Origin of the sequence: Sphingobacterium sp. UBA2610, from assembly GCF_002339225.1 — a bacterium.
Classification (GTDB): Bacteria; Bacteroidota; Bacteroidia; order Sphingobacteriales; family Sphingobacteriaceae; genus Sphingobacterium; species Sphingobacterium multivorum.
This window is the reverse complement of the sequence record NZ_DDKA01000009.1, coordinates 60,394-175,736: the sequence shown is the minus strand read 5'-3', so window position 1 is coordinate 175,736 and position 115,343 is coordinate 60,394. Positions and strand designations below refer to the sequence as shown.

General features: G+C 40.0%; 102 protein-coding genes, 1 tRNA gene and 1 pseudogene (1 of these 104 running past the window's edge). 48 read left to right on the top strand and 56 right to left on the bottom strand.

Going from position 1 to position 115,343, the window contains the following annotated elements; translation table 11 throughout:
- The 6 genes from B4Z47_RS06615 to B4Z47_RS06590 form a co-directional block, all read left to right on the top strand.
- Window positions 1-585, top strand: partial view of a HEAT repeat domain-containing protein gene (locus B4Z47_RS06615; RefSeq protein WP_115048754.1) — the 3' portion only. It extends 456 nt beyond the left edge of the window; only the last 585 of its 1,041 coding nucleotides appear in the window; its start codon lies off the left edge, out of view; its stop codon occupies window positions 583-585.
- 135 nt (window positions 586-720) lie between these two features.
- The gene (locus B4Z47_RS06610; protein ID WP_201303539.1) at window positions 721-1,500 is read left to right on the top strand and encodes a glycosyltransferase family 2 protein; all 780 of its coding nucleotides are present in this window, start codon (window positions 721-723) and stop codon (window positions 1,498-1,500) included.
- A complete protein-coding gene (locus B4Z47_RS06605) occupies window positions 1,451-2,158 on the top strand; it encodes a glycosyltransferase (RefSeq protein ID WP_349676660.1) in 708 nt (235 codons plus the stop codon). The genes B4Z47_RS06610 and B4Z47_RS06605 overlap by 50 nt, the downstream gene beginning before the upstream one ends.
- A gap of 4 nt (window positions 2,159-2,162) precedes the next feature.
- Window positions 2,163-3,695, top strand: a complete 1,533-nt coding sequence (locus tag B4Z47_RS06600; RefSeq protein WP_115048753.1) for a YaiO family outer membrane beta-barrel protein — start codon at window positions 2,163-2,165, stop codon at window positions 3,693-3,695.
- Between the two features lies 1 nt (window position 3,696).
- Complete coding sequence (locus B4Z47_RS06595; RefSeq protein ID WP_115048751.1) at window positions 3,697-5,913, top strand: DUF4838 domain-containing protein; 2,217 nt, start codon at window positions 3,697-3,699, stop codon at window positions 5,911-5,913.
- Window positions 5,914-6,042: 129 nt separating this feature from the next.
- Window positions 6,043-6,753 (top strand): aquaporin, encoded by a 711-nt coding sequence (locus B4Z47_RS06590; protein ID WP_312194276.1) that lies wholly within the window; start codon window positions 6,043-6,045, stop codon window positions 6,751-6,753.
- A 100-nt stretch (window positions 6,754-6,853) separates the two neighbouring features.
- Here the strand turns inward: B4Z47_RS06590 and B4Z47_RS06585 are convergent, their stop codons facing one another.
- Window positions 6,854-7,879: a threonine aldolase family protein gene (locus tag B4Z47_RS06585; RefSeq protein WP_070563890.1), complete on the bottom strand. Its 1,026-nt coding sequence runs from the start codon at window positions 7,877-7,879 to the stop codon at window positions 6,854-6,856.
- Window positions 7,880-8,145: 266 nt separating this feature from the next.
- On the opposite strand from B4Z47_RS06585, the gene B4Z47_RS06580 reads away from it, so the two are divergent.
- Window positions 8,146-8,664 carry a VOC family protein gene (locus B4Z47_RS06580; RefSeq protein ID WP_201303537.1) on the top strand — a complete coding sequence of 173 codons (519 nt, stop codon included), beginning with the start codon at window positions 8,146-8,148 and terminating at the stop codon, window positions 8,662-8,664.
- 11 nt (window positions 8,665-8,675) lie between these two features.
- Here the strand turns inward: B4Z47_RS06580 and B4Z47_RS06575 are convergent, their stop codons facing one another.
- Together B4Z47_RS06575 and B4Z47_RS06570 are read right to left on the bottom strand one after the other, a co-directional pair.
- Window positions 8,676-9,065, bottom strand: coding sequence for a DUF2809 domain-containing protein (locus tag B4Z47_RS06575; protein WP_112374072.1), 390 nt, complete (start codon window positions 9,063-9,065; stop codon window positions 8,676-8,678).
- 20 nt (window positions 9,066-9,085) lie between these two features.
- Complete coding sequence (locus tag B4Z47_RS06570) at window positions 9,086-9,601, bottom strand: hypothetical protein (RefSeq protein ID WP_115048749.1); 516 nt, start codon at window positions 9,599-9,601, stop codon at window positions 9,086-9,088.
- A 297-nt stretch (window positions 9,602-9,898) separates the two neighbouring features.
- Here B4Z47_RS06570 and B4Z47_RS06565 point away from each other — a divergent pair, with 297 nt between their 5' ends.
- The gene (locus tag B4Z47_RS06565) at window positions 9,899-10,531 is read left to right on the top strand and encodes a hypothetical protein (protein ID WP_139144936.1); all 633 of its coding nucleotides are present in this window, start codon (window positions 9,899-9,901) and stop codon (window positions 10,529-10,531) included.
- A gap of 5 nt (window positions 10,532-10,536) precedes the next feature.
- Here B4Z47_RS06565 and B4Z47_RS06560 read toward each other — a convergent pair whose 3' ends face one another.
- The 3 genes from B4Z47_RS06560 to B4Z47_RS06550 all read right to left on the bottom strand — a co-directional run bounded on the left by B4Z47_RS06560 (window position 10,537) and on the right by B4Z47_RS06550 (window position 13,646).
- Window positions 10,537-11,871, bottom strand: a complete 1,335-nt coding sequence (locus B4Z47_RS06560) for a GH1 family beta-glucosidase (RefSeq protein ID WP_115048747.1) — start codon at window positions 11,869-11,871, stop codon at window positions 10,537-10,539.
- Window positions 11,872-12,234: 363 nt separating this feature from the next.
- Window positions 12,235-12,957 (bottom strand): SIMPL domain-containing protein, encoded by a 723-nt coding sequence (locus tag B4Z47_RS06555; protein WP_112374075.1) that lies wholly within the window; start codon window positions 12,955-12,957, stop codon window positions 12,235-12,237.
- 182 nt (window positions 12,958-13,139) lie between these two features.
- A complete protein-coding gene (locus B4Z47_RS06550; protein WP_070563905.1) occupies window positions 13,140-13,646 on the bottom strand; it encodes an RNA polymerase sigma factor in 507 nt (168 codons plus the stop codon).
- Between the two features lie 349 nt (window positions 13,647-13,995).
- Here B4Z47_RS06550 and B4Z47_RS06545 point away from each other — a divergent pair, with 349 nt between their 5' ends.
- Together B4Z47_RS06545 and B4Z47_RS06540 are read left to right on the top strand one after the other, a co-directional pair.
- Complete coding sequence (locus B4Z47_RS06545) at window positions 13,996-14,727, top strand: hypothetical protein (RefSeq protein ID WP_070563908.1); 732 nt, start codon at window positions 13,996-13,998, stop codon at window positions 14,725-14,727.
- 10 nt (window positions 14,728-14,737) lie between these two features.
- Window positions 14,738-15,394: a response regulator transcription factor gene (locus B4Z47_RS06540; RefSeq protein ID WP_115048745.1), complete on the top strand. Its 657-nt coding sequence runs from the start codon at window positions 14,738-14,740 to the stop codon at window positions 15,392-15,394.
- Window positions 15,395-15,452: 58 nt separating this feature from the next.
- Here the strand turns inward: B4Z47_RS06540 and B4Z47_RS06535 are convergent, their stop codons facing one another.
- Both B4Z47_RS06535 and B4Z47_RS06530 read right to left on the bottom strand, forming a co-directional pair.
- Window positions 15,453-15,701, bottom strand: coding sequence for a hypothetical protein (locus tag B4Z47_RS06535; protein WP_159332946.1), 249 nt, complete (start codon window positions 15,699-15,701; stop codon window positions 15,453-15,455).
- Window positions 15,702-15,805: 104 nt separating this feature from the next.
- Window positions 15,806-16,228 carry a hypothetical protein gene (locus B4Z47_RS06530; RefSeq protein ID WP_286727055.1) on the bottom strand — a complete coding sequence of 141 codons (423 nt, stop codon included), beginning with the start codon at window positions 16,226-16,228 and terminating at the stop codon, window positions 15,806-15,808.
- A gap of 266 nt (window positions 16,229-16,494) precedes the next feature.
- Here B4Z47_RS06530 and B4Z47_RS06525 point away from each other — a divergent pair, with 266 nt between their 5' ends.
- A complete protein-coding gene (locus B4Z47_RS06525) occupies window positions 16,495-18,513 on the top strand; it encodes a glycoside hydrolase family 43 protein (RefSeq protein ID WP_236560208.1) in 2,019 nt (672 codons plus the stop codon).
- 8 nt (window positions 18,514-18,521) lie between these two features.
- Here the strand turns inward: B4Z47_RS06525 and B4Z47_RS06520 are convergent, their stop codons facing one another.
- From B4Z47_RS06520 to B4Z47_RS06505, 4 genes are all read right to left on the bottom strand, one after another.
- Complete coding sequence (locus tag B4Z47_RS06520; RefSeq protein ID WP_046673508.1) at window positions 18,522-18,821, bottom strand: hypothetical protein; 300 nt, start codon at window positions 18,819-18,821, stop codon at window positions 18,522-18,524.
- Window positions 18,822-18,934: 113 nt separating this feature from the next.
- Window positions 18,935-21,103 carry an ATP-binding protein gene (locus B4Z47_RS06515; RefSeq protein ID WP_115048743.1) on the bottom strand — a complete coding sequence of 723 codons (2,169 nt, stop codon included), beginning with the start codon at window positions 21,101-21,103 and terminating at the stop codon, window positions 18,935-18,937.
- A gap of 163 nt (window positions 21,104-21,266) precedes the next feature.
- Window positions 21,267-21,893, bottom strand: a complete 627-nt coding sequence (locus B4Z47_RS06510) for a hypothetical protein (protein WP_115048741.1) — start codon at window positions 21,891-21,893, stop codon at window positions 21,267-21,269.
- Window positions 21,894-21,990: 97 nt separating this feature from the next.
- The gene (locus tag B4Z47_RS06505) at window positions 21,991-22,746 is read right to left on the bottom strand and encodes a Ku protein (RefSeq protein WP_070563924.1); all 756 of its coding nucleotides are present in this window, start codon (window positions 22,744-22,746) and stop codon (window positions 21,991-21,993) included.
- A 125-nt stretch (window positions 22,747-22,871) separates the two neighbouring features.
- Between B4Z47_RS06505 and B4Z47_RS06500 the strand changes: the two genes are divergently transcribed.
- Window positions 22,872-24,077, top strand: coding sequence for an NAD(P)/FAD-dependent oxidoreductase (locus B4Z47_RS06500; RefSeq protein WP_115049582.1), 1,206 nt, complete (start codon window positions 22,872-22,874; stop codon window positions 24,075-24,077).
- 8 nt (window positions 24,078-24,085) lie between these two features.
- On the opposite strand, the gene B4Z47_RS06495 is transcribed toward B4Z47_RS06500, so the two are convergent.
- The 4 genes from B4Z47_RS06495 to B4Z47_RS06480 form a co-directional block, all read right to left on the bottom strand.
- On the bottom strand, window positions 24,086-25,045 hold the full coding sequence (locus B4Z47_RS06495; protein ID WP_070563928.1) for a DNA topoisomerase IB: 960 nt from the start codon (window positions 25,043-25,045) through the stop codon (window positions 24,086-24,088).
- Window positions 25,046-25,081: 36 nt separating this feature from the next.
- Window positions 25,082-25,555, bottom strand: coding sequence for a PA2169 family four-helix-bundle protein (locus tag B4Z47_RS06490; protein ID WP_070563930.1), 474 nt, complete (start codon window positions 25,553-25,555; stop codon window positions 25,082-25,084).
- Between the two features lie 216 nt (window positions 25,556-25,771).
- Window positions 25,772-25,957 carry a hypothetical protein gene (locus B4Z47_RS06485; protein WP_070563932.1) on the bottom strand — a complete coding sequence of 62 codons (186 nt, stop codon included), beginning with the start codon at window positions 25,955-25,957 and terminating at the stop codon, window positions 25,772-25,774.
- Between the two features lie 79 nt (window positions 25,958-26,036).
- On the bottom strand, window positions 26,037-26,537 hold the full coding sequence (locus B4Z47_RS06480) for an RNA polymerase sigma factor (protein ID WP_115048739.1): 501 nt from the start codon (window positions 26,535-26,537) through the stop codon (window positions 26,037-26,039).
- Window positions 26,538-26,935: 398 nt separating this feature from the next.
- Here B4Z47_RS06480 and B4Z47_RS06475 point away from each other — a divergent pair, with 398 nt between their 5' ends.
- Window positions 26,936-27,184, top strand: a complete 249-nt coding sequence (locus B4Z47_RS06475; protein WP_070563936.1) for a hypothetical protein — start codon at window positions 26,936-26,938, stop codon at window positions 27,182-27,184.
- 42 nt (window positions 27,185-27,226) lie between these two features.
- On the opposite strand, the gene B4Z47_RS06470 is transcribed toward B4Z47_RS06475, so the two are convergent.
- Entirely contained in the window at window positions 27,227-27,577 is a 351-nt protein-coding gene (locus B4Z47_RS06470) for a hypothetical protein (protein WP_147282038.1), read from the bottom strand.
- A gap of 141 nt (window positions 27,578-27,718) precedes the next feature.
- Here B4Z47_RS06470 and B4Z47_RS06465 point away from each other — a divergent pair, with 141 nt between their 5' ends.
- Window positions 27,719-28,297 carry a hypothetical protein gene (locus B4Z47_RS06465; protein WP_070563942.1) on the top strand — a complete coding sequence of 193 codons (579 nt, stop codon included), beginning with the start codon at window positions 27,719-27,721 and terminating at the stop codon, window positions 28,295-28,297.
- 185 nt (window positions 28,298-28,482) lie between these two features.
- On the top strand, window positions 28,483-28,752 hold the full coding sequence (locus B4Z47_RS06460) for a hypothetical protein (RefSeq protein ID WP_046673496.1): 270 nt from the start codon (window positions 28,483-28,485) through the stop codon (window positions 28,750-28,752).
- Between the two features lie 91 nt (window positions 28,753-28,843).
- On the opposite strand, the gene B4Z47_RS06455 is transcribed toward B4Z47_RS06460, so the two are convergent.
- From B4Z47_RS06455 to B4Z47_RS06430, 6 genes are all read right to left on the bottom strand, one after another.
- Complete coding sequence (locus tag B4Z47_RS06455; protein WP_070563945.1) at window positions 28,844-30,655, bottom strand: glycoside hydrolase family 15 protein; 1,812 nt, start codon at window positions 30,653-30,655, stop codon at window positions 28,844-28,846.
- The gene (locus tag B4Z47_RS06450) at window positions 30,655-32,838 is read right to left on the bottom strand and encodes a bifunctional alpha,alpha-trehalose-phosphate synthase (UDP-forming)/trehalose-phosphatase (protein ID WP_115048735.1); all 2,184 of its coding nucleotides are present in this window, start codon (window positions 32,836-32,838) and stop codon (window positions 30,655-30,657) included. Before B4Z47_RS06450 ends, B4Z47_RS06455 begins: the two co-directional genes overlap by 1 nt.
- A 256-nt stretch (window positions 32,839-33,094) precedes the next feature.
- Entirely contained in the window at window positions 33,095-33,736 is a 642-nt protein-coding gene (locus B4Z47_RS06445; RefSeq protein ID WP_070563951.1) for a hypothetical protein, read from the bottom strand.
- Window positions 33,737-34,243 carry an S-ribosylhomocysteine lyase gene (locus B4Z47_RS06440; RefSeq protein ID WP_046673492.1) on the bottom strand — a complete coding sequence of 169 codons (507 nt, stop codon included), beginning with the start codon at window positions 34,241-34,243 and terminating at the stop codon, window positions 33,737-33,739.
- A gap of 110 nt (window positions 34,244-34,353) precedes the next feature.
- Window positions 34,354-34,644 (bottom strand): antibiotic biosynthesis monooxygenase family protein, encoded by a 291-nt coding sequence (locus tag B4Z47_RS06435; protein ID WP_046673491.1) that lies wholly within the window; start codon window positions 34,642-34,644, stop codon window positions 34,354-34,356.
- 122 nt (window positions 34,645-34,766) lie between these two features.
- On the bottom strand, window positions 34,767-35,690 hold the full coding sequence (locus B4Z47_RS06430; protein ID WP_070563954.1) for a LysR family transcriptional regulator: 924 nt from the start codon (window positions 35,688-35,690) through the stop codon (window positions 34,767-34,769).
- Between the two features lie 77 nt (window positions 35,691-35,767).
- On the opposite strand from B4Z47_RS06430, the gene hutH reads away from it, so the two are divergent.
- Genes hutH through hutG form a run of 4 tightly spaced genes read left to right on the top strand, consistent with a single transcriptional unit; the run spans window position 35,768 to window position 41,627 of the window.
- Window positions 35,768-37,327 (top strand): histidine ammonia-lyase, encoded by a 1,560-nt coding sequence (hutH, locus tag B4Z47_RS06425; protein WP_070563957.1) that lies wholly within the window; start codon window positions 35,768-35,770, stop codon window positions 37,325-37,327.
- 58 nt (window positions 37,328-37,385) lie between these two features.
- A complete protein-coding gene (hutI, locus tag B4Z47_RS06420) occupies window positions 37,386-38,585 on the top strand; it encodes an imidazolonepropionase (RefSeq protein WP_236560207.1) in 1,200 nt (399 codons plus the stop codon).
- A gap of 4 nt (window positions 38,586-38,589) precedes the next feature.
- Window positions 38,590-40,608, top strand: a complete 2,019-nt coding sequence (locus B4Z47_RS06415) for a urocanate hydratase (RefSeq protein WP_115049580.1) — start codon at window positions 38,590-38,592, stop codon at window positions 40,606-40,608.
- A complete protein-coding gene (hutG, locus tag B4Z47_RS06410) occupies window positions 40,605-41,627 on the top strand; it encodes a formimidoylglutamase (RefSeq protein WP_115048731.1) in 1,023 nt (340 codons plus the stop codon). The genes B4Z47_RS06415 and hutG overlap by 4 nt, the downstream gene beginning before the upstream one ends.
- Before the next feature lie 65 nt (window positions 41,628-41,692).
- Here the strand turns inward: hutG and B4Z47_RS06405 are convergent, their stop codons facing one another.
- Window positions 41,693-41,974, bottom strand: coding sequence for a GNAT family N-acetyltransferase (locus tag B4Z47_RS06405; protein WP_070564501.1), 282 nt, complete (start codon window positions 41,972-41,974; stop codon window positions 41,693-41,695).
- 178 nt (window positions 41,975-42,152) lie between these two features.
- Here B4Z47_RS06405 and B4Z47_RS06400 point away from each other — a divergent pair, with 178 nt between their 5' ends.
- Entirely contained in the window at window positions 42,153-43,613 is a 1,461-nt protein-coding gene (locus tag B4Z47_RS06400) for an exonuclease domain-containing protein (protein WP_236560206.1), read from the top strand.
- Between the two features lie 561 nt (window positions 43,614-44,174).
- Here B4Z47_RS06400 and B4Z47_RS06395 read toward each other — a convergent pair.
- The 6 genes from B4Z47_RS06395 to B4Z47_RS06370 form a co-directional block, all read right to left on the bottom strand.
- Window positions 44,175-45,296: an acyltransferase family protein gene (locus tag B4Z47_RS06395; RefSeq protein ID WP_201303536.1), complete on the bottom strand. Its 1,122-nt coding sequence runs from the start codon at window positions 45,294-45,296 to the stop codon at window positions 44,175-44,177.
- A gap of 66 nt (window positions 45,297-45,362) precedes the next feature.
- Window positions 45,363-46,913, bottom strand: a complete 1,551-nt coding sequence (locus tag B4Z47_RS06390) for a RagB/SusD family nutrient uptake outer membrane protein (protein WP_070563972.1) — start codon at window positions 46,911-46,913, stop codon at window positions 45,363-45,365.
- Window positions 46,914-46,931: 18 nt separating this feature from the next.
- Window positions 46,932-50,204, bottom strand: coding sequence for a TonB-dependent receptor (locus tag B4Z47_RS06385; RefSeq protein ID WP_115048725.1), 3,273 nt, complete (start codon window positions 50,202-50,204; stop codon window positions 46,932-46,934).
- A gap of 35 nt (window positions 50,205-50,239) precedes the next feature.
- Complete coding sequence (locus tag B4Z47_RS06380; protein WP_070563977.1) at window positions 50,240-51,379, bottom strand: FecR family protein; 1,140 nt, start codon at window positions 51,377-51,379, stop codon at window positions 50,240-50,242.
- A 67-nt stretch (window positions 51,380-51,446) separates the two neighbouring features.
- Entirely contained in the window at window positions 51,447-52,004 is a 558-nt protein-coding gene (locus tag B4Z47_RS06375; RefSeq protein ID WP_070563980.1) for an RNA polymerase sigma-70 factor, read from the bottom strand.
- 211 nt (window positions 52,005-52,215) lie between these two features.
- On the bottom strand, window positions 52,216-52,920 hold the full coding sequence (locus tag B4Z47_RS06370) for a TIGR00730 family Rossman fold protein (RefSeq protein WP_046673602.1): 705 nt from the start codon (window positions 52,918-52,920) through the stop codon (window positions 52,216-52,218).
- A gap of 114 nt (window positions 52,921-53,034) precedes the next feature.
- Between B4Z47_RS06370 and recR the strand changes: the two genes are divergently transcribed.
- Window positions 53,035-53,649 carry a recombination mediator RecR gene (gene recR / locus B4Z47_RS06365; protein WP_046673482.1) on the top strand — a complete coding sequence of 205 codons (615 nt, stop codon included), beginning with the start codon at window positions 53,035-53,037 and terminating at the stop codon, window positions 53,647-53,649.
- On the opposite strand, the gene B4Z47_RS06360 is transcribed toward recR, so the two are convergent.
- Genes B4Z47_RS06360 through B4Z47_RS06350 form a run of 3 tightly spaced genes read right to left on the bottom strand, consistent with a single transcriptional unit; the run spans window position 53,646 to window position 55,809 of the window.
- On the bottom strand, window positions 53,646-54,842 hold the full coding sequence (locus tag B4Z47_RS06360) for an oxygenase MpaB family protein (protein WP_236560205.1): 1,197 nt from the start codon (window positions 54,840-54,842) through the stop codon (window positions 53,646-53,648). The two genes, recR and B4Z47_RS06360, sit on opposite strands and share 4 nt — an antisense overlap.
- On the bottom strand, window positions 54,827-55,180 hold the full coding sequence (locus B4Z47_RS06355) for a hypothetical protein (RefSeq protein ID WP_070563983.1): 354 nt from the start codon (window positions 55,178-55,180) through the stop codon (window positions 54,827-54,829). Before B4Z47_RS06355 ends, B4Z47_RS06360 begins: the two co-directional genes overlap by 16 nt.
- Window positions 55,181-55,194: 14 nt before the next feature.
- Complete coding sequence (locus tag B4Z47_RS06350; RefSeq protein WP_070563987.1) at window positions 55,195-55,809, bottom strand: hypothetical protein; 615 nt, start codon at window positions 55,807-55,809, stop codon at window positions 55,195-55,197.
- 388 nt (window positions 55,810-56,197) lie between these two features.
- On the opposite strand from B4Z47_RS06350, the gene B4Z47_RS06345 reads away from it, so the two are divergent.
- Both B4Z47_RS06345 and B4Z47_RS06340 read left to right on the top strand, forming a co-directional pair.
- Window positions 56,198-57,049, top strand: coding sequence for an AraC family transcriptional regulator (locus B4Z47_RS06345; protein WP_070563990.1), 852 nt, complete (start codon window positions 56,198-56,200; stop codon window positions 57,047-57,049).
- 76 nt (window positions 57,050-57,125) lie between these two features.
- The gene (locus B4Z47_RS06340) at window positions 57,126-58,388 is read left to right on the top strand and encodes an amidohydrolase (RefSeq protein ID WP_070563993.1); all 1,263 of its coding nucleotides are present in this window, start codon (window positions 57,126-57,128) and stop codon (window positions 58,386-58,388) included.
- A gap of 76 nt (window positions 58,389-58,464) precedes the next feature.
- On the opposite strand, the gene B4Z47_RS06335 is transcribed toward B4Z47_RS06340, so the two are convergent.
- Window positions 58,465-59,052: a hypothetical protein gene (locus tag B4Z47_RS06335; RefSeq protein WP_236560204.1), complete on the bottom strand. Its 588-nt coding sequence runs from the start codon at window positions 59,050-59,052 to the stop codon at window positions 58,465-58,467.
- Window positions 59,053-59,599: 547 nt separating this feature from the next.
- On the opposite strand from B4Z47_RS06335, the gene B4Z47_RS06330 reads away from it, so the two are divergent.
- The 3 genes and pseudogenes from B4Z47_RS06330 to B4Z47_RS06320 all read left to right on the top strand — a co-directional run bounded on the left by B4Z47_RS06330 (window position 59,600) and on the right by B4Z47_RS06320 (window position 62,687).
- A tRNA-OTHER gene (locus B4Z47_RS06330) sits at window positions 59,600-59,661 on the top strand.
- Between the two features lie 407 nt (window positions 59,662-60,068).
- Window positions 60,069-61,163, top strand: a pseudogene (locus B4Z47_RS06325) (slipin family protein).
- 102 nt (window positions 61,164-61,265) lie between these two features.
- Complete coding sequence (locus tag B4Z47_RS06320) at window positions 61,266-62,687, top strand: RtcB family protein (RefSeq protein ID WP_070563998.1); 1,422 nt, start codon at window positions 61,266-61,268, stop codon at window positions 62,685-62,687.
- A 60-nt stretch (window positions 62,688-62,747) separates the two neighbouring features.
- Here B4Z47_RS06320 and B4Z47_RS06315 read toward each other — a convergent pair whose 3' ends face one another.
- The 4 genes from B4Z47_RS06315 to B4Z47_RS06300 all read right to left on the bottom strand — a co-directional run bounded on the left by B4Z47_RS06315 (window position 62,748) and on the right by B4Z47_RS06300 (window position 66,099).
- Window positions 62,748-64,040, bottom strand: a complete 1,293-nt coding sequence (locus B4Z47_RS06315; RefSeq protein ID WP_236560203.1) for a chloride channel protein — start codon at window positions 64,038-64,040, stop codon at window positions 62,748-62,750.
- A 92-nt stretch (window positions 64,041-64,132) separates the two neighbouring features.
- Complete coding sequence (locus B4Z47_RS06310) at window positions 64,133-64,591, bottom strand: GyrI-like domain-containing protein (RefSeq protein WP_046673474.1); 459 nt, start codon at window positions 64,589-64,591, stop codon at window positions 64,133-64,135.
- Window positions 64,592-64,652: 61 nt separating this feature from the next.
- Window positions 64,653-65,510 (bottom strand): DUF6265 family protein, encoded by an 858-nt coding sequence (locus B4Z47_RS06305; protein ID WP_070564001.1) that lies wholly within the window; start codon window positions 65,508-65,510, stop codon window positions 64,653-64,655.
- 31 nt (window positions 65,511-65,541) lie between these two features.
- Window positions 65,542-66,099, bottom strand: a complete 558-nt coding sequence (locus tag B4Z47_RS06300; protein ID WP_070564004.1) for a DUF4256 domain-containing protein — start codon at window positions 66,097-66,099, stop codon at window positions 65,542-65,544.
- A gap of 133 nt (window positions 66,100-66,232) precedes the next feature.
- On the opposite strand from B4Z47_RS06300, the gene B4Z47_RS06295 reads away from it, so the two are divergent.
- A complete protein-coding gene (locus tag B4Z47_RS06295) occupies window positions 66,233-67,102 on the top strand; it encodes a DUF808 domain-containing protein (protein WP_112374105.1) in 870 nt (289 codons plus the stop codon).
- A 75-nt stretch (window positions 67,103-67,177) separates the two neighbouring features.
- Here the strand turns inward: B4Z47_RS06295 and B4Z47_RS06290 are convergent, their stop codons facing one another.
- The 3 genes from B4Z47_RS06290 to acnA all read right to left on the bottom strand — a co-directional run bounded on the left by B4Z47_RS06290 (window position 67,178) and on the right by acnA (window position 72,325).
- The gene (locus B4Z47_RS06290; RefSeq protein ID WP_070564010.1) at window positions 67,178-68,563 is read right to left on the bottom strand and encodes a WG repeat-containing protein; all 1,386 of its coding nucleotides are present in this window, start codon (window positions 68,561-68,563) and stop codon (window positions 67,178-67,180) included.
- 139 nt (window positions 68,564-68,702) lie between these two features.
- Window positions 68,703-69,269 carry a pentapeptide repeat-containing protein gene (locus tag B4Z47_RS06285; protein ID WP_070564014.1) on the bottom strand — a complete coding sequence of 189 codons (567 nt, stop codon included), beginning with the start codon at window positions 69,267-69,269 and terminating at the stop codon, window positions 68,703-68,705.
- A gap of 287 nt (window positions 69,270-69,556) precedes the next feature.
- Entirely contained in the window at window positions 69,557-72,325 is a 2,769-nt protein-coding gene (gene acnA / locus B4Z47_RS06280) for an aconitate hydratase AcnA (protein ID WP_236560202.1), read from the bottom strand.
- 233 nt (window positions 72,326-72,558) lie between these two features.
- Here acnA and B4Z47_RS06275 point away from each other — a divergent pair, with 233 nt between their 5' ends.
- The 4 genes from B4Z47_RS06275 to B4Z47_RS06260 all read left to right on the top strand — a co-directional run bounded on the left by B4Z47_RS06275 (window position 72,559) and on the right by B4Z47_RS06260 (window position 76,523).
- Window positions 72,559-73,089 carry a TlpA family protein disulfide reductase gene (locus B4Z47_RS06275; protein ID WP_070564020.1) on the top strand — a complete coding sequence of 177 codons (531 nt, stop codon included), beginning with the start codon at window positions 72,559-72,561 and terminating at the stop codon, window positions 73,087-73,089.
- A gap of 113 nt (window positions 73,090-73,202) precedes the next feature.
- Window positions 73,203-74,144, top strand: a complete 942-nt coding sequence (metA, locus tag B4Z47_RS06270; RefSeq protein ID WP_112374108.1) for a homoserine O-acetyltransferase MetA — start codon at window positions 73,203-73,205, stop codon at window positions 74,142-74,144.
- A gap of 60 nt (window positions 74,145-74,204) precedes the next feature.
- Window positions 74,205-74,414: a hypothetical protein gene (locus B4Z47_RS06265; protein WP_046673330.1), complete on the top strand. Its 210-nt coding sequence runs from the start codon at window positions 74,205-74,207 to the stop codon at window positions 74,412-74,414.
- A gap of 105 nt (window positions 74,415-74,519) precedes the next feature.
- A complete protein-coding gene (locus B4Z47_RS06260) occupies window positions 74,520-76,523 on the top strand; it encodes a M13 family metallopeptidase (protein ID WP_046673331.1) in 2,004 nt (667 codons plus the stop codon).
- A 75-nt stretch (window positions 76,524-76,598) separates the two neighbouring features.
- Here the strand turns inward: B4Z47_RS06260 and B4Z47_RS06255 are convergent, their stop codons facing one another.
- From B4Z47_RS06255 to B4Z47_RS06230, 6 genes are all read right to left on the bottom strand, one after another.
- Window positions 76,599-77,813 carry an MFS transporter gene (locus B4Z47_RS06255; protein WP_070564026.1) on the bottom strand — a complete coding sequence of 405 codons (1,215 nt, stop codon included), beginning with the start codon at window positions 77,811-77,813 and terminating at the stop codon, window positions 76,599-76,601.
- A 121-nt stretch (window positions 77,814-77,934) separates the two neighbouring features.
- On the bottom strand, window positions 77,935-78,894 hold the full coding sequence (locus B4Z47_RS06250) for a bifunctional metallophosphatase/5'-nucleotidase (protein ID WP_046673333.1): 960 nt from the start codon (window positions 78,892-78,894) through the stop codon (window positions 77,935-77,937).
- Window positions 78,872-79,633 (bottom strand): 5'-nucleotidase C-terminal domain-containing protein, encoded by a 762-nt coding sequence (locus B4Z47_RS06245; RefSeq protein ID WP_236560201.1) that lies wholly within the window; start codon window positions 79,631-79,633, stop codon window positions 78,872-78,874. Before B4Z47_RS06245 ends, B4Z47_RS06250 begins: the two co-directional genes overlap by 23 nt.
- Window positions 79,634-79,778: 145 nt before the next feature.
- Window positions 79,779-80,846, bottom strand: a complete 1,068-nt coding sequence (locus B4Z47_RS06240; protein ID WP_070564029.1) for an EamA family transporter — start codon at window positions 80,844-80,846, stop codon at window positions 79,779-79,781.
- 18 nt (window positions 80,847-80,864) lie between these two features.
- A complete protein-coding gene (locus B4Z47_RS06235; RefSeq protein ID WP_046673335.1) occupies window positions 80,865-81,338 on the bottom strand; it encodes an Lrp/AsnC family transcriptional regulator in 474 nt (157 codons plus the stop codon).
- 183 nt (window positions 81,339-81,521) lie between these two features.
- The gene (locus B4Z47_RS06230; RefSeq protein ID WP_046673336.1) at window positions 81,522-82,025 is read right to left on the bottom strand and encodes an FUSC family protein; all 504 of its coding nucleotides are present in this window, start codon (window positions 82,023-82,025) and stop codon (window positions 81,522-81,524) included.
- Between the two features lie 210 nt (window positions 82,026-82,235).
- Here B4Z47_RS06230 and B4Z47_RS06225 point away from each other — a divergent pair, with 210 nt between their 5' ends.
- The 8 genes from B4Z47_RS06225 (at window position 82,236) to B4Z47_RS06190 (ending at window position 94,451) form a co-directional block, all read left to right on the top strand.
- Window positions 82,236-85,157, top strand: coding sequence for an FAD-binding and (Fe-S)-binding domain-containing protein (locus B4Z47_RS06225; protein ID WP_070564032.1), 2,922 nt, complete (start codon window positions 82,236-82,238; stop codon window positions 85,155-85,157).
- A 93-nt stretch (window positions 85,158-85,250) separates the two neighbouring features.
- Window positions 85,251-85,901, top strand: coding sequence for a hypothetical protein (locus B4Z47_RS06220; RefSeq protein ID WP_046673338.1), 651 nt, complete (start codon window positions 85,251-85,253; stop codon window positions 85,899-85,901).
- 158 nt (window positions 85,902-86,059) lie between these two features.
- The gene (locus tag B4Z47_RS06215; protein ID WP_115048724.1) at window positions 86,060-87,274 is read left to right on the top strand and encodes a DUF763 domain-containing protein; all 1,215 of its coding nucleotides are present in this window, start codon (window positions 86,060-86,062) and stop codon (window positions 87,272-87,274) included.
- Window positions 87,275-87,463: 189 nt separating this feature from the next.
- Window positions 87,464-87,760: a hypothetical protein gene (locus B4Z47_RS06210; protein ID WP_070564037.1), complete on the top strand. Its 297-nt coding sequence runs from the start codon at window positions 87,464-87,466 to the stop codon at window positions 87,758-87,760.
- 178 nt (window positions 87,761-87,938) lie between these two features.
- Complete coding sequence (locus B4Z47_RS06205; RefSeq protein WP_046673341.1) at window positions 87,939-89,021, top strand: efflux RND transporter periplasmic adaptor subunit; 1,083 nt, start codon at window positions 87,939-87,941, stop codon at window positions 89,019-89,021.
- A gap of 21 nt (window positions 89,022-89,042) precedes the next feature.
- Window positions 89,043-92,207, top strand: coding sequence for an efflux RND transporter permease subunit (locus B4Z47_RS06200; protein WP_046673342.1), 3,165 nt, complete (start codon window positions 89,043-89,045; stop codon window positions 92,205-92,207).
- Window positions 92,200-93,639, top strand: a complete 1,440-nt coding sequence (locus B4Z47_RS06195; protein WP_115048722.1) for a TolC family protein — start codon at window positions 92,200-92,202, stop codon at window positions 93,637-93,639. The genes B4Z47_RS06200 and B4Z47_RS06195 overlap by 8 nt, the downstream gene beginning before the upstream one ends.
- A 125-nt stretch (window positions 93,640-93,764) precedes the next feature.
- On the top strand, window positions 93,765-94,451 hold the full coding sequence (locus B4Z47_RS06190; RefSeq protein ID WP_046673344.1) for a Bax inhibitor-1/YccA family protein: 687 nt from the start codon (window positions 93,765-93,767) through the stop codon (window positions 94,449-94,451).
- Window positions 94,452-94,530: 79 nt separating this feature from the next.
- Here B4Z47_RS06190 and B4Z47_RS06185 read toward each other — a convergent pair whose 3' ends face one another.
- The 5 genes from B4Z47_RS06185 to B4Z47_RS06165 all read right to left on the bottom strand — a co-directional run bounded on the left by B4Z47_RS06185 (window position 94,531) and on the right by B4Z47_RS06165 (window position 98,660).
- Window positions 94,531-95,043: an SRPBCC family protein gene (locus B4Z47_RS06185; protein ID WP_046673443.1), complete on the bottom strand. Its 513-nt coding sequence runs from the start codon at window positions 95,041-95,043 to the stop codon at window positions 94,531-94,533.
- A gap of 139 nt (window positions 95,044-95,182) precedes the next feature.
- Window positions 95,183-95,623: a carboxymuconolactone decarboxylase family protein gene (locus B4Z47_RS06180; protein ID WP_115048720.1), complete on the bottom strand. Its 441-nt coding sequence runs from the start codon at window positions 95,621-95,623 to the stop codon at window positions 95,183-95,185.
- A gap of 124 nt (window positions 95,624-95,747) precedes the next feature.
- Window positions 95,748-96,113, bottom strand: a complete 366-nt coding sequence (locus B4Z47_RS06175; RefSeq protein ID WP_070564049.1) for a glyoxalase — start codon at window positions 96,111-96,113, stop codon at window positions 95,748-95,750.
- A gap of 21 nt (window positions 96,114-96,134) precedes the next feature.
- On the bottom strand, window positions 96,135-97,166 hold the full coding sequence (glsA, locus tag B4Z47_RS06170; protein ID WP_070564052.1) for a glutaminase A: 1,032 nt from the start codon (window positions 97,164-97,166) through the stop codon (window positions 96,135-96,137).
- 102 nt (window positions 97,167-97,268) lie between these two features.
- Entirely contained in the window at window positions 97,269-98,660 is a 1,392-nt protein-coding gene (locus B4Z47_RS06165; protein ID WP_201303533.1) for a hypothetical protein, read from the bottom strand.
- 320 nt (window positions 98,661-98,980) lie between these two features.
- On the opposite strand from B4Z47_RS06165, the gene B4Z47_RS06160 reads away from it, so the two are divergent.
- From B4Z47_RS06160 to B4Z47_RS06135, 6 genes are all read left to right on the top strand, one after another.
- Window positions 98,981-100,147 (top strand): porin, encoded by a 1,167-nt coding sequence (locus tag B4Z47_RS06160; protein WP_083295856.1) that lies wholly within the window; start codon window positions 98,981-98,983, stop codon window positions 100,145-100,147.
- A 20-nt stretch (window positions 100,148-100,167) separates the two neighbouring features.
- On the top strand, window positions 100,168-101,598 hold the full coding sequence (locus tag B4Z47_RS06155) for an anion permease (RefSeq protein ID WP_046673349.1): 1,431 nt from the start codon (window positions 100,168-100,170) through the stop codon (window positions 101,596-101,598).
- Between the two features lie 16 nt (window positions 101,599-101,614).
- Window positions 101,615-102,271 carry a succinate dehydrogenase cytochrome b subunit gene (locus B4Z47_RS06150; protein WP_070564055.1) on the top strand — a complete coding sequence of 219 codons (657 nt, stop codon included), beginning with the start codon at window positions 101,615-101,617 and terminating at the stop codon, window positions 102,269-102,271.
- A gap of 12 nt (window positions 102,272-102,283) precedes the next feature.
- Entirely contained in the window at window positions 102,284-104,200 is a 1,917-nt protein-coding gene (locus B4Z47_RS06145; RefSeq protein WP_115048718.1) for a fumarate reductase/succinate dehydrogenase flavoprotein subunit, read from the top strand.
- Window positions 104,201-104,211: 11 nt separating this feature from the next.
- On the top strand, window positions 104,212-104,961 hold the full coding sequence (locus tag B4Z47_RS06140) for a succinate dehydrogenase/fumarate reductase iron-sulfur subunit (RefSeq protein ID WP_046673445.1): 750 nt from the start codon (window positions 104,212-104,214) through the stop codon (window positions 104,959-104,961).
- A 290-nt stretch (window positions 104,962-105,251) separates the two neighbouring features.
- Window positions 105,252-106,106 (top strand): polysaccharide deacetylase family protein, encoded by an 855-nt coding sequence (locus B4Z47_RS06135; protein WP_236590847.1) that lies wholly within the window; start codon window positions 105,252-105,254, stop codon window positions 106,104-106,106.
- Here B4Z47_RS06135 and B4Z47_RS06130 read toward each other — a convergent pair.
- Window positions 106,103-106,483: a GNAT family N-acetyltransferase gene (locus tag B4Z47_RS06130; RefSeq protein ID WP_115048716.1), complete on the bottom strand. Its 381-nt coding sequence runs from the start codon at window positions 106,481-106,483 to the stop codon at window positions 106,103-106,105. The genes B4Z47_RS06135 and B4Z47_RS06130 overlap by 4 nt on opposite strands.
- A 491-nt stretch (window positions 106,484-106,974) precedes the next feature.
- Here B4Z47_RS06130 and B4Z47_RS06125 point away from each other — a divergent pair, with 491 nt between their 5' ends.
- Together B4Z47_RS06125 and B4Z47_RS06120 are read left to right on the top strand one after the other, a co-directional pair.
- On the top strand, window positions 106,975-110,190 hold the full coding sequence (locus B4Z47_RS06125) for a SusC/RagA family TonB-linked outer membrane protein (protein WP_159332945.1): 3,216 nt from the start codon (window positions 106,975-106,977) through the stop codon (window positions 110,188-110,190).
- A 36-nt stretch (window positions 110,191-110,226) separates the two neighbouring features.
- The gene (locus B4Z47_RS06120) at window positions 110,227-112,104 is read left to right on the top strand and encodes a RagB/SusD family nutrient uptake outer membrane protein (protein ID WP_115048712.1); all 1,878 of its coding nucleotides are present in this window, start codon (window positions 110,227-110,229) and stop codon (window positions 112,102-112,104) included.
- A gap of 260 nt (window positions 112,105-112,364) precedes the next feature.
- On the opposite strand, the gene B4Z47_RS06115 is transcribed toward B4Z47_RS06120, so the two are convergent.
- The 3 genes from B4Z47_RS06115 to B4Z47_RS06105 form a co-directional block, all read right to left on the bottom strand.
- A complete protein-coding gene (locus tag B4Z47_RS06115) occupies window positions 112,365-112,508 on the bottom strand; it encodes a hypothetical protein (protein WP_159332944.1) in 144 nt (47 codons plus the stop codon).
- A gap of 111 nt (window positions 112,509-112,619) precedes the next feature.
- Window positions 112,620-113,831, bottom strand: a complete 1,212-nt coding sequence (locus tag B4Z47_RS06110; RefSeq protein WP_070564519.1) for an MFS transporter — start codon at window positions 113,829-113,831, stop codon at window positions 112,620-112,622.
- 88 nt (window positions 113,832-113,919) lie between these two features.
- Window positions 113,920-114,579, bottom strand: a complete 660-nt coding sequence (locus B4Z47_RS06105; protein WP_112374116.1) for a FadR/GntR family transcriptional regulator — start codon at window positions 114,577-114,579, stop codon at window positions 113,920-113,922.
- Window positions 114,580-114,783: 204 nt separating this feature from the next.
- Here B4Z47_RS06105 and B4Z47_RS06100 point away from each other — a divergent pair, with 204 nt between their 5' ends.
- A complete protein-coding gene (locus B4Z47_RS06100; protein ID WP_046673355.1) occupies window positions 114,784-115,143 on the top strand; it encodes a hypothetical protein in 360 nt (119 codons plus the stop codon).
- Window positions 115,144-115,343: the final 200 nt, after the last annotated feature.

The window sequence follows — 115,343 nt, the reverse complement described above, 5'->3', positions numbered from 1 at the left end:
GCATTGATGAAGGTCGAAATCCAGGATGCGGTTTTGATGCAGCTGATGAGTAGCCCACGCATTGAAATTCGGGTAGCGGCCTTTAAATATCTTTTGCAGGTGCGGGGTGAAATATCCTTCGATCAGGTTTTTTCTGGTATTGCAGGAATTACTGACCTGGATGCACTTGATATCTATCAAACAATTGTCTCAACCGATTATGTGGGATCTTACGTGTTCTCTCAATGGCTGGACGGCGCTCAATCTTTTTCAATCAATAGCCTTATGATGGACCTCATGGTCTATTACCAGCAATTGGATGAAGAAAAATTATGGCAGCTCATCGTTTCAGCTCAGGATGCTAAAACGCTACACAAAGCGATCAACTCATTGGGCAAACTCCTGGCGAGAGATAGCGAAAGTCGGTTAGTGGATTTTTACACCATCGAGCAGCCCTTAAATGTCAAGATAGAGATTGTAAAAGCATTGGGGCGTCTTGGTCAAGGAAAATCGATCGATCTTTTAGAGAACATCTTCAACGATAAAAGTACAGTATTGGCACTACGAAAACACGCTTATCGTTCCCTGCTCGCGCAAAAGCCTTAAAGTGCATCAAGTTTACGTAAAATTGAAACTGCTGAAAATTTGGACGATTATAAGCTTATACGTTATGTTAGTCACCCTATGGTTCACTATATATAGATTGCTAGGTATTGGTTCCATAACACAAAAGTATTGCATATGAAACATTTTATATTTTCAATAGAATTTGTTTTCGGATTTTATTGTCTCTTGCTGTTGATTGTATACGTCATGTTGTTTCGGATGTCATCCATATCGATCCGGAAGAATTTTCGTAAGAGAAATTCCCGACGTGTGCAGACATTAATGGAGTCTGAAATTGCTCCAGGGGTAAGTATTGTCGCACCAGCATATAATGAATCGGTTACAATCGTGAACAATGTACGTTCGCTGATGACACTGTTTTACTCCAGATACGAGGTCGTTATTGTGAATGATGGCAGTAAAGATGATACATTGGAGAAGCTCATTAAAGAGTTTGATCTGGTCCAGGTAGACTTTTTGGTTGACTATTTGGTGCCATGTAAGGAGATTAAAACAATCTACAAATCCAGGGACATCTCTCATAAACGACTAACGATCGTTGATAAAATAAACGGGGGTAGTAAGGCCGATGCGGTAAATGCTGGAATTAATGTAGCTTCCTTTCCTTATATTTTAAATACCGATGTGGATTGTGTACTCGCCAATGACACCCTGGTTCAATTAATCGAAGCTGTACTGGATTCGAAGGAACGTGTAATCGCTGTGGGCGCAACACTACGGATGTCAAACTCCAGTTATGTGGATTCCGGTATGTTGGTGGAAGCTGCATTACCCAAACCCATATTGGCCCGTTTTCAGGAAATGGAATACATTCGATCATACCTGTTGGGTAAAATGGGCTGGAATTACCTCAACTGTATTCCCAATGTTTCTGGGGGGATTGGGATTGTTTGATAAAGAGATTCTCATTGCTGCGGGCGGATATGATTCTAATTCCTTGGGCGAGGATATGGAGATGGTAACCAGAATGTGTATGACCATGTGTGACAATAACCAAAAATACGAGGTCAAGTATATTCCGCAGACGCTCTGTTGGACTGAGGGGCCTGACAGCCTCAAGATGTTAACGCGTCAACGTGTACGCTGGGCGCGGGGTTTGATGCAAATTATGCGCACACATCGTAAGGCCTTTTTTAATCCAAAGTACAAAAGGTTTGGACTCATCGTTTTTCCATACAATGCCATTTTCGAATTTTTTGCCCCTATTATGGAGATTTTAGGTATTTTCTTTTATATCTACCTCATCCTAACACATGGCATTAATTGGCCAATGGCTATTCTTTTATTGATCTTCGTCTATATGTTTTCGGTCTTTCTGACAAGTTTTTCCATTTTACTGGACAATTATGTCTATAAATATTACAAACGGCGAAAAGATATTATAAGGTTATGCCTCACCGCATTTATAGAACCATTTGTTTATCATCCCATTATCGTTTATAGCTCGCTTAAGGGCTATGTCCAAGAACTTTTTGGGAAAAAGCATGCCTGGGGGGAAATGACGCGAAAAGGCACCTTAACTCCTTTGCCCTCTGATCACATTAAAAAGTAGAAAAATGAAAAAATTAATCCTATCTGCGCTAATTTTTTGTTTGCTATTTTTGTCGCAAGTTGTACATGCGCAGGTTAACTGGCAAAATAAAACATACGACGTTGACAGCTTGGTTCCAAAAGCCGCTGGCTACCTGCGAGCAGGAAGAGTGGGGGAATCCATTGCATTGAGCCAAACCGTATTATCAAAATATCCTAAATACACGGATTTTAGGTATATCTTGGGATTGAGCTATCAGAAGATGGGGCGAGCCGACTGGGCGATTCCCTATTTTGAAGCAGTGGTTTCGAGCGAGCCGAGCTACAGAGATGCGTATCTTTCATTAGCTGCACTATATGAGTCTTCTAATCAGCCTGAAAAAGCAACGATTACCTGGCAATCCGCAAGTAAACGGTTTCCGATGGACGCTGAAATCATCAGGTTGTATAGCGAATTTGAACATAGGAAGTTAACACGTGACCGTGATGCGTGCATCGATATCTGGTATAAAAGGGGACGGAATTTCGTCGAAAAGGGAGATGTATTTCAAGCATTGGCTTATTCGGACAGTATACAACATGCTGATCCTGCAGACAATCGTTTCTTATACCTGCGATCAAGTGCTTTTATGACGAATAGAGAATACGGGAAAGCGAAGACTGATTTCGAAACTTTATGGAGCAGAGGTGACAGTTCGATTTTTGTTACCGAACAATTAGCAAACATTGCCGCACTAAACAAAGATTATTCAACGGCATTGGTTTATATGAATCAGCTGGTAGCGAAGATACCAGAAAATGTACAATATCAGCATTTGACCAAAGTTTACCGCGAGAATATGCCTTATAAGTTTTATATTGGAGCAAATCATATGCAAAGTTCGCAAGATCGGCCAAATGGACATTTCTTTATTTCAGGTCTGGAATATGGCCAAAAATTAGGGGAGAAAAATACACTTATCGGACAGTTTAATAACGGGAATAGACGTGGTGAGAAAGGTTATCAGGTCGGTTTGGATGCTTGGCTTAACTACAGTAAAAATATATATGCCTATCACCAGATAGCTTGGGCTGATGGTAGTGTTTTTCCAACATGGCGCGCATCTTATAGCCTATATCGGGAAGCGGGATTGTGGCTCTTCGATTTCGGAGGAAGGTATGTTCGTGCAAATGACAATACAAATAATTACGGACTTGTCGCTTCGGCAGGCCGATATTTTGGGCCAACTTTTGTCTATTTAAGGGGATTTTTGTTACGTGATGAACAGCGATGGAACCAAGCCTACTCCCTCGCGATCCGACATTATTATAACAGTGAAAAACCGGATTCCTATGTCACACTAATCGGTAATGTGGGGACTTCGCCAGATGATCCATCGCGTTATCAATTCCTAAACAACCGTTTCAATTTTTTATCCCGATCAATTAATGCAGGCTGGCAACATCGCATAGATGCTTGGGGTTTTACACTCATGGGCGGTTGGAGCTATTACAAAGTTGCTGAAAATAGATTTATGAACCAGTATGATCTAAATCTATCATTAAGGAGATATTTTTAATATGATGTGGAAGTTTATGTTAGGTCTATTGTCTTTGGTAACGATAGTTCAGGGTAAGGAAAGAATGGTATTGGTGGACAATGGGAAAACGGATTATGTCATCCAGGCGGATGCAAATGATCCTGTTGTACAAAAAGCTGCTGCGGTGATAAACACCTTTACAAAAGAAAGCACAGGTGTAGATTTTGCAATACAAGCCAAAGTTGATGATACACATGCCATTATTTTGGAAAGAAGCCCAATAACAAATGCGTCCCCTGAAGACAGTTATTCGATTGAAGCTGTAGGAAAAAATATTTACATCAAAGGAAGTGGTAGAGGTGTAATATTTGCGGCGTACCGTTATGTCAGGGATGTTATTGGTGGGCGAAAGTGGTATACAGGTAAAGAAAGTACCGATGTTCCAAAGTGTACTGCGTTATATGTGGATGCCGATTTAAAAATCTTTTCAAAGCCTAATTTTCAATTTAGAGAAGTTTATTTCCCTGTGGAATTGGATCAGGAGTACATGGACTGGTATGGCCTACATAATTTGGAAGATAGATGGGGGGACTGGGGCCATACCTTCAGTAAAATATTGCCACCATCGATTTACTTTAAAGATCATCCGGAATATTACGCGCTGTATGATGGGAAGCGCCAACCGATTCAGCTCTGTCTTTCCAATGAAGAAGTTTTTACTCATACAGTCGCTTACTTTAAGAAAAGGATGCTTGAAAATCCAACGGCTATCTATTGGTCCATAGCAGCCAATGACGACATTGGAAGCTGTACTTGCGATCTTTGCCAAGCCATTGATAAGCGCGAAGGAGGAGCACAGGGCTCCTTGATCCACTTTGTGAATAGGGTGGCCGGAAAATTTCCAGACAAGAAATTTACGACGCTGGCGTATCTCGAATCGGCTAATGCTCCAGCGCATTTTCGCGTCGCAGATAATGTTTCGGTTATATTAAGTAATATCGATGCTTTTCGGAAAAATGATATCAGTAGTGAATATTCTGCAGCAACTTTCCGTAGACAATTGGGCGCTTGGAAATCGAAAGCGAAGCATGTGTTTGTATGGGATTATTTGACTCAGTTTACCAATTATCTTGCCCCATTCCCCATTCAAGGAACGATGCAGAAAAGCATGCAATATTTGAAAGGACAAGGGGTAGAAGGGGTATTCTTACAAGGTGGCGGAGCGACCTATAGTGATATGGCGGAGTTAAATGCTTATATTTTGGCTAACCTTGCCTGGGATACAGATGGTCGTTCAGAAGAGCAATTGACAGATGAATTTATTGAGGGCTATTATGGTAAGGCTGCGCCATTTATTAAGAAATATCTCGATCTGCGAAGAAATCACTTGCCTGGAGCTTCCTCCGCTTTGTCGATTTATGGAAATCCAATTGATAATAGAAAGGATTTTTTGAGTCCCGAAGCTATGGATCAATACAGTACATTGTTAGAAAAAGCTGAAATTGCAAGTGAAGGAAATCCTTTATTAGAATCGCGTATTAGACGTGTCGGTTTAGGCTTGGATTACACCTACTTGCAACAAGCACGGTTCTATGGTCCGCATCAGCATGGTATCTTTGAGCAAGACGGCGACCATTGGGTTGTAAGACCTAATGTAAGCCGTAAAGTCACTCAATTTATTAAAGACGCCAAAAGGCTGGGGGTAATAGAACTTGCCGAAGGGGGGGCGTCACCTGATGCTTATGCAAAAGAATGGAGCGAAATATTCAATGCTGGAGTCAGAACGAACAAAGCTTCCCAAGCAAGTATAAAACTGAAAAATCCATTCGATCCTTCCTTCCCTGCCAATGGTCTGGAAACCCTCTCCGATAGTGTCCCAGGATACATGGATTATAGCTACAACTGGTTGCTATGGAATGGGGAGCCGATGGATATTACGTTTGATTTTGAACAGGAAAAACACATCGATACAATTGAGCTTAATTTTCTAAAGGATGTCCGACATTGGATATTTTCACCAAAGGAAGTCCGCATTTCGGTATCCAAAAATGGCGAAGATTTTCAAGATGTGCTGCTGAGGAAACTTGAATCTCAGGAGGAAGATTATACAGTTGAGAAGGTTCGCTATCGAGCTGTGATAAACGACCGTGTTAAGGTCATTCGAGTCTATGCTGAGCCCTTAGCAAAATTACCTGAATGGAGGTATCATCCGAAACGGAACGCGCTTATAGCCTGTGATGAAATATGGATAAACTGATGTTGAAGATGTATCTATAGAACTGATTTTAATAGTGTGTGAATATTGTTCTACAATAAATTTTTTAGTGCTTTAATTTAATACGGAAAATGATTAAATTAGAGTTAACTAAGTTATAAACAGATTCATATGGAAATTAAAACATCTTCAAAATTTGTTGCCGAACTAATTGGAACATTTGGTTTGGTACTTTTTGGTTGTGGAGCTGCCGCTATTGCAGGGGCCAATACCACAGCTGGACTTTCTGGCCTTGGCCTTTTGGGTATTGCAGTTGCCTTCGGCCTTTCGGTCGTGGTTTTTGCTTATGCGATCGGAGGAATCTTAGGTTGTCATATCAATCCTGCCGTTACGGTTGGTGTATTATTGGCGGGTAAAATGTCTGCTAAGGATGCAATTGTGTATATCATTGATCAATTTATTGGCGCACTTTTGGGAGCATTTGTTCTTCAACAGATTTTGAGTGGACAGCTGGCCGGCTTTACTGCAGGTGAATGGGCCTATGGCTCCAACGGATGGGGAAAGGGTTATCAAAACGAGTATGGTACTGCTTCTGCCTTTCTGATCGAAGCAGTGTTAACGTTTCTTTTTCTATTTGTGATATTAGCGACAACCTCTAAAGTAGGTAACAGTACAATGGCTGGACTTGCAATCGGTTTTACACTGCTATTAATCCACCTCGTTGCTATCCCTGTAACGGGTACATCCGTTAACCCAGCACGTTCATTTGGTCCTGCCATTTTAGCGGGGGGGGCAAGCTTTGTCTCAGCTATGGTTATTTATCGTTGCGCCGCTCGTGGGTGCTGCAGTTGCAGCGGTTGTTTGGAAAGCGTTGGAACCTAAAGACTAATTTTTTTCATTTTATCGGATGCGTCCAATGGGTACAACATACCTATTGGACGCTTTCATTTAGGAGTGATTAATAAGCCTAGAGGTCGGATCACTAAGATTTCAATATGGCCTCCATAAAACTTGCAACCTGCTCCTCGTCGGTGGCCCAGGAGGTAATCAGGCGAATAGCAGCATAATCATTATCTATTTCCTTCCAAATATAAAACTGGTATTTCTGACTCAATGTCTCTATGACAGATTTGGGTAAAATCGGGAAAATTTGATTAGTGGTTGAGTCTGTCAAAAATGAATGGCCTTTTTCTTTGATCACCTGAGCGATCCGCATAGCGTAGGAATTTGCTTTTTGCGCTAGTTCAAAATATAAATCATCTTTAAAGAGCTCGAGAAACTGAATGGATAAAACCCGGCCCTTGGCAAGCAAAGCGCCCTTCTGCTTGATTGCATAGTCAAAATCCAGTGCCAATTCGGGTTTATTAAACACTACGGCTTCACCTAAAAGCGCACCGTTTTTCGTCCCGCCAATATAGAATACGTCAGCATAATTTCCAATGTCTTTCAGTGTTAGATCGTTGTTTTCAGCCATCAAAGCATGCCCCAACCGAGCTCCATCCAGATAAAGTAAAAGATGATGTTCTTGACAACATACATAAAGTGCTTCCAATTCTGTCAGCGTATAGATCGTGCCAATTTCAGTCGAATTGGAAATATACACTATTCTTGGCTTTACGACATGTGGTGCCAGTGCATGTTCCTTTAACGTTTTTGTAATATCCTTCGGCGTTAGTTTTCCATCAAGTGTTTCGACAGTAATGACTTTGTGTCCAGTTGCTTCGATAGCGCCAGTTTCATTGGCCGATATGTGCCCCGTTTTTGCGCTAATTACGGCTTCATGGATACGTAAGAGAAAGGATAGCACAAGTAGATTGGTCTGTGTTCCGCCAGATAAAAAGTAAACAACAGCTTGCTCGTTCGCTATCTTTTTCTTCAAAATGCTTTTTGCTGCTTTAGCATATTCATCTTCGCCATAGCCGGCTTGTTGTATCAGATTTGTTTCAATAAGTTTATCTAAAATGCGGGGGTGCGCCCCTTCGGAATAATCGTTTTTAAAATTATACATAACGCTGTTTTTTACTTCAGATGCTATTTACTAAGTACGTCAAACGCATTACCAGGATGATAAATGAATCTTGACCGAGTCAAATGTATAAATACAATATCGTTTTTTAACAATCTGAGCAGGAAAAAAATGGGATAAAAGCTATGAATATAACATTCTGAGCGTATAAGAAAAGAATATGTTGTTTTGCACTGTAAATGTTTTTTCAAAACTTATGATTAAATTTGGGAGAGGAGGTAGAAATAAATATTTATCCTTATCAAATTATGAAAAGAGTCGTATTTGTTGCGAGTATTTCGCTGGCGTTTGGAATGGGGTACGCCTTTAATACCATGAGCAATTTGAACCGACCTGTCGAGTTAAAAAGAGTAACTGGTATAGGCGGAATTTTCTTCAAGTGCAAAGATCCTAAAAAATTAAGGGCCTGGTATGCCGATCATCTGGGACTGGCAACAAATTCTTACGGCGCTGTATTTGAGTGGTATCAGGGTGCTGATAGTACGAAAAAAGGATTTACGCAATGGAGCCCTTTTAAAGAGAGTACAAGCTATTTTGGTCCCTCGGACAAAGACTTTATGATCAATTATCGGGTTGCCGATATTGAAATTCTAATCGATCAATTGAAGAAGGAGGGAGTTACGGTACTTGATAAGATCGAGTCCTTTGACTATGGCAAATTTGTTCATATCATGGATATTGAAGGAAATAAAATAGAGCTTTGGCAGCCGAATGATGTTGCTTATGAAAAGATGGGCATCGATATGGGGGCCAAAACGACAAAATAGGTCTATTCAGTTCACAACGCAGGGTCTGTTTTTAGCAAATGATCTTTAAGATAATCAAGAAATGCAGCTCCAAGCGCTCCCAGGAAATAAGCCCCTAAATCTGACCAGAGAAATCCTTGTCCAAATACGAGGCGCAAAAGTGAATTGCTCCTTATCCATAAAAATAGGGGCAATTGGACAAGTTGTAAAAATTCAATGGTAAAACAGAATAGAATGGTAATGATACAGTAGGAGAACAGTGATTTTTTAATAAATATTAAGCGTGATAACCAATACACCATCATGGCATAAAGCACATCGCCACATATAGGCGGTATGACAGATATTTTACGTGAGATTAAACCCAAGAGTAGAGTTGTCACCATTAGGACCAAATACTGAATTTTTGCCGCGCTTTTCATTTCGTATATCGATGCCAAATTTATTGCCTGGAATAGGAAATTGTTTCAACAGGATTTCCAAAGATCTTTTTGTTCCCCTTTGTCTTCACAAATCTACCCTGTTGTGCTATTGCACTAGCGATGGAGAAAATGACATTTGTGTCGTTTTGGGGGTGTATTGTAGCGAGTAGCTGTCTATTTTGATCGAACAGCTGAAGCTGGTTGACCAAAGCATGGTTTATTTCCATGATGTAGATCTCTTTCAGTGGAATAATGCTATCCTCTTTTTTCGGCTGCCTGATAGATAAGTTCGCACTGTCAACTTGTACTTCAATCTTGGGATTGATCAATTGCAAGATGACGACTAGTGGACCAATGATAACAACCGCAACCAATATCCCTAAGCCCTTCGCCGAACCAAAGTTATTTGCCGCATCGGCCATCCCATTTATACCACAGAAGATCATATAACATAGTATAAATACAACAACTAAATAAATTAATCCAAAGATTAAGCCCTTTTTAACCTGGTGTGATTTAAACTGAAAAGTCTTCATACGATACGCTTTGATTTTTTACATATATATTAATTAAAGATATTTATATTTATGCAATCAGAGAGATATTATGTTAAACATTTTTTCATTTTGTTCGAGCAGGTAGTGGAAAACAGCATTGAAATTAAGAGAACCAACTTCCAACGGAAATCAGATTATTTTCAACTGCTGATGTATATGCTATGCTCAGTGCTGGGTGTTGTCAGTATATTTTGGGATTGGAAAGCAAGTATCCCAGCTGTAATGTGTACAATTTTTGTGTTAATAATACGACGTAAGGTTGACATTTTGTCTAATATGAGCTGGTTTATTTTTGGATTTATTGCTGTTGCATTGCTTTTGTCCTGGATTTTTCATCTGTCTTTTGGTCTGTTTGTGCTTCAGTGTGCATTATTTGCAACCGTTAAACTTGCCATATCAAAATTTAGAGAGATTGGTCAAGATCACACTGATATTATCTTCTCTTTAAATGCCATTGAGTTCTCTTGTCTATGTCCCGAAAACAGCGATTATAAGGGCTATGCAATAAATCCCATGGGCTATAAAAAGCGATTTCAAATGGCAGATATTCGCTCTGTACAACGCGATCGCAAAAATCTACTTATCGTATTAAAAGAACAGCTCGTCCGCCCCCGCGAACTTAGACAGGAAGAGATAGAGCTCATTCTTACGTATTTTAGAAAAAATAAGGCCGCTCTTATTCATGCGGTAACCACCGAAAGGATCCTCCAGGAAGAGGATCGTGTCTATTGGATCAAGCTGATTGTTTTTGCTTTGCCCTGTCTGTTGGCGGTATGCGCAATCTATATTTTTGCTGATAACGGGCGAAATTCATTAATCAGCGTATGTATCATTATTGGGGCAATACTTGTAGCGGTAATTTTATTAAAAATCACGAATTTGATTTATCATCATGGTGAGAAAAAGTAATTTTTTTATTTTAAGAAGTCCGCATACCAATGCCCAGAGGATTTGATGATACGTTGTTGATTTTTGAAATCAACATACACCAGTCCAAATCTTGGCCGATATCCTTCAGCCCATTCGAAGTTGTCAAGAAAAGTCCATACAAAATAGCCCTTGACATTTATACCTTCCTGTTTCGCACGATAAACTTGTTGCAATGCTTCCTGTAAATAGGAAACTCTTTTAGGATCATGTACTATACCATTCTCGGCTTTATCCGGAAACGCGGCGCCGTTTTCGGTAACAATTAAAGGCGGCATGTTTTGGTAGGTACTGAATTTTTTGAGCATATGATAGATGGACGCTGGGTAAACCTCCCAGTTCATTTCAGTTAAATCAACTTTACGCTCTTTTGCGGATACTATTTTTGCTTGGAGATAAGGAACGAACATGGCGTATCGTATAACCTCCCGCGTATAATTCTGTATCCCAATGAAATCCATATCAAATTTCAGGTCTCTTTCATCATTAAATTTAATATACTTCTCAATTCTATTCAGTATTTTAATCTCCTGAGTAGGATAGCCCATTCCTAAGAGAGGTTCTATAAACAGACGATTGAGTAATACGTCTGCTTTTTTTGCTGCTTTAATGTCCTTGTCTCTCGATGTGAATGGTTCGACATGAGAACATGAAAATGTAGTTCCAACCTGACTGTCGGGCTGGATCGATTTGATGATTCGACCTCCCTGTGCTTGTGCCAATGCCGCATGATGCGCGGCGGCCAAAAAATTACCCATACCTTTTCGTTCCGGTGCATGCACGCCAAAGAAATAACCTGCGGCAGTGAATACGGTAGGCTCATTGAGAACCATCCAGTTTTTAACACGATCACCGTAGGTATGCACACATTTGGAAACAAATTCGCCAAACCAATCTTTTACATCACGGTTCACCCAGCCACCTTTTTTTTCTAATGCATGGGGAAGATCCCAATGGTATAAGGTAACCCAAGGGGTGATCCCTAGTTCGAGCGATAGGTCGATCAATTGATCATAAAAATCCAAACCTGATTGATTTACTTCACCGATTCCACCCGGGAAAATACGGCTCCATGATAAGGAGAATCTATAATTAGGAATATGCATTCCTTTCATTAGATGGAGATCCTGGACGTAGCGATTATAAAAATCGCAAGCCTGATTACCATATTGATTTTGAAATATACGGTTCCTTTTTTGTACAAAGATATCCCAAATAGAAGGACCTTTGCCATGTAAATCATGCGCACCCTCGATCTGATAGGCAGCTGTAGACACTCCCCAAATAAAATCTTTGCCAAAAGCATCTTTGGTTAAAAGCATTTATAAAATAAAATTATCGGACCTCAATGCCGTTTAAAAACAATTAGGTCTTGTGGAATCTCAAGGGTGAATAGAATGAACTGAATCGACCTAGAAAGATCCTAAATATAATTCGCTGGAAAAAATAGTTTATCGTTTTCATAATAGATACATTACTCCGTTGATTACATTGAACTATTGTATGATAAAGTAACGAAACGAAAATGAACTGTATATAAACTATGTGTTAAATATACGAAAAAAACACCGCGATGAATCATGGTATTTAACTTAGCCGTATGCTAATTCTAAGCAAGTTTTATTCGTAAGTACGATCTTACCAGAATGTCTAATTGGCGTAGATTCTTAATCCCAATTTTTGAGCTATCTAATTTCAAATTCCGTATATATTGTCCTTTTAAATTCTAAAACTTCGGGGGCTACTTTAAATCCTTCGCCGCCGTAACCCTTGTTGAATGTTTCTAACGCCATCCCTGTTCTAAACTGCGTCGATTGATTGGATGCGCTTCCGTCGTTCGACAAAAACAGCAGTTTGCCAATTTCGACATCTGCCCGAGATGCAAGTTTTTTTGCAGATTTTAATGCATCATCATAAGCAATAAGATCCGCTTCTCTTAAAATACTGTCTGCTTTGGAATGATCGAATGAGATGGAGCCTATTCCGCTTATTTTGGTCTCTAACAACTTGCCTGTTAATTCTGTAAATTTCGATAAATCATGTAAAACAAAATCGATTGTTTGTTGTGCTTGATAACCAATAAATTTATTGGTATTTCCGATGTATTGATAATCCTTATTTGCTGATACGCTGCTTGTTTTAATGTCTTCCTTTTTATTGCCGTATTTTTGGAGCAATGCAATGACCGTATCGACAGTTGCTTGAGTCTCTCTAACCGCGTCTACCATCCTCGGTTTTGTGAATGCCGTATTGATTGTCAACGTGACTTGATCGGGCATTATCCTAATCTTTCCTTCACCACTGACACGAATTCTATTTTCACCTTCTTTTGCTGCCCGATCACAGGACAATACTACCATAATGCCACTCAAGCATATAAAAAATAAAGTGATTAACTGTTTTTTCATACTTTTTGATGTTCAATCTATTAAATCAATAAGTTGTTCCCTAAATATCTAAATATAATGAATAACTAGGATATCCGCTAGGGTAAAATGCAGTTGAAGAATAGGAAGGTCTAAGTAATGGGAAATAAGATAAAAAAGCAGGCTAAATACCTGCTTTTTTTATCTTGAAAAGCGACCATTTTTTAATCGATACTTTTTGAATAAATCTTTAGGTGTTTTTGCAGTGCTTTCCTGGCCATATGTATACGTGTTTTGACCGTACCCTCCGGGATTTGCAGATGCTCTGCAATTTCATAATATTTAAATCCTTCCAAAAACATTGCAAAGGCGTTATAGTAATCTTTTGATAAACTATTGAGTGCGTGTTGTATATCAGAGGCTATAAAATTATTTTCACCGCGATTGGTTGTTATTTCATTATGATAACCTATACTTACATATTCATTGCGGTAATTCTCCAATCTTTTATTTCGAGTATATTGGTTAATATATGTATTTTTCATGATTATATAGAGCCAGGACATCAACTTTGGATGTTTCAGGAATTTTTCAATAGATCCCAATGACCTTACCATGGTCTCCTGAACCAGATCTTCTCGTTCATCCGGATCGTTTGTAAATTGCGCTGCCAAATATTTTAATGTAGGTCTTTTTTCCTTAAACAGTTGATCGATTGTTAAATTTTCCATATTATCAAGTTTTAAGTGTCTATCTTGCCTATATCACTACAATTAAGGTGCTAGAAAATAATTAAGAGGAAATGCGTTGACGCTGAATGGATCAAGCTGTTTTATTACTTGTTTTATTTTAACAATCAGTTAGTCAATGTTTTATGTAGAATAACTATTCAGCTATCAGGCTGATGCTAAGCGTTATTCTGCATTAATAACAAGTGTTTTCCTGTTTCATTTCCCCCTTTTTTCTTTTTGTCGCACGTATTTATACGTAGTGTTTTAATTGGTACATTTTTAATGGCTAAATAGATGTGAATATTTAAAACTGTTGATACCTTTAAATGGTTATTAGTTATGACATGTAATGAAAAACAATATGGGGGACGAAAACAAAAAACTATATTTTGATCTATCAGAAGAGCCTGTGGGACGGTTGGAGAACCTCAAAGAGCCTTCGGAACTAAAGCAGGTATGGGATGGTAGTCAAGAAGATTTTTATAAATCGATTATTAGGAATCAACAAGATGATATTGGAAAAATAGGACGGTATTTCCGCGATGAATTGGCTCAGGAACTTTACGGAATGCGTATATCTCTTCAGAATTTTACAAATCGCTATGGTGATTTTGAAGAATTACGTTGCTTACGTGATTCATTAAGCACGTTGGTTATGGAGATTCGTAATAAAGCTGTATTGCTCTACAATCCGATACTGAATGATCTTGGCATTTTTCATGCAGTTGATGAGGCTGTGGCGAGTTATAGAAAACGATCGGGTTTTACAATTGACACCTTGCTAGATCCGCATTTAAGAGAATTGCATCATGAGGCACAAGTTCAGCTGTTTAAGTTACTTACTGCTATATTCCAGTATTTAAATGATGAGATTCCTTCACAGGCTATTTCAGTTTCGGTACAGGTGATTGAATTTGAGATTTTAGTTAAAGTGTCACCTTTTTTTAGCCAGGGGAGATCGCTGTCAACAATAAAACATGAACATAGTCCAATGCGTTTGATGAAGATTGCTGAACTCTATAATGCACGGATTATGAATCATACGCCGGAGACAGGTATTTTACTTAAATTAACTATTTAAAAAAAGAATAATGATAAAAATCCTATTGGTTGAAGACCACATGGTTGTACGTAACGGAATAAAATTACTATTAGAATCGCAAGATGGATTTGAAGTTGTTGGAGAGGCGTCGAATGGAAAGGAGGCTCTTCAGTTCTTAAATTCTAATCCTGTTCCTGATATTGTCTTAACAGACATCAGCATGGAGGAAATGGATGGTATTGAACTATTACATGAATTAAAAAAACAGTATCCGTCCATTAAAGTAGTAATACTGTCCATGTTGAATCAGATCAACTACGTTGTTGAAGCATTTGAATCTGGTCTTGCCGGATATTTGGTTAAAAACGTTGGCTATAACGAATTGCTTTTTGGATTAAATCATATCGCAAATGGGGGACGATACATGAGCGAGGAAATCGCAATGATACTATTGGACCAAGTTCGCTCTGGACAAAGCTATGCACAGGTATCAGGCGAGCTACAGACAGATTTTGATATCTCCGATAGAGAGTTTGAAGTACTCAAATTAATTGCAGAAGGATACACAAATATTGAAATTGCCGATAAGATATTTTTAAGCAAGCGTACAGTTGAAGGACACCGTCAAAACTTAATCGATAAAGCGGGCGTAAAAAATACAGCTCATTTGGTCAAATTTGCATTTGAAAGAGGCATTTTGAATTAAAAATTTCCTGATAGCCCCATCAGGAAATTTGAAATCTACACCACTATATTTTATGCAGTTAGTTTGTTACACGCAATTGCGCAAAGTTCACATAACTTAGCACAGTGCTGGCAATGTTCATGTGGATGCATAAAGCACTCCTCTGCACAGAGTGTACATAATTCAGCGCAAGTCTTGATAAGTCGTCGGCTATAGTAACTTTCCATAGCAAGAAGTTCGGCCACTGCTTTACAAACGACTGCGCATTCCATATCCAATGCAATACATTTTGCCATGGCTTGAAGGTCACTTTCTTTTGTGCAAGCATTCGCACAGGTATGGCAAGCAGTAACACATTGCCAACAGGCTTCTATACACGATTGTTCGATTGAATTTATCATAAGTTTGTCGTTTTGTCTCGCTGATTGCGCCTTACATAACTGACTTGGCAGCTTTGATGCTATCTTCTAAATAGCCCATTATACCGTCATGATCAGCTTGGGTAATTTTGCCATTCCTTAAATTTTCCAAAACATCTTTTTTAATTCGAGCGATGGCTTGTTCTTTTTCCATCGCTTCTACTGCTGTCTTTGCATTGATTCGATCGACAATGATTTTGCCGAGTTTGTTGTATATCCTTTCAGCTTCCTTATTGGACAACGCTGGAGCTGGAATCCCAGCAACAGCCTCGTTAGCAGCAGCTATATTTGCATAAATGACTGCTTCTGTATTCTTTGCTGCCGCAGCTTCAGCTCTCGCTATAGCTTGTTCACTGGCTGCCGCTGCTTTATTTTCGGCCTCCTCCATATGACGGGAAGCTTTTTCCTGAGGAGTTTGATGATTACACGATATCAACAGCAGACTGGTTATTAAGGAAAAGAAAAAGATGTTATTACATATCATGACCTACGCTCTTAATTAAGTATTTGATTATTTTAAATAGAACGGGTCTCAGAAGTAAATGGTTTGTCAATTAAATGAAACAGTTGCATTTAACTAAACTTGGTTAGAGAAATGGTTTTATGATACAAAATGATGTTCAATTGATACAATATTACCGGCAATTGAGCGATTAATTATTGAATTTTAGATATCTGTATACCAAATAGCTATTTAATTCAATGAACAAAATATACCTTTTAATTAGTGCCCTTTTTCTGTCTTTTGTACAGACGACAATCGCACAGCATACCACAGCAGTATCGATAGGAAAGGCGAATATTCCAATAGACGGAATTTTTCAGGCTGATCCAACCGTATTCTTTTACGGGGGATATTATTATCTGTATGGTACGAATGGAGATTCTGAAGAACAGCAGGGGTTTAAAGTGTATCAATCTACAGATTTGAAACATTGGAAGGTCCCGGCAGGCACAACTTCAGGTTTTGCTCTTTTAAAAGGAGATGCTTTTGGATCGACGGGATTTTGGGCGCCACAGGTATGGTTTGAAAAGGGTAAATTTTATATGGCTTATACAGCAGATGAGCATATAGCAATTGCAGTTAGTGATAGCCCTGTAGGTCCTTTTAAGCAAACTTCCAAAGCACCACTTGAAGTCGGGCAAAAGCAGATAGATCCTTTTGTATTCAGCGATCGCAATGGGAGGAAATACCTGTTTCATGTCAGATTAACGCAAGGAAATAGAATTTTTGTCGCCGAATTAAAGTCCGATTATTCGGGAATAAAAGGAGAGACGCTAAAAGAATGTGTCCATGCGGAATTACCCTGGGAAAATACAGCAAATGCAGAGTGGACGGTTACCGAAGGTCCTACTGTTATCCAGCAAGGCCAGTATTATTATATGTTTTATTCGGCAAATGATTTTCGAAATAAAGACTATGCTGTCGGCGTGGCAATCGCGGATAATGTCTATGGGCCTTGGAAAAAACTAGAAGGTCAGCCGGCATTAAGCCGAAAAAATAGCGGTTTTGCCGGAACTGGACATGGCGACGTTTTCAAAAAAGGAAAGCAATGGTATTATGTCTGTCACACACACTTTTCAGATGAAAAAGTGGCACCTCGGAGAACCGCTATCATACCGTTTAATTTTGCATCAACCAGTGACGGTATTCCGGTTCCTCGGTTTGATACCGCAAAGTTTCGCTTCCTGGCTACAGATCAGGGATTGACCCGGAATGGAAAATCCTATCAAACGGATGTAGCCTTTGGCGATCCCTTTATTGTATTTGATCCGCCTACCGATCGATATTATTTATATGGCACAGGTGGAACTGAAAACGGCTTTATTGCTTATAGTTCCAAAGATCTGAAAACATGGACGAAGGAAAGGAAAGTATATGATGCCAACCAGCCTAATGGCTGGGGAGAAAAAGATTTTTGGGCGCCTGAAGTTTACCGGGTCAATAACAAATACTATATGTATTATAGCGCCCATTGGAAAGATAATCCAAAACAACATATTGAAAACTATCGCATCGGGGTAGCTGTGGCGGATAGTCCCTTAGGGCCATTCAAAGACCTTACTGGAAAACCTATTTTTGATCCGGGATATCCAATTATTGATGCGAACGTTTTTAGAGATACCGACAATAGGAATTATCTGTTTTATTCGCGTTGTTGCTATGAGCATCCGGTGGAGTCGGAGGTTGCGGATTGGGCGAAGCAGAAGTATGGCTATAGCAGGATCGAAGAGAGCTGGGTGTATGGTGTTGAATTGGACAGCAGTATGACTAAAACGATCGGGGACCCAGTCCTTTTAATGCGACCTCCAGTTTCGATGAATGACGCACAGGCTGAATGGGAGAGTAGGTCAGTCACTTCGGGTGAGATAAATAGACGATGGACAGAAGGTTCTTTTCTAATGAAAAAAAACGGACAATATTATATGATGTATTCCGCCAACTATTTTGCTGGAGCCAATTATGCGGTAGGCTATGGAACGGCAACTGCCCCATTGGGAAGCTATGAAAAGTCACCTGCTAACCCAATCATTGAAAAAAATATCCATAGCGGGGGAGTAATTTCGGGTACCGGACACAATAGCCTATTTAGCGATAGAGAAGGAAAGCTCCGCTGTGTGTATCACGGACGTACTATAAAAACGGGTGATAAACGCATGGTGTTTATCAGCGACGTTTTCTTTAATGAAAATGGCCAATTGCATATCGTTACAGATTGACCCACGGGTCAATCTGTCTTTTTGGGTATTGCCGGATTTTCGACATTTTCATCCCAAGCAGCGGACGAGGCCGCTCTAGCACTTGTTCCGTCGCTTGTTTGTGTCTTTTTATGGGCATAATTGACATTTTCTTCTTCTTCAGGATCGGTTTCATCCACGTCCGGTTCAGGACGCTCAATTGGATCAGTATCATTGGGATCCGGAATAGTATGTTGCCCGAATAATCCTTTACGATACCATATGTTACTAAAGTAATAGGCAATAATCAAACCTCGTTTTACTACTGCATGTTGCAATATCTCTTCCATGTTTTCGATTTCGTTTAAGTGGTACAACCCTCTTTATTCGCGTTGTATTCTCTCGAATAATGAACAATATCAGCAAGGAAATAGTTTGCGAGATTTCAGGATGCTGCATCAGGTTAATTGAGCAACATTTGTTCGGGAAATGGCTTAACAATTGGAAAGTAAAGATGAACTGTTGTACCCAAACCGACTTCCGATTCAATTTTTATATTTCCTCCCAACCGCTCCATAATGCGCTTTACGAGTGAAAGACCAATGCCCGTACCGGGTATGGAGCCCACGTTATCCGCCCTTGTAAACATTTCGTATATGTGCGGTAGGTGTTCACTGGGTATGCCAATTCCATTATCCTTGATTTGATAATGGGTATAATCATCTTCATGCGAACTATCTATGGATACCACAGGGCTGTCCGACTGGGCTGAATATTTTATAGCGTTGATAATTAAATTGGAAAAAATTTGATAAGCGGCACTTTTCTCGCCCCAAATAGGCAATAATGTACCAAAAGTGGGCCGACAATTATTGACGTTATATAGAATACTGTTTTCTTGGAATATACGCTGAATGGTGTAGGCCATTGGAAGTGGCTCTTTGTCTAAAATGCTGGATCGGTGTTGACTTAATTGTACCATATTGTTGATAATATCCTCAATGTTGGTGACACTTCGGCTGAAATTCTGATACCATTTATTGATTTTTTTAAAATCGATATTGTCGGGGTGTTGCTGAAGAAATTGTATGCCCATTTTTAAGATGGACAGCGGGTTTTTCAAATCGTGGGAAAGCGTATGGGTAAACATTTCCAATTCATTGTTTAAGCTGAGAAGTTCGTCATTGAGGAGCTGGCGTTCTTTCAATTTCGCAAAGATGGATTCTTTGATGATTTGATTTAAGCGAAGCACAAAGTTAATTTCAGCATCATTCCATGGCTTGGCAACATCATAACGCGTATCTTCCCAGATTTTGAGCTGCTTTTTACCATCCTGTTCTTCTTTTAACTCCATTTGCATGACCTGACTGCTATTTTCTCTTCTAAACCAAACGATGTAATAATCGTTCTCCAAGCCTACCTTTAAATACATTAGACCGGCAAAACCAAGCTTTTCTTTAAAGTTTTCTTGATGATTTAGACGAAAGTTGTAGTCTTTAAAGAGGGCTTTGTCGGTATGTTTCTGCAGGAATTGAATGAGTTCATAAAACTGTGCTTTAGGAGGAGACTGCCCATAGCTAAAAACGTCGCCCTGATTGAAAATCGCCAAACCGTCTGCATCCACAAGCTGAGTTAGGATGTCCATATGTTGTATCAAGGCACAATTTACCATCTTATTTTCAGAGAGACTTTTCTTTAATTCTTCTTCTGCGAGCTTTAGAAGCTCTGTTCTTTCCAAGAGATTCTGTTTGACATGACTTTCATATTTGCTGGTTGCCGCCTGGATGGCAAACGTGCATAGTTTTCGTTGTTGTAGGTCGACCACACGCTTTTCGTTATGCTGCGCAACCACAAGTCCCCAAAAATCATCATCAATACAGATTCGAAAAAAAAGGGCACTTTGAACATTTATTTCTTTCAAAAAAAGTTGATGGAGTTCAGGCAGAGGAGATAATAGGCTCGAAAGGGGATCGATGGACTCATCTTTATAATAGAATTCTTGTCCCTGATCGTCCATGTTGGGAGCGTATCGATACGAATAACCGCGATAATAAGACAAGACTTCCTCGGGCATAAAATCTTTGGAGAATTCCTTGCCTTTGAAAGAAGACCGTCCATTTGCCGTATGCTCATCAATCACCGAACTATACCCTGTTTCTTGAATTTGCAAAACGAAAACACGATCATAATTCAATATCTTGTTGATGGCCGAACAAACGCGATTCCAATTATTTGGCTGAATGGTATCCAACAAAAAATTGAGTTCGTTAATTTTTTTAGCGGGAATATATTTTTTATGCTGTTGTTCCCATTCAATGTAAAGATATTCATCATGTCTACGTAATTTTACATAAACCCGGTCGTTTTTAATTTTAATGGGTAAAATGTGGCGCGACTGTCCGTTTTCAAGAAGTTCCATCACAGCATTCCTCACTTTTAACAAAGCTTCGCCGAAGATATGGCCAAAGCTATGAAAAAAATGAGTTCCTAATAGAGCTTCACTGGTATAATGTTCTTTTACGACAGACTCCGTTACTCCGACGATCGTAAAGTGCCGATCTAAAATGACCAGTTTGCCAAAAGATTGAAGCTTAATAGCGGTTTGATTGCTCGATTGGATTGTATGATTCATAGTACCCCAAAACTCCTAATGTATACATAAATGTACGAAAAAAAATTACGACAACATAGATCGAATCTTTAATATTAGAACGTTGGAAAGTAGATAAAATTGCTTTATTGGCTTCTTTTTACTTTGGAATTAAAAATGGTACCATTTTCTCACATGTAACATACTATAAATGGGCATTAAATTCTTTGGCAACAGCATTCGCCATTCCTTTAATTAATGATTTCCACTGCGGATAGGAGGCTCCTATTTTCGCCGCCAAACCGACGAGATAGTTCCGAACATTATCGCTAAAATTTTCATTGTCAACGTTTATGATCTCGTTTCTGCCAGCATATTGAAACAATATACTGTTTCTACGCTGTTCGATCAGGAAAGTTGACGATGAAATTCCTTCGAAAAAATGAGCTGTATTTTTATCGCTGGGATGGCTTGGATCGGGACAAGGCTTTAAGGTTAGGGCAAAAACTTTATAATCATCGGTTTTGTCTAGCGTGAGGTTAACGACATGCACCCAGTCATAACCACCGCTACTTGGAAGTCCCGGTCCGGGGATATCCAGTCTGATATAATCATGTAATTCGAGTAAGCGATCTATCGGTGTACCATAACCGCCTGTTAATTGAAATGTGGTAGCGGGTAATTGGGCTAACGTGTACCAATGGTTGACCTTTCTCAGGTTCTCTACGCCCAATTCAAATGCTAAGTTAGCGATATCTTCACTTGCAAATTCAAGTGATTCAAAACAATCAAGTCTTTTCCCTTCTTTTTGTTCCGGTATGATATTTTTCATCGTTTTTCCATTTATGTTTAAAATACTGGATTTCTTATTCCTGCTTTTAGCTTCCTTGAAGGTAGCTAAGCCACCTAGGTTTTTATGTCGGTGCGTCTTAACCCAAGCTCGCTTTTAGTTTGGCAAGGAGATCGTCTGCTTTTGTATGCTCAACTTTCATTTTTCGGATGGTTGGGCGTTTTCCCTTGTCTTTTTGCTTGATAATTTTTAGGAGCTCGTCCATGTATTCATTTTTATATTTACTAATATCAAAGGACTTACTGTGCTGCTCAATCAGCTGTGTCGCCATGTCCATTTCCACCTTTTGAATTTTTATTGTAGTGGGCAATTTAAGGTCGTCCAAGCCCCTAATCTCCTGCTGATAGCGAATTTTATTCAATACCAATGCATTACGATAGGGTTTTATAAGGGCTAGATGTTCGACATTTCGCATCACAAATGCTCCTAAACCCGCCATTTTTGTTTTTTCTAAAGCTTTGACAAGCAGCTGATAAGCTTTCTCACCGCCCTTCTGTGGTTCGAGGTAATAAGGTGTTTCAAAATAAATACTGTCGACATCCATCAGTTTTACAAATGCATGCAGATTGATAAGTTTTGATTTCTCCGGACTTGCATCTTCAAAATCGGCGTCTTCCAAAACTACATAGTGGTCTTTCATAAAGTATCCTTTAACAATATTGTCCCACTTTACTTCTTTACCAGTCTGTTCATTTACCCGTTTGAATTTAATATTGGATAAATCTTTACGATCAAGCATGTCCAAATCGAGACTTGCATTTTCAGTTGCACTATATAATTTTATGGGAATATTAACTAAGCCAAAACCAATAGCCCCTGTCCAAATTGCACGCATATGTTGTCCATTTATTGCTAATACGATAACCTTCGCTATGGAGGAATGGTTTGAAATTTAATAAAATAGCTGGCAAACTATTCCTAAAGGAATCGGTTATATACTGTAAAGCTGCTATTATTATCATGGATTTAAAGTCAAATGAGCCATTTTGGTTGGTGAAGAATGGTCTCTTAAATACCTATCCTTCCTTACAAAAAGATATAAGCTGTGATGTACTTATTGTAGGAGGGGGGATCACCGGAGCCTTGATTGCGCATCAATGTATGGCCGATGGAAAGAAATGTGTTCTTATAGATAAGCGGGAAATTGTGAATGGGAGTTCGGCGGCAACAACTTCCATGTTACAATATGAGATTGATATTCCCTTATATAGATTAAAGGAATTAATCGGCATTCAGGGGGCAATTGCGAGCTACCGAGCCTGTGGAGAAGCGATTGATAAATTAGGTAGACTTGCCAAGAAAATCCGATCGAAAGCTGGTTTTAGAAACAAACAGTCACTCTACTATGCGGCAAAGAAAAAGGATATAGCTTGGCTAAAGGTGGAGTTCGAAGCAAGGCAAGAAGCTGGCTTCGACGTCAAGTGGCTGACGGAGCGGGATATCAGGGAACGTTATGCAATGTGCGGTGCTTATGGGGGTATACTTTCGGATCTAGGGGCAAGCATTGACGCCTTTTGTTTCACACACGAACTATTGGCATATAATGTTAACCGAGGGTTATCTATTTTTGACAAAACAGCGTTGGAAAAAGTGTTTTATAAGTCTGGTTATAATTCAGCGATTACTTCAACAGGGGCTAAAATCAAAGCGGAAAAGATTATCTATTGTACAGGATACGAAACAACAAATCTCATTTCCGAAAAATTTGTTGACCTGCTAAGCACATTTGCTATTGTATCGGAAGCTGATAAAGAACATAATCAGCTATATCGCGACCTTCTCATCTGGAATACGGCCACGCCCTATTTGTATATGCGAACAACAGACGACGATAGGTTTCTGATTGGAGGAGAAGATGAGACCTTTAGAGATCCCATCAAGCGAGATGAGCTCATTGCAAAGAAGTCTCATAAGTTAGCGCAGTCATTTAATAAAATTTTTGTCGATAAAACCTTCCGCACTGATTTTACTTGGGCAGGTACATTTGGGACGACCAAAGATGGATTACCTTATATCGGAGAACATAGAAAGTTCAAAAATTCATATTTTGTATGTGGCTTCGGCGGAAATGGTATAACCTTTTCTGTTGCAGCAATGGAGATGGTTGCGAGTTGGCTTCATAAGCTAAACCATCCATTGGAAGAATGGTTTAGATTTGGCCGGTAATTTCCTGCTTAGCCATGCTTACGTAAAAATCGGAATACTCTCTCTTCAAGCTTCGCTAGTGGTAATTTATCTTTTATAAAGGGGAACTTTGCTTCCATAAATACCTGTTGTATGGCCGGATGGATATAATAAGTCTGCGAAACAGACTTCGTATTACCAAGTTGCTCTGCAACCTTCTTGATGACGCTATTTAATTGTCTTTTCCGTGCACTGAGTGATTCCGCCTGTTTTATTTGCGCAAGCTGATAAAAGGCTTCACGACTGGCGCCCCAAATGCGAATACTCTTGCAACTGATCTCACCTGTACAATTCTTCCGCAGATACTGATTAAAAGCGGAGCCACAGAAAGTGCTTTCGCAACTTGCACTATCCATTTGGAATATCCTTTTGCCTTTCATTTTTAGTAATTCTTCCAAAAGTTTAGCTTGTTGTTTGTTGGTCCAGGATTTCTGCTGGAAAACCCCCTTTTTACCTTTATAGGCTAGCGATATCTGATTGCCTTCAATGCTGACGTGTCTTTTTTCCAAAGTACTCAGCCCATACGATTTATTTGTCAGTGTATAACGCTTATTGCCAATACGAATCAATGTACTGTCCATTATTTTAAAAGCAACTGCACAAAGTTTATCCATGTCCCAAAATTCGTGTTTGAGGTGTTTGGAACTGATGTTTCTCAACTCTTGTAAGTATTTACCCATATAGAGGATATTGCTAAACTTTGCAGCTTGCCGTTGGCCGACAAATTTGGAATGATAGATATATTGTTTGCGTCCTTTTTGGTCGAAGCCAAAAGCCTGTAAATCGCTTTTTGAGCTTTTAGCGATCCAAACATCTGTCCAATTTGGTGGAATAACGAGTTTTGCGATCCGCTCTAAAATCTTTTTATCGGACACTTCCTTTTCCGAAGCGTCGAAATATTTAAAAGACTTACCTACTTTTCTTCTTGTATACCCCGTTCTTGCTTTCATAGTGCATTTACCCTTGTAAAATATGTTGATAATAGGTTAAGACGTAGTGGCCTTGTCTCGTAACGTTTTAATATATTCGTGAGCTTCGAGCTGTATACCAAGTTGTTTTTCGATGAGCAGGAGCAGATCATGGCTGATTTCCCAGTCTTCATGGTCAACAACATCCTTATAGGTATGTGTAAAGGCATCTTCACCTTGCTCACAGCTGCATAGTAAACTCCTTTCATCATTTCCTGAAATGGCGGATTTTATCTCCATCCAAATTCTGAATAGCTTGCCACTGATCATCGTTCCTCCGATTGAGTCGTCTTCCCGCGGAGCTAGGTAGGGTTTTAATTCTTCAATAAATACCTCGGATTGGTTCATAAACTCAATAAAGGTGTTATTTAAATGTTCAAGATGGAGGCGTGTGGCTATTTCTACAGCTTTCTGATAGCCTGCAATCCGATCGTTGTTGATCTGTATAAGGTCGCTGATTAATGTACGATCATTTATCGTATTGTTTTCCATTTAATGTCGGCTTTGTGAATTTCTATTTTTCACTTAAGAACGCCTCAAGTAGCCCTGCAGTTTTGTGAAAGAACAGGATAGGTATAATTTCATCCATGAAGGCGATTTTATACTGCGTACCATCAGTAGATTGTTGCACGATAGCTGGAGCGAAACGCAAAAAAAAAACGGCTGCTTTAAATTGCTAAAGCAGCCGTTGGACGGTAATTGCTATCTTTATTTTTTATTAAAAGAAGTTTTTTTACCTTTTTCCGTATCGACCTTAATCTGTTTCTTGTCTACTGATTCCGAAACTTCTGGTTGAACAATGGTTTTGCTATTTCCTTTTCCTATCGGACCGCCGCAGATAATTAGCGCAATGACCATTGCTTGCTGATTATTTATTTTAACTCTTGATTTCATATGTTTACCATTTAACGAATTGTTGTGATGTCGGTTAGCTGCTTCTAGATAGATAACCCTAGAACCACCTTTTTGTTTTTTATTTGAGCCTGTAAATTTTAAGTTGCTTTTGAAGTTTCTTTCTTGTCATGTGGATCCTGGTTTTTATAGTGCCTTCGGGCATGTCAAAATAAGAGGCTATCTCATGATACTTGTATCCTTCGAGAAATAATTGAAACACTTGATAATTTTCTTCCGATAAACTGCACATCGCTTTTTCAATATCATCCGCGATGAATTTATTGTCACTTTTATTTGTTTCTATTGTGTTGATACTTTCGAGACCGATGTAGGTTTCGTGGATATCATTCGTACGCTTCGCTTTGCGGTATTGATTGATGTATACATTTTTCATAATAACGTAAAGCCAAGACATTAACTTGGGGTGACGGATAAAATCATCGATCGATTTTAATGCGCGGATAAGTGTTTCTTGAATCAAATCCTCTTTTTCATCAGGATCATTGGTGAATTTTCCCGCGAAATGTTTCAAAAGACTTCTTTTTTCTTCGACTAACAAATTTAAATTGGAATTGTTCATAGTACCTTTTGTTAAATTGACTGATGTGTATTCGATAAACAGAGGTACAATTAAAGTGCTAGTTTTGCGATTTAGAGGTCATCCAAACCTTGTTTAAACAGGTATATGGGAAAAATACGTAACGCTGCGTATCCTTGATTTTGTAGTAGAAACACTACAAAAAAGCGGGATTAAACGTGTCGCAATAAAATTTACTGCCATGAATAGCTTTTTTTAATTGGGTATTTGTTCCTAAAAAAAATGTCTTTATTACGGGTATTACCTGTTTTAATGCCATATACTAGTGTCCATTTTTTTAAGCAAGTTTTTGAATTTTTTGTTTTTATCAGCTTTTATTGAACTAATAAGCTTTGAATGTGGTTCTTATCGAAAAAGATTAACGCAAAATAAAATAGACTATGAAAAAGAGCAAAAGATTCACATTAACTTTAGGAGCGATATTATGCGCTACACTATTCTTTTCGTGCCAAAACTCGACCAAAAATCAAACTGAAGGAAGCGGTCAGTCAGACAACATTGCACCTACTGATGCCGACGAAACCCGGTATAATTTAAGCGAACAGCAAAAAATGACCATGCAGAAAGATACGAGTTTAGCAGACACACTTAGGAAAGACAGTATCAATAATAGTAAATCAAAACCGTAACCATCTCGTCGACCTATCAATATATCTGATAAAAAAACTCCCTTAATTAAGGGAGTTTTTTTGCTCTTTCTTTTGATCCGGATCAGCACCATAAATATCTTCTTCTGAATGGTCCGGTTGCTCTTTCTTTTGATCCTCTTCTGTATTAATTTTTTCTTTATTACTACGATCGCGTTGTTCTTCTTCGCTTGGATCAGGCCCCTCTGCATTTTCAGGATAGTATAGGTCAGGAGTTACGTCTTCTTGGGAAGGGACTTGAGGCTGCTTCCGTACAGAAGTACCATCGTCGGTACTTGGATCGTTGTCTAGAGGGTCTATTTCGTTCATGTACATGGAGTTTCTCCAATATGATTGTGAAATAGAATCACCAAATTGAATTGCTGTATTCATCATCTTTTTAATAAAGAACAGCAATTAAAACTGAATGGTTGTTTTTTTTATTAAAAAGTGGTATCCATATTTTAATGATAAATTTAAAACTTTTCATTTATTGACCTTGTTATTAAATTAAAGTAATTTAGAACATACATATATATGAAAAAATCGACACTTCTTTTATTAATAACTGCAGGTATTGGGTATCAGGCCTATGCGCAGAAAATTGAGACCACGCCACAGATGTCATCGGAGGTAGGCATCGAACCTATAAAGCAAGGAAACTGGATGGTCGGTGGATCGATCGGTAATCTAGGCTACAGCTTTGAAGCAAAATCGTTTAACATTGCACTTCAACCGAGAGCGGGCTATTTTGTTTCGGATGGTTTGGCCATCGGAGCGCAAGCCAACTTAGGTTTGGCCACGGTAAAGGATGCTGATAATGAATGGACATATGGGGTTGCACCTTTTGTACGCTATTACTTCCCCAATGCAGGTTCCACTACAGGGAGATTCTTTGGGCAGGGAGACATCGGGATTTCGGGTAGCTCGAAAGGGAAAGATGTTGCACTGGCCGTAGGAGCGAATGTGGGTTATGCACATTTTATTACAAGGACAGTGGCTTTGGAAGCCACCTTCGGTTATAACTACAGTAAAGCCAATATCAATACGGGTAGTGGAGCGAGTGGATTGGGGGTAGGTTTGGGTTTTCAGATCTATCTGCCTGGCAAAAGATAGATTAATCTCGTACAGACTTAATAAAAGCATGTTTTCAAACCATAATGGTGAAAACATGCTTTTTTTATATAACGTGTTTATACTTGATACTGTGTATAAAAGACGCATTTTTGCTGGAATCAGCAAATGATGCAAACATTTAGACAATTACTGATGTTCCCTTTTTAAGAAAGGAGCAAATTACGATGACTGGAACAAAAAATATTGGGTTGGTACTAAAAGATAAAATGGGGAAATGGTCTTCTTATGATATACCATTGCTTAAGGAATGTCATCTAAATAATAAACTGGTCAAAAGTAACGAGCAGGAAGGTATTTTTGTGGTGGGAAGCTTGGCAACAGGATTATATATTTTCTCATTGTATAAGAACCGTTTTATAGATTTAATGGGTAAACAAATTGGGGTGGAAGAAATCTGTGAGCATTTTGATCGCTACAAACAGACCTTAATATAAGCGCCTGTAAATATAAGCACCGATAGCGCTTTCGAATGCTCAAACCGAAGGTGTTAACCTGACTTTTTAACACCTTCATGTTTGTTTTATGTTAGTGAAAAATTGGTTTATCCAATTTTATCGCTAGGCGGTAAACAGCATTCATCAATCCAACGTGGCTATAGGCTTGAGGGAAATTACCCCATTGGCTACCGTTATCTTCCGTAACATCTTCGCTGAACAGACCTAAGTGATTGCTGTAGGTCAGCAAACGTTCGAGAATCTCTTTCGCTTCTTCCACACGCCCTACGCAGGCCAAGGCTTCTACATACCAAAATGCACAGACCAAGAACGTGGATTTGGGCCGGCCAAAATCATCTTGATGCTTATACCGATAAAAAAGTCCATTTTCGCCTTTTAATTCTTTTTCCAGCATCTCGAGGTGATGACGTGCACGGTCCGATTTTGGGTCAAGATAATCCATAACAATAAGCTGTAAGGTGCTTGCATCTAAATTTCGGCTGTCTAATGCGTTTTGATAGACTTTTCGCTCCTCGTCATAACAAGCTTCAATGTAAGCTTCTGCCTTTTTTAGGAGAACATTCGCGCGATCCTCCATATCCTGATAACCATTTTGGCGTGCAATTAATAGGGCAGCTTTGCATCCAACCCATTGGAAAAGATTCGAATAGCAGTGATGGTTGGCAAAGTTCCGGAACTCCCAAATGCCGGCATCTTTTTCCTCGATTGTGGCTTCTATTTTTTCCAGAATAAAATTCACCCAGCCTAAGACATTTTTGTTTTCATGGATTTTAAAACGCTGATCAGTGAAAAGAGGCAACAATGCAATCATAGCCTGACCATAGACGTCATTTTGGATATGTTCAAACGCCTGGTTCCCGATTCGCACTGGACCGCTTTCCTGATATCCTTTTAGATAGGGTAAAATATGTTCCGTAAGCTCGGAATTGCCGAGAATACCGTACAATGGTTGAAGCCTTCCCGGATTACGATGTGTGATGCCGGCAATATAGTTTGCAAAGCTTTCCATTTCTTCAAATTGACCGATATGCGTCAGTGCCGTTAGCACATAGTAGCTATCCCGTACCCAGCAATAGCGGTAGTCCCAGTTTCTGCCAGAACCAGGGTACTCGGGCAAGCTTGTTGTTGAAGCTGCTATAATTGCTCCTGTGTCCTCATATTGATGGAGCTTTAGCACCAAAGCGGATCGAATAACTTCTGTTTGATAGATGTTGGGAATACTACATCTTTTAATCCATCGCTGCCAATAGCTAATTGTCTTATGGAGGAAATCTTCGCAGGTACCTGCGATAGCTGATTCGAAAGCAGCATCATAGGTCAATACAAGGTATTTATTCTCACTGATGATGGTCCAGCTCTCCTCTTGAAAGAAATGAGAAATGGGCAGATCCGTAGTAAGGCGAATTCGTTCCCCTATCTGGTCGTTACTATACAGGATATGATTGCTTCCACGGGTTGGTTTAAGTGCCAATCGGCCATAGTCGCCAGTAGGATGACACCTAACGTTTACACTGGGGACCCCATATAAAGGTTCGATCTTCCGGACCAACATCAAAGGTTTAAAATATCGTCCGAATTGTTCAAATCGAGGGGCAAAATCCGTAACGCGATAGGCATAGGACGCTGTATGGATTTCCGTGCAGAGCACGTTGGAGTTTTTGATGTAGTATTGCTTGGTTTCGACAATAGGTTCCTCTGAGCTGATCTCAAAGCGCCCGCCTTGCTGTTTGTCGAGCATACTGCCAAATACAAAGCTATCTTCGAAAGAGGGCCAGCACAGCCAAGATATATTGGTATCCATACCGACATGCGCAATATAGGAACAATTGCCAATGATTCCAGATTGATAGGTATGTCTTTTTTCCATTGTATTTTCGTTCATTATTTTATGATAAGTTGATTCAAAAATTGAAGAACATCTTCTTGTTCATCCAGATAATATTTTGCCGCAGACTTATTGCTACCAACTTTAATACTTATCGTCGATTGAGGAAGATAACGGAATAGGTCTTCATCGGTAATGTCGTCGCCAATGGCCAACATAAAATCTGCTTTTATATGACCTGCAATTTCCAATGCTGCTTTACCTTTGTTAACTTCCGTATTTTTAACCTCAATGACCGCATTTCCGTCAAGTAACTGTAAGCCATAATCATTCAGCATCGGGTTTAAAATCTCTTTTAATTCAGTGGCTTTAAGTTCGCCCAAGCCTAATTCTACTTTTCTATAATGCCAGGCCAACGAATAAGGCTTGACTTCAATAAATGCGCCTGGAGTTTGGTCGGCCAATTTTTCCATCAATTTTTTTACTTCGGGCATCCAATGAAGTGCCAGTCCTTTTTTATATGACCAGTTGAAATTTGGGAAATTTGACCAAATGCCATGTTCGGCAACCAAATAGTAAGACCGACCGTCAAACCAAGACGATAAGCTTTCTTGCGAGCGCCCGCTTATGATGACCAAGGTATTAAGTGGGTCTGATATAATATTATCCAAGAGGTTGTACAATAAGGTCGTCGGAGTTGCTTTTTGGGCGTGGTTCTGGAATTTGACCAAAGTGCCGTCATAATCCAGGAAAAAGAGCCTATTGCTGCTTTTACTGTATCGTTCCGAAATACTACTGAACACTTTATCTGAAATCCGCCTTGCCCATTCATCACGCTGGATGGCTTTGGTTTCAGCCAGGCGATTGGTAAATAGTTGCACCCAATGCTGTACATTAAACTTCTGTATAATCTGAATATTGGCATCGGTACGTTCCTGAACTTCTTCGGGCGGCATTTTAAGCGCTTGGTAAATACTGTCAGCAGTTTCCGTTCGATTATAGGGGTTGATAATCAAGGCGTCAACAAGTTCTTTGGAAGCGCCCGCAAACTCACTTAAAATCAACACACCTTTTGATAACGTTTTACTGGCGATATATTCTTTACTGACAAGATTCATCCCATCGCGCGTCGATGTAATCATGCAGATATCAGATGCAACATATAATCCAACCAGCTCCTCGAATGGAAGTGATTTGTAAAAATATAATACTGGCGTCCAGCTTAAATTTCCATAAATGGAATTGATTTCACTCACCTTTCGGTTAATCTCGTCTTTCAGCTTCTTATATTGCGACACTTTATCCCTTGATGGCACGATAAGCATATATAAGACAACTTTTGTATGCCATTCGGGGTATTTTTCAAGGAAGGTGAGAAAAGCACGTAATCGCTCTAATATCCCTTTGCTATAATCGAGCCTGTCGACCGATATAATAATCTTCTGGTCGGGAAAGTGGCTTCGAAATTGGCTTGCAATGGATTGAATTTTTGGTTGATGGCTGACTTGGACGAATTTATCAAAATCAATGCCCATCGGAAAGGATTCCACAAAGATATGGCGATCTTTATATATCAGCTGATTATAACCAGATGATACATGCAGTATTTTTTTGCAGGCGTTTAGAAAGTTCTGGCTATCAGCGAACGTATGAAATCCGATGAGATCCGCACCCAATAAACCTTCGACCAATTCTTTACGTTGTGGAATGTTCATGAAGAGCTCTTCAGAAGGAAAGGGGATATGGTGAAAATAACCGATGTTGAGTGTTTGGTTTTCTGAACGCAGCAGTTGCGGGAGCAGCATAAGCTGATAATCCTGCACCCAGATAAAATCCGAAAGTTGATCGATGGAAAGAGCGGCTTCGCAAAATTTTTTATTCACTGTGACATACGTAGACCAATATTCGCGATCAAAATGAATGTAGCTCGGCTGATAGTGACAGATAGGCCAGAGAACCTCATTGGAATAACCTTCGTAGAAATTGCGGATTTCATCTTTTGATAAGAAAACAGGAAGTAAGCTCATCGGTTTGAGAAGCTCAACAATCTTTTCTTTTTCCTCTTCATCTTTCGGAACGATTCCCGGCCAGCCAACCCAGAGTATTTCGTCGCTATCAAAAGCGGAGTTTAACCCAGTTGCAAGTCCACCCGCACTCGGCTTGATGATTAATTTTTCTTTTTTTCGTTCTATTTGTATCGGCAGTCTATTTGAAATTATTATTTTCTTCTTTTTCTTCATAAGAATATTAGATCGATTTATTTGCAGTGTGGAAGAGTTATATTGACTATAACGATGGGCTTGTCATCCACTATCTGAACAACCTCGGCGAAGAATAGTTTCGATAAATTCAAATTAGAAGGACGGTAGGGGCAGCTGTTGAAGAAAGAACAAGGTAGTTTATTGGAATAATGCTGGGGAATTTGGGCAGCGGTACGGCCCAAATAGCAACAAAAAAGACCTCTATTTCTACAGGTCTTTTTGTTATCTCATTAACTTACGATATAGGGACAGCAGCAGCTTTTTCGTGATTCAATTTTTTCATAAATTGATCGAGGATGTCTCCTAATCTCCCTGAAATTTCCCCTAAAATGCTTTCCCAATCTTTAACGGTACCATCACAATTGTCTGAAACAATTTTAATGCTATGAAAGGTGAGATTTTTTTGAAAACAGAAATTCGCTAGGGCATAAGATTCCATATCAAATGCCAGAGGATTAAAATGTTTGATATCCTGATAAAAAGCCGTATTTACATTGATAAAACGATCCGATGTCAAGAGTGCATCTTCGTAACGAAATTCATCGCGTGAAATGGATTCCAAAATCCCTTGCCCTTTAAAAAACAAGGTGTTTTCCAGAAAAAAACCATCTGTATACGCGTCTCCTTGCGCATAGTATGCCGGATAAAGAACATGTCCTATCGGATGTCTTGTACAGCCCACAGTGCCCACATTGAGAAGAATAGGATTGATCCCTAAAGCTTTGATGTCTTCATAAAGCGTAGCAACGGCTAGGAGAGCATTTACTTTACCTACACCAATTTCGTAGACAAAAGTCGATTCAATGGTCGGATTAAAAGATAGCTCATTTTTATTTGCTACCAAGATAATCGTTTCAATATCTTTATTCAGGATCATTTAGTTTTCTTCAATATATGGATACTCAAAAGCCAATTCTCCGGCAGTTATCAGATTTAAGAAGTTAACACAAGCCTGCTTTGAGGTGGGAAAATCCATAAATGTGTAGTTTCCGCAGCTAATCGGGTTTTGGAAAGGTACTTCGTATCCTTCTGTAAGAATAGTCTCTAATACTTCTTTCATCAATTCAGCCACATTCTGAGGAGTTTTCGCTGTTCCAGCCAATACAACATAAAATCCCGTGCAACAGCCCATTGGTCCAACATAAATAACCTCATCACCTAAGATGGTTCTAATTTCTGTTGCAAAACAATGCTCTAAGGTATGCATGACTTCAGGCGATAGCATACGCTCAGGAGAATTCGGTCTGATCATGCGAATGTCGTAAGTTGTATAACTTTCAACATTGCTGTTATTGGTGGTAGAAGCTTTAGCGTAGATCCCTTGTTTTAATTTGGTATGATCTACCGTAAAACTATTTACTTTTGCTTTTTCTTTTGTGTACATCTTGTTCTGTTCAAAGCTGTAACGCTTGCGACGCTACAGGGGTTAAAAGTTGAATATCAAAAATTTCTACAAAGATACTAGATTATTATAGAAAAAGGACGATAAAACTACTATTTTAACACTTCATAATGTTCGACTGTTGGAAACGGATCGTAGTAATGATGTAAAAGTTTTTCCCATTCCTTAAATAATGCAGATTCTCTGAAACCGATGGTATGATCTTCCAACGTTTCCCATTCGACCAATAGAATGTACTGGTTGTCTTTCTCAATACATTTACGTAGTGAATGCGTTATATAGCCTTTACTCGCACTAATATACTGGCAAGCTGTTTTATAGTCTCTTTCAAAATTGGATTGTTGTCCTTCAATAATTTGCAATACAGCTACTTCTAAAATCATAATTTGTTTTTTTATCAAGTTTAGTAAATAACTCAAACTTAGAAAATTTGTTTCTGATATGCAATACACGAACAAGCTTACCGAACAATTTATTCTTTATTGTTTTAATATGGACTTAGACCTTAATTATCCCGCTTTGACGTATTATATCCGTATTTTAGTTGTGAAGTAATGATCTGGGTGACCAATGGAATACCCGGGTTGCGATTTTGTGCATTCCAAACTAGAGAGAGCGTTGTTCGTTGTGGTAAACCGTTCAATTCAAGGAAGGTGACATCAACATGGTATCCGTTCTTTAAAGACGAAGGAACAATGGCAACACCCAATCCCTGAGCAACCATATTGAAAATGGTCAAAGCATTCACAGTGCGCAAAGTAACTTTGGGGATAAACTTATGATCACTAAAGATACTCATGACGAGATCATAATAAGAGTGGCTATAGTTTTTGGAAAATAAGATAAATGATTCATCTTTTAAGGCGTCAAGACTTGCTTTCGGCGAATTCAATAGGGGATGATCGTTGGGTAAAACGAGACTAAAATGCTCGGTATGTATAGGCAGGCTACATAGGCCAGGTGGCGTTTCCGAAAGACGAACAAAGCCTAAGTCCAATTCTTTTTTCTCCAGCAGATCCAGCTGGGTTTCATTCGCTAGTTCGTGAAGTGATAACTCGATATCAGGTTGCTGCTGTTTTAAATTGAGTAGTAGTTCCGGCAGGATGGTCTGAACAGCCGACCCAATAAACCCCAGCTTTAAGGTACTTATTTTACCATTGGCAAAGCTTTGAAGTTGAGTTTCAATCTGATCCAAGTGCCTAAAGAGTTCTTTCACCTCCGCAAAGAGATAGATCCCAGCTTCCGTCATTTGAACATTTCGTTTATTACGCTCAAAAAGTGCTACGCCATAGGATTCCTCCAGCTGCTTAATTTGTCTGCTCAAGCCCGGCTGCGCAATAAACAATTTTTCGGCAGCCCTTCTAAAATGCAGCTCTTCTGCCAATACTTTAAAATACAGTAAGTGTCTTAGTTCTATTTGATAATTCATGGTTATCAATTGATGATAAAAATGGTATTTCTAATTATCAAATATAGCAAGTACATTTGAGTAAAGCAGATAGGAAGATGGAAAAATTTTTATACGGCAGTGGGCAGCTAACATGCTCCGTAGCCTTAGCCATAGTAAAAGGAACGGTTACGGGGGAAATATCACCCGGAGTCAAGAATAAGATCGAGCAGAGCGCCAGTTATGTCCGTAAAATAGTCGAGCGTGGTGAGGTTGTCTATGGGATTAATACCGGTTTTGGTCCCTTGTGTACCACACTTATTGACGCAAGTCAAACGCAGTTGCTACAAGAAAACATTCTAAAAAGCCATGCTGTCGGTATGGGCGAACCTATCGCCAATGATTTGGCCAAATTGATGCTTATTCTTAAAGTTCACGCGCTTTCTCAAGGATTTTCGGGTGTTCAGTATGCGACAATTGAACGGATTATTTGGCATATCGAAAACCATATCATTCCTGTGGTACCTAAGCAAGGCTCTGTCGGCGCATCGGGTGATTTGGCGCCATTGTCACATTTATTTTTACCCTTGATTGGCTTAGGAAAAGTCAACGTAGAAGGGGAAATTATGGAAACAGCTACCGTTTTGGAAAAATATGGTATGGCTCCGGTGCACTTGGGCGCAAAAGAAGGTCTGGCTTTGATCAATGGAACTCAATTTATGGCAGCCCATGCTGTGATGGCTGTTGCTGAGTTAAATCGTGTACTTCAGAATGCTGATATTATTGCGACCTTAATGATTGAAGGTTTAAACGGCTCAATAAAACCATTTTTTACTGAATTACATCAATTACGCCCGCATGCCGGAAACCGTTATGTCGCTGCAAGCATTTTTAACATGCTTCATGGCTCCGCCATTTTAGAAAGCCACAAAGACTGTTCCCGCGTACAAGATCCCTATTCTTTGCGCTGTATCCCTCAAGTCCACGGAGCATCACGCAATGCTTGGCTTCATTTGAAGGAGACCATAGAAATCGAAATAAATGCAGTGACCGATAATCCTGTGATCATTAATGATGAACTAACCATTAGTGGCGGTAGCTTTCACGGACAGTCAATCGCTTTGCCTTTGGATTATGCCACACTTGCTGCATCGGAAATCGGCAATATTTCGGATCGAAGGGTTTACTTGTCTTTAGAAGGTCAAACCAACGGTGTCCCAAAATTGTTAATGAAATCAACCGGTCTCAATTCAGGATTTATGATCTTACAATATAGCACAGCCGCGATTGCAAGTGAGAATAAAGGGCTTTGTTTTCCTGCAAGTGCAGATAGTATTCCTACCTCTTTAGGCCAAGAGGACCATGTCAGTATGGGATCTATTTCCGGCCGAAAATTACTACAGGTCATTGACAATGTTGATAAAATATTAAGCATTGAACTGTTATGTGCGGCACAGGCAAAGGATTATCATCAGCCATTAAAATCGACTGCAGCATTGGAAGCTATTCATGCGAGAATTCGTCAGTCCATTCCGCATATCGAATCCGATCAACCGATGGAAGAGCTGTTGACTGAAGCATTAAGGCTCGTAAAATCGGGCGAACTGATCACATTGCATCGTCAATATGCGACGGGCGAAATTGCTGCGGATTTGAAACAAAGATTTGAAGAGTTTTAGACGAAGAAGGATGGAAAAAGAGCTAAAATTAGTTGGACCTTTTAGGCAGATATTAACCATGTCAAATATGCCCATTAATGGGGCGCTCCATGATAAACAAATAGTTATTATTAAAGATGGAGGTATTTTAATAGCAGGTAACGATATCATGGAAGTGGCGGACTTTGAGGGATTACAACTGCAATGGGGAAAGCAAGTGGCACTTGTACATGTAGAGGAAGATCAAGTCGCCTTGCCAGGCTTTATTGATTGCCATACGCATATTGCTTTTGCCGGTAATCGAGCAAATGATTTCGCCCTCCGAAATGCAGGCTCAAGCTACCTGGAGATTGCGGCAGCTGGGGGAGGGATTTGGAGCACGGTATCACACACAAGGGATTGTGATGCAGCAGAATTGATTGATCTCACGATCCAGCGTGCAAATTTTCTGTTAAGGCAAGGAATCACAACAATTGAAGTTAAAAGCGGTTACGGTCTTAATGTTGAAGAAGAGCTGAAGATATTACGTGTCATTCAGGAGTCGGATCGTCGTACGGCATCAGACCTTGTTCCAACTTGTTTGGCGGCACATATGCTCCCGCGAGACTTCAGCGGATCGGCAAAGGATTATCTTCATCGAATTACAACAGATCTTTTTCCGCTATTAAAATCAGAAGGGCTGTCAAACCGGATTGACGCATTTATAGAAAAAACAGCGTTTCAAGGGGAAGACATTGTGGCATATTTACAAAAAGCAAAAGCGATGGGTTTTGACCTGACTATTCATGCCGATCAGTTCACAACTTCGGGAAGTCAGATTGCAGTTGAACTCGGTGCCCAATCTGCGGATCATCTTGAGGCATCAACAGCAATTGAAATTGACCTTATTGCCCATTCAGATACAGTTGCGGTGGCGCTACCTGCGGCTTCCATCGGACTTGGATGTGGTTTTACGCCAGCTAGAAAGCTGTTGGATGCAGGTGCATGTTTGGCCATAGGAAGTGATTGGAATCCGGGTTCTGCACCCATGGGACAATTATTGACGAGTGCGAGTATTTTGGCAACAGCAGAGAAGTTGACGAACGCTGAGTTGCTTGCTGCATTAACCTATCGTGCCGCCAAAGCTTTAAACCTGTCGGATCGCGGCGTGTTAGCCAAAGGCATGAAAGCAGATTTCAGTATATTTAAAACAGCTAATTATCAGGATATTACTTACTACCAAGGAAGTTTGCAACCTACAGCAGTATGGAAAAATGGTCGGGAAGTATTCTCATTATAACAACATGGAAGATACATTTAAGAACGAGGTGGCGGAAGGTATTCCGACCGTATTGCCCCCAAAAGTAGAGCGAGATCATACCATAAGTCATGCCCCCCGACGAAAGGATATTCTCACCCGGTCGGAAGAGAAGCTGGCTTTACGGAACGCATTACGCTATTTCCCCAAACAATGGCATACCGTTTTAGCACCTGAATTTTTAGAGGAGCTCCGTAGTTACGGCCGAATATACATGTACCGCTTTAGGCCCCAATATGCAATGCACGCGCGACCGATCGCTGATTATCCAGCAGAGAGCAAGCAAGCGGCAGCGATTATGTTGATGATTCAGAACAACCTTGATCCAGCTGTAGCGCAACATCCTCATGAACTGATTACGTATGGTGGGAATGGAGCTGTTTTCCAAAATTGGGCTCAATATCGCCTCACCATGCAGTATCTTGCACAGATGACAGATGAGCAAACTTTACATCTCTACAGTGGTCATCCCATGGGTCTTTTCCCGTCGTCACAACATGCACCACGCGTTGTTGTAACGAATGGCATGATGATTCCAAACTATTCGACACCGGATGACTGGGAGCGTTTTAACGCCTTAGGCGTTACGCAATATGGACAGATGACAGCAGGTTCCTATATGTATATTGGTCCCCAGGGTATAGTACATGGCACCACAATTACTGTCATGAACGCTTTCCGAAAACACTTAGCAGCAGATGATACAATTCAGGGCAAGGTATTTTTGACTTCTGGCTTGGGGGGAATGAGTGGCGCACAACCTAAAGCAGGTAATATTGCCGGCTGTATCACCGTATGCGCTGAAATAAATCCCGCTGCGGCAAAGAAACGGCATGAACAAGGTTGGGTAGACCGATTGATCGAAAACATCGATGAACTTGTTGAACAGGTACGGTTGGTGATGGATCAAAAGGAGACCGTATCCTTTGCCTATATCGGTAATATTGTCGAAGTGTGGGAAGCCTTTGATAACGAAAATATTCACATCACTGTCGGATCTGATCAGACATCATTACATAATCCTTGGTCTGGAGGCTATTATCCAATGGGGCTGACCTTTGCAGAATCCAATGCTTTGTTGGCGAGTGATCCTGACAGATTTAAGCAATGTGTACAAGAAAGCCTTGTACGACATGTTGATGCCATCAATAAGCATGTATCCAAAGGAACTTATTTTTTTGATTACGGTAATGCGTTTCTCTTGGAAAGCAGTCGCGCTGGTGCAGCCGTATGGAATAATGATAAGGATCAATTCCGCTACCCATCTTATGTGCAGGATATTCTTGGTCCAATGTGTTTCGACTATGGTTTTGGACCTTTTCGGTGGGTTTGTACCTCAGGAAAGGCTTCGGATCTTCAAAAATCAGACGAAATAGCCATGACAGTTTTGGAAAATCTCCGAAAAGAGGCCCCAGTGGAAATTCAACAGCAGATGCAAGATAATATACAGTGGATTAAAGAAGCTGGAAAAAATAGACTTGTGGTAGGCTCTCAGGCTCGTATCCTGTATGTAGATTCCAATGGACGAATTGCAATAGCAAAGGCTTTTAATGACGCTGTAAAAAGTGGCTTATTTGAGGCACCTATTGTTTTGGGAAGAGACCATCATGATGTGAGCGGTACCGATTCACCTTATCGGGAGACCAGTAATATTTACGATGGAAGTCAATATACAGCAGATATGGCTATTCATAACGTCATCGGAGACAGTTTCCGCGGGGCCACTTGGGTCTCTATTCACAATGGCGGCGGAGTTGGTTGGGGAGAGGTCATCAACGGTGGCTTTGGTTTACTGCTAGATGGCTCAGGGGAAGCAGCTGTTAAATTGGAAAAGATGCTGTATTTTGATGTCAATAATGGGATCGCTAGGCGTGCTTGGGCTAGAAATAAGGAAGCTAATCAGGCGCTAGATCGTGCAATGGAGGGAAATACGGCATTGCAAGTTACGCGCGCGCAACTTGTAGATGACGATATTATTGAACAATTATTTGATCAGAGCGAATGAACTTTTTGTTGAATAATCCAGAAATATACAGCAAAGGTGACCAAGCGGTATGGAAAGGGCGTATCGATGGCCAGGATCGTGAATGGATGCGTTGGCATCAATTAATGGACTGTGTTGATCTTCTCGAGCAGCCCGATCTTAGGCAGTCTGTTGCCTTTCTTGGATGCTGTAGTGATGAAGGTGTTGGACGCAATCAAGGTCGTGTAGGGGCCAAAGATGGACCGACAGCACTTCGGAATGTATTAACAAACCTGCCTGTACATTTCTCAGATAAACTAAAACTTAAAGATTGTGGTGATATACTTTTAAAAGATAGTGATTTAGAGTTGTCTCAGCAGGGTTTGGGTACTGCCTTAAATTGTATTCTTGAACAAGAAGGATTTCCAGTCATCTTGGGTGGCGGCCATGAAATAACCTATGGCCATTATTTGGGTGTTAAAGAATTTCTTAAGAGCCGTGATCAAAGTCTAGGCATTATTAATTTGGATGCCCATTTAGACATCCGTCCATTGCAGGACGGCAAAGGGAATTCGGGAACGGGCTTCTATCAAATCGAGCAGGACCAGTCTAATGCAGGTTTGCCATTTCATTACCTGGCAATTGGTATTCAAGAAATTAGTAATACCAAAGGATTGCTCGACTATGCCAAAGCGAAGAAAGTACAGATTATAGGGCGAGAGAGTCTGGTCGTTGAGAAACTTGATTTCATTCGCGACAAAATTGTACGTTTTGCCAAATCAGAAGATTATGTATATTTGACGGTTGATCTTGATGCTTTCGCTGCAGCTTATGCGCCGGGAGTAAGTGCATTGGCATTTAACGGTATAGTGCCCGATCATTTGTTCTTTACGATCTACGATATTCTACTGGATCTGCCCAACTTAAAATCTGTCGATTTTGCTGAATTTAATCCCCATTTTGATATCGATTCTAGAACGGCGAAATTAACAGCTGATCTGATCTTCAAGTTGATAAACAAACTTGCCATTAAATTTGATCAGCAACTAGCCAGTAGATAAACAGAAAAAAAGATGGGTAAATTGCGACAGCAATCTAACCATCTTTCTGCATATTGGTCGAGGTCTTAAAAAAGCACATCGGCCAATGTCGGATCCTTATCAAAAACTGATTTTGCAAAAGGACATAAAGGCATAATTTTTAAATTTTCTTGACGTGCATAAGTCACTGCCGCCATCAATAGCTGTTTACCTAGCCCTTTTCCTGCATATTCAGAACTTACTTCCGTATGGTCTATAATGAATTTTGTGGGGCCAGCCCAGGTATAAGTCATTTGCGCAACTGATTTTCCTTGATCGATAACCTCAAAGCTACCATGTTTATCGTCATTTTTTTGTATTACTTGCATGAGCATGATTTAATGAATGAAAAGTACAAATTAAACAAAATCCAGCAATATATAACATGGCATTAGTTGAGAAAAACAGCTGTTTTACCAGTTAGATGGCATAATTCGCTTTTGTGTTTTGTAAAATTGCAGCGATTCTTTTAAATAGCTAATATTTTTAGTATGTTTGCTTTGCGTTATGAGTGTAAATCAAAGCAAAAGACAAGAATTTGCCATTGTGGACATAGAGACTACAGGTGGCCATGCAAAATCGAGCCGGATCACCGAAGTTGCCATTATTATTCATGATGGTAACCAGGTTTTGGAACGTTGGGAGACCTTGGTTAATCCAGGGAAAGAAATTCCAAATTCAATTTTTGCGCTTACGGGAATAGACAATGATATGGTGAAAGATGCTCCATTATTTGATCAAGTTGCCGAACACATTTATGGAATGCTCAAAGACCGTATTTTTGTTGCGCATAATGTAAACTTTGATTATTCATTCATTCGGTTTCAGCTTCAGGAATCGGGCTTCGAGTGGTCAGCAATAAAATTATGTACAGTACGCTATGCCCGAAAAATCAAGCCCGGATTATTGTCCTATAGTTTGGGACGTCTATGTGATTATTTAGATATCCCAATTGAAAATAGACACCGTGCGGGTGGCGACGCCGATGCAACAGCCATTCTCTTTGCTTATTTGAAAGTGCTAGATACCGAACAGGTATTTCAGGATATGATTAAACATAAAGCGCTAGACCAACGTTTTCCACCGCATTTAAATCCCTTGGAATATGAACAATTGCCCAATGATCCCGGGGTCTATTATTTTCATGACAAAGCTGGAAAAGTAATTTATGTTGGCAAGGCTGTAAATATAAAAAAAAGAGTATTGTCCCATTTTACAGGGAATAATATTCAAGCGCAAAGGCAACATTTCTTAAAAGAAATTCATCATATAAGTTATAAGTGCTGCGGAACTGAGCTGATGTCATTGTTATTGGAATGTGCGGAAATTAAAAAGTTCTGGCCAAAATATAATAGGGCACTTAAACGGTATGAGCCTAAATTCGGTTTATTTTCTTATGAGGACCAAAATGGCTATCTCCATCTGGCTATAGGGAAGACGACAAGGGGACAAGCATGTATTCAGCTGTTTCAGCGTGAATATGACGCTATTCAGTTGCTGCAAAGCTTTATTCAGCATGACGCTATTAATCCGCAATTTTGTCAGTTTGGGCACGCCAGTTTGTCTACGAAATCCATCAAGAAGACCGAATTGCCCGATCGAGACCTACACAATACCCGGGTGGAACGTTGTATTGAGGATTGGCTCAAACAGCAGCCATCGTATGTATTGATCGATAAAGGACGTAATTCTGATGAAAAAAGTTGCATTGTCATTGAAAATGGTATTTTTTATGGAATGGGATATATGGATCAATACGGCCAGTACAGCGGGTTTGAAGATATAAAAGGACAAGTTAAAAGATATCAGAGCAATCACTACATGATGGAATTGGTCAAAATGGCAGCAGAAAGACATCCCGCTAAAGTACATTTCTTAACAAAATCAAAGATTTTACCTGACGTTGCGGCAGAGCCCACTTTCTCTTACGAGAAATTGACTCCGAATAGTCTATTTAATTTCTATTAACAGCATATTTTCAAGTCATATTTTGGGAATTTTTTCCGTTTAGTCATTTCAATCTCAGTAATCTGTTAAAGAAATGTGAAATCGCAAATCGCGCGCGATTTTGGTCCAATAGTTGAAATATTCTTTGTGTAGAATATTAAAAAAAGACTTTTCATAATTTAGGTTAATAATTGGTTAGTTAAAAACCTGGGGCTCCCAACCTCAGGTTTTCTTTTTTTTATATTTCCGAACAAGAATTTTAGGTGAAGTATTCCTTTTATTTTGATTATTCAAAATAAATCAGTGTTTTTTTTATTTGAAGTGTATGTTTCAATTTATTGGTTTTCAATTGATTAATATTTGTCCCCCTTTTGTCCCCCTAAGTTTTTTCTCTCTATAGTTAGTTTAAGTTACTTTAGTGTCAGCGTACTGTAATAGCGGAATTAGTAAAACAAAGATGGGGCGTTTTCTAAAAGTAGCTGCGGTATATCTTATCCATATCTTTATATATAAAAAGGGCCTTTGGCCCTTTTTTTTATTCCTAATTCAGATTCCCTTATTTTAACCCAAAGATACCTTGACCTAGATTTTGATATAGATCTTTTTCTTTCGTAAATAATAGGCGATCAACCAATTCAAAGCGACAAATAGCAATGCAAATAGGGCGGAGGATAATTGTTGATTATGCCAACCATCAAACAGGAAATGATAGCTAAAGTTCCAAAGGTTTTGATGTTTATCCCCAATGAGAATAAATGAACAAATCGTAGGGATTAGTCCGCTAAGACAATAGATAAATAGTGTATTCCTGCCGAAGTCGTCAAAGACAGTATAAAATATCCCTCTGATGTTTTGAAATTCGATGAGATAGATTAATATACCAAGAAAAGAGATGGCAATACCCGTTGTGAATACGCAGTAACTGCTGGTCCAGATTTTCTTATTAATAGGAAAAGCAAATGACCATAGATAGCCTACTAAAATAAAGACCAGGCCTACGACAAATAGGTTCATCAGTTCACTTTTGCCGGTCAGTTTTTGAATAATGTATTTTCCTGTGATATACCCGAATATCGTTTGACTGATGGCCGGAAATACGCTCCAGACATCCTCTGGATCAAATGCTGTTCCTTCGCCGTGATAGAGGTGGGATGCACTAAAGATGCGGATATCTAGTGTCGTTCCAAACCAACCTTCCAGACTGTAAGGATCTGCTGGATTACCGTAATAGCAAATTAGCCAATAGAGGAGTAGCAGGAAGATACTAATAACTGCAGCACCTTTAGCCCTAAAATAGTATAGTATCATTGCCGTGCTGAAATAGCAGATTGCAATACGTTGCAGCACCCCAAAATACCTGTACTTGGCAAAGGGAATCCACTCGAGCTGGTGAAGACTATTCCATTCCGCAAAGGGGAAAATATTTAAAAACAGACCAAGTAGAAAAAGGATGATTGTTCTCTTGAGAATTTTATTCCAATATCGTGTGGGGGCTAACTGGTCGCTGTTTTTTAAAGAAAATGCCATAGCGTTTCCGACAGCAAATAGGAAAAATGGAAATATAAGATCTGTAAACGTACATCCATGCCAAATGGAATGTTCAAGTGGAGGAAATACATGATGATAGTTGCCAGGATTATTGACGAGAATCATAGCCGCGAGTGTAAACCCACGGAAAATATCCAGTGATTTAAAACGAGTCATAATAAAGTGTATTGGTAAAAAAGGCTGTTCAAGGATACTCCTTTGAACAGCCTATGTTTGGTCTAATTAATAGCCTGGATTTTGAGTCAGGCTCGGGTTTGCCTGCAGTTCCAATAATGGTATTGGAAGGAGCAGGCTATTTTGGTTAAAATTATACTTAATCAACGTAGGGCTACTCTGCTTGCCGTTATCGCATGTAAATTTGATTTCATTTAATTTATTCATCACATCTACTGTGACACCATAACGGTTTAAATCATCCCACCGTTGCCCTTCGAAAGCTAGTTCTAATCGGCGCTCGTTGAGAATGATGGCCTTTAGGGCACTGGAGCTGATACCGGATAAATCGGCGAGCCCTGCGCGATGACGGATGACATTAAGGGTATTTATTGCCCCTGAAGTATTTCCCAGTGCGTTTTGAGCTTCTGCTTTGAGCAGAATGATGTCCGCAAGTCGTAAAAGGTAAAAATGATCGCCACTTTGGAAGCTGTTGGCATGTTTTTGCTTTACGTTAAATGGGATTTCTGTCGCAGCATCTCCGCAGGGATTCCAAAATTCATCCGCCCAAGGAACTGAATAGAACCAAATGTTGGCGTTCTTTCGTTCGGTGTCGCCAGCATTGTCATAAGCTTCGACAAGATCTTTCGATGGTGTTCCATATCGGCGCCATTCGTTTTCGTTGATTTTGCCATTTTCATCAAGATCCGGGAAAAAGAATGCGCCACCCCAGCAGCTTAGATTGGGACTGCCGGCGATATAGGGAATCTCAATGATAGATTCACTATTATAGTTGTGTTTGCCGTCAAAAAGATCCGCATAGTTTTGAAGGAGCTGGTAACCACCTTTTCCAGCGATCACTGCATCGGCGTATTGCAATACCTTATTGTAATCTCGATCAGGGCGTTGTGCCCATATCTTGGTCAGTAAGGCATTTGCAGCCCCTTTTGTTGCTCTGACCTTGTCAATGGAAGGTTGCCCAAATCCATCGGGTAGGTTGTTTGCAGCAACTTGCAGATCCGAATCGATAAAATCATAAACCTCGGCTACAGTTGATCGCTTGATGCGTAATACTTCTGCATCTGTACTGTTGGAGTGTTTTTCCAAGGGCACACCACCATAAAGCTTGACCAATTGATAATAATGGAAGGCCCTTAAAAATGAAGCTTCTCCAAGAATTTGTTTGCGTCTTTCATCCGAAAAAGTAGGATCTGTGACCTTATCAACGTTGTCAATAACGATATTGCATTTTGAGATTGCTCCATACAGTTCTTCCCAGTCCCTGCGTACCATTTCATTGGTATTGGTGATGTTATTATAGTCAATTTGTGCAAAATCTATTTCGCCACCACCGGCAGCATGGGCATTATCAGAGCGAATATCTGTTTGCAGAATCATTTCCCATTGATAATAATTGGCATTGCTACCTGGACGAGTGCCATTGCCTATAAAAGAATTATAGGCTCCGTTTAATGCTTTCTCAATATTGTCTCCTGTGAGATAGGCATTTTCGCTCGTTACCGTGGAGGTAGGCTGAAGATCTAAAAACTTTTTGCAGGAATTTAGAGTAAGCGATGTCAATAAGGCTATGGCCAATGAAGTATATCTAGTTGATTTCATTTTTTGTAAGCTAAAAGGTTAAAAAGTTAGGTTTAAACCAACAATAAAGGTGCGTGCCTGCGGCGAAGTACCAAAATCGATACCGGGCGCCATATTGGAGCTCACGGTTTGCTGATTAGTTCCCCCATACATGCTTACCTCAGGATCCAAACCTGAGTATTTGGTGAATGTTAACAGATTCTCGCCCGTCACATAAAAACGGACCTTATTGAGCTTCCATCTTTCAAGCACTTGTTTAGGTAGCGTGTAGGCCAGGGTCATCGATTTTACCCTGAGGTAAGAACCTTTCTCTACAAAACGGGAGGAAATTTGTGAATTGTAGTTGTCATCTGTATTGTTTAGATCCGGACGTGGCATAGTACTGTTGTTGTTATCAACAGTCCATCTGTTTAACACGGCAACACTTTGGTTTCTCGGTTCCCACATACCTTCTGTATAAATACGCGTCGCATTAAGGATATCATTTCCCTGTACCCCCTGTAAGAAAAAGGAAAAGTTGAAGTTCTTATAGCTGAAATCATTGGTCATGCCATAAGAGAATTTTGGTGTAGCATTCCCGATGATAGCCATATCACTCGTTTGAAGACCTGTTTCCGGATCAGCCATCTGATAGATCATATCTCCGGTCTCTGGATTGACGCCTTTTGCGATATAGCCCCAGAAGGACCCCAATGCAACGCCTTCTTTTGCAATCGTACTATTACCCCGACCATCGATATTTCCGTCATAATAGGTTCCGCCATCAATATTCAGGACTTTATTGCGATTGAGCCCAAAGGTCACAGTTGTATTCCATTTGAAATCGTGAACGAAATTTCGGCTACTCAATTCGAATTCAAAACCTCTATTTTGTAGGTCGCCTAAGTTTTTCAGCGCAGTTCTATAGCCCGAACTGTACGGAACCCTTGAGCTGAGAAGTAGGCCTACAGTCCTTTTTGCATAATAATCTGCACCAAATATCAATCTCGAATTAAAGAAACTGGCATCCACACCAATATCGGTCTGATTTGTTGTTTCCCATTTTAAATTGGGATTGTCCAGGGTAGCAGGCGTATAACCGGGTACAACTTGGTCGCCGATGTTATATGATCCTGTCACGTCGACTAAACCGAGATAGGAAAAGGCCGGAATTTGGCTATTTCCAACTTTACCCCAACTCGCACGGATTTTCAAATCGTTTACGGTGTTTTTCAGCGAACTGAAGAAATCTTCATTGGATAAACGCCAACCGGCAGAGAAAGAAGGGAAGTAGCCCCAGCGGTTATTTGGGCCAAATACAGATGATGCGTCAGCCCGCAGATTTGCTGTAAATAGGTACTTGTCGTTATAATCATAACCAATTTTTGCGATGCCAGATACAGTGGATACAGCGGCGTCTACTGCCGTAGGCATCGCTGTGATCATCGAACCACCATTGACCGTGTGGATTGCTGGATTAGCAAAATTTTGCGTAGCAATATTTGAGGTTGTTGTTTGTGTTTTCGTTGTAATATAGCCTAATAAGCCTGTAAAATGGTGCTTGTCACTAAAGGTTCTATTATAGTTTAATGTATTTTCGGACATCCAATACTGATTGTCCTGCTGCTGGAGCGTTGCCATACCCTTATATTTTCGACCTTCCGTTGTACGAAAAGGATCTACGAAACTGCGGTACTGGTTGTTAAATTTCTCATACCCAAACAGCGATTTGAATTTTAATCCAGGTAGGATATTGGCTTCCACAAAGGCATTTCCTGTAAATCTGTTGTTGATATAGCTGTGCTCGTTGCCTGTTGCCAATGCAACGGGGTTGTCAAGATCTGTATAGAATGGATCTACTGTGAAAGCACCTTTGTCGCCATATATTCCGATTACTGGAGAGCCCAGATAAGCATTCATGATGACTCCATTTCGGGAGTTCTCGGTAATATCCACGTCGTACCAACGGTTGTACGATAAGCTGGTCCCCACCTTAAAGATTTTATTGATCTGATGATCCAAATTAACCTTGAAATTGACCTTGTTTACTGTATTTGTGATGACCGTACCATTATCTTTTTGATAAGATCCCGAGATGTAAAACCCTGTCTTTTCATCTCCACCGCGTACTGAAGCCTGGTATTTTTGGCTGTGACCGGTGCGGAATAGCTGATCTGGCCAGTTTGTATCAGCGGTATATTTCGACCAATCCAAGGCTTCTCCCATCTCAGTCATTAATTCTCTATATTGTGCCGCATTTAGAACACTAGGCTTTTTTCTGATGCCTGAAAATCCTTGATAGGTTTCGAAATTTACCTGTGTCTTACCGTTTGTTCCTCTTTTGGTTGTAATCAATACAACGCCATTTGCGCCAGAAGATCCATAGACAGCGGCTGAAGCAGCATCCTTTAATACAGAAATGCTTTGAATATCGGATGGATTGAGCTCCGATATGTTTTCAGTAGGAACACCATCTACAATGTATAATGGATTGCTACCTGCAGTAATTGTTGAAGTTCCGCGAACGCGAATAGAGAAACCAGCTTGAGGTTGTCCGGAAGATTTTACAATTTCCACCCCCGCCATTTTGCCCTCCATAGCACTCGCTAATTGGGTCACAGGGCGATCTTCAATATCTTTTGTACTCATGGTTGCAATGGCTCCCGTGATGTCTTTTTTCTTCTGTGTTCCAAAACCGACCACAACGATCTGTTCCAGTTGGTTGTTGGCAGTTTTTAGCTGTATATTGAGGTAACTATTGGAACCTACCGTACTACTGATAGTCTCATAACCTATTGAACTAAAGCTGAGTTGATGGGTAGTAGTCGCTTCAATAGAAAACTCACCTTTACTGTCTGTTTCCGTTTGTTTACCTGTTGTTGTATTGCGGATGGTGACCCCTGTTAATGCTTTACCGTCGCCATCGGTAACGCGCCCTTTGACAAGCTGTTGTATATTGATCGTGTTTCTTAAAGGTATGTCATTTATTTTCTTTTTTAGGACAATGGTGTTGTTGACAATTTTGTATGAATACGACAGCTCTTTCAGGTTGTCATCCAGAATTTCAACAATAGAACCATCTTTATGGTTTATGCGGATTTTTTGGTTATCATTAATCTGTGAGTTATCGTACAGAAACACATAAGAACTCTGACGCTCGATTTCTTTAGCAAACTTTGCCAAAGTGTATTCCTTGTCTTGTAACTTGATTTTAGATTGGTTTACATTCGCCATCGCCAAATTATTTGCATGGGAAACGCATTGGATAGCAAGTAAAGCAGCAAATAGTTTTGCCTTTTTACCAGCCCCTTGGATGGTTTTAAGTTTGTGCATAATTAGTTGGGTAAGTTTGTTTTATATTAGATAATTTAGAGTTCAACTTCAATTTTATTGTTTTCCAATCGGCATTTTATATCCAGAAAGTTGAGGGTCTCAACCAGTTGCTGGGCAGTTGAATTGCGTTTTATCTTACCTGTCAGTTCACGCTTTTCATTTGTTCCTTTATACACGATATCCACATTATACCAGCGTTTTATGGCGGCAAGCGCATCTTTAATGGGTGTCGATTCGAAATAGAAAAAACCATTTTTCCAGGCCATTGCTTCTTCGATATTGGCTTCTGCTACGATAAGATTCCCGCCAGTGGTAAATGCTGCTTGACCAGGTTTCAGCATTTTTGACTTACCGAATTGCGAGACTTGTACAGAACCGGCTATAAGTGTGGTTTTATTGTTTTCATTTGGATAAGAGCGTACATTAAAATGGGTTCCGAATACACGAATGGTCTGTTCATTGGATCGCACATAGAAGGGGCGCTTGCTATCGTGGCTGACCTCAAAATAGCCCTCCCCAGATAATTTTACTTCCCGGCTATTCGACGCAAAAGATTCAGGAAACGTCAGCACGGATCCAGCATTTAGCCACACCTTACTGCCATCGGCCAAAATGATCGTATACTCTGTTCCAATCGGGGTTTCAATGGTATTGGTACGGCTTGTAGCAGTTTTCCTACTGGCTGTAAATTGATATTGCACGGTTCCGGAAGCAGTCGTAATTACTTTCACCTGTTCATCCTGATGGAGAACGCTCTGTTGCTGGGCAGAAAGATCAATTTTAGTTCCATCGGCTAAAGTTAATACGGCCGCCTTAATGCCCGGGTGAACCTGTTGTTGCATCTTCACGGCTACCCGCTGGCTATCTCCAGATGTTCTTTTAACAAGGTAAAGGGGTAATATAAACAACAGTGCCAAAGCAGCAGCTATTCCACCCAACTTCACCCGTTGCGGAATTCGCCTGATTTTTGACGCTTGGATTTCCTGCTTTATATTGGAAAATAACAGCTCTTTGAGTTGTTGTTCATCGGTTGCCAGCCCCTCAGGAATAGGGAGAGGTTCGCCATTACTTGTTTCATACCACTCTTGCAATTCGGCTTCCTCTTCAGGGGTACATGTGCCTTGAAGCCATTTGTAAGCCAATTGCTTTATCCGGAATTGATTATGATCAACCATATTTAGGGGTTATTTATATATAGAGTCCCTAGATTGGGTTGATACCCTGACAAGTAGAGAAAAAAAATCACAAAGTAATCAGAAAGCGCTGAATACCAGCGCGTATTTTTTTTAAGGCACGGCTTAATTGGGTTTCGACCGTTTTCACAGAGATGTTCATGTGCTCAGCGATCTGTTTATAAGTGAGTCCTTCTTCGCGGGATAATTTGAAAACAAGCTGGCATTTTTCGGGCAGTTCCGAAACAAGCTGATCCAGCCGAACTCGAAGTTCTTCAAACTGAAGCCAATCTTCCGTCGAGTTATCGAAATCGGCCCATTCCGTATCGTGTTTAAAAACTTCCTGCTTGTATTGTTGCGCCAGATATTTAAAGACTTTGTATTTAACGGCCACAGCGAGGTAGGAGGCGAGATTGCTTTCAATTTGGAGTTGATGGCGTCTCAGCCAAAGCGAAGTAAAGATGTTTTGAACGATTTCCTGCGCGTCTTCCAGCGAATTTGTTTTGCGCGCAGCCTGGTAATAAAGCTTTTTCCAATAGCGATCATAAAAAGCTTCGAAAGCTAAGCTATCGTCTTGTTGAACCAATACAATCAACTCTTCATCTGAATGGCCTCCAAAATCTTTCATGCAAGACAATAATTTGTTTTTCTACGGTTAACGACGTGTAATGCGAATCGCGCCATAAATGTAGGGACTAAATTGGCAATAATGCAACTTTAATCTGTAAAAGCTGGTTTTGAACAGCTAAATACCTATTTTACAAAGACCAAGGGGAGGGCAAATAGGCAAAAAAAAAGAGTATCTGTTGATTCAGGTACTCTTTTTTTACGGGTACTTCTTAGAAGTTTGGTTTCAACAAGTATTTGTCGTAGAATCGGAAAATATGATCCGCAGCCTCTTCGGCAGTATCGACAATACGGTATAGTTTCAAATCTTCTTCGCTGATATATTTGTTAGGAATCATTGTATTCTGAACCCAGTCCATCAACCCTTTCCAATATTCAGAGCCAACCAACACGATCGGAAAACGTGCAATTTTGCCGGTTTGAATCAATGTGATTGCTTCAAAAAGCTCATCCATGGTTCCAAAGCCTCCTGGCATAACAATATAACCCTGAGAATACTTCATGAACATCACTTTTCTGACGAAAAAGTACTTGAATTCAAGTAGTTTGTCGCGATCAATATATTTGTTGTGAAACTGCTCAAATGGTAATTCAATATTTAGACCAACAGACTTTCCTCCGGATTCATAAGCACCTTTATTGGCTGCTTCCATAATTCCAGGTCCACCGCCCGAGATAATACCATAACCGCGTTCTGTCAATAAACTGGCAATATCGACCGCCATTTGATAATATTTGTGTTCACGTGGCGTACGTGCTGATCCAAATATCGATACACAGGGACCAATTTTTGCCAATTTCTCAAATCCGTCCACAAACTCTGACATCACTTTAAAAATCTGCCATGAGTCCTTAACTTTAATTTCCTGCCATGTTTTGTTTTCAAATGCGCGGATAATTTTATCTTCTTTTGTAATATCCATATATAACGTTATACATTTAATTCTAAATTCCAATTTTTCAAAAAGGAATACAATATAGCTATTTTTTTAATAGTAGCTACTTTTTCTGATTATTCTTACATTTGCATTATGAATTTTTCTTCTAAACTTCTTGAGAATGCCGTCGCTGAATTTGGAAAACTACCAGGCGTAGGGCAAAAGACAGCATTACGACTGGTTTTGCATCTGCTGAAGCAATCCGATGCGGATGTAGCCCGTTTTACAGCCGCTATTGATCGCTTGAAAGAAGATATTCAGTATTGCCAGGAATGTTTCAATATTTCGGATCACAGTATATGTGAGATATGTGCCTCCTTTAAACGTGATAAAAGCTTGATTTGTGTTGTGGAAGATACACGTGATGTGATGGCCATTGAAAATACAAATTCCTATCAAGGTGTATATCATGTATTGGGTGGGTTAATTTCGCCAATGGACGGTATTGGTCCTGCGGATCTAAAAATTGAGGGATTACTCAATCGAATTCAAAGAGGTGAGGTGGAAGAAGTTATTCTGGCACTTTCAGCAACAATGGAAGGGGATACCACCATTTTTTATTTATATCGCAAATTGCGTGAGTTTGATGTTAAAATTACAACCATTGCCCGCGGTATAGCCTTTGGTGGTGAATTGGAATATGTGGATGAACTGACCTTAGGACGGTCCATTGCGACACGGGTGCCTTACGAGCGCAATGTTGGTTAATTGTATTTCAGATAGATTTGTTTCACACCCTCGTGTATCTTTCTTCCTTTGTCAATCTGTTGTTGTCGCCATAGGCTGTCGGTGATCATATGATTTGCTTTTTTATTTTTTAAGATATTCACATAAGCGATTTTACCGAGTACCGTTTTCCTTAAACCAAGTAATGAACACGAATAGTCTCCCAATAGATAATGATTGTAGTAGAGATGAATTTCACGCATAAGCTTTCGTCCCCATTTGTTTGTGGGGTAGGCTGCTTTAATGGGCTCTTCCATGAGCGCTTTTGCTAAGGCTAAACTATCCTGATCTCCTGATTGTTGGGTCATCGTCCAATAATACAACGCTTCAATAGCTTGCTCCTCGGTGTCGGGTAGCAATTGCGTGGGAATGCCCAGCAATGTCCCAATAAATTTCCAAACATGGAATAAACCATCAACCTCGCTTTTCAATATATTGAATTTCATGCGTTTTAGCCCTGTTAGATAAACAAGAGAGAATCCGAGGTTGGTCGCAAGCATATCCCAAGTGTTTAAAGGGATGCCCCATTTTTCTGTTTGCCACTGACCGTGCTTTAGAATATTTAACCGAGCATACGAATGGATACATCGGGTAAGTAGGATGGCCTCAATGCCGATATTACCCTTTTTCAGTGCATTGTTACCTGTGACGTCAACCCAAAAGGTGACCGTTTCGGTGAGCCTTTTGACAGCACCTTTTTTTAACGCACCTGTAAAAATTAGGGGTTTATTGATGGCACTGGATTCATAGCCCCCCATGAGGACATAGTCCCGTAATACGACAAGTCCTGATAAGCCCGAACGTTGGCTGAGGCCAATGCCTTGCTCTATTTTATCCCAATCTAACCAAGAGGGACTGAGATCCAATGTCTGTAGAAAATTCTGCAATATGGGTTCGTATGCGGCATCAATAGGCTTTCCTGCAAGTGCATCTTTAAGCAGTTGTTGACCTTGAGGGAAACCAATTTTTAGGTGGAGCTGTTCGACAAGCTGGTCGCAGCTATTGTCAAATTGATCGAGTAAAGGTACAAATTGATCGGCAGCAGCGATCGAAGGTTTAGTCGGCAATTTGCGAAGCAATTCCACGCCAAGACCTCTCGACCAATAGAAAGAAAATGAACTTGTATTAACTTGATAACGCTCGGGTATTCGCCTCTCTTTTATTGAGTTGTCCAAGATATATAACCTCCTGTTAATGTGATTGTATTGTTCGATTTATTGAATTTAAAGTCTATATAATCCGTTTGACAAGATAAAAGATCACTGCAGCAAAATTGACGGTCAATTTTAAAATGAAGTCTAAAAGAGCCACCTGTCTGATCAGCAAAAAAAGTCAGCCTGTTGACGCTAAAGTCACTTAAATGCGGGCCGCCATCTTTATCTTCCAATTGATCGATAACGTAATCATTGATTTCTTTCTGATGTTTGTCGACGAATGGTAGGAGCTCTTGATCGGTGAACGGTATGATTAAACTGTCTTTTTCTATCGCTATTCTGATGCTAATTTCTGCCATTTTATTATAGTGTGCTAATAAAGATCTCTCCAGTTTGGGATATATAGATTGAAAATTGCTTCTGTTTCCTTTCGGGTCTTATCCGCAAATTTACAGAAAGCCTTTAGAATAATTAGATTGATGTGTTCTTTTTTAAAATCTATGAGTCGATTTGAAAATTGAAATCCACCTTCAACGATTCTAAAATCACTTTTGGGTAGTTTACGGATGGTTACTGTTGCCACATCATATATATCCAATTGCTCCTCCCAGTAAGCAATTTGCTTGACGACTTCATGGTAGAGTAATTCCTGGCACCATTTGTACAGTAAGTTCAAGGTATTTGTGTTCTTCTTTTGATATACACATATGCTCGTTGCTGTCAATTCAACAGTTGGTAGCATTGCGGACGGATAAATCTTGACCAAATAAGGTTTTCCAAATAGGTAGTAGGGATCTTCCAGATAGGAATAGGATGAATCTTCCGATTTATTTTCTGGAGGATTTAGCTTAATGTACTCTTTGAGGAAAGCAACATCGCAATGCGCTGGAGCATATACACGATAGGGTGATGAACTACCTAGAATCTGGATGTAATCTTTATTCCAAAGTACTATTTCGTAAAATATACTCCCTATTTCAATTTGCATGTTTCGATCTTAAGTTGGAAATGAGGCATAGGCATTCGACCTAAATCAGACCCTATAAACTATTTCAAAGTAACGTTTTTTTGATATTAATCAATAATGATAATCGTAACAATTTCTGTCAATAATTGCGGGCAAGCTTAAGGGCTTCGTTAGAAAAAATTATAGCCTATTAGTAATCAACTTCGGACTGTAAGCAGTATGTCTGTACGATGAAGCCATGGTAGTTGCACATAAAAAAGGTGGACTCAACGTGGACTTACTGTGGACTCACTGTGTTTACAGTATGAAGCTGGTCATAAGTTGGAAGTAATTTTTAGTATTGTTACCAGCTCTCACTAGCTTTTGTTTTTTGTTTTAATATTTAGATACTATCTTTGGAATACTGTTTATGTATCAACCCAACGACCATTTTCCAATACTAGATCTGCAAAAATTCCAGGAAGGGATTATTGCGGATTGTGACCTGCTTTTTCACGAACTTATTGGTCCTCGGGAAATTAATGAGCCGCATAAACATGATTTCTTTATTCTCTTATTATTTGAAGAGTCTGTAGGTACGCATACCATAGACTTCGATCACTTTACGCTTGGATGTAATCAATTACATCTCGTTTTTCCAGGTCAGGTACATCAGTGGAAGATGGACGACTCGACCCATGCATTGCAGCTCATGATCAGCAGACGTTGGTTCGAAAGCTTATTACCTGCATTGCGATTTCCTATTTCTTATTATCTAAAGCATTTGGTCATTGATCTTTCAGCGATCCACTTTCAGTCGCTATCGGCAGAATTTAAAGCAATTGCAGCTGATCTAGCGGACGATCATATCCTATGGGAATTGATTTACGCGCGGGTTAAAGTAATTGCCCTTCTGATTAGCAAGATCGTTCAGGATAATTATCATGATTATGAACAACATCAGGATAATCCGATTGTGGCAAAATTTGTTCAGCTTATCGATGAATGGTATAAAAGTGAAAAATCCGTTGCTTTTTATGCCGAGAAGCTAAATATATCCGCAAACTATCTGAATGTGTTAAGTAATCGGGTGTTACACAAGTCAGCTTCATTTTTGATTCAGGAACGCGTGTTATTGGAAGCAAAGCGCTTGCTTAAAATTTCGGATAAAACGATCAAAGCTATTGTCTTTGATCTGGGATTTTACGATAATGCAAGCTTCAGCAAGTTTTTTAAATGCCATACAAATATGACACCAAGTCAGTTTAAAGCGCAGCCATAATTTCTACACAAGCTGTGATAATTCATACAAGGATCATTGTCCCAAATCACTTAGCTTTGGTGAAAATGATTTAAGCATGAATGAAATCAATCAAAATCAAGATACTTATTTGTTGAGGAACGTATTGCTAGAAACAGGCTTTCTTTATGAGAAGGAAGAAATTGTTGCTACGAAAACGGCATTATTTGATATTCAAATCGAGGCAAATAAAATAAAAAATATAGAGCCAGCGCAATCGGGGATTGACGGAAAAGGCTTCGACATGAAAGGTAAATTGGCCTTACCGCCATTCCGTGACATGCACATTCATTTAGATAAAACTTTATACGGCCTGCCCTGGAAGGCGGTATTTCCAAAAAACAGGACTGTAAAAGATATGATTGCCAAGGAACAGATCATCATCCCTGAATTGTTGAAAACCTCTGTCGAACGGGCCGAAAAATTGATTGCGCTATTGCAGGGCTACGGAACAAATTTTGCGCGCGCACATTTTAATGTAGACCCAACATCGGGGACGAAGTCATTGGAACATCTGTTACAGGCACTGGAACATTTAAAGTATTCCTTTGCTGCAGAACTGGTCGCATTCCCCCAACATGGTCTATTCTATACAGAATCCGCGAAGTTAATGGAGGAAGTTGCAAAATGGGAACAGGTGGATTTTATCGGTGGTTTGGATCCCTTTAGTATTGACGGCAGTATCGAGAAACCGATGGACTTGACGGTTCGACTTGCATTGGACAATAACAAGGGAATCGATATCCACTTGCATGAAGGTGGAGAATCAGGTGTTAAAACTATGGAATATTTGATTGATAAAGCATTGGAAAACCCCGCATTACAGGGACGCACATTTATCAGTCATGCTTTCGCCTTAGGCTACCTGCCGAAAAAAGACTTAGAACACATGGCCGAACGACTGGCAGAAGCGAAAGTCGGTATATGCAGTTCGGTTCCTTTCCGCAATATGTTGATGCCATTTCGGGAACTGAAAAAGGCGGGAGTGGAAGTTTTTGTGGGGAATGACAATGTTCAGGATCATTGGGGTACTTTTGGTAGTGGTAATATGCTTCAGAAAGCCAATCTAGCCGCGCAATTATATGGTTATGAAACTGAATTCGAGCTATCTCGTTGCCTTTGTTATGCGACCAATGGCAAAATCCCGCTTGATGACCACGGGAATTCGGTATGGCCGAAAGTAGGAGATGATGCTAGCCTTCTTTTTGTCGACGCGAGTTGTTCAGCAGAAGCAGTTTCTCGGATCTCGACCGTCCATGGGCTTATTCATCAGGGAAATCTCGTCAAATGGAACAATAGTTCACAAGCTTTATTAAAATAGCACATAATAAGAACATTTGACATGCCAATTTATCGTCTGGGGAATTGGCATGCTCATTTTTTAGGAGGGATTACGGTTAATGTAGGAAAGTCGTCTTGCAGTAGTCTATTTTATAAGAACCTTGCTCATGGACCAATTGAACCTCGTTTTTGGTTCGGATATTATCGCCGTAATCAATAAATACGATAAACTTGCTCTCCGTTATTTTGTCGATTTTAACATCCTTGATATCCAATGCGTCGTCATTACCTCTTCCAAATAACCAGGTTTCCGCTGTATATAAGGGATAGATTTTTTCCCATTTAGCTTTGTAAGCTGCTTCAGCTTTGGGCAGTTCTTCATCTGTGAGGTTAGATGGCCCGTAAATTTCATTGGCATCTTTTAAGAACGCCTGAAAGCGTTTGGTACATAAGGCATCTTCTTTGTCCAGATAGTAACAATATTTGCCGGATGCAGAACTTTTACATTTAAAAATCTCTTTTAACCAATCTTCCGCTTGCTGATGCTGAGCAATTGTCGTGTTTTGCTTCACTGTGCCTGTGCCGTCGTTGATTAAAACCTGCTTTGCAGGATGTTCCACTGCAGTGCTTTTATGGTTTTTCGTTGGATTTATACAGCTCGCTAGCATGTAAAACAGCAGTATTGTTGCATACAAACTTTTCATCTTTTGATATCGTCTTTTATTTGGGTGTAAAATTAGGATATAAATCCCATAACACGATCACGGATTACCGCTATATTTCTACAGCATATTTACCAAAAAATCCTATTTCCCATTCTTGTTGAAATAAAGCAAAGCTCTGTGTGCCGATCGTGTGGCGTATAAACGCAATACATCTGCGTAGTTAAGAGTCCCTTGTTTCTTTCTGATGCTAATTATTTATTTTTAATTGCTGTATAACAGCATTTTATGTTTTCTCTATATTTTTTTTACTTCTTTTTTTTTCTACGCAAATTCCCTGCGCATTAACCCAACGATATTTGTAATGTCAACAATGACAAACGTTCTTTGATGAAATTATAGCGAATAGCTTTAAGATATATACTTCTTGATGAAGTATTAAAGAAGCCTTTCTTCTTCAGTGGCATCCTGGTCACCTGTTTCAGTATAGCAGGTTAGTATTGTTCTCTATGAGAATCAATATACTGATAAAACGAGAAGTTGAAAGGAAAGTGCTCGTGTTAGAGGTTCGAGTCCTCTCCCGTAAAAAGGTAGCTCAAGGGTAGAGCAGAGCAGATAGTTGTGGGTCGTAGGTTCGATTCCTACTCCTGAGCAATCAGGATAGTTCAGTCTGGGTAGAACAACAGCTCAATCGTGTGGGTTCGAATCCCACTTCCATTTTCGGATGGAATAGCATAAGGGTATTGCACCGAACTGTCCATTCGGACATTCAAAGTTAAGACCTTCTTTAAAAAGGTCATTTGGTAGAAGCTTGCTATCTTTTTATCCTGCTTATGCGCTGTTTTCATGCGACTATGCAATTGATTGATGGCCTGAGATTCCTAAGATGTGGTATTTGAATTTATACTAAAAAGTCGTGACCAATAAGATGGGGTATTTGTTCACCGACTTTTGATTTTAAAAGCGGATACTTGGGCTTTTGAATCCCGCTTGAGGTCAAGGGATAAAAAATAGCAGGTTTTATAATAGCAATAATTAAAATTTAAAAGAATATACAAATGAAAAGAGTACAGATAACTACAGCGGAAATCGGATTGGTTATTAAAAACAATATGGTGGTCCGTGTTTTAAAATCCGGTAACTATTGGTTGGGATTTGGTGAAAAACTGGAGAAATATACAACTACTCATTCATTTCCTTCCGATCGTAATATCGATGTGCTTTTGCAGTTGGCAGGTTTTAGTGAATTGGTTGACATCGTTGAGGTGGGCGATACGGAGATTTGTCTTGTTTTTTTGAATAATAATTTCGAAAAGACGTTAGCCTCCGGCAGACATGTTTTTTGGAAGGAATTGCGTGAACGCAGATTTCAACTGGAAGACATTGCGGAGATTGAGGTTCCGGCATCTTTAAATCGTCAGTTGTTGGAGAAACAGAGTTTGAGCTATTATGTACGTCAGTATAAAATTGAACCAAATGAGAAAGCCCTGCTTTTTGTAGACGGTGTGTTTGTGGATATCTTGAAGTCGGGAACGTATTATTGGTGGAAGAATGCAAAAACCATAGCGATTTCAAAAGCTGATATGCGGGTTTTGACCTTGGAGGTGGTAGGACAGGAGATCTTGTCTAAAGATAAAGCACAGATCAGAATCAATTTCACGCTGCAATATCAGATTGTGGATATTGTCAAAGCACTATTGAATAATAAAGACCACGAGAAGCAATTGTATTCGTTGATGCAGTAGACCCTACGGTCCTATATCGGGCAGATGACGTTAGACGAGCTGATGGAGCGGAAGACTGAAATACAAGGCTATATCTTAGAAAATACATTACAACAGGTTGCGAGCATGGGACTAACACTGTTGACCTGCGGTGTTAAAGATGTTATTTTACCAGGGGATGTGCGGGACATCATGAACCAGGTGTTGATTGCAGAGAAGAGGGCGCAGGCAAATAGCATCATGCGTCGCGAAGAGACCGCTTCGACACGGAGTCTGTTGAATACGGCGAAACTGATGGAAGAAAACAGTATGTTGTTTAAGTTGAAGGAAATGGAATATGTCGAAAAGATCGCAGAAAAGATCAATACGATTTCGGTTTCCGGAAATGGACAGATTGTTGACCAACTCAAACAATTGTTTGTGAAATAAAAGATTATTAAATTGAAAGAGGTGCAGGTAGCAACGTAAAGAGCTGTTGTTACCTGCTTTGGAGGATTTGTAAAGCTACTCTATAAATTAGAAAGTAAGAAAATGGAAAATAAGAGAATAAACGGCAATGACTTAATTGCTTTGGGATATAAAGAAAATCATAGCTTGGGAGTAGCACTGAAGATCAACAGTAAAAGACACGGTTTTACGCGGGCAGAAATGCTTGAAAAGTTTAAAGCTGTTTTGGAAAATCCGACCAGCTATTCTGATGATGCTGTTTTCGGAATTTTAGCGAGTGCTCTGCTTGGGCAAGAGGCAATTGACAAGTCATTAATTGTCTTGAACGAAAACCCGGCGGATTATACCATTTACGGTTCGTCTGAAATTGAAACAGGGGCGAAAGCACAGATGAATATCGCCATGAAATTACCAGTTTCGGTTGCCGGAGCATTGATGCCAGACGCCCATCAAGGATACGGATTGCCAATCGGAGGAGTTCTGGCGACAAATAATGCCGTGATCCCTTATGGTGTTGGTGTCGATATTGGCTGTCGCATGGCTTTGTCCATCTTTGATCTACCGGGTTCATTTGTGGAGCACAATATAATGACGCTGAAAGATATTATTCTACGAAACAGTAAATTTGGGGCTGGTAATGGATACCTGAGACATGAACGCGTAGATCATGCTGTACTGGAAAACAAATTATTCAATGAGAATAGTTTACTTTCCTCCTTGAAGGATAAAGCCTGGACCCAATTGGGCTCTTCCGGTGGGGGGAATCATTTTGTGGAATTTGGTATAGTCGAATTTGAGGAAAGAGATGAGGTTTTAAACATTGATAGCGGCAGTTATTTGGGTTTGTTGACACATTCGGGTTCAAGAGGAATGGGCGCTACCCTAGCAGCACATTATACCAAGCTGGCCAAATCCCTGTGTAAGTTACCTTATCAAGCGGAAAATCTGGCTTATTTGGACCTGGATAGCCATGAGGGACAGGAGTATTGGCTGGCCATGAATCTCGCTGGCGATTATGCGTCAGCCTGCCACGAAGTGATCCATGACAAGATCACGTTGGCTTTAGGAGCTGAATTGTTGGCGAAAGTTGAAAATCACCACAATTTTGCATGGAAGGAAACTTGGAATGGTCAAGATGTTATTGTACACCGAAAGGGTGCGACGCCCGCTGCAAAAGGGGTAATGGGGATTATTCCGGGCTCCATGGCGACACCAGGGTTTTTGGTTCGCGGAAAAGGGGAGTCGAATGCTATACAATCGGCATCTCATGGGGCAGGTCGACTGATGAGCCGTACACAAGCGATTAAAACCTTATCTTCCCATGACCTTCATGCGATGCTTAAAGATCAAGGTGTTATGCTGCTTGGAGCAGGGATGGATGAAGCGCCGATGGCCTATAAAGACATCCACACTGTCATGGCTTCACAAAAAGATCTTGTTGATGTCGTGGCAAAATTTTCGCCCAAGATTGTCCGCATGGCAGATGATGGGAGCAGAGAAGACTAATGGCAAGAAAAAGCGGCTCAGATTGATGTCTGAGCCGCTTTCGTATTTAATTTCTTTTGATTACCTGGCCGTCGCCACTTCCTTATAGGTGTATACGTTATAAGGATATAGTTTTTTAGCTAGCGTTTTCGCAATAAAACTGCTGATGAGTAGGGGGGCTAGTAATAAATATCCGGAAGGAACAAGGCTTGCAATAATAAAGATCGCCGTGAAAGGTGCATGTATAGCCGCAGAAAGCATTGCTGCAGCACCAAAAAGGGCAAAATTAATAACCACCAATTGTGTGCCTAGATAATGGTTGCAAAGCTGTGCAAACAAAACGCCTAACAATGCACCTGTAACAATACTGGGGGCAAAAACGCCGCCGTCACCACCAGCACCTAGCGTCAGAGAAGCCACAAAAGGTTTTAAGAGAACAAGCAGGATCAACGGAAGAAAGTAAAGTAAATTGACAGAATCATGCAGACTGCTTTTTAGAACCTCTCCAAGACCATGATAGCTGTCGCCATAGAGTACCGGTAAGAAAAAGATAAATGTTCCAACGGTGATTGCACCCAAGTTGACACGGATAAAATTACTTTTTATGCCTGCAAAATAGGACTTCGCATAAATTACCGTTTTAGTAAAATATAATGCTAAAATCCCGCCAATCAATCCCAAAATAGCGACAAAAGGGATCGCTTGCCATCGCCATGCTTTTACCTCAAATGTAAACAAAGGACTTGCGTCAAGATAATAGACAAATACGGAAGCCAGGGCCATTGAAGTTAGTCCGCTAATGAGCAAGGTCTTGTTATATCTGCGTGCAATTACCTCAAAAGCAAAAAGAAAACCACCCAATGCACTTCCAAACAACAGGGTGACTCCAGCGATTACGCCAGCGCAGATCAACTCGGTTTTGTAAGCCCAAGCTGGATGTAATCGCTTATACGCTTGGTTACCCACCGTGGCTGATGCAACAACTGTAGAAACTTCAACACCGGTTGACCCACCAAAAACTACCGTTAGAAAACCATTGATATAATGTGAAGGAATCTTAAAAAAAGGTAAATGGTCTTTTCTTGTTTCTAGTGTCGTATAAATTTCTTTGATCCCTTTGTTTTTTCTGTTTTGAAAAGCGTATTTCCGTAAGAAGTAAATCGCTGTAATACCTATGCTGGGTAAAACAATAAAAAGTTTGGCATCCCAGGAAGATACACTTTCAAACAATTCTTCCTGTACATAAGCTGTGCTGTGTTTGAGGCTGTATGCCAATACACAACAAACGATACTGACGAGCGCTGAACTTCCAATTAATTTTAGATAGCTATATCGAACAACTTTTTTTCTGTATGTCGTATTGCCTTGCATCATGTTTTTCTTTAAATCGACACAAAGGTAAGGGTTATTTAGTTTAAAATAAACGATAAATACCTTAACACATACGTTTTGTTACGATAAAGACCCTAATGAATGCCTATGTATATATCCACCTTTGCATCGTGTGGGTTTTGGGCTTTTTCGCCATATATTTCGAGGTCTGCGGCATACGTTCTGGGTAAATCCGAACGCCATATCCTTTGCCAAGTTTCATAAACGATGCCATCTTCCAAATTTCCTTCTGCTGTAAAATGTCGGTAATGGTTTTCAGCGATATGAATACCGTCCAAGTCTTCGGGTAGTTCTTCAAGATTGCTGACTTTACAGCCTAATAAAGTCGTATAAGGCAATGTGTGATCTTTTTCATATTCGGTATAGATACAATAGAGTTCGCTGGATATCTTGTTGGGAATACGGCTCAACACATCTTCTTTAAAAAAGCGGGCCCAAAGTTCTGGAATGTCTTTCGCCGCCTGCCCATTTTGGTTGCTTGTACGGATGGCAAGACCTATTATACTGAATGAAGGGATTATTTTATTATTCATTTCGCTTAGTTTTCCCCAAAGTTAGATCGGCCAATGACAACCCTATGTCATGACCAAAGGGCTAATGTTGTTTTTTCCAGATTTTATCTACTTGGGACAGATATTCTGCCAAGGCAGCTGAACCATACCAGGGGTAAAACGAAGCTTCTAAGAGGCCGTTTTTTATCGCTGGATCGTTCTCTAAAATATGCTTTGCCGCATCAGTTGAAGCCATGTTATTTAAGATAAAAAGGCCCCGAAAGTTGTCGTCATTTTTTCCAAATGGGCCAGCAACAATCAATTGCCCATTTTTTACGAGACGATTGATATTTTCCATGTGACCTTTGAAACATTCATTAATGAATTGTTTGTCTGTTGTTTTATTCTCGCCAGTTTTGAGGAGGACAAAGATGTAGGATTTCATTCCATAATCATCAGCCCCCAATTTTTTTGCGAGCTCTTGATCGTAATTTGGGTTTCCTTCAGTCGTGGTCGGTGCAATTCTGCTCGCATAAAAAGACCTGGCTCTTCCCGATTTTCCTTCCACTACAATGTGAAGTCGGTTTGTGGCGACTGGTGTGTACCGAATGTAATTGGGGAAATCATGGGCCTCATTGATAAACGTATAGGTACTATCCTGATAACTTAGCTCAAAATTGACTTCTTTTCCATGGTTTTGTCCGATGACCAGTGCTGTGTATACAACTTTATCCTTTATTTTGGTCAATTTTAGGTATTCACTGACGATCTTTTGCCCATTTTTCAACGTATAGGAAAGTCCCTTTAATTCGTGTTCATTTATACGATCCCATTGTTCGTATTGCTCTTTATTGTCCACCTTCCATGTCCCTTCCAAGAACGATGGAAAAGATACTTGTGAAAAAAGCGGTTGGGCAGCTCCCCAGCAAAAGAGCAGGGTGGCTATTACAATTGTTTTCATATAGGTTTTAAATTTTGAAGGTTAGGGACTTTTAAAGAAAAAGTATGCAGCGAAATCCACGTGCGGCATAATAGGAGATTGCGCCATTATGATAGGTAAAGACTTGGTTGTAACGTCGGTCACAGAATAAGGCACCTCCAAGCTTGCGGATGGCATCTGGTGTTTGTATCCAGCTGGAAGTTTTTAAATCAAATTCACCTAATTGTTGAAGTTGGCGATATTGTTCTTCATTTAGTAGCTCAGTCCCCATTTTCTTAGCTTCTTCCACAGCATTCCCAATAGGCTTGTTTTCTTTCCTTTCATCCATGGCTCTTTGGTCAAAACAGAGGCTTCTTCTTCCTTTGGGACTTTCTTCAGCACAATCCACAAAAGCATACTGTTCTTTGTTTGCATCAATCAGAATAAGGTCGGGTTCGCCAGCGCTCTTTTCCATTTGGAACAAGCTCCACAATTTCTTGGGATTTTCAAGTAATTTATGCGCAACATCATCCCAACTGATCTGTGGATGTCTTTTAGGAAATTTCTGAAACCTTTGTTTTAGTGTTTCAAGTAGCATTGACTGTTCCTGCAGTGTAAGTGAATTTTTCATAACGGTTGTCCTTGTGGTATTAAAATTACGTATTTAAATCAAATGTAATGTAGCTTAATATTACAAATGGATTAAATTCTTTAGTTCAAAATTGAATTAAATTTATATTTTTACGTTCAATTTTTATATAAATATGGCTTCAGGAATATTTGCAATACTAGATGATATTGCAGCGTTGATGGATGATGTAGCAGTGGCGAGCAAAATCGCAACAAAAAAAACTGCTGGAATCTTAGGTGACGATTTAGCGGTAAATGCAGAGAAAGCGACTGGTTTTTTGGCTTCACGTGAGCTCCCAGTTTTATGGGCAATTACAAAGGGTTCGCTGCTCAATAAGTTGATCATTGTACCTATTGCTTTATTACTGAACGTCTTTTTTCCAATTGCCATCAAATATATTTTAATTTTGGGTGGTTTCTACCTTGCTTTTGAAGGTGTTGAAAAGATTATTGAATACCTGTTTCACCGCAAACATGCTACAGAAGAAACGAAAGTAGAGACTGTCGTTGCTGAAAACTCAGTTGCTGTTGAAAAAGCGAAGGTAAAATCGGCTATCACGACAGATTTTATTCTTTCCGTGGAGATCGTCATTATCGCTTTAGGAACAGTTCTTGGAAAAAGCTTGTCCTTACAAATTATTACGGTTTCGGTTGTTGCTTTTTTAGCCACAGTTGGAGTCTATGGTATTGTGGCACTTATCGTTCGGATGGACGATGCGGGTTATAAATTGATTAAAACCTCCCGTGAGAAAGGCCCTGTAGCGAGTTTAGGTCGTTTTTTAGTCCGCGCACTGCCTTTTGTTATCAAGTTATTGGCTGTGGTTGGTACATTTGCTTTAATTTTAGTTTCAGGCGGAATATTTGCGCATTATATTGATTTCTTACATCACGCGCTACCCGCTCTGCCAAGCATGCTAAAAGAGCTGTTATTTGGCCTAGGTGGAGGCATAATTGTGGTGATTTTATTTACGATCGGCAAAATGCTGTTTAAAAAGAAAAAATAACCTTATACTGATCATTGATGATCAGCAACCAAAAAGGCAACAGATAGATCTGTTGCCTTTTTTGGTTGCTGATGTTTAAATTATATCTGTTGCCTCTGCCGCAGCATCTATTTCCACACGTTCGCCTTTTGTATTAATCAAAATTACATCGTCCGAATCCGCTAATGAAACAGAAGCCACGCCATCGCTGAACGAGGTAGCTCCACTGTATATAAATGGTATTGCAACTTTTCCCTGACCATCTAAATACCCATACTTTCCACCTTTGCTTGCAAGGAAAAGATTGGGTTCTTCGGTAATTGAAATCAAATCGTAGTCGGGCGCAACGATTTTATTGGTCTTAATATCAGTAAGATTATACTTGTCGTTTTCAATGCTGACGAAATGCGTTGCATTGTTTTCAGAAATAAAGCTATACGTTGCCGGGACAATTATTTTACCCGCTTGATTCAATATGCCATATTTATCTTTCACTTGAAATACAGCATAGCCCCCGTTAATGAATGATATCATATCATAATTTGCTGGGATCAAAATTTTACCAGACTTATCCATGACCCCATATTTTTCGTTTAGTCCAAAAACCAGTTGGCCAAGATGGTCATCGTAACCTAAATAATCGTATCGGAAGGGGAGGATTGGTTTACCGGTGAGATTAATGGCACCATATTTTTCATCTTTATATTGAACTATACTCAGGTCGCCAACAAATGGAGCAATGTAAAGGTATTGTGCTGGCACAATTGTTTTTTCATCGCCGTCTTTTACCCCCAAAAGGCTAGTTGCAGCATCTTCAAATAAATAGAGATTTTCAGCAATCTGGTTGCTATCTTCCGCATCCTCTTCGTCATCATAAATGGATGCTACTTGTTCATAATCCTCAGGTACAATAAAATCCTTTTCGTCCAGTTGGCTATCGGTGATGTTCTGCGCAATCATATTCATGCCAAGCGGTGTTGTTAGCTGCAGCACAGCCCCAGGTATTTTTTTGAACAGATCAAAGCCCTCCCAATAGGCGACTGGCAGTTTATCGCTATACCAAATCGATAGGGTACTGTTTTCCGCGTTATCTTCCGAAATAGGAATTTCTACCTGCGCTAGTTTGCAGGGATAACCAGCGATCATTTTCGTCTGGTTTGGGACGAGTTTGATCGCATGTGAGCTAAGCTCATTTTCTTTCACGACATATTTTGCCAGTCCTGGGTATAATATAACCGATTGCTCTTCATTTTTTTTAACGAGAAAGATGGACTCTTCGCCGTCTCCGGAAGCCGATACAACTTTTATTTTATCATTGTTAACATAAGCTTCGTAGACAGAAACTGGAGCTGCTTGCGCTTCTTCGCTGGGATCGACGGAATAGGTAATGGCATAGTTGATCTTGAATGCTTTATTGATTTGTGCAAACGACATGCTGCTGGCCGCCAAGATAGCTACGAACGATAGGGATATTTTTTTCATCTTCTTAAACTTTGAAAGACAAATATCCTGATTCAATGTAAGGTGTTATATCCCTGAAATCCGTTATTTAATGATAAATCGAAATCGAGCCGATCTCATGCAACGATCTTCAGGCCCTTATCAAACCCCATTCTGAGATTTAATCGATGGCCAACTGATATTTAAGCAATAGTCCAGGCAGCTGTTCCCGACCAAATTTACTTTTTTTCATGCGATTGGCCTCGGGATCGAGCTGGATGTTGATGGAGGACCGAAAATCACAGCCTTCGAGATTGCTTTGTATAAAACGGGCATTTAACAAATTCGCTTTTCTAAACACCGCCTGTTGCAGATTAGCTCGTTCAAAATCCACATGTTGTAACGAACAGTGATCAAACTGAAATTTCTTTATATTTCGTTCAAAAAAAGAGGAGTAATCCAATACCGAGTTGCTGAAATTAACATGAAAGGAAAATGAACTACATTCATTAAAGTGTATACCTAGCATTTTGCAGTCATTAAAGACAACATGATCTAGTTGTGTGCCCTTCAGACTGACGTTGGAAAGATTACACGATTTAAATTCACAATTTGTGAAAATGAGGTCTAACAGTTCCGCGCTCTGAAAATCACATTGCTCAAAGGTGCATTTGTAGAATTCCTGAACTTGTTTCAGTTCAGGAGTCCATGTTTGTTTCGTGATTGTTTGTTCGATAAGTTCTTTCATTCTGTATGCTGTTGGCATTGATCTTAGCGAAAATAAACAATTCTCCCGAATGATTTTACTTTAAAATGAAGTGAATGCGCTACATCCGATTATATGCAAAATACCTGATTTCAGGGATAAAAAGGGTAATTTTTTCCAACTATATTTGGCATAGCCATAAAACATAATTCTGGGGGCAAGACTGAAGTATTGTAGAACTCTGGTAGGTTTTAATATAGTTGTTAAAGGGCACTCTATAGAGTGCCCTTTACTTTTTTAGCTATTTCGATTCTTCAATTTGCCGAATATTAGTTGTTTTTTAAATATTGCCGTAGCACATATTGCAGAATACCGTCATTCTTAAAATATTCGATTTCAATGGCAGAATCGAGTCTTGCTTTCACTTGAAATGTGGTTGTTTTTCCATTGTCATGCACCGCCTTTACCGAGAGGAGTTTATGGGGTGTTAAATCGTTCGCAAGTCCCGTGATGCTATAGACTTCTGTTCCATCTAGTCCTAATTTCTCTGCATTTTCGTCATTGATAAACACAAGTGGTGCTACCCCCATACCGACAAGATTACTTCGGTGAATACGCTCAAAACTTTCAGCAATAACCGCCCGTACGCCGAGCAGGAATGTTCCCTTTGCAGCCCAATCTCTTGAGGAGCCCGAACCATACTCTTTTCCTGCCAGCACAATGAGTGCAGTGTTGTTTTTTCGATATTCCATTGCGGTTTCATATACCGTCTTCACCTCATTGCTTGGGAAATAACGGCTAAATCCACCTTCACGATCAGTAATTTTGTTTTTAATACGCACATTGGCAAATGTTCCACGCATCATAACTTCGTGGTTCCCACGTCTAGATCCATACGAATTAAAATCTTCTTTACTTACCTGATGTGCGCTGAGGTATTGCCCAGCCGCAGTTTCTTCTTTGAATGACCCTGCAGGTGAGATATGATCCGTTGTAACCGAATCACCAAGATAAAGTAACACCCTTGCATTTTGGATGTCTTGTATCGGATTTGGTACAGCCTGTAAATTTTCAAAAAAAGGTGATTCTTTAATGTAGGTAGACGTGTTGTCCCACTGGTAATTTTGATCCAGATTCACTTCAAGTTCTTGCCAGTCTGTTGAACCATCGAAGATGACATCATAAACTTCTTGAAAATCCGATTGTTTGACGCAGGCATTGACGGTTTCCATAATATCCTCGCGGCTCGGCCAAATATCTTTCAGATATACGGGCTCACCATTCGGGTCGTAGTCGAGCGGCTCCTCCAAAAGATTAATATCAACTCTTCCGACTAACGCATAGGCAACAACAAGCATCGGCGACATTAAAAAGTTCATTTTTACCTGAGGATGCACACGCGCCTCAAAATTTCGGTTACCAGACAATACCGATGCGACAATGAGTTCACCTTTTTCCACTGCCTCTGCTATTTGTGGTGGAAGAGGACCCGAGTTTCCAATACAGGAGGTACAACCGTAACCCACCGTGTGAAAACGCAGGGCATCGAGATCAGCACTAAGTCCTGATCTTTCAAGGTATTGTGTAACGACTTTTGAACCAGGGGCTAAGGAGGTCTTTACCCAGGATTTGGTCCGCAGTCCACGCTCGATAGCGTTACGGGCCAATAATCCTGCGCCGATCATCACAGTAGGGTTCGACGTATTGGTACAGCTTGTTATGGCGGCAATGGCAATACTGCCATCACTGACAATATATTCTTTATGATTGTGCTTGATGCGCACAGCATGAATAGACTCTTGGATAACTTCATGCGGTGAATCATGTTCAATAGGTACCTTACCAAAGGTAAACTCCGTACCAGACCCGCCGTCGGCAAGCCAAGCAGATTCCGATCGCTGTAGAACAGGGATATACTGTCGATGGTGTTCGCTATCCAAGAGATGTGAAAATGTAGTTTTTAGATCTTTCACAAGAATTTTATCCTGAGGTCGCTTAGGGCCGGATACAGTTGGCTCCAGACTTGATAAATTGAATTCAACAACCGACGAATATTGAATTTCTTCCTTGCCTGTCCGCCAAAGTAAATTGCTTTTACAATAATCTTCAACAATTTTAATCTGTTCGGCACTTCGATTGGTGCTATGCATGTATTCAAGGGTTCGGTCATCGATCGGAAAATAGGTAACCGTACAGCCGAATTCTGGTGACATATTGGATATTGTCGCACGATCTGTCACCGAAAGGCTGTCCAATCCATCGCCAAATACTTCAACAAATTTGCCCACAACACCTGTATCACGAAGTATTTTTGTGATGGAAAGAACCATGTCCGTCGCGGTGCATGTCGCTGGTATTTTGCCCGTAAGTTTAAGGCCGATAACCTCGGGGCAGGTGAAAAAGATGGGTTGTCCAAGCATGGCTGCCTCGGCCTCAATACCACCAACTCCCCAACCTAATACACCAATACCATTGACCATTGGTGTATGCGAATCTGTCCCTACTAATGTGTCAGGAAAAAGCCAATTGTCACGTTCAATGACTCCTTTGGCAAGATATTCCAAGTTGACCTGATGGCAGATACCCATACCTGGGGGAACAACGGTAAAATTTTTTAATCCTTTCTGTGCCCATTTAAGGAGTTCATAACGCTCACGGTTGCGTTCATATTCCAACTCGACATTCTTGTCATACGAGTACTGTGTACCAAAGTAGTCGACCTGAACGGAATGATCAATGACCAGATCCACCGGGATAGCAGGATTTATTTTTTGTCCATCCTTGCCATGACGGATAAATTCGGCACGTAGTGATGCCATATCGACTACAGCAGGTACTCCGGTGAAATCCTGCATTAAAATTCTGGCCGGTTTGAAGGGGATATCTTTGTCAACAGGTTGTGGAGTCCAATGAATCAGGGTATTGACATGCTCGTCTGTGATACTGAATCCATCATGGTTTCGCAATACATTTTCCAGTAGTATCCGGATGCTGAACGGTAGGTGCATAACATTACCTTGAGGGAGATCTTTAATAGAACTATACTGGTAAACTTTGCCGTTAATTTCAATTTCTTGTATTGATTTCTCTTTGCTCATATTCATTTACTTATTTTCATACTATATAATATACATATCCCTAAATTTGTTTGTAATATCTTTTACACTTACCTTTTCGCTTTCGTATTCTAACACCGAATTTTAAACCTCCATTGCCGCTGAAAAATCCGTTAAAAAAACGCGTGAAAAAATTCGATTAATTTTCTGCTATAAAAGCAATCAAATTAGGATACAAACGTTATGGTAATGTTTAAGCTTAGTTAAAGTGTTATATGACAAAAAAAGTAAATTATAGTCTCCTTTTATTGGTTAGTTTGTTGTTTTGCAATCCATTTTTGGTTAAAGCAAGCAAGCATTGTGTGGTCGAGGAGGAGAATAAGAGCAGAACCGAAGGATACAATCTTAGTTTTAGGGACAGTAAAAACAATATATTGAGCCTAAACCAGCTCAAAGGAAAAGTTGTGGTTATTAATTTATGGGCGACATGGTGTCCACCATGTCTTGCTGAGATGCCTTCCTTGGATCAACTCTATAAGGACTTTAAGGGCAACGATGCTATTGTTATTTTGGCTGTCGATATCGATGGAAATCTTAGCGCTTCGCGGAAGTTTATGGCGAAAAGAAAATATAGTCTACCGGTCTATCAATTAAATTCGGCTTTACCCAAAGAATTGAGTACCACAAGCATACCAACAACGATTATTTTGGATAAGGCTGGTAAGCTGGTCATTAAACACGTAGGTGGAATGAACTTTGGGTCGCAGAAATTCAGAAAATCCCTATTGGATTTAAGCAAGGAATAGCTTTTGGTCTTGGAGACTATAACAATATAATGGAAGATAATTTATGTTTCATTTAGCATTTATGGCATTTTCTTGCTAATTTTGCATGCTAATTGTATAAGGAGAAATTATCTATGCCGGTCAAACTTCCTAATAACCTTCCTGCCATTGAGCTGTTGAAAAAGGAGAATATATTTGTCATGAGTGATTTAAGAGCAAATGAGCAGGATATCAGACCGCTTCGTGTTTTGGTACTGAACTTAATGCCGCTTAAAATTACGACAGAGACAGATTTTATTCGTTTGCTGTCAAATAATCCTTTGCAGGTGGAAATGGAATTTTTGCGACTTGAAACGCATGTTTCAAAGAATACCCCCGAAGAGCATTTGGAAATGTTTTACAAGAGCTTGACCGAGGTTAAGGAGAATTTCTACGACGGAATGATTATTACGGGGGCTCCAGTTGAAATGGTTGCTTTTGAGGAAGTGACCTACTGGGATGAAATTCAGACCATCTTCGACTGGGCAAGGACCCATGTAACATCAAGTTTGTATATCTGTTGGGCGTCTCAAGCTGCATTGTATCATTTCTATGGTGTAGAGAAGAAGCCATTAACGGAAAAACTTTTTGGTGTATTTAAGCACACTGCGTTAAACAAAAGACATCCTTTATTCCGTGGATTTGACGATGAGTTCTTTATACCGCACAGCCGCCATACAACAATTGAGAAGGATGATCTCCTGGTAAAAGAGGGTTTAGAAATTCTTTCAGAATCGCCAGAAGCCGGTATTGCTATCGTTTCTTCACGCGGGGGACGCGAGTTTTATTTGACGGGACATTCAGAATATGCTCCTTTTACACTGGATGAAGAGTATAAAAGAGACTTAGAAAAAGGGCAGGAGATTGCTATGCCGGCAAATTATTATGTTGATGACAACCCCGAAAATCGCCCTCTGGTGCGCTGGACAAGTCATGCGAATCTTCTTTTCAATAATTGGTTGAATTACTTTGTGTATCAAGAAACTCCTTTTGATCTAAAAGACGTGGTTTATTTAGGCGAAATCAAACAAGGATAATTTAATTCCTTCAAACAAAAACAGCTAAAAGAGTATTCTATTCATATGAAGTGATTAAATATGAAAAAGACTGCTTTAATAGTTTGTCCTGTTTTTTCAGTTTTTTTATTGAAAGCACAGGTTACCCTGGAAGAGAATCAAAAGCTTAAAGAAGCGAATGGGACGTTATGGTATGCTAATCCGTGGATTTGGATTGCCGGTGTCGCACTGTTTCTACTGATTTTTATCCTTGTACTACGTAAATCAACACGCAATAAAACCAAGACTTAATTATCCCCATTAATTTTAGTTGCGATTAGAATCCCAATTGTTGCATTAACAATAGAAGAACTTTGCTTAAGTTTGTGTATAGCGATAGACAAACTAAATTTTTATATGAAGAAAAATCTACTTTTAGCAGCTTTGTTGACCTGCGGCTCATTGGCGGGCCAAGCGCAAAACAACGCAATCAATGTGAGTTACATGGACAAGAGTGTTCGTCCTCAAGATGACTTTTATAATTTTGTGAATGGACACTGGATGAAAACAGTCAAAATACCCTCTGATAAAGCACGTTGGGGTTCTTTCGACGAATTGCGTGAAAACACCGATATTGCTACGTTGAAGGTCTTGCAAGAATCGCTAACTGGACAATTCCAAAAGGGTACAGACAATCAGAAGATAGGTGATTTGTATAAATCATTTGTGGATATGAAAACACGTAATAAACTTGGTTTAGAACCTGTTAAACCTTATCTTGCTAAAATTGCAGCAATTAAAAATTTTGATGATTTATACAACTATCTTGTTGAGGTAGCACCGATTGGTGGAAATCCTTTTTTTAGTGGCTATGTATATGCGCATCTTAAAAATTCCGATGTTAATACAGTATACCTCGGCGGAGGAAGTCTGGGGCTTGGACGTTCTTATTATCAAGTAAAAGATAAGAAGAACGAAGAAACGTTAACGGATTATTCAAATTATATTTCTGCACTTTATGCTAAATCAGGCCAAATTACGAAGGATTTAAAAGGTCCAAAAATTGTCGCCTTTGAAAAGCAGCTGGCGGCAAACCTTAAAACCGTTGAGCAATCACGCGATGCAAATGGGCGATATAATCCGATCGCTGTAGCCGATCTAAAAAAGATTGTGAAAAACGTCGATATTGCAAAGTACCTAAAGGATGTCGGTTTTAAGGCTGATACTGTTATTGTACCGGAAATAAAGTATTACGAAAATTTGGATCGGGTTTTCAACCCTGAAAATCTACCGGTGATCAAAGAGCTATTGACATTTCATATTTTAAATAATGCAGCGTCATATACTACACAGGAGTTAAATGATCTGTATTTTGATTTCTGGGGTCGTAAGTTAAAAGGACAAAAGGAGCAGCGTGCTCTGGACAAGCGCGGTGTGGAATTTGTCAATTCGATCGCAGGTGAGTTATTAGGGAAATTGTATGTGAAAGAAAACTTCCCTCCAAAGGCCAAAGCTGAAGCGGAAGAGCTTGTAAGCTACCTCGTTAAATCTTTCGGGCAGCATATCAAGGGATTGACTTGGATGTCGGATGAAACGAAAGTAAAGGCATTGGACAAACTGACTAAGTTTAAAGTTAAAATTGGTTACCCGGATAAATGGAAAGATTTTAGCAAACTTGATGTTGGGACATCGTTGTATGAAAATGTATTAGCTTCGAGTAAATGGGCATTTTACCAGAATTTGGCGAAACAAGATAAGCCAGTGGACAAATCTGAATGGGGGATGACTCCACAGACTGTGAACGCTTACTATAGTCCACTGTTTAATGAGATTGTCTTTCCAGCAGCGATTCTTCAGCCGCCATTCTATGATTATAAAGCTGATGCTGCAGTTAATTTCGGCGGTATTGGTGCGGTAATTGGTCACGAACTTTCGCACGGATTTGACGACCAGGGTGCGAAATACGATGGGAATGGAAACCTGAACAATTGGTGGAGCGACAGTGATAAGGCGAAATTTGAAGCAGCAGCTGATGCTTTGGTACGTCAGTTTGAGTCCTACGAACCTGTACCAGGTGTTTTTGTGAACGGTCGCTTTACATTAGGGGAGAATATTGGGGATTTAGGTGGCTCATCAGTGGCTTTTGATGCATTGCAACTCTATCTGAACGATAAGGGAAATCCTGGTTTAATAGATGGTTTTACACAGGACCAGCGCTTTTTCCTTTCCTGGGCAACGATTTGGAGAACGAAAACTACCGATGAGTTTGTGGTCAATCAAGTAAAAACTGATCCACATTCTCCAGCACAGTACCGTGCTTTTGCCCCAATCATTAACCTAGATGCTTTCCATAAGGCTTGGGATACAAAGAACGGCGACAAAATGTTTGTTCCGGTCGATAAACGTATCAAAATTTGGTAGGTTTCAGGCATGTTTAATGAAAAACGGGTGTATCTCACATGAGCATACACCCGTTTTTCATTTCTCAAGTGTAGGTTACTTCATCCATCTCAGAACCAAGTAGAATCCGATCGCCGTAGCAGATAAGGTTAATGCGGTTGCCCACCATAAGGTTGTAAAACCGAAGGAATCGACAATGCTAGTCCCTAAAAGCGGCGAAAATATATTTGCAGCTGAAAATGCCAACGAATTGAACCCCATGTATGCTCCTTGTGTTTTAGGTGTCGAACGGTTAACAGAAACCGTTGCCATAAATGGTAGTGTCAGCATCTCGCCAAGGCCGAAGATAAAGAATGTGAAATATAACCACCCGAGTCCACCTGAAAAATTTAACATGGCATAAGAGCTGGCACATAAAAATGTTCCAAAGACGAGCGTGCTTATAAGCGAGAATCTTTTTTCAGCTATATGGACAATGAACATCTCCAGTAATACGATAACGAATCCACTCCAGCCGAGTAGAAATCCGATTTGGTGATCATTCAAATGGTGAACTTCTCGGTAGAAAATAGGTAACGTTGTGATCAACTGAAAGAAACAGAATGAGAAAATGCAACAAAAGATATTGAATAAGACAAAAGGCAGGTCGGTATAGGGATTTCGTGTCTTTTGAGGTAATTCGTTTTCAGCAGTAATCTCTTTTGTAGATTTAATATCGCTTCTTTTTTCTCGTTTATGAAAAAAGACAAAGAAAATCACTGCAGCGCAAAGGACGGCAAAAGAATTTCCATAAAAGATCCAATTGAATGAGATGGTGGCCAAAAATCCAGCCACCGCCGGGCCGATTGAAAATCCCAGATTTATGGCAAGACGATTCAATGAAAAGGCGCGCGTGATATTTTCGGGTTTAGCGTAACTTGCCACTGACACGGAGTTTGCAGGTCTGAAGGCATCAAAGATTAAGCTTAACGTAAAAATCATGATGGATAAGGACTGTACCTCTTTGAAATGTGGGATCAGTAAGAATAAAGGGGCCGCCAATACCAGACTTCCGAACTGAACCTTGAAGCTGCCAATCCGGTCAGTCAGCCAGCCACCAATATAGGAACCACAAACGGAGCCGAATCCATAACTCATCAATACCACACCGACCTGTTTAATGTCAAAATGTAGAACCTGGGTCATGTAGAGGCCAAGAAAGGGAATCACCATACTTCCCATTCTATTAATGAGCATCACTATGGCAAGTAGCCATGCGGCTTGAGACAGTCCCTTAAAGGAGTCGAGGTAAATCGATAAAATTCTTTTCATTGAATGACGAATCAGCGTGTATAGACCGTATAAGTTTTTACTTCATACGTCTTCTTATAGTATTGGTAAAAAAAATGCCAAATTGATTAGTCAACTTGGCATTTGTTAAAATTAGATTATATTATGCCAACATGGACTCCGGAATTGTCGGATTGACCTGATAGGTACTTGCGACCATTTGTTTCTTGTCAGACCCTGGTTCCATAATAAAGTCAATACGTCCTAGATTAATTCCAGCAAAACCGACTTGATTCACAACGGTCTTTGTTCCTTTTAAATTTGTAACCAGTGTTGGTTCATTTAAGAAGGTGTGCGTATGTCCTCCTATAATGAGATCAATGTCTGAGGTTTTGGCGGCAAGGATCAGATCCGACACCTTGTCGTTTTCATATTGATAGCCCAAATGCGATAAACAGATGACCAAATCACATTTGTGTTTTTCTTTCAATGTGCGGACCACCTTGTTGGAAACTTCAATAGGATCCAAATATTTCATTCCCCTGAAGTTATTGGGGTCAACCAATCCCTCAATATCTACCCCTAGTCCAAACACGCCTATTTTTATTCCACCTTTATGGAATATGGTATAATCTTGGGTTCTGCCCTCCAATACGGTTCCTTTGAAGTCGTAATTTGCCGTTAAGAACGGAAATTTAGCGTGATCCAGGTACTTTACAAGACCGTCAAGACCATTGTCAAATTCATGATTTCCAAATGTCCCGGCATCATAACCTAACTTTGTCATGAGGTCAAGTTCAAGTTTTCCTCCAAAAAGATTAAAATAGGGGGTACCTTGAAACATATCGCCTGCATCGAGTAATAGAAGATGTTCTTCTTCTTTGCGGATTTTATTGATCAGTGTACTTCGGCGCGCAACACCAGCCAATCCCTGATATTTCCCGCCGTCCATTGGAAACGGTTCAATACGGCTATGAACATCGTTGGTATGTAAAATTGTAAGTTTTACCTTTTTGCTCTTCGCGTCGACTTGAAAAGGAAGTGATCCCAAAGCAACTGCAGCAGAAAATCCACCAACTTGCTTGATAAAAGATCTTCGGTTAATTGATTTTAATTCTTCCATCTAATTCTGCATTTACTTTTTTGCCTTCTTTTGTTAATTCGCTCACATATTCAATCAAACCTTCACGCATGCGTTGCGGATAATTAGCCCGGGATACAGGTTGTGTCAACAGGCTGAGGTTGTCACCACCATTGGCAAGATAATCATAGGTCACTAATTTATATAACTTATTGTCTTCAATAGCTTGACCTTTGATCTTTATGTCCTGAGCTTTGTTGCCCGTAATTGTCAACGTCATTCCGGCTATAGGTTGTCCATGTGTTGTAGCAATATAGTCAGCCAGCTGACGAATCTGACTACCTTTGAGCTCGAGTATCGTCAATGTGTTCTCAAAGGGCATAACCTCAAAAATATGTCCTACTGTAATATCGCCTGCTTTAAGATCATTTCGGATACCACCTTTTGTTGCGAACGCCAAATCCGCGGGGTTATGGGCATTGTGTTCACTCATCCACAACAAGGCTTCACAAAAAAAATTGCCCATTAATGTTTCCGCTGTTTTCTCTTTTGTCAATGCCTTGTCCGCATGTCCAATCACACGATTCATCTCCGCTTCCATTTTGTGTTTGAAGGGTTCGTAGATTGACACGACTGCAGGATCAGCTTGCATATCGCTATTGATATGATATTGTTGGAAATCTTTTTGCGTTGGATGGAGTTGTTTTGTACAACCTGTAATCATCAAAAGCGAAGCGACACCAAGGCTACCAATAAAGGCAATTTGCTTCGAAATATTCATTCTTTTTAATTTAACCAAATAGTACGCAAAGTTAGCCAATTATATATGAACAAATCTTATCCAATGTTAGCTAATTTTTAAAAACAACAAAAGCTTAACATTGTTACACGTTAAGCTTTGCCCATATAATTAGAAAAATAACAACCTAATGAACTAATTCCGTCTCAGGAATATGTTTGTTGTCCGTTTGGGGATCCGCTGCTATCAAACGCTCTAAACTATTCTCCTGCTGAAGGATCTTTTTCCTTTTGCTGCGCGAGGACAGCTTGGTACGATATGCTTTCCAGTTCATTAATAGGACCGAGAATAGAATAACCGCTAGTCCAACAATTTGCAATGAGGTCACCACATGCGAAGTAAAAAAATGACTTAATATAAGTGCAATAATTGGGTTCACATAAGCATAGGTACTTACTTCCATTGCTGGACGTACCTGCAATAACCAAATATACGAGCTAAAAGCAAGGATGGAACCAAATGTGATTAAATACCCCAAGTTAAACCAGTCAATAGGTGCTACACTGCTCAGTGTAAATGATGCATATTCACCGGTAAATAGCGCCGTGATATTAAAGAGAACACCTGCGGTAACCATTTGCCAAGCAGTCTTCACCATAACATGCAGGTCCTCTTTTTCTTCTTTTTCGGATTTTTTAAAATACTTGGAAATCAATGAACCTACAGTCCAAGCGATAGAACCCAATACCAAAATAGATAGGGCAATTACCTTAAGCGTACCGTCTGTATGATCATTGGTCGCCATGATCTGTTCAGCGAAAAGCATCACAACACCACAGAAACCTAATGCTACACCAGCAACCGTGCTAATGCTGCTAAAGTTTTCTTTCCACTTGGGTTTATCCAATAAAATAAACCAGATTGCAGCGGCTGCGGCAATAATAGCGGCAACACCACCAGACACATATTGCTCGGCCCAGATAACCCCGGCCATATCGACAAAGAGCAATAAAAAACCTACGATTGCGGCCTCTTGAATAGAACGCTTGTTAAATAATCTATACCCTTTTATAGCACAATATGTCATTAGAATTGCACTGGCTGCAACAAATCGAAACGAACCCAAAATAAATGGGGGGAAACTATGCAACGCTTTTTCTATAAAGAAAAAGGTCGAGCCCCATACCACATAAATAATGAAATAAGCAACTACAACCATTAATGGGCTAGCAGCCTTTTTTTGTCCTTGCAACATGATTAAACCTCCTTTCTATTACTCAGGTATGACAACCTGCTGATCTTCCTTGACAGTCTGAAGTACAATTGTTGTCCGCGTTGAAATAATACCTTCCACTTTACTTAAGGTATTTCGCATGAGATCCACTAAACCTGTAGAATCCGCAGTTCTTACTTTAATAAGGTAACCATCGTCACCTGCAATGTCGTGTACCTCTTGAACTTCAGGGATTTCCGCAAGTGCCAACCCTACACCCTGTTCGCCAATAATATCATTGGCTTTGATAAAAATAAACGATAAAAGTTTCTGATCGACCGCGGCAGGATTGATCTTGGCACTATACTTTAAAATCACATCTTTTTGCTCGAGCTTCTTTACGCGCTCGAGGATCGCCGATGGTGCCATGCCTAATTCTCTTGCGATGTCAGCATTGTTGATCCGTCCATTATCCTGCATTAGGCGCAAGATTTTATAGTCGACCTGGTCTAAATTATATTCTACTTTTGTCATTTCGACTGCAAAGGTAGGCAAAAAAGTATAAAATTCAAAATTGTATATAAAATTCTGAATATAATTCTGAGTGATCGGAAATTTGAGTGAATTTTATTCTTATTTATAAGAAAGAAATCTTGACCATTTGGGCTATGGTACTGAAGGTAAGTATATTGCCTTTTAGACAGGTAGGCGTATAACTCAACAATTGTACCTTTTTCTTAATTTCAGAATAATATTACTCGTTGACAGGATGACGCCCAATCCAATCAGACAACCTAAGCACACACAGCCAAAGCGATCCAAAGCGGCGAAGTAAGAGCGACTTTGCTGTTCGTGAAGGTAGACGATAATGAGTGCCACCATGGATGTCCTTGCCACAGCCATAATATTGAGTAGCTTGCATGTAATCAATGATGCAACAATACCGATAATCATGGCATAGAGTTGCGAAATGGGAACGAAATATAGACTGAGACCAATTGCTGATCCTATAAAGTTGGATTTAGCCCGGTCGATGGCTATTTTTTTCGACTCATTCTCTTGCGGTGAAATGACCAATATAATGGAGATTAGTGTCCAGGAAACCGAATATTGGGGAAAAGATACGAAAAGGGGATAACCTATAAGGAAGCCAATCAATACCCGGATGGTGTATATAATAAAATCAGAATGCAGCGTATAGCGAAGGAATAGATTACGCATATAAGATATGAATCGTTAATTTAAATGATGTAGCGCCACAAAAATACGTGCATTGTCGGAAGGAACGAAATAAAATTGACTTTTATGGTAATTTGTTTGATTTTGCGTTTTTATGCGTTTTTTGTTTTTGATTTGGGTATTTCTTGCAATCTTCTCTTTTTCCGATGGATAAATTTGACTAAATTTGTTTCATACATAAATGCAGATTAAGTGAAAGATCAAAATCAATTAGCCTTATTAGCGTCTCAACTCAAAGGGGAGCTCTATTATACTCATGAAACGAAGGACCAAACGATGTTGCTTGCCTATTCGACAGATGCATCTGTTTATCAAGAAAAACCCTTGGCCGTAGCCATACCCGTCGATCATGATGATATCAAAAAAATAATTGATTTTGCGCGGCACAACGGTGTCACAATCATACCACGTACCGCCGGCACTTCTTTAGCTGGTCAGGTAGTAGGCAATGGCATTATCATGGATATTTCTCGTCATTTTAACCATATACTTGAACTTAATGTCGACGAGCAGTGGGTTCGGGTACAACCTGGTGTGATCCGTGACGACTTGAATAATTATCTTAAACCGTTCGGACTGATGTTTGGCCCTGAAACTTCGACTGCAAGCCGTGCTATGGTAGGTGGAATGATTGGCAATAACTCTTCGGGTCTGCATTCGATTGTTTGGGGCGATACACGACACAATTTGATTTCGGCCAATGTACTTTTGGACGACTGTTCTGAAGTGACCTTTGAAGCAGTTGATGAAGCAGCCTATTTTAAGAAATTATTATTAGCTGGTCGTGAGGGGGATATCTACCGTAATATGAATGCATTATTGACAGACCCCGAGCATTTAAGCGCCATTGAAGCGGGCTATCCAAAACGATCTATCACGCGCAGAAATACCGGTTATGCTTTGGATATCCTTGCCGATCGCTCGACACCTTTCAATATGTGTAATTTGTTGGCAGGGTCCGAAGGAACGCTGGCTATTGTTACAGAAGCGAAACTCAAACTGATGCCCTTACCACCGCAGGAACTAGGCTTACTTTGTGTTCATTTTGCGGATATGGTAGAGTGTATGCACGGTAATGTGGTAGCCTTAGCGCACAAGCCGGAAGCATCCGAATTGGTAGATAAATACATCATGGATTTTACGGTTGGGCATCCAACTTATAAGTATAATCGTTTTTTTATTGAGGGTGATCCCCAGGCTTTATTAATTGTTGAGTTTAGGGGGCAGACAGCCGCTGAAACAGAGGCAAAAGCGATGGCTCTGAAAGCGGACCTTGTAGCCCGCGGGCTTGGTTATGCTTATCCCTACATTACGGGTATTGAACAGACCAATTTGGTTTGGGATGTACGCAAGGCAGGACTGGGGCTAATTCGCAATTTACCCGGGGATAGTCAACCTGTAAATTTGATTGAAGATTGTGCGGTGTCGCCTGAAGATTTACCTGCTTACGTGCGTGATATCCAAAAACTTTTGGTGGAAGAGGGGGTGCATGCATCCTATTATGCGCACGCGGGAGCCGGGGAACTACATATTGAGCCCTTTGTGAATTTGAAAACAGCAGCAGGGAAGCGTACATTTCGTTCAATCCTCGAAAAAACCAGCGACCTTGTATTAAAATATAACGGTTCACTGAGTGGTGAGCACGGTGATGGTCGTCTGCGCGGCGAATTTATCGGCAAAGTGCTTGGTGAAAAAGTCTACAAATTGCTTGAAGATGTAAAATATATCTTTGATCCACAGGGCGTTTTTAATGCAAATAAAATTGTCAACACGCCGCCAATGGATTCTCATTTACGTTATGACAACGATAGCAACCGAACGGAAATAAAGACCTATTTCGATTTTTCTAAAGATGAGTCTATTCTTCGGTTGGCGGAGAAGTGTTCTGGTTCGGGAGATTGCCGAAAGACTGAAATTACCGGTGGAACAATGTGCCCTTCATTCATGGCTACGCGCGATGAAAAAGATACGACACGGGCGCGGGCAAATATGTTGCGTCAATTTTTAACGAATTCCCCAAAGAAAAATCGTTTCGATCATGAGGAGATCAAAGAGGTCATGGATCTCTGTTTAAGCTGCAAAGGCTGTAAGACGGAGTGTCCTTCCAGTGTGGATGTGGCCAAAATGAAAGCCGAATTTTTGCAGCACTATTATGATGAGCATGGTGCGGGATTTAGAACAAAATTAATCGCTAATTTCACCCAGTCTCAGAAACTCGGATCTTGGGTTGCGCCCATTTACAACTTTGTGGTCAAAAATGATTTCTTGTCAGGAGTAGTCAAAAAAACAGTAGGATTTGCGCCAAAGCGTTCCTTACCTACAGTCAATGGAACGACTTTAACCCAATGGGTAAAAAAACAAGCAGTGGCAAGTGATAGTAAGCGTCGGGTTTACCTTTTTTCGGATGAATTTACCGAATATAATGATGCCGAGATCGGCATTACCGCATATAAGTTGCTGACTGCCTTGGGGTATGAAGTAGTCATTCCAAAACATGTGCAAAGCGGGCGGACTTATCTTTCTAAAGGCTTTGTGAAAAAAGCAAAGGAGATTGCGAATCAAAATATCCATTTCTTAAAGGGACTAATTACGGATGATACGCCACTTTTAGGCGTTGAACCCTCCGGGATAATTACATTTCGAGATGAGTATTTAAGTTTAGTCGATGATGATTTACGTGTTGACGCACAAAAAATAGCCAAAAACGCGCTGATGATTGACGAATTTCTGTTGAATGAAATGAAAGCGGGACGTATTCATTCAGAACAGTTTACGTCGGAAACGAAAAAGGTAAAGCTTCATGGCCACTGTTATCAAAAGGCTTTTCATCTCGTTACTGTTACGGAACAGGTCCTATCATTTCCGACGAACTTTAGCGTAGAAACAATTCCTTCGGGTTGTTGTGGTATGGCAGGATCATTTGGTTATGAGGCTGAACATTATGATATCTCGATGAAAGTAGCCGAATTGGTTTTATTACCAACCATACGCCAAACAGAACCTGGTACTTTAATTGCCGCAGCGGGTACTTCTTGCAGACATCAGATTAAAGATGGTGTAGGAAGAAAATCTTATCATCCTGTGGAAATTTTATACGATGCTTTATTGAAATAAAATAAAAACATTGCTAATAGTTGTTTGTTATCAGTAATAATGGTAATATTATAAGAGCAATATTCATTAATAACTGATAACAAACAATTCAATATGTACAAGATTCAATCTATAGCATTTCTTGCGACCGCTACGGTGCTGATGGCTAGTTGCGGAAATTCCAATCAAAAGAAAACTGATGGAAGTGATACAACAACGGTGAACAAAATTGAAGGTGTAAAAATCGAACAATTTACGAATGGTTCACCGGGCGCAGAAAAGAAGAACTTTTTTCTACGTATTACAGATGAAATTAAAACGGATTCAAGCCGTATTTATATCACAAAATCTCTTTACAAACAGGATACTGTAGGAGCGAAGTTTGAGGTTGTAGATTTTATACCCGCAGGTATAATAGATGGCCAACCGAGTGATGAAGTCGGCTTTACCAAAGGTAAGATTAGAATCTCGTCTTCGGGTCAACAGTCTGACAATTTAATTAAAGCATTAGGTGATTTATTTCAAATAGCTACCACTGATTCTTTTACAAAAGATGTAATTCTTCCAAATGTGTTTTCATCCAATAAGGTGAATGCTGATTTGTCCAAAAAAACAGCGTACAGCTTTAAACTATTTTTGGACAATAAAAAAGCTGCTCCAGCGGAGCTCTTCTTTAATGTAGACACCTATAAGCATTCGATCGAGTTTTCGGAGAAAGATCCTTCGTTCCGGGCTGGATTATTGTCAGCGTTGACCGGTAAGTAGTGAAGCTGTGACTTGTGCCGCTACTTCGATGCGCCCTAAGTTATATGCTCAGATGTAGTGTATAGATTGATCATAAAATAAAAACGGCTAGAAGCTATCTAGCCGTTTTTATTTTATCTAAAAAAGAGATAGATTTGTACTAATATATTTAGTTTGAAATGAAACGATCCGGAACCGCAGATCTCCCATTACACTATGGAAAAGTACCAGCGTGGCTTTACGAACGTATGGCTTTCCTAGGTCGCTCCATTGTTGAAGTAATATTAATGGATTATGGTAAAGACGAGGTTTTGAGAAGACTGGCAGATCCCCGCTGGTTTCAAAGCTTTGGTGCTGTTCTCGGCATGGATTGGCATTCTTCAGGGATCACAACGGCTGTTATGGGGGCATTAAAACGCGCTATTAATCCCGATGCGAAATCTTTAGGACTATATATCTGTGGGGGTAAAGGCAAGCTTTCCATGCAGACCCCACAGGAACTACTTCGGCTTTCGAACGACATGGGACTAGATGGCAACGACTTGATTCGCAGCAGTAAGCTTGTTGCTAAAGTGGATAACACCGCTATTCAGGATGGTTACCAATTATATCTCCACAATTTTATCGTGACGGATAATGGCAATTGGTCGGTCGTGCAGCAAGGTATGCATGAAAAGGATGGAACTGCCCGTCGTTACCATTGGCATTCTGAAAAGGTCAAATCGTTCGTTGAAGAACCACATGCGGGTATCAGTGGTCCTTCACAAGGTATTATCCTCAACTTGACAGCTGCAGAAGCGGCGGCCAATAGAACAGGTATTATGACGATCGTAGCGGAGGATTCAACTCAAGTGATGCAAGACTTCGCTAAACTTATTATGCCATCCCATCACGATGTCCGTGTTTCGGACGTTGACTTGAAGAGGCTAGGAGCGATGTTGTACGTGGCACGAGAAAGTCAACCAAGCCATTTTGAAGACTTATTGCTTTTAAAAGGAGTTGGGCCCCGTACGTTACAGTCATTGGCTTTAGTCAGTGAGGTAATCCACGGTGCGCCTTCACGGTTCAATGACCCCGCTCGATTTTCCTTTGCTCATGGCGGGAAAGATGGGCATCCTTTTCCAGTTCCTTTAACCATTTACGATGAAAGTATTCAAATTTTGCAAAAAGGCATTGAAAAATCTAAACTGGGTTACGGTGAAAAATTAAAATCGATTAACAAGTTGCACCAGATTGTCTTGGATAGCGAAAAAGATTTTCAGCCACAATTTGATATTCAACAAATTATAGCAGAAGAACGGCGAGATTCTTGGAAATATGGTGGCAGAACAGTCTTCGGAGATGCACAACCCTTGAGAACAAATGGTCGGGGTTTGCAATTGTCACTTTTCTAGCGGAAATCTACGAATTGTAATTGTTTTGTTAAAATGTGTTAAAGATCGTTAAAATTAGTTGTACGCTAGTATATTTGCTCCGCAATGAAAGCGGTTGTTACGATATTCTTATTCTTATGCTTCTTATTTATCAGAAGCAGTAATAGCCATGCCGTGCTCATTGAATCCGACCGACCAACTGTTAGTTTTATGTATCAGCATAATCATGCTGATGTACAGCAGTATATTGACGCATCAGTTGACCACATCGATCCGCTATTTTACGGTAATATTCACAGTGATAATCCAGTTATCGAGGAATTTGATGCCGAAAATTTTCAACTGACCAAGGATTTGCAGGTGACATCCCAATTTGTTGCGCTGCTACTTTTTGCTATTGTCCTTTTTGTTTTCGTTTTTCGATTTGCAAAGAAGATACCTTTTTGCAATTTCATAGCCTATCTTTTCCCTCAAAGATACGTTCTTCAACAAAACTGGAGAATTTAAAATATACCCTTCGAAATTTCATATGCTTTGGTGGATATCCTAAGGGATGCTCTGCTCAGTCGTAATCGATTTGTACAATCTATGAACAAGTCGGAACGACCATAAACCAAAGTAGAGGTCATTTCACCAACCAAGACAACAAACAATCAAACTTATTTTTTTAATTAGACGCTTACAAATGAAAAGAGTATTTATGCTCGCTAGTTTGGCTATTACCTTATGCCAAATCGGGTGTACTTCCAAAAAGGAAGAAAAGGAAGAAAAAGAGAAATTTACAGCGACCTCTCCGGTGCAAATGGACACAACTATCCGTAAGGACTTTGTTTCCCAGATTAGGTCTTTCCGAAATATTGAGCTTCGGGCTCAGGAAAAGGGCTATCTCGAGCAGATTTTCGTAGATGAAGGACAATTTGTCCATAAAGGGCAATTACTTTTTCGGATTATGCCGAAGATGTATGAGGCCGAATACCGTAAATCTTCGGCAGAAGTTAATGTAGCAGAAATTGAAGTTCAAAATACAAAAACGCTTGCCGATAAAAATGTCGTATCGCCCAATGAACTCGCGATGGCTAAAGCAAAACTTGAGCAAGCCAAAGCTGAGGCTGCGATTGCAAAATTACATCTCTCCTTTACAGAAATCAGGGCACCTTTTGACGGAACCATTGATCGGATTCCATTGAAATTGGGAAGTTTGGTGGATGAAGGTGAATTATTGACAAGTCTGTCCGACAACAGTGAGATGCTGGTTTATTTCAATGTCTCCGAACCTGAATATTTAAGTTATCAAACTAACGTGAGTAAACGTGGAGATACTCATGTCGGCTTGTTGCTTGCCAATAATGAGTTGTTCGCTCAAAATGGTCTTGTGGAGACCATAGAAAGTGAGTTCAACAGTGAGACGGGAAATATTGCTTTTAGAGCGAAATTTCCCAATCCAAACCGTCTATTAAAACATGGCGAGAGCGGCAAGGTGGTGATGAACTTTCCGCTGAAACAGGTTTTAATTATTCCACAGAAAGCGACATACGAAATGCAGGACCGTAAATATGTGTATGTAATCGATAAGGAGGGCAAATTAAAAGCCCGTCATATCACCATTGGTAACTCCCTACCAGATCTGTATGTGGTAACGAGCGGACTTCAAAAAGATGATAAATTTTTGTTGGATGGTATTCAGAAAGCAAAAGAGGATGATAAAATCAGCTACAGCTTTGTGCAACCTAAAGACGCCATCTCAAATTTGAAGTTAAAAACAGAATAGATCCCTTACAGTTAAATTACTATGTTTAGTCGTTTTATAAATAGACCAGTACTTTCGATCGTGATATCACTGATCATTGTGTTTTTGGGTGTGCTTTCTATGGTACAGCTTCCTGTAACACAATTTCCGTCAATATCGCCACCGAAGGTGAACATCACTGCTGAGTATCCTGGAGCCAATGGTGAGTTGATGATTAAATCAGTTATCATTCCGCTGGAACGTGCGATCAATGGGGTTCCTGGAATGAAATACATGGCTTCCGATGCCGGTAATGACGGGGAAGCAAGTATTCAGGTCGTATTCAACCTAGGAACGGATCCGAATCAGGCTTCTTTAAATGTACAGAACCGCGTAGCCTCTGTGGTTAACAAGCTTCCGCCAATTGTGGTCCGTGAAGGGGTGAAGATTACACGTGAAGAATCCAATATGTTAATGTACATCAATCTCTACAGTAAAGACAAGGAGCTTGATGGAAATTTTATGTATAACTATGCGGACATGAATATTGTCTCCGAATTACGTCGGGTAGACGGTGTCGGGGTGGCAAATATTCTTGGAACACGCGAATTAGCGATGCGTATTTGGTTGAAACCTGATCGTATGACAGCCTACAAGATTTCTGCAGAAGAGGTGATGAAAGCCTTATCCGAGCAAAGTTTGGAAGCTTCACCAGGTAAAGCCGGGGAGTCGTCTGGTATGACCTCCCAGTCTTTTGAATATGTATTGAAATACCCGGGGCGTTTTACAACTACGGAAGGTTATGGCAATATCGTTTTACGTGCGGGTGAAAATGGTGAAATGTTACGTTTAAAAGATGTTGCGGAAATCAAATTCGGTTCGGCGATGTACGATATCTACTCTACACTGAATGGAAAACCATCTGCAGCGATTGTCTTAAAACAATCCTATGGAAGTAATGCTTCTCAGGTAATCCAAGACGTTAAAAGCAAAATGAAGGAATTGAAAGCTTCCTTTCCGAAAGGGCTGGATTACGAAATTAGCTATGACGTATCAAAATTCTTGGATGCATCCATGGAAAAAGTAGTCCATACTTTATTGGAAGCATTTGTGCTTGTTGCTATTGTGGTTTTTCTATTCTTAGGAGATTGGCGTTCGACATTGATTCCGACCATTGCAGTACCGGTTTCCTTGGTGGGATCGTTTTTGTTCATGCAGTTTTTTGGCATTACCATCAACTTGATCACATTGTTTGCACTGGTGCTTGCCATAGGTGTGGTTGTGGACGATGCGATTGTGGTTATTGAAGCTGTCCATGCTAAAATGGAAGAGCTTCATATTTCGGCCTATAAGGCGACCAAAAAAGCGATGCACGAAATCAGTGGTGCCATTGTTGCGATCACATTCCTTATGGCGGCGGTTTTTATTCCGGTTGCCTTTATGTCTGGCCCCGTAGGGATATTCTATAGGCAGTTTTCCATTACCATGGCTACTTCCATCATCTTATCGGGTGTTGTGGCATTGACACTCACTCCGGCTTTATGTGCGATTATGCTGAAGAATAACCATGGAAAGGCAAGAAAGAAATCCATTATCGATAAATTCCTGGATTCTTTCAACAGATTGTTTGATAAGATGTCCAACAAATATGTTTACTTGTTGAAGGGCATAGTGGATAAGCGCGTTTTTACATTTTTAGTATTAATTGGTTTTTGTATTGGCGCATATTTTTTGAATAATGCTGTTCCTGCAGGTTTTATCCCCAATGAAGATCAGGGGATGATCTATGCTATTATTCAAACGCCGCCAGGATCGACATTGGAACGGACCAATCTAGCGGCCCAGACATTGCAAAAAGAAGCTGAAGACATTGATGGTGTACAATCGGTATCTTCATTGGCTGGTTATGAAATCCTGACTGAAGGAACCGGGGCAAATACAGGTACTTGTTTGATCAACTTGAAAAGCTGGGAAGAACGTAAAGAATCCTCGCAGGAGATCATAGAGCAACTGGAGGCCGCTGCCAAAAATATCCCAGGAGCGTCTATCGAGTTTTTCCAACCGCCGGCCGTACCGGGCTATGGTGCTGCGGGTGGATTTGAGCTTCGTCTTCTGGACAAAGCAGGTTCTGGCGACTACAAGAAAATGGAAACGGTAAGTAAGGATTTTGTGCGTGAATTGAACAAAAGGCCTGAATTATCGTCTGTATTTACCTTCTATAGTGCAAGTTTTCCGCAGTATATGTTGCATATCGATAATGATCTCGCGCAACAGAAGGGTGTTACCATTGATAATGCACTGAATACGCTTTCGACTTTGGTGGGCAGTAATTACGAAACGAATTTCATTAAGTATGACCGTCAATATAAAGTTATGGTTCAGGCTTTGCCGCAATACAGGGCTTTGCCGGAAGATATCTTAAAACTATATGTGAAGAATGATAAAGACGAAATGGTACCATTTTCAGCATTTATGCATATGGAAAAGGTTTACGGTCTTTCTGAGATCACCCGGCACAATATGTATATGGCATCTGAAATTTCGGGCTCTGCCGCACCAGGTTATAGCAGTGGTGAAGCAATTCAGGTGATTAATGAAGTCGCTGCCAAGACCTTACCACGAGGCTATGGCATTGATTGGGCTGGTATTTCCAAAGATCAGGTAGGTCGTGGAAATCAGGCAATTTATATCTTCTTAATTTGTCTCGGTTTCGTTTACTTGATACTTTCCGCTCAATATGAGAGCTTTATTATGCCCTTTGCGGTGTTGCTTTCTTTACCAATCGGAATCTTTGGGGCATTTCTACTATTGAAGTTATTGGGATTGGAAAACAATATTTACGCGCAGGTTGCTTTGGTCATGCTTATCGGTCTACTTGGTAAAAATGCCGTGTTGATTGTTGAGTTTGCCGCTCAACGGCATTCGCAGGGATTGAGTATCATTGAGGCTGCCTTGGACGGTGCAAAAGTAAGGTTTAGACCTATTTTGATGACATCATTTGCTTTTATCGCCGGGTTGATTCCCTTAGTTATGGCTTCAGGCCCAGGTGCAATTGGAAACCGTACGATCGGTACAGCGGCAGCGGGAGGTATGTTGTTTGGGACGGTTTTTGGTATTGTGGTGATACCGGGCTTATACTTTATCTTCGGGACTATTGCCTCCAAACGCAAGCTTATTAAACACGAAGATGAAAATCCATTAACTGAAGAACTTGATAATAATGACTAATCGCAGAAAAATACAATGGGTCATTGCATTTTCGCTTTCAGCAGCAGTGACGGGATGTAAGGTTCCCAAAGCGACACAAATACAGGAGAATAAATTCGTTCCGAAGCAGTATACAGATGTAGCTCAATCAGATACAACGAATTCAGCGTCGGTTAAGTGGCGTGAATTTTTTACGGATCCAAATTTAGTTGTATTGATCGATACAGCGTTGAAAAACAATCAGGAGCTGAATGTTACTTTGCAGGAGTTGGCGATCGCAAAGAATGATATTCTTTTACGAAAAGGAGCATTGAAACCCACTGTTGGTTTACGTGCCGGAGGTGGTGTTGAAAAAGTTGGACGATACACCAGTCAGGGGGCCGGTGATGCCAGTACAGAAATTGCCCCTGGAAAGGAAATGCCGGATCCACTAGGAGATTTGACCATTGGTGCGTATGCCAGTTGGGAAATCGATGTTTGGAAAAAACTGAAGGACTCCGAACAAGCAGCACTGAACCGTTATCTTGCTACGGTAGAAGGGAAAAATTTTGTCTTAAGTAGCCTTATTGCCGAAGTTGCCCGTTCGTATTATGAATTATTGGCATTGGACAATCAGTTGGCTATTATCAAACAAAATATCGAGCTTCAGGACAATGCGCTTGCGGTAATCCGATTGCAGAAACAGGCTGCTCGTGTAACAGAACTGGCGGTTCAAAAGTTTGAAGCCGAAGTGTTGAAGACCAAAGGTATGGAATTTGAGACGCGGCAACAGATCAAAGAAACTGAAAACCGTATTAATTTTCTATTGGGACGTTTCCCACAAGAGATCAAACGTGACAAAAGCAATTTTGTCGATCTGATCCCGGCGAAAGTTCAGACAGGTATACCGAGCCAACTACTAAGCAATAGACCTGATATTCGTGAGGCCGAGTATGAGCTCGCTGCCGCGAAGTTGGACGTACAGATCGCGCGGAAAGAGTTTTATCCTTCTTTGGAGATTTCGGCTGCTCTGGGTTTACAGGCATTCAAGCCTTCTTATCTATTTAAGATGCCTGAATCAGTTTTGTATAATCTAATAGGGGAGCTTGCAGCACCTTTGATCAACAAAAATGGGCTTAAAGCGGAATTTAATACAGCCAACGCGAAACAAATACAGGCGGTATATAATTACGAGAAGACGATTCTGAATGCTTACTTAGAAGTCTCTACACAACTTTCTAATATTGAAAACCTCGGGCGCAGCTACGATTTCAAAACAAAACAAGTTGAGGTTCTGAATAATTCCGTGTCTGTGTCAAATGATCTCTTTAAATCAGCGAGGGCAGACTATATGGAGGTTTTAATGACACAACGCGATGTACTGGATTCAAAACTTGAATTGATAGAAACAAAGAAGCAGCAGCTCAATGCTGTTGTCAATATCTATAAAGATTTGGGAGGAGGCTGGAAATAAGTTGTTTGTTTGAATGGACCCCGCTAGGCGGGGTTCTTTTTTTATAAGCCTATGCAAACTTCTTTCTTGTGAAAATAGAATAAATGCTTATTTTTAATCCTTATTTAATCTATTGTATTTGTTTTATGGAATCACAAGAGTATATTCTTATCAATGATGACGCTGAAAGGGGCGTTTTTTATAAAAAAACCTATCTTCATGTTGCGCTTTCGATTTTAGCATTTATCGTTTTGGAAACTTTGCTGATCAAATTGATCCCTTATGATTTTATCGTTTGGATGGTTAGCGGAAAATTTATTTGGTTGTTCTTATTGGGATGTTTTTGGTTGGGCTCCACACTTTCATCAAGATGGACACTTTCGCAAAGCCGTCAAACCCAATATTTAGGCCTAGCATTCTATATTGTACTGGAGGCAATCATCTTCCTGCCGATGATTTTTATGGCGGTATTTATGACCGAAGGAATTAGTGTCATTTATCAGGCAAGTATAATGACTTTGGCCTTGTTTACCGGCCTTACTGTCGTTGCATTTGTATCCAATAAAGATTTTTCATTTCTCAGAAATATCCTGGTGATTGGAGGCTTCTTATCTTTGGGGGCAATTGTTGCTGGAGCTATTTTTGGTTTTGAACTTGGATTATGGTTTTCGGTTGCCATGATTGCACTTGCTTCTGGAAGCATACTCTATCAAACTCAAAATCTGAAGTATAGTTACGGCAACGAACAATATGTAGGGGCAGCCTTGCAGCTATTTTCATCAATCATGTTGCTGTTCTGGTACATTCTACGAATTTTAATGCGCAGAAGATAAATTTTGTTCCTTTTAAAAATGAGAAAAAGTGGTTAAAGTAAAGTTTATTTTAACCACTTTTTTTTGCATTGTATAGACGCTATTCTAGTCTATTTTTTAAGTTTTTCAGACCCTGATCGAAGTCTTTATTCATATTCATAAATAAGTTCATAAAGTTCCATGGATAGGGCGATTTTCCTGAAATTCCCCAGGTCACCAAAGTTTGATTAGGCGAGATCTCTTTTAAGATGAAATAACCCTTGGCTGGTTCACCCATACCGAAATCGAGGGCCGTTTCAATTGTTTCGCCCTCGACGATTTTTGTAATGGTCTGTGAACCTTTACCGACTTTCTTACCATCCCAGCTGGATTTATAGCCGACTTGACCATCTACACCCTGTTCAGTTTTTTTCATTTGCGGGTCTGATAGTTGCCATACACCAAAGTTATCTTGGTTCTTAAGCATTTTCACGTAGTTGAACACTTCCTGCTTCGGCTTATTGATTGTTATCTCACTCTGGGCCGAGAAGTCTTTACTGACGAAGATTGCAGTAATTAAGGGAATAGCGATGATGATCGCCAAAACAATGAGGATTTTTTTTAGGATTTTCATAATCATGCATTCATATTGGTTTTCCTAATAAAGATAAAGGATAATCGGGATTTTTATTGGAAAAAACAGGAATATATTTAGCAATGAAAAAAGCCTCTTCCAATATTGAAAGAGGCTTTTTTGTAATCAAAGCGTAGCACTACTTTAATAGTTCTAAATGGGTGCTGATGCCAATTCTATTCCACGCATTTATGGTAATGATCGCCATAATAATCTGTGCAATCTCCTTTTCTTCAAATATTTCTTTTGCTTTTTGAAAAGTGCTTTCTGTCAAACCCTTTTGATGTATCAATGTGATCTCCTCTGTCATCTCCAACAAAATCTGTTCTTCCTTAGTGAATAGATTCGTTTCCCGCCAGGCATTTAATAAAAATATCCGTTGTGGCGTTTCACCATACTTCAGCGCATCCTTCGTGTGCATATCTAAGCAAAAGGCACAGCCATTGATTTGAGAAGCACGTATTTTTATGAGTTCCTTTTGAATTGGATTTAAAAAAATATCATTGAGATAGGTTTCCAATCCCATCATCGCCTTATAGGCTACCGCATCTACTTTTGCAATATTCAATCGTGTGTTCATTGTTTTAAGTTTTGATAAGACAAAGTTGCGATTAGTATACGCTAAAAAAATTAAACTGGTTTAAGAATGGAAATTTTACGTATGAAGACAAGCCTCCATTCAATCGATATACAGCTATAGTAGCCTAGTTTGATACAATCAGGTAATAGTTGTCGGGGTCACGCAGGATAAATTGATCCTTTAGCGAGTTCTCATTGTAATGTATATCTTTCTCTATGAATGCATTTAACAAAGTAGCGTTTTCGAAGATTTGCTGTAAATTGTCTACTCTAAAGAATAAAATAAATCCATTCCCCGCATGTTTTTGATCTTGCATAGTAGGGTGGTCGTGCTCACCCCATTTGTGTAAACAGAGAATGACAGTCCCGTTATCCGTGAGAATTTCAAATGTTTCGCCGCCATGTTGACTGGTACAGCCCAAAAGCTTTTGGTAGAATAGCGAGCTTTTGGAGACGCTCTTTACAGCAATTATGGGTTCTGTTCGTGTCATATGATTTTGAAAGGTTGAAAACTAATTAAAGAGGCCCAGCGATTTCTCTTTTACCAAGTCCAATATCATGCGATATGCTGCAACAGAGTTGCCATGTTGATCCAATGCTGGACTGTAGGCCCCTATACCCATTTTATTCGGTACACTTACTGTGATTCCGCCACCAACGCCCGATTTACTTGGAAGTCCGACAGTTCTGGCATATTCGCCACTAAATTCGTACATCCCTGCAATGAGCATTTGTGATTGAACTAGCTGAGATAGATCTGGGTTATAGTATTGCTTATTTCCATCATAGCGCACGCAATGATGGGCAAAAAAGAAACCTATTTTAGCCAGATCCTCCGCAGTTATCTCAATGGAGCACTGCTTAAAATAATTATTGAGTTTGTCTTCACCTTCACCATCAATGAGTCCATTGTTGCGCATCAGGTAGAACATGCCTCTGTTTCGATTTCCAGTCTCCCGTTCCGAATGGTATACAGATCTACTGTAATCGATTTTTTCATTATTCGTTATAAAGCGAATCATATCCCTTATTTTAACAAAAGGTTCCTCACCTGTTCCTTTAATAAGCGATGTCGTTAAAATGGCGCCGGCGTTCATCATCGGATTGAGCGGTTTACCCGATGTTTCCAAATTCGCAAAATGATTGAAGGGTTTATCTGTTCCATAGTATCCCATTTTATTAAAAACAACTTCCTCGCCATTTTCCAATACAGCAACCATCAAGGAAACAATTTTTGAAATACTCTGAATTGTAAATCTTTGTTGTACATCTCCGATACTAACGATTGTTCCATCACTATTTACCACCGAAAGTGCGATAGATGCTGCATTGGCTTTACTTAATTCCGGGATGTAATCAGCCACTTTACCTTCTTTGAATGATTGCCTATTTTTATCCAATATTTTATCCAATAGCGCTTTATCAATGATCGCGCTCTTAGTACTGCGCTGGTTTTGAATGTTGTTTTGAGCAAACGATACAGTAATTGATCCGGAACATATCAAACCTATAATACAGGCTACCAACCTGACATTTTTTCTCATTTTTTCAGTATTTGTTTGTTCCAAAGATAGGGAACAGTGTATTAAAAGAAAAGAGGTGCCAAATAAGTAACATTTTAGCACCTCCATCTAGTAGGTCATCCTTTAGGCTGCATTTGGAGCTGGATCAACATTCCAACCGGAAAGTATACCGCCATAGAAAAAGAAGGTGACGTAAAAATTCTTTTTGCTCACCTGATCAGTAACCAGGTATTTTTGAGTTACATCGTATGCATCTATTTTTTTATATTTTGATAATGCTATCGGGCTGGCAGCAGGATTTTCTGAGCGTACCAAATATTGTATCTTTTGGTTGATTAATTTCATAATACCTTCTTTTTTGAAAGGATTATTTTCGATTTTCACATGTGCCGAATGGGTTAAAGTTCCATTATTTTGCGCTTTTTTAGCTTTCGCAGCAGCTGTATAGTTTTTAAATTTTTCCCTTATCTGCGGATCTTTTAAGCTATGGATGGTAAAAATAGAAATTCCCTGCGCACCATTATTTAGCGCCTCATCCATATCGGCAAATATTTCTTCATTATTTTTAGCCATCAATCCACAATATAGCGTCGTATTTGCTCCTTTATCGCGCACATTTTCTAATGTACAATCTCTAATAAAGCTTGGATCTTCTGTATAAAAATTGCTGTATACCATCGGAAAAACAACATCCAAATTCCACTTACCCCAATCTTGGCGCACCATACGAGAAGCCATTTTGGGAGTCGGAAATGGGGATGCAGCCATTGTTTTACCATGGGAGTGAACGATGTCTGCAATCATATTGGCGATATCGGTTATCTGATCGCAACGAAATTGGCGCCATTTTAGATCTTTCGATGGATCTTTTTGTGCTCTCGGATCATAACCATACTGTTTCTTGAACTTCGCTATTGCAATTGGATGGTAACCGTAATCCCAAGCTGGGTATTCACGATCTTGAACAATATTGTATTTAGGCCAAAGGGTTGTAGGGAGGACAACATCCACGTAGCGATTATAGTCAATAGAAATCCCCTCCAATCCCTCGACTTCACAATAGGATTCGATTTTTTTACGGATATACTCTTTTACTCCGGGCACAACAGGTGACAAAAATTTATAATAACCAACGTATGCAGTGGTATCTGCCAGACTTTTACCATTTCGATTGACGCTGAACCAATCCGGATGTTCTTGGAGTATTTTATCCCTGTCATGTTCCAAGTTCATCGTCCAAAGCCACGCGATAACTTGGATGCCATATTTTTTTGCAATGGGAATTGCTACCCGATACTCGTCTGGACTGGCGGCATTTAACATTACGCCATCGATTCCTAAATAATTCATCTCACGGCAAATTGAATCAAAGTTTGTTTTGGCGTTGTAATCTAGCCAAGTCCAAAACATGGCGGGTTTTTCTTTGTCAGCAGCGTGGCTTGTGGTTATTGAAAAACCCTGAATGATCAGGAGAAGCAGGCAAATAAAACATGTCTTGATTAATTTTTCTTTCATAATATTTATCGATTCTAAAAATTGCATACCATAATTTACGCGCGAAGTTTTCAGTGAGTTCAATGGCTCCTTAAAAGATCAATCTGCGAATTTGAAAATTAGATTAGTTTAATGTTCGTCCGTGAAATTACACAAAAACATGGAATTTACACGATACCATTTTAGAATCGGACTGGTTTTCTTACAGTTATTAAATTATATTAAAATAACAAAACATTTTCTAATGTTATCTGTTGTTACTACAATACCAAATCGAAGAAGTAACATTATTAACAACGAAAAGTAGGCCGGGCTACTCGCTAAGGCCAAATTGTTTTGATATGAAGAAACATTACATTCCACTCCTTATTGCGTGCTCACTATTGAATAACCTGGCCAACGGGCAAGAAGTAGGGACCGAACAACAAAGCAAAGTAGATTCTGTAAAACTAACCAAGGATGATACGATTTATCCCAAGCTTCAGGTAAAAGGTTTATTTCAGGCCAGATACCTTGTGAGTGGCACAAAAGATGTAGACGTTAATGGACTGCATCACAGTGATGGTTCTGGTACGGACAACAATTTTATGGTGAAGTATATGCGCGTTCAGATGCGTGCCCAAATTAGCAAACGCACAGAGGTGACAGTTTTGGCAAATCTCGCGGATTTTAAAAGCGATCCGAAAACAAAAGTTCTCGAAAATGCTTATTTGAAATATACATTTAGTCCCAAATTGGCGATTACAGTAGGCCAATTCCGTCCCTGGTTTGGTATTGAAGAGACTTATCCAATTGATATTATCAAATCATTGGATTGGTCCAATCAATATCTTGAGTTTGGCAAACTCGGCTGGGCAAGCTTTCAGATCGGCGTGGCAGCGACAGGTGAGACCACGCTTGGGGAAATGCCTTTTAGCTACTCGTTATCCGTGGTAAATGGAAATGGAAAAAATCAGGTAGTCGATAACGACAATGGCAAACAATATGCTACGCGTCTTGTCTTTGGCCTTTCGAAGAAGTATAGTGTTAACTTAGGGCTCAATGGGGGGATTGGCGAGGTTATGAAAAAACAGGTGCACGCATTGGGTGTTGATCTAACCGGAAATGTGAACTTTGGCAAGCGCTGGAATCTCGATATGCAGCTGGAAGCAAAACAGGCGATCAATCATAGCCTGTACTATTCGTTGGACGAGAGTGCTCGTAGCTCCAAATTGAGCGATTACCTTGTACGGGGTATTTATTTTCTTCCAAACTTAAGATACGAAGTAAATTATTTCAACCTAAGCGCTTTCGAGCTATCTTGCCGATATGAATACATTGATCCTAATTATAAACTAAATGCAAATGGACGTCAAACATACACACCGATGTTCGGTCTAGAATTTTTAAAAAATTATGGTGCAAGGATTCAGCTTGGTGTCCAGTTAGACCGGTATAAAAAGCAGACCGAAAATACCAGTGAATTCAATAAGAACTTATTTATTATTCAAGTGCAAAGTCGATTCTAATTTATTAAACCACGCTTATTATGAAAGAAATCAGTATTAAAAATATTGCCATCACTTTTCTTGTGGCACTCATTTTATGGTTTATCCCAATACCGAAAGGAGTCAGCCCAGAAGCTTGGCATCTCTTTGCTATCTTCGCAGCAACTATTCTTGGGATTATTTTAAAAGCAGCTCCAATGGGTACCATGTGTATGATGGCCATAGCATTTACTGCGCTGACACAAGTGTTGGCGCCCGGAGATGCTGGTAAATCCATTACCAAAGCTTTGACCGGTTTTGGCGACAAAGTTATCTGGCTGATTGGTATCTCTTTTTTTATTGCTCGCGGTTTCATAAAAACCGGTCTTGGCAATCGGATTGCATTTCTTTTCATTCGTGTTTTTGGAAAAAGTTCGCTCGGGTTAGCCTATGGATTGGGACTGGCAGACGTCTGTTTAGCTCCAGCAATCCCGAGCAATACGGCTCGAGGCGGTGGAATTATATATCCAATTATGAAATCCATGGCTATTAGTTTTGATTCCGTCCCCGATAAACCAGAGACACATCGGAAATTGGGATCCTATCTTACTTTAAATAGCTATTATATGAATCTTATCGCATCTTCGATGTTTTTGACTGGGACGGCCAGTAATCCAATGTGTCAAAAATTTGCTGCTAACCTGGGAATCGACATTACTTGGATGTCCTGGGCCATTGCGGGATTCATACCTGGTATTGTCGCCTTTTTTGTGGTACCGCTTGTTCTTTACAAATTATATCCGCCTGAATTAAAAAAAACAGGCGATGCGCCGAAGATGGCGGCACAGAAACTAAAAGAGATGGGGCCTATTTCGAGGAATGAGTGGTTAATGCTTTTGGCATTCTTTATCTTATTGGCATTATGGATCTTTGGTGGATCCTTTTCAATTGATGCTACAACGACGGCTTTTATAGGTTTAACGCTACTGTTACTAACCTCTGTGTTGACCTGGGAGGATGTTAAAGCAGAAAAAGGAGCATGGGATACGATTGTTTGGTTTGCTGTGTTGGTCATGATGGCCAGTTCATTAAACGAATTGGGATTCATCGGCTGGTTTAGTGATTTGATTAAAGTACAGATTGGTGATTTGAGCTGGCAAATAGCCTTTCCTGTCATTATTCTTGTTTACTTCTTTAGTCACTACATTTTCGCTAGCGCCACTGCCCATGTAGCAGCGATGTATGCCGCTTTGTTGGGTGTCGGTGTTTCTTTAGGCATTCCACCAATGCTGCTTGCGATGATGCTTGGATTTCTAGGCTCCATCTATGGTGTATTAACACATTATGGCCATGGCCCTGCACCGGTATTTTTCGGAAGTGGCTATGTTGATTTAAAATCATGGTGGTTGCGTGGATTGGAAATCGGTATCGTATTATTGGTGATTTACATGGGTGTTGGTGGATTGTGGATGAAGGTTATAGGTTATTATTAAAAATTAGGATCTTATTATGTTATCTACTTTGTCAAAAAAGATGCTCATGTGCCTGACTGGATTGTTTTTAGCGTTCTTTTTGCTGATTCACTTCCTAGGGAACTTACAGCTATTCTTGCCGCAGGAACAAGCACATTTACAATTTAATGCCTACTCACATTTTCTAGCGGGCAATATCTTGATCAAGATTATCTCTTATGTACTTTATGCCAGCATTATCCTTCATGCCTTAGATGGCCTTGTCATTACATTAAAAAATAAAAAGGAGGGAGCTGTTTATAAATCGGATCATCGCGGAAGAGCAAGCAAATGGTACTCGCGTAATATGGGAATTTTAGGTACTATAATTCTCATCTTTTTAGTTATCCATTTTCAGAATTTTTGGTATGTATACAAATTTGGTGCAACCCCGCTTGATGAGCGGGGGAACAAGGACTTATATGTTTTGGTCATCGCTGTCTTCCAACAATGGTGGTACGTCCTTATCTATGTATTATCTATGATAGCCTTGTGTTATCATCTTATTCACGGGATTCATAGCGCAATTCGAACCTTAGGATTATTTCATCCAAAATTTGTCAAATGGTTTAAGATCCTTGGCATTGGCTATTCGGTTATCATTAGTTTGGGCTTTGCCATGATGCCTGTTTATATATTCTTTACAGTAAACTAAAGCGGATAAATCATGATATTAAATTCAAAAATACCAGAAGGGCCATTGGATGAAAAATGGACACGCTATAAGAAGACTGCCAAATTAGTTAATCCCGCCAATCGCAAAAAATTGGATGTTATCGTGATTGGTACAGGGTTGGCGGGTAGTTCTATTGCAGCCTCCCTTGGCGAGATGGGGTATCAGGTGAAATCATTTTGTTTTCAGGACAGTCCGCGACGGGCGCATTCCGTCGCAGCGCAGGGCGGGGTAAATGCGGCAAAGAACTATAAAAATGATGGAGATAGCGTTTACAGAATGTTTGTTGACACCTTAAAAGGAGGGGATTTCCGTGCACGTGAAGCAAATGTATACCGCATGGCAGAATGCTCACTTAATTTGATCGATCAAGCTGTAGCCCAAGGAGTTCCTTTTGGACGAGAATACGGCGGCTATTTAAATAATCGCTCTTTTGGCGGCGTACAGGTAAGTCGGACGTTCTATGCAAGAGGCCAAACCGGGCAGCAGCTTCTTTTGGGCGCCTACCAGGCACTTATGCGCCAGGTAGGAAAGGGAACCGTGCAACTTTTTACACGACATGAGATGCTTGATGTTGTTGTTATCGATGGAAAGGCACGTGGTGTTATCGTACGTAATCTAGATACGGGCGATATTGAACGGCATGCGGCCCATACAGTTGTATTAGCAACAGGAGGTTATGGTAAAATATATTACCTATCGACCTTGGCTATGGGATGTAACGGTTCGGCAATCTGGCGCGCACATAAAAAGGGCGCATTAATGGCTTCTCCGAGCTGGATTCAGATTCACCCGACGTCCTTACCACAATCGGGCAGTTATCAGTCTAAATTAACCTTAATGTCGGAGTCTTTGCGCAATGACGGAAGAATATGGGTCCCCATGAAGGAAGGTGAGACGCGAGAACCCAACGCTATTCCGGAGGAAGAACGGGATTACTATTTAGAACGACGGTATCCCGCATTTGGAAATCTTGCCCCACGGGATATTTCCTCTCGGGCGGCAAAGGAACGGATCGATGCCGGCTTTGGGATTGGTCCACTCAAAAATGCTGTTTATCTTGATTTTGCGAAGGCTATCAGAGAACAGGGGAAACAGAAAATACAGGAAAAATATGGTAATCTATTTGACATGTATGAAAAGATTACGGGATATGATGCTTATAGCGTACCGATGATGATTTCACCGTCTGCACACTTTTCCATGGGCGGTTTATGGGTCGATTATGAGTTGATGACGAGTCTGCCAGGTTTATTTGCGCTTGGCGAAGCTAATTTTGCGGACCATGGTGCAAACAGACTTGGGGCAAATTCACTGCTTCAGGCATCTGTCGATGGCTATTTTATCGGTCCCTATACGATTGCCAATTATTTGGCAAACGATATTCATACGGGGAAAATTTCCACAGATCATATTGCGTTTGAACGTGCTGAAGAGGATGTTAGAAAACAAATCGACGTATTTTTGAAAATCAAAGGCAGTAAAACTGTGGATTATTTCCATAAAACACTCGGCAAAATACTCTATGACTATTGTGGGCTGGCACGTAATGAAAAAGGGCTTCGCTATGCTATTGAAGAAATTAGAAAGCTAAAACAAGAATTTTTCAAGGACGTTATTGTCAGCGGCCAGGCCGATACGTTAAATAGCGAACTGGAGAAAGCCGGACGTGTAGCAGACTATTTTGAGATTGGAGAACTGATGTGTTATGATGCATTGACGCGAAATGAATCCTGTGGAGCGCATTTTCGGGAAGAATATCAAACTGCAGACGGAGAGGCGCTACGTAACGATGCCGAATACCAATTTATTTCCGCTTGGTTATGGAAGGGAGAAAATGAAGAACCTGAGTTGGTCAAAGAACCGTTGACCTTTGAAGAAATACAACCAACTGTTAGGAGCTATAAATAAAATGAATGATTATGGATTTATATCTTAAAATATGGCGACAAAAGGATCGCAATGCTACAGGCAAATTAGTGACGTACACATTAACTGACCTAAATCCGCATATGTCTTTTTTGGAAATGTTGGATACTTTAAATGAACAGTTGATAACAGGAGGAGAAGAGCCCGTCGAGTTCGATCACGACTGTCGTGAAGGAATTTGCGGGCAGTGCGGAATGATGATTAACGGCATTGCACATGGGCCCCTTAAGCATACGACGACTTGCCAGTTACATTTACGTTCATTTAAAGACAAGGATACCATTACCATAGAACCTTTTCGTTCAGCCGCATTTCATATAAAAAAAGATCTGAAAGTGGATCGTTCCGCATTCGATCGAATTATTTCTTCTGGTGGATTTGTCTCTATCAATACAGGACAGGCTCCAGATGCAACAGCCATTCCTATTTCTCATGAATTAGCTGAATCGGCATTTGACTCGGCAGCCTGTATAGGTTGTGGTGCTTGTGTGGCGACGTGCAAAAATGGCAGCGCGGCCCTTTTTACCTCAGCAAAGATCACCCATATGGCACTATTACCACAAGGAAAGGAAGAGCGTAGTCAACGGGTATTAAATATGATCAAACAAATGGATAAGGAGTCCTTCGGTCATTGTTCAAATACAGAAGCGTGCGAGGTAGAGTGTCCACAAGGTATATCAGTACTGAATATCGCACGTATGAATTTTGAGTATAACAAGGCACTATTTTTTAAAAAGAAATAAAGACCAACGGTCGAAAAAAGTGGCACGATAGTTTCTTATATCGGATTTATAATAAAGACTGAAGCCATAAAAAGAGCGATACCGGATCGTTGAAGATGACTCACCTTATCCCTGAAAGTAGGGATTTGTAAGATTTTATGGTTAATAAATAGGTTTTTGTAGTAATTTTGAAAAAAGAAATTCATTAAGTTATAGCGATTGATATGAAGTGTAGTAGGTTGTTTGTGGTACTTTTCATTTGTAGTATAGTGTTTAGTGTAACCGCATGTAAGGATTTTTCAAACAAAGTCTTGGGAAAAGGCGAACTGAAGGACACACTTACGGAGAAATTGGTTGTTAAGGAAAAAATACCACATTTGTTGAATAGGTGGGATTCGCTTCAGAAAAATCAGATACACTTTACAGTAGATAGTCTACACCCTGTTCCGATCAAACAACAAAGACGTGAGCTAAAGGACTCCCTGCGGAAAGCATTTGATAAGCAACCAAAACATATTTATTTGACTTTTGATGATGGCCCATTAATTGGTAGTGCTTTTATTGATTCTATTGCGAAAGAAAAAAACATTAAAGTGAGTGTATTCTTGATTGGTAAACATGCGAATATGAGCAAAGGAAGAAAACGCGATCTTGCCCGTTATGAATCCAATCCACTTATAGCCTGTTATAATCACAGCTATACGCACGCAAACAATCAATATTCAAGATTTTATAGTAACCCCCAAAATGCTTTTGCTGATTTTGAAAAGAATGAAAAAGATCTCCATTTAAAACATAAAATTGTTCGGCTTCCAGGAAGGAATATTTGGATATATGATAATGTTCGTAAGATTGACCTTAAGAATGGATCCAGCACAGCCGATCTATTGCATAAGAACGGATATACAATTTATGGCTGGGATGTCGAGTGGCGGCTTAATAGCGTTACTGGTACGCCCATACAGAGCCAAGAGTCTACCTTGTCTCATATCCGAAATTATATGAACAACAAAAGCTCAATGGTACCTAATAATGTTGTTTTCTTAATGCATGATGATATGTTTCAAACGCGAAAAGGGCAGCAGGAGTTATCCACTTTAATTGATGCATTAAAAAAAGAAGGCTACCAGTTTGAATTGATGCAAGATTATCCGATTAAGTATTAGATAGGTTCGTCAGCTGTCATCTCATCAAAACCCATTTCTTTTGCAATCTGATGAGCACCAAGAATTAATTTACCGCCAATTCCCTGTCCTTGAAACTGAGGTAGCACAGCGACAGGAGCCAAGGCAAGAGAATCGGATGTTTTTTGATTCTCTTTATCGATAATCTTCACCTTTGTCAGGAGTATATAGCCTGCTATTTCTCCTTCAGCTTCAGCTACCATTGACAGTTGTGGTATAAATTCTGCTGTCCTTCTTAGTTTTTCTACTAAAATGTGCTCTTGATGATCGCTATACTGTTCGTTTTCAAAGGCGAGTCGGATCAGTTCGAATACAATCGTTGTGTCACTTGACTTTTCTGTCCTAATATTTACAGTCATAGTTTTTTTGTAGATACAACTATTTCTTCGCTATTAATAAAGCCGTTTTTGGCCCCATTATTTGTAGGTACATAGTTGTTTAGAAAAAATCAATTATAGATCTAATTATATAGGATAAATATGCGTATTAATATTTGAAAAATTGATAATATAGTTTCTAAATGATAAAAAGTACTTTTCCTCAGGACTTTCTATTTGCAGTGTTTTACTAGTTCTTTGATCTTGCGTTGAGTAGCAAAAGCGCTGGAAACAATTTTGAGAAAATGAATTTACAATTGATTTGTTTTTCAATAAATTATCTGATTACCAATCACTTAATAACAATAGTGTTAAATAGTGTAAAAATAACACTTGCAATGTATATTTATTTTCGTATTTTCATGTTAAATAAACAATTATAAATCGCCTCCAGTAGACACCTAAACCGATACGTCTTAGAGGTAAAAAAAATAACTAATTAAACACAAAATTTAAACAATTAAACAGTTTTTATGATTAACTGCCATTATTTCTCAAATCAATGGAAGAGAGCGTTTTGGACTGGATCATTGTGCTCACTAGTGGCCTTGAGTCCCCAAATCGTCGATGCTACAACCCTCGCAAGCTATGGAATTCTCTTTCAGCAGGAGCAAAGTGTTTCTGGAACGGTGCATGATGAATCTGGAATGCCAATTCCTGGAGTAACAGTTTCCGTCAATGGAACAAAGTTAGTAACTAAAACCGACGTTCAAGGTAGATACAAGTTAGACAAAGTCCCCGCAAGTGCGATTATTAATTTCCGGATGGTCGGCAAACAATCTATGGATGAAGCTGTAAAAGGAAGACAGACCATCGATATCACACTTCTTAATTCGGAATCGAATCTCGAAGAAGTCGTTGTTGTTGGTTACGGAAAGCAACGCAAAGAGACTGTCACCGGTGCCGTAGCCACTGTGAAGGGAAGCGATCTAGCACAATCACCGGCATTGAACGTTTCCAATGCATTAACAGGACGCGTCCCGGGCGTTACAGCAACCAACGGGAGCGCCGAGCCTGGCTACGATGGTTCCAATATCAAAATCCGGGGAACGAATACACTGGGTAATAGCAGTCCCTTAGTCGTTATTGATGGAGTTCCTGCGCGTGAAGGAGGAATTGATCGTATTAATCCCCGAGATATAGAAAATATCTCGGTTCTAAAAGATGCTTCTGCTGCTATTTATGGAGCCAGGGCAGCCAATGGGGTTATTCTCGTTACGACAAGAAGAGGAAAAACAGGAAAACCGCAGTTTTCTTATACGTTCAACCAAGGGTATTCCCAACCTACCGTTATTCCTAAATTAACAGATGCCTCCCAGTTTGCGGCAATTAGAAATGAACTCGAAATTTATAACCTCCCTGTTGAAGAATGGTCTGCTGCTTATACAGCGATCAACGAGAAAGGCAGTTACAATAAACAAGGTGGAGGAGTTTTGGATGCGCCGTTTAAACCAGAAGATATCCAAAAGTTCAAAGACGGATCAGATCCTTGGGGGCATCCCAATACTGACTGGTATAAAGCTACGCTAAAAAACTGGTCACCTCAACAGCGCCACAACCTCCAAATCAATGGCGGTACTGAGGATGTCAAGTATCTGATGTCTTTGGGGTATCAAAATCAGGATGCCTACTATAAAAATTCGGCTACAGGTTATAAACAGTATGACTTAAGGATCAATCTGGACGCCAATATAAGTCAGTATATCAAAACACAATTTGGTGTTTTAGGAAGACAGGAAAACCGAAATTTCCCCACCAAGAGTGCTGGCACGGTCTTTAGAATGCTGATGCGGGGAAATCCAACACAACCAGCAATATGGCCTAATGGAATGCCGGGACCAGATATCGAAAATGGCGAAAACCCCGTGGTAATTACGACCAATGCGACAGGTTACGATCACGATAAACGCTACTATTTTCAAACAAATGGTCAGGTTGAGATTACAAATCCCTGGATAGATGGTCTTAAATTAACACTTAATGCCTCTGTTGACAAATATGTAAAAAATCAAAAAACATGGGTTACACCCTGGACTTTGTATTCTTGGCAGGGCGCTTATGAGGCCGATGGCAGCACACCACAACTGGTTCCTGGAAGACGTGGGCCTGCCGATCCAAATTTAAACCAAAGCAATGAAGATCAACTGAATATCTTACTTGGTGGAATCTTAAGCTTTGAGCGGAAATTTGGTGACCATCAGGTAAATGCTATAGCCGGTATCAACAGAGAAACAATTGATAATGATAAATTCAGCGCGTATCGTCGCTATTTTCTTTCAAATGCGATCGACTATCTTTTTGCCGGTGGAGAACAGGAAAAAAATAACGATGGATCTGCATGGAAAAGAGCGCGGCTAAATTACTTTGGGCGATTTGGCTATAATTATAAAAGCAAGTATATCGCAGAATTCCTTTGGCGTTATGACGGATCGTATATGTTCCCTGAAAGTGAAAGGTTCGGTTTCTTTCCAGGTGCCATGGCGGGATGGGTCGTGTCGGAAGAGAATTTCTGGAAGGAAAATGTCCCTGTGATTAATTATTTCAAGATCCGTGCGTCATATGGCCAGATGGGTAATGACAACATCTACTATGATGATAAATTACAAGAATATCAATATTTTTCAACCTATTCCTTTGGTACTTATATCGTCAATGATAAGCTAGCCAAAACCCTTTTTGAAAGCCGTGTTCCTAATGAGATGATTACTTGGGAGGTTGCCAATAACTATAATTTAGGGTTTGATTTTCAATTTTTACAAGGAAAGCTGAATTTCGAGTTTGATATTTTTAAAAATCGCCGTAATTCCATTCTATGGAGAAAAAATGCGTCAATACCACAAAGTACAGGGATGACATTACCGGCAGAAAATATTGGCAAAGTGGATAACAAGGGTTGGGAATTTAACTTAGGTTATCGTGGCAAGGTGGGAGATTTGGGGTACACGGTTGGTGTGAATGGTGGTTATGCTAAAAACAAAATTATCTTCTGGGATGAAGCCCCGGGCGCCCCTGCATGGCAGCAAAGTACAGGTAAACCTATCAAAACGGATATTTATTATGTCTATGACGGCGTATTCCGTGACATGGAAGATATCGCCAACAATAAATTGGACTATAGTGCCATTACGAAAACTTTACGCCCTGGAGATATGAAATATAAAGATTTCAATGGTGACGGAAAGATTACCCCCGATGATAAAGTAAGACGAGACAAGAATAGTGACCCAACATTTCAGGGAGGTTTCAATTTTAGTCTGACCTATAAGGATTTTGACTTATCGGTACTATTTCAAGGAGCTACAGGAGGAGAGATACGTGTAGGAACGGATGAATCTGGATCTATCGGAAATTTTGTGGAAGAATTCTATGATAAACGCTGGAGCATCAGTAACCCAAGTAGCGTTTATCCACGTTTGACAGACCGTGGCAATCAATATTATTCTTATAACAATACCTATTGGATGCGGAGTACCGATTATTTGCGGCTTAAAAATGTGGAAATAGGATATAATCTGGCCTCAAGCATTTGTAGTAAAATTGGCATTGGTTCTTTACGTCTATATGCAAATGGCATGAATTTAATAACGTGGAGTAAGATCAAAATGTATGATCCAGAAGCCGTTAATGCATTAGGGCAATATTATCCGCAGGCAAGATTGATTAATTTTGGCGCATTATTATCGTTCTAACCAACTGTCATATTAAGAACTTAACGAAGAAGAAAAATGAAAAAAATTAAGAATATATCACTTATACTACTTGTACTTTCTGCATCATTACAAGCTTGTAATGATGATTTTGTGAGCACGAAGCCACTCAGTGAAGTTCCACAGGAGATCGTTTGGTCGGATGCTGGTTTGTCTGAGGCTTTCGTGACAGAAATCTATAACGGTTTTGGGGTAGGAGGCTTTTATGAGCAAGAAATGGCATCCATGACCGACGAAGCTTTATTTACACACCCTAATCGGGGCATAAATACCGTGACCGAATCTCGATCAAATCCAGCTGATCAAGGCTATATTATGGATACTTACGAATACGGTCGCATGTATACGCGCATCCGGGCAACTAACATTGCCATCTCCAATTTGAGTGCACCCAAGTTTGACAAAGCAAAAGCCGATAAGCTGTTAGGCGAAGCCTATTTCCTGCGTGGGTATTATTATCAACAGCTCTTACGCTTTTATGGTGGCATCCCCATCGATAATAAGATATATACATTGAACGATAAAGACTATATGGTTCCGAGGAATAGCTATGAGGAGTGTGTCAATGCCATCGTGAAAGATCTAGACAGCGCAGCTCTTTTGTTAAAGGGCAGTTCATCAACAAAGGGACGTGCAAATGAAACTGCAGTATTGGCCTTAAAATCAAGGGTATTACTCTATGCTGCCAGCGATCTCCACGATGCGGGTAAAGCCAAAGCAAAATCAACATTATTGTCAGGGTATAAAAATCCAGAATATCTAATGTACACGAGTGGCAATCAGGTGGAGCGTTGGACAAAAGCAAAGGCCGCAGCAAAAGCCGTACTGGATCATACAGAATTCGCCTATAAGTTAGACCTAACTCAACCCGCTTCGCCTAATGAGGGTACTGCCAACTATATGGCCGTATCGTTAGGAGGGGGGAGCAAGACAGTTGATTTTACAGCAGGAAAAGATATTATTCTGGGGAGATTCTTTATTGACGAAAAGGATGAACGTGGTGGCTGGGTAGGGCGAGACAACGGTCCAAATGGCTATCATAACTGGGCCGGAAATACACCGATACAACTCTTGGTAGACGACTACGAGACTATTGATGGCCAAAAATTCAGCTGGTCAAATCCTACTATGGCAGCCAGCCCTTATCAAAATCGTGACCCACGTTTAAAGGCAACAATTTTATACGACGGTGCGGATTGGAAACCTAGGACAGCTGATGTCGCTGAAAGAGATAAGGCGAATCAAATCCAAACAGGTCAATACGAAATAATGAATGCCAAAGGACAAAAGGTTATCCAATTTGGCCTTGACACAAGAAAAAGCCCGATTGAAGATTGGAATGGTTCACGGACAGGATATTATATTCGTAAATTTACAGATCCGGACCCTACAATGCAGGATCAAAACACAAGACAGCGCATTCCCTGGCCAATGTTTCGCTATACAGAGGCGATATTGAACTATGTAGAAGCATGTCTTGAATTAGGAGAAGAGAATGAAGCTAAAACATGGTTAAACAAAATCCGCTTTAGAGCTGGAATGCCTGCAATTCCAACCGCCGAAACCGGAGCGGCTCTAAAAGCACGTTATAGAAACGAGCGCCGTATTGAATTAGCCTACGAGGAGCATCGCTTCTTTGACGCGCGACGCTGGATGATAGCCGCGGAAACTATAGGTCGTAAAGCAAATATTATAAACATCACGGGAACCCTTAAGGCGGGTAAAAATGTAACTCTTTATCAATATAATCCCGATAACTACACCTATACCTATACGGTATCCAATATTGATCCAGGTATCGAAAATAGGAACTGGGATGACAAAATGTACTACACGTCTTTGCATCGCGATGAGGTTAATCGAAATACAAAATTGATCCAAAATCCAGGTTACTAGTATTTAAAGAAGCTGTCCAAATGTGCAGTGCCCCCAGAAAATGTCTAACTTTTTGGGGACACTGCATTTTTTTGGACAGCTTTTTTTGCGGCTAATTTTTAATACGTTTTGAATAGGTCCAATTTTAGTAACTATGCTGTATTGATAAGCGACAGGAATAAGTTTCAGTATATGCTGCTAGTGGCGGCAATATGCCTTAGATACCTATTGTGTTCGTACCTGCTTCGGACAAGCTTCGGAGCTCACCGGATAAGGATTAGCTATTGGCCAGTTCCTGACCAGTATTTTCCTGTTCGGAGACTGGTCAATGACTGTTCAGCATCTGTACGGAATCTATTGATGATCCGAAGAAAGTACGAAGCAGGTACGAAGCAAAGGGCTTCCCATTCGCTTATTGTTGCCATTTTTCACCGGATTTCACCATAGCTCTTTGGACAGGTTGAAACTTTATCTGCTATTCAAAAATAGTTTCCACAAAACAAGTGACAAACTTTTCGGACACACTGATTATATAATTACTTTTTCTGCTGACTTATATTAGGTAATAGCCCTGTAACTACTCCGATTAATGGAAGATAAGCACAGATATTAAATACATATTCGATTGAGGTTTGATCTGCAAGCCAGCCTAGAACTGCTGAACCAATTCCCCCCATACCAAAAGCAAAGCCAAAAAATAAACCAGCAATCATTCCGACCTTTCCTGGGATGAGTTCTGTCGCATAGACCAAGATAGCAGAGAATGCAGACGATATAATAAGACCTATTAAAATAGCGAGGATAATGGTTAGCCCTAGACCCACGTGTGGCAATAGTAATGTGAACGGAGCCGCTCCGAGAATCGATACCCAGATAATTAGTTTACGCCCATAGCGATCTCCCAATGGCCCCCCTAATATAGTTCCCGCAGCTACAGAAGCAAGAAATATAAATAAGTATATTTGAGATTCCTGAACCGAAACATGGAATTTATTGATCAAATAGAAGGTGAAATAACTGGTCATGGAAGCCATGTAAAAATATTTGGAAAAAATGAGTACCAATAAAATTACAAGTGCAAATACTACTTTTGATTTTGGCAGGTCGGCTTTTGAAGCACCAACAGCAGTTGTTTGTGTCTTAGGCTTGAGATGTATTTGATACCAATTACCGACATAAGTAAGAATCATAACGGCTACAATGGCCAATACGCCAAATACACCAATGTATTGTTGGCCCAAAGGGATCACAATAAGCGCTACAAGAAGGGGACCTATCGCACCACCAGCATTACCACCGACTTGGAAGATAGACTGGGCGAGCCCCTTTTTGCCTCCGGAAGCTAAATGAGCAACTCGAGAAGCTTCAGGATGAAATATAGATGAACCCATGCCAATAAGACTTACAGAAAGGAGAATGTAGATAAAGTTTGACGCAAAAGAAATGCATATCAATCCTGCTAAAGAGAAAAGCATACCGACAGCGAGTGATCGTGGTGTAGGGTTTTTATCTGTATACAAACCAACGAAGGGTTGCAAAATAGAAGCAGTAAGCTGAAAAACCAACGTTATAATACCAATTTGGGTAAAACTAAGCGCATAATTTGATTTTAACATGGGATATACTGCCGGGATGACCGACTGAATCAAGTCATTGAGCAAGTGTGAAAGACTAATCGCAAATAAAATCGGATAGACGGTTTCGGAGCTTTTCCAAGATCCACTCGGGTTTAAAGATTGTGTTTTCATAAAAGAAATATTCATCAGGTCATCTGATGTTTTAATTGATAAAAATAACGTATATTGAGATTGATGATTTGCATATGCTATAGGAAAATTACAGCTGTTGGATAATTCGGTTAGCAATATCAACAGCTTTTTTCACTTCTTTATCTTTGATTGCCAACATCAGTTCCTCGTGTTGCTGTTGTGAAGTTAAGAAGGGTACTGTATCCTTATAAATAGTCATGAAGAACTTATTGACATGTTCAGATAAAGTTGTATATAAAGCGGTCAAAATACTATTTCCACATGATTCAGCAATTGCACTGTGAAAGGCAATATCGGCATCCACGCACGCCATCAAATTTCCCATTTCGGCATATTTTGCTCTATTTTTGAGCGCTTGAGCCATATCCTTGAGGCCTTTCGAAGTACGATTTAAGGCAGCTTTTTCAATAATTCGCAATTCCAATACGTGTCTAACTTCAAAAATATCGTTAAAATTGGCTTTTTCAATTTTTGAATCAAGAGCATGATGACCTGTGCTACTTTTAACAAAAGTACCAAGACCTTGTTGTACATTGAGATAGCCTGATTGACTTAAATATTTGACCGCCTCACGAATGCTGGATCTGCCCACAGCAAATTGTTTCATCAATTCTGGTTCCGTAGGAAGTTTAGATTCTACCGGGAATTCACCTAATTTGATTTTTTCTTCTATTGCCGCGGCAACTTCCTCTGCCAAGGATCTTCGTACGATAGCTTCAGTCTTCATATAGTCATATCATCTGATGATTGCAAAGGTAGTAGAATTTTTTGAATTCTTATTTATTTTCAAAAATTTGATCAAACCAACCGAATATTGTTACGACTACATCAGATATTTATTACAGTGTTTACTGTGTTAAATTTATTGGCAGTTTTAGGTTAATTAACAGTGAGGCAGGTCCTCCAATGTATTTATCTAAAACTTAGTAACATGAAAAAATTAATGATGAGCGCCGTAGCCTTGGCTTTAATGTCATCTGCTACTTTTGCGAAAACGGGGCCAAAAGCGGCCGACAACAGCCTTGTTGAAAAATCAACGATTTACAAATCACAAACTGGAAAAGCTAATTTGAATATCGTGAGCGAAGCCAAAGAGATCAAGCTCGGAAAGTCTCGTACCCTATGTAGATTGACGATGAGTATCTATAATACAAGCGGTCAGTTGATCGAAACTCAGGTTCTCACGTACACCAGCTATGGAGCCAATGATATGTATTATAGCAGCTGTGGAGCATGGTTTAGTGCTACCATTCAGAATTATCAAAACTATTATGGTAATCCGAATCATTAAGTATCAATTAATCAAACAATGTAACGGGGCTAGTATGCCCCGTTTTCATTTTTCCACAATTCAACCAAAAGGAAACTTCTATTGGCGATCCTAATACGACAATGAAGATGCTACTGTATGCGAACATGCTATGGGGCTGACAGCTGATGATGTTAGAAAAGCGAGATACCGCTTAGTAAAAATAAATTGATCGTATTCGG

What these genes read in the sequence shown, in the direction of transcription:
- B4Z47_RS06610 (WP_201303539.1), top strand. Translation starts at nt 721, where the DNA reads ATGAAACATTTTATATTTTCAATAGAATTTGTTTTCGGATTTTATTGT.
- B4Z47_RS06600 (WP_115048753.1), top strand. Translation starts at nt 2,163, where the DNA reads ATGAAAAAATTAATCCTATCTGCGCTAATTTTTTGTTTGCTATTTTTG.
- B4Z47_RS06595 (WP_115048751.1), top strand. Translation starts at nt 3,697, where the DNA reads ATGATGTGGAAGTTTATGTTAGGTCTATTGTCTTTGGTAACGATAGTT.
- B4Z47_RS06590 (WP_312194276.1), top strand. Translation starts at nt 6,043, where the DNA reads ATGGAAATTAAAACATCTTCAAAATTTGTTGCCGAACTAATTGGAACA.
- B4Z47_RS06585 (WP_070563890.1), bottom strand. Translation starts at nt 7,879, where the DNA reads ATGTATAATTTTAAAAACGATTATTCCGAAGGGGCGCACCCCCGCATT.
- B4Z47_RS06580 (WP_201303537.1), top strand. Translation starts at nt 8,146, where the DNA reads ATGAAAAGAGTCGTATTTGTTGCGAGTATTTCGCTGGCGTTTGGAATG.
- B4Z47_RS06575 (WP_112374072.1), bottom strand. Translation starts at nt 9,065, where the DNA reads ATGAAAAGCGCGGCAAAAATTCAGTATTTGGTCCTAATGGTGACAACT.
- B4Z47_RS06570 (WP_115048749.1), bottom strand. Translation starts at nt 9,601, where the DNA reads ATGAAGACTTTTCAGTTTAAATCACACCAGGTTAAAAAGGGCTTAATC.
- B4Z47_RS06565 (WP_139144936.1), top strand. Translation starts at nt 9,899, where the DNA reads ATGAGCTGGTTTATTTTTGGATTTATTGCTGTTGCATTGCTTTTGTCC.
- B4Z47_RS06560 (WP_115048747.1), bottom strand. Translation starts at nt 11,871, where the DNA reads ATGCTTTTAACCAAAGATGCTTTTGGCAAAGATTTTATTTGGGGAGTG.
- B4Z47_RS06555 (WP_112374075.1), bottom strand. Translation starts at nt 12,957, where the DNA reads ATGAAAAAACAGTTAATCACTTTATTTTTTATATGCTTGAGTGGCATT.
- B4Z47_RS06550 (WP_070563905.1), bottom strand. Translation starts at nt 13,646, where the DNA reads ATGGAAAATTTAACAATCGATCAACTGTTTAAGGAAAAAAGACCTACA.
- B4Z47_RS06545 (WP_070563908.1), top strand. Translation starts at nt 13,996, where the DNA reads ATGAAAAACAATATGGGGGACGAAAACAAAAAACTATATTTTGATCTA.
- B4Z47_RS06540 (WP_115048745.1), top strand. Translation starts at nt 14,738, where the DNA reads ATGATAAAAATCCTATTGGTTGAAGACCACATGGTTGTACGTAACGGA.
- B4Z47_RS06535 (WP_159332946.1), bottom strand. Translation starts at nt 15,701, where the DNA reads ATGCTTGCACAAAAGAAAGTGACCTTCAAGCCATGGCAAAATGTATTG.
- B4Z47_RS06525 (WP_236560208.1), top strand. Translation starts at nt 16,495, where the DNA reads ATGAACAAAATATACCTTTTAATTAGTGCCCTTTTTCTGTCTTTTGTA.
- B4Z47_RS06520 (WP_046673508.1), bottom strand. Translation starts at nt 18,821, where the DNA reads ATGGAAGAGATATTGCAACATGCAGTAGTAAAACGAGGTTTGATTATT.
- B4Z47_RS06515 (WP_115048743.1), bottom strand. Translation starts at nt 21,103, where the DNA reads ATGAATCATACAATCCAATCGAGCAATCAAACCGCTATTAAGCTTCAA.
- B4Z47_RS06510 (WP_115048741.1), bottom strand. Translation starts at nt 21,893, where the DNA reads ATGAAAAATATCATACCGGAACAAAAAGAAGGGAAAAGACTTGATTGT.
- B4Z47_RS06505 (WP_070563924.1), bottom strand. Translation starts at nt 22,746, where the DNA reads ATGCGTGCAATTTGGACAGGGGCTATTGGTTTTGGCTTAGTTAATATT.
- B4Z47_RS06500 (WP_115049582.1), top strand. Translation starts at nt 22,872, where the DNA reads ATGGATTTAAAGTCAAATGAGCCATTTTGGTTGGTGAAGAATGGTCTC.
- B4Z47_RS06495 (WP_070563928.1), bottom strand. Translation starts at nt 25,045, where the DNA reads ATGAAAGCAAGAACGGGGTATACAAGAAGAAAAGTAGGTAAGTCTTTT.
- B4Z47_RS06490 (WP_070563930.1), bottom strand. Translation starts at nt 25,555, where the DNA reads ATGGAAAACAATACGATAAATGATCGTACATTAATCAGCGACCTTATA.
- B4Z47_RS06485 (WP_070563932.1), bottom strand. Translation starts at nt 25,957, where the DNA reads ATGAAATCAAGAGTTAAAATAAATAATCAGCAAGCAATGGTCATTGCG.
- B4Z47_RS06480 (WP_115048739.1), bottom strand. Translation starts at nt 26,537, where the DNA reads ATGAACAATTCCAATTTAAATTTGTTAGTCGAAGAAAAAAGAAGTCTT.
- B4Z47_RS06475 (WP_070563936.1), top strand. Translation starts at nt 26,936, where the DNA reads ATGAAAAAGAGCAAAAGATTCACATTAACTTTAGGAGCGATATTATGC.
- B4Z47_RS06470 (WP_147282038.1), bottom strand. Translation starts at nt 27,577, where the DNA reads ATGATGAATACAGCAATTCAATTTGGTGATTCTATTTCACAATCATAT.
- B4Z47_RS06465 (WP_070563942.1), top strand. Translation starts at nt 27,719, where the DNA reads ATGAAAAAATCGACACTTCTTTTATTAATAACTGCAGGTATTGGGTAT.
- B4Z47_RS06460 (WP_046673496.1), top strand. Translation starts at nt 28,483, where the DNA reads ATGACTGGAACAAAAAATATTGGGTTGGTACTAAAAGATAAAATGGGG.
- B4Z47_RS06455 (WP_070563945.1), bottom strand. Translation starts at nt 30,655, where the DNA reads ATGAACGAAAATACAATGGAAAAAAGACATACCTATCAATCTGGAATC.
- B4Z47_RS06450 (WP_115048735.1), bottom strand. Translation starts at nt 32,838, where the DNA reads ATGAAGAAAAAGAAGAAAATAATAATTTCAAATAGACTGCCGATACAA.
- B4Z47_RS06445 (WP_070563951.1), bottom strand. Translation starts at nt 33,736, where the DNA reads ATGATCCTGAATAAAGATATTGAAACGATTATCTTGGTAGCAAATAAA.
- B4Z47_RS06440 (WP_046673492.1), bottom strand. Translation starts at nt 34,243, where the DNA reads ATGTACACAAAAGAAAAAGCAAAAGTAAATAGTTTTACGGTAGATCAT.
- B4Z47_RS06435 (WP_046673491.1), bottom strand. Translation starts at nt 34,644, where the DNA reads ATGATTTTAGAAGTAGCTGTATTGCAAATTATTGAAGGACAACAATCC.
- B4Z47_RS06430 (WP_070563954.1), bottom strand. Translation starts at nt 35,690, where the DNA reads ATGAATTATCAAATAGAACTAAGACACTTACTGTATTTTAAAGTATTG.
- hutH (WP_070563957.1), top strand. Translation starts at nt 35,768, where the DNA reads ATGGAAAAATTTTTATACGGCAGTGGGCAGCTAACATGCTCCGTAGCC.
- hutI (WP_236560207.1), top strand. Translation starts at nt 37,386, where the DNA reads ATGTCAAATATGCCCATTAATGGGGCGCTCCATGATAAACAAATAGTT.
- B4Z47_RS06415 (WP_115049580.1), top strand. Translation starts at nt 38,590, where the DNA reads ATGGAAGATACATTTAAGAACGAGGTGGCGGAAGGTATTCCGACCGTA.
- hutG (WP_115048731.1), top strand. Translation starts at nt 40,605, where the DNA reads ATGAACTTTTTGTTGAATAATCCAGAAATATACAGCAAAGGTGACCAA.
- B4Z47_RS06405 (WP_070564501.1), bottom strand. Translation starts at nt 41,974, where the DNA reads ATGCAAGTAATACAAAAAAATGACGATAAACATGGTAGCTTTGAGGTT.
- B4Z47_RS06400 (WP_236560206.1), top strand. Translation starts at nt 42,153, where the DNA reads ATGAGTGTAAATCAAAGCAAAAGACAAGAATTTGCCATTGTGGACATA.
- B4Z47_RS06395 (WP_201303536.1), bottom strand. Translation starts at nt 45,296, where the DNA reads ATGACTCGTTTTAAATCACTGGATATTTTCCGTGGGTTTACACTCGCG.
- B4Z47_RS06390 (WP_070563972.1), bottom strand. Translation starts at nt 46,913, where the DNA reads ATGAAATCAACTAGATATACTTCATTGGCCATAGCCTTATTGACATCG.
- B4Z47_RS06385 (WP_115048725.1), bottom strand. Translation starts at nt 50,204, where the DNA reads ATGCACAAACTTAAAACCATCCAAGGGGCTGGTAAAAAGGCAAAACTA.
- B4Z47_RS06380 (WP_070563977.1), bottom strand. Translation starts at nt 51,379, where the DNA reads ATGGTTGATCATAATCAATTCCGGATAAAGCAATTGGCTTACAAATGG.
- B4Z47_RS06375 (WP_070563980.1), bottom strand. Translation starts at nt 52,004, where the DNA reads ATGAAAGATTTTGGAGGCCATTCAGATGAAGAGTTGATTGTATTGGTT.
- recR (WP_046673482.1), top strand. Translation starts at nt 53,035, where the DNA reads ATGAATTTTTCTTCTAAACTTCTTGAGAATGCCGTCGCTGAATTTGGA.
- B4Z47_RS06355 (WP_070563983.1), bottom strand. Translation starts at nt 55,180, where the DNA reads ATGGCAGAAATTAGCATCAGAATAGCGATAGAAAAAGACAGTTTAATC.
- B4Z47_RS06350 (WP_070563987.1), bottom strand. Translation starts at nt 55,809, where the DNA reads ATGCAAATTGAAATAGGGAGTATATTTTACGAAATAGTACTTTGGAAT.
- B4Z47_RS06345 (WP_070563990.1), top strand. Translation starts at nt 56,198, where the DNA reads ATGTATCAACCCAACGACCATTTTCCAATACTAGATCTGCAAAAATTC.
- B4Z47_RS06340 (WP_070563993.1), top strand. Translation starts at nt 57,126, where the DNA reads ATGAATGAAATCAATCAAAATCAAGATACTTATTTGTTGAGGAACGTA.
- B4Z47_RS06335 (WP_236560204.1), bottom strand. Translation starts at nt 59,052, where the DNA reads ATGAAAAGTTTGTATGCAACAATACTGCTGTTTTACATGCTAGCGAGC.
- B4Z47_RS06320 (WP_070563998.1), top strand. Translation starts at nt 61,266, where the DNA reads ATGGAAAATAAGAGAATAAACGGCAATGACTTAATTGCTTTGGGATAT.
- B4Z47_RS06315 (WP_236560203.1), bottom strand. Translation starts at nt 64,040, where the DNA reads ATGATGCAAGGCAATACGACATACAGAAAAAAAGTTGTTCGATATAGC.
- B4Z47_RS06310 (WP_046673474.1), bottom strand. Translation starts at nt 64,591, where the DNA reads ATGAATAATAAAATAATCCCTTCATTCAGTATAATAGGTCTTGCCATC.
- B4Z47_RS06305 (WP_070564001.1), bottom strand. Translation starts at nt 65,510, where the DNA reads ATGAAAACAATTGTAATAGCCACCCTGCTCTTTTGCTGGGGAGCTGCC.
- B4Z47_RS06300 (WP_070564004.1), bottom strand. Translation starts at nt 66,099, where the DNA reads ATGAAAAATTCACTTACACTGCAGGAACAGTCAATGCTACTTGAAACA.
- B4Z47_RS06295 (WP_112374105.1), top strand. Translation starts at nt 66,233, where the DNA reads ATGGCTTCAGGAATATTTGCAATACTAGATGATATTGCAGCGTTGATG.
- B4Z47_RS06290 (WP_070564010.1), bottom strand. Translation starts at nt 68,563, where the DNA reads ATGAAAAAAATATCCCTATCGTTCGTAGCTATCTTGGCGGCCAGCAGC.
- B4Z47_RS06285 (WP_070564014.1), bottom strand. Translation starts at nt 69,269, where the DNA reads ATGAAAGAACTTATCGAACAAACAATCACGAAACAAACATGGACTCCT.
- acnA (WP_236560202.1), bottom strand. Translation starts at nt 72,325, where the DNA reads ATGAGCAAAGAGAAATCAATACAAGAAATTGAAATTAACGGCAAAGTT.
- B4Z47_RS06275 (WP_070564020.1), top strand. Translation starts at nt 72,559, where the DNA reads ATGACAAAAAAAGTAAATTATAGTCTCCTTTTATTGGTTAGTTTGTTG.
- metA (WP_112374108.1), top strand. Translation starts at nt 73,203, where the DNA reads ATGCCGGTCAAACTTCCTAATAACCTTCCTGCCATTGAGCTGTTGAAA.
- B4Z47_RS06265 (WP_046673330.1), top strand. Translation starts at nt 74,205, where the DNA reads ATGAAAAAGACTGCTTTAATAGTTTGTCCTGTTTTTTCAGTTTTTTTA.
- B4Z47_RS06260 (WP_046673331.1), top strand. Translation starts at nt 74,520, where the DNA reads ATGAAGAAAAATCTACTTTTAGCAGCTTTGTTGACCTGCGGCTCATTG.
- B4Z47_RS06255 (WP_070564026.1), bottom strand. Translation starts at nt 77,813, where the DNA reads ATGAAAAGAATTTTATCGATTTACCTCGACTCCTTTAAGGGACTGTCT.
- B4Z47_RS06250 (WP_046673333.1), bottom strand. Translation starts at nt 78,894, where the DNA reads ATGGAAGAATTAAAATCAATTAACCGAAGATCTTTTATCAAGCAAGTT.
- B4Z47_RS06245 (WP_236560201.1), bottom strand. Translation starts at nt 79,633, where the DNA reads ATGAATATTTCGAAGCAAATTGCCTTTATTGGTAGCCTTGGTGTCGCT.
- B4Z47_RS06240 (WP_070564029.1), bottom strand. Translation starts at nt 80,846, where the DNA reads ATGTTGCAAGGACAAAAAAAGGCTGCTAGCCCATTAATGGTTGTAGTT.
- B4Z47_RS06235 (WP_046673335.1), bottom strand. Translation starts at nt 81,338, where the DNA reads ATGACAAAAGTAGAATATAATTTAGACCAGGTCGACTATAAAATCTTG.
- B4Z47_RS06230 (WP_046673336.1), bottom strand. Translation starts at nt 82,025, where the DNA reads ATGCGTAATCTATTCCTTCGCTATACGCTGCATTCTGATTTTATTATA.
- B4Z47_RS06220 (WP_046673338.1), top strand. Translation starts at nt 85,251, where the DNA reads ATGTACAAGATTCAATCTATAGCATTTCTTGCGACCGCTACGGTGCTG.
- B4Z47_RS06215 (WP_115048724.1), top strand. Translation starts at nt 86,060, where the DNA reads ATGAAACGATCCGGAACCGCAGATCTCCCATTACACTATGGAAAAGTA.
- B4Z47_RS06210 (WP_070564037.1), top strand. Translation starts at nt 87,464, where the DNA reads ATGTATCAGCATAATCATGCTGATGTACAGCAGTATATTGACGCATCA.
- B4Z47_RS06205 (WP_046673341.1), top strand. Translation starts at nt 87,939, where the DNA reads ATGAAAAGAGTATTTATGCTCGCTAGTTTGGCTATTACCTTATGCCAA.
- B4Z47_RS06200 (WP_046673342.1), top strand. Translation starts at nt 89,043, where the DNA reads ATGTTTAGTCGTTTTATAAATAGACCAGTACTTTCGATCGTGATATCA.
- B4Z47_RS06195 (WP_115048722.1), top strand. Translation starts at nt 92,200, where the DNA reads ATGACTAATCGCAGAAAAATACAATGGGTCATTGCATTTTCGCTTTCA.
- B4Z47_RS06190 (WP_046673344.1), top strand. Translation starts at nt 93,765, where the DNA reads ATGGAATCACAAGAGTATATTCTTATCAATGATGACGCTGAAAGGGGC.
- B4Z47_RS06185 (WP_046673443.1), bottom strand. Translation starts at nt 95,043, where the DNA reads ATGAAAATCCTAAAAAAAATCCTCATTGTTTTGGCGATCATCATCGCT.
- B4Z47_RS06180 (WP_115048720.1), bottom strand. Translation starts at nt 95,623, where the DNA reads ATGAACACACGATTGAATATTGCAAAAGTAGATGCGGTAGCCTATAAG.
- B4Z47_RS06175 (WP_070564049.1), bottom strand. Translation starts at nt 96,113, where the DNA reads ATGACACGAACAGAACCCATAATTGCTGTAAAGAGCGTCTCCAAAAGC.
- glsA (WP_070564052.1), bottom strand. Translation starts at nt 97,166, where the DNA reads ATGAGAAAAAATGTCAGGTTGGTAGCCTGTATTATAGGTTTGATATGT.
- B4Z47_RS06165 (WP_201303533.1), bottom strand. Translation starts at nt 98,660, where the DNA reads ATGAAAGAAAAATTAATCAAGACATGTTTTATTTGCCTGCTTCTCCTG.
- B4Z47_RS06160 (WP_083295856.1), top strand. Translation starts at nt 98,981, where the DNA reads ATGAAGAAACATTACATTCCACTCCTTATTGCGTGCTCACTATTGAAT.
- B4Z47_RS06155 (WP_046673349.1), top strand. Translation starts at nt 100,168, where the DNA reads ATGAAAGAAATCAGTATTAAAAATATTGCCATCACTTTTCTTGTGGCA.
- B4Z47_RS06150 (WP_070564055.1), top strand. Translation starts at nt 101,615, where the DNA reads ATGTTATCTACTTTGTCAAAAAAGATGCTCATGTGCCTGACTGGATTG.
- B4Z47_RS06145 (WP_115048718.1), top strand. Translation starts at nt 102,284, where the DNA reads ATGATATTAAATTCAAAAATACCAGAAGGGCCATTGGATGAAAAATGG.
- B4Z47_RS06140 (WP_046673445.1), top strand. Translation starts at nt 104,212, where the DNA reads ATGGATTTATATCTTAAAATATGGCGACAAAAGGATCGCAATGCTACA.
- B4Z47_RS06130 (WP_115048716.1), bottom strand. Translation starts at nt 106,483, where the DNA reads ATGACTGTAAATATTAGGACAGAAAAGTCAAGTGACACAACGATTGTA.
- B4Z47_RS06125 (WP_159332945.1), top strand. Translation starts at nt 106,975, where the DNA reads ATGATTAACTGCCATTATTTCTCAAATCAATGGAAGAGAGCGTTTTGG.
- B4Z47_RS06120 (WP_115048712.1), top strand. Translation starts at nt 110,227, where the DNA reads ATGAAAAAAATTAAGAATATATCACTTATACTACTTGTACTTTCTGCA.
- B4Z47_RS06115 (WP_159332944.1), bottom strand. Translation starts at nt 112,508, where the DNA reads ATGGCAACAATAAGCGAATGGGAAGCCCTTTGCTTCGTACCTGCTTCG.
- B4Z47_RS06110 (WP_070564519.1), bottom strand. Translation starts at nt 113,831, where the DNA reads ATGAAAACACAATCTTTAAACCCGAGTGGATCTTGGAAAAGCTCCGAA.
- B4Z47_RS06105 (WP_112374116.1), bottom strand. Translation starts at nt 114,579, where the DNA reads ATGAAGACTGAAGCTATCGTACGAAGATCCTTGGCAGAGGAAGTTGCC.
- B4Z47_RS06100 (WP_046673355.1), top strand. Translation starts at nt 114,784, where the DNA reads ATGAAAAAATTAATGATGAGCGCCGTAGCCTTGGCTTTAATGTCATCT.